The sequence below is a fragment of the Knoellia locipacati genome (assembly GCF_044791685.1).
Classification (GTDB): Bacteria; Actinomycetota; Actinomycetes; order Actinomycetales; family Dermatophilaceae; genus Knoellia; species Knoellia locipacati_A.
On record NZ_CP087730.1, the window covers coordinates 171,349 to 283,238 of the forward strand.

Genomic DNA, 111,890 nt, shown 5'->3' on the forward strand with positions numbered 1-111,890 from the left:
TTCCCGGACTTCGCGGTCGACGAGGAGTCGCTGCGTGCGGCGTTCTCGCCACGGACCCGGCTCGTGCTGCTCACCACGCCGCACAACCCGACCGGCAAGGTCTTCACGCGCGCCGAGCTCGACCTCATCTGCTCCCTAGCCCGCGAGTTCGACGCCTGGGTCGTCACCGACGAGGTCTACGAGCACCTCGTGTTCGACGGGCTGGAGCACGTCCCGGTCGCGACGCTGCCGGGCATGGCCGAGCGGACGTTGACGATCTCGTCGGCGGGCAAGACCTTCTCGACGACCGGCTGGAAGGTCGGCTGGGTGTCCGGGCCGGCCGAGGCGGTCGCCGCCGTGCGCACGGTCAAGCAGTTCCTCACCTACGTCGGCTCTGGGCCGTTCCAGCCGGCGGTCGCCGTGGGGCTGGGTCTGGGCGACGACGTGTATGCCGGTCTCTCGCGCACGCTCGAGGCCAAGCGCGACCTGCTGGTCGCCGCGCTGCGCGACATCGGGCTCGCGGTGTCCGTCCCGGGTGGGACCTACTTCGTCATCGCCGACGCGGCACCCCTCGGCGCCACCGATGCCCTCGAGTTCTGCCGCGAGCTGCCCGCCAGGGCCGGGGTCGCCGCGGTGCCGGTGTCGGTGTTCCACGACGACGTCGACGCGGGTCGGACGCTGGTGCGGTTCGCGTTCTGCAAGCGCGACGAGGTGCTGCGTGAAGCCGCCACGAGGCTCTCGGCACTGCGCACCTGACCCGCGTCACACGGCCGGGCTCGGCGCGCCGGCGGCGACAACAATCGACCAATTGGTCGAATGTTGCGCGCCACCCTGCCCAGAATCGACCAATTGGTCAGTTCCTGCGCGCCGACGGTGGCGACAATCGACCAATTGGTCAGGTATTGCGCAGGCGCCGGGCCGCGGCCTTCTGCTGCACCCGGCTCAGCCGCACCACGAGCGGAGCGGCCCGGGTGGCGAGGCTCGGCGACAGGTCGAAGAGCCGGGCCTCGACACCGCGCCACCGTGGCAGGGCGAGGACGGGGCGGGGCCGGTCGACCAAGCGCACCACGGCGTCGGCGACGTCGGCCGGCTGGAGCAGCTGACCGGAGAACGACATCGAGGCCTGCGGGTCGTCGAGCTTGTCGTGGAGCATCGGCGTCCACATGCCGTCGGGGCAGACGCAGCTGATGTGGACGCCCCGCTCCCCGGCGGCGCGCAGGTCGGCCAGGGTCGAGGTGCTGAGACCGACGACGGCGTGCTTCGTCGCGGCGTAGACGCCCTCTCCCGGGACGGATACCAGACCGGCCAGGGACGCGATGTTGACGACGTGCCCCCGACCCGCCGGACGCATCACCTCGAGGGCCGCGACGGTGCCGTGCATCGTGCCGAGGGCGTTGACCTCGAACATGAGCCGCCGTTGGGTGTCGTCCTGCTCCCACAGGGGACCGGTGATCAGGACCCCGGCGTTGTTGACCCAGAGCGCCAGCGAGCCGGCGTGCTCGACGGCTGTGCGTGCCGCCTCCCTCGCCGCCTCCTGGTCGCGCACGTCGAGCGAGAGGGCGGTGGCGGTACCTCCCGCCCCAGTGACCTCGGCCGCGACGGAGCGGGCGGAGGCCTCGTCGACATCCGTGACGAGGACGTGGAAGCCGGCGGCCCCCAGCCGCGTGGCGATCTCGCGCCCAAGACCGCTGCCTGCGCCGGTCACGACTGCGCCACCCCGGCGGCTCACGGACGCGACTGCACGACGTCGTCCGCTGCCCCCGAAGCGGAGCGCGCCGGCATACGGGAGGTGGCGGCGCGGGCGGCACCCCGCTTGCGCTCCCGTGTGAGGTCCCACAGGTAGTGGTCGAAGTCGACCTCCATGGTGTGCCGCGCAGACGCGTAGAACTGGCGGCGGTTGCGCTCGTGGTCGGCAGCCATCTGGCGGCGCACCTCCTCGAGGGCCGGTGGGACGTAGCGACCGGAGAGCGTCTCCGCCACCCAGACCCCCTGCGCCTCGGCGAGCGGCATGACCGCGCCGACGGGCTGGAGGAGGCCAATGAAGTACAGGCCCGGCAGGTCGGGGTGCACGGTGCGCTTCCAGAGGGGGAGATCGTTGTCGGGCGCGGCGAGCAGCGACGGGTCGAGGAAGGGGAAGGAGACCTTGTAGCCGGTCGCCCACACGATGAGGTCGGCCGGGACGCTGGACCCGTCGACGAAGGTGACCCGGTCGCCGTCGAGCCGTTCGATCCCCGGCTTCGGTGTCACGGCCCCGGAGCGCAGGGCGTCGCGGATGCCCTCGGACTGCACCGGGTGCGACTGGCCCGGCTTGTGGGCGGGTTGCGGCAGCCCGAGCCGCGCGACGTTGCCGGCGTAGAGGGCGCCGATGCGCAGCCGGAGGGCGGTGCCCCACCAGGGCAGCCAGCCGGGGAGCGCGACCTGGTCGGACGCCTTGCCGAGGATGAACTTGCGCAGCACCCACTGCCCGCGACGCTGGGACAGGACCGCGGACCGGGCGACCTCGCCGGCCTCGACCGCGATGTCGAGCGCGGAGTTGCCCGACCCCACGACGACGACGTCGCGGTCGCGCAGCTGCTCGGCCGAGCGGTAGTCGTGGGCGTGGATCTGCTCGCCGTCGAACGTGCCCGGGTAGGCCGGGTCGGGCCAGCGGGGGTCCCAGTGGTGGCCGTTGGCCACGAGGACCGCGTCGTAGGTCCGTGTCTCCGTGCCGCTCGGCCCCTCGATGCGGACCTCCCAGGTGCCGTCGGTGCCCCGTGACACGTCGAGCACCTTCGTGTCGAACGTGATCCGGTCGCGCAGGGCGAAGTGGTCGACGTAGGACTCGAAGTAGGCCGCGACCTGGTCATGGCGTGCGTATGCCGGGTAGTCGGCGGGCATGGGGAAGTCCGAGTAGGCCATCCGCGGGCAGGACGTGTTGATCTCGAGCGTCTCGTAGCAGGCGGACTGGCCGTTGGGGTTGTCGTAGACCCAGTTGCCTCCGACGACGCTGCCCTGCTCGAAGCAGTCGAACGGCACGCCGACAGCGGCGAGCGCCTTGGCGGCGGCGATCCCCGACGAGCCGGCGCCGATGACGCAGGCGCGTGGGAGCGAGGGGTCGACCGGGACGGGTGAGGTCACCGCGGGCGCCAGGTGACGCTGCTGTACGAGGTAGGCCATGGCGCAGATCATGGCATCGCGTGCCACGGATGCGTCGGGAGGGAGACGACCGTCGCGCTGGTGTCGGTGGCCGTCCACAGGCGGGCCGCGTCGCATCCGTTGTCCACAGCTCGGCGGCGGGCGCTGGCGCGACGACGCGCGGACGGCGGACGCTCGACCCATGTCGACGCGCAGCGCACTTCGCCGGATCCTCGTCACGCTCGGCGCCGTGGGGAGCCTGCTTCCGGGGATGGCCCCGCTCCCGGACTCTCCGGCATCGCCGGACTCGGCATCGCAACGGTTGGTGTCCGTGCCTGGCGACACGGTGGATACGGTCGACATCGCGGCACTGCGTGGCACGTGGGAGTGGCCGCTGGAGCCCAGGGCCCGAGTGACGGCTCCGTTCGTCCGACCACGCTCGACCTACGGCGCCGGGCACCGTGGCCTGGACCTCGCCGCCCGGCCCGGACAGCCCGTCCTCGCAGTCGACGAGGGTGTCGTGACGCACGTCGGGGTGGTCGCGGGGCGGGGCACCGTGAGCGTCCGCCATGCCAGTGGCCTGCGGAGCACCTACGAACCCGTGCGGGGCGAGGTCGCGGTGGGTGCGCACGTCGCCCGGGGCCACGTCATCGGGGTGGTGCAGGGCCGCACCCACTGCGGCGGGGGCTGCCTCCACCTCGGTGCCCTGCACGGCGCGGGTTACGTGGACCCACGGCCGTTCCTCGGTGGCGGCCCGGTCATCCTGCTGCCCCTCGGAGGAGGGCCTTGAGGCCGCTCAGCGCCGGCGACTCGGAGACCTGACCGTCATCAGTCGCGTCCCGCGCGTGGGGTCCGGTGCTGGGGCTCTCGGCCCGGGTGCCGCGCTGCCGATGCGGATCGGGATCCGGCCTCAGGGCCGGGTCGGCCAGGCGTTGGGGCGGCAGCCATCGAGACCCTTGCTCTGCTGGAGCATGAGCGGCGCCACGGCGTCCTCGCCCGGGCAGTCCACGTGCCCGTGGTAGAGCCCGTGCCCGATCTCGTGGTTGACCATGTACTGCCGGTACGCCGCGAGGTCCGTGCCGTAGCCGGACACGCCCGTGGTCCAGCGAAGCGTGTTGAGCACGACCTTGCGCAGGTTGAAGCACGACACCTGCCCGTTGGTCCTGAGCGGCTTGCACAGGCTGTCGGTCAGGGCCGGGCTCGCGAGCACGAGCGTGATGTCGACGTCACCGCTCGCCACGGCCTCGGGACCCACGGCGCGGAACCGCACCCGGTCCTTGGTCTGCCAGCCTCGGACATCGCCGAGGGTGCGAGCAACGATGGCCGCGGCCTCCGCGGAGTCCACCCCGGCGCCCTGCTCGACCTGGAGCCCGACCCTGATGGTGCGGTTCGGGTTGACCGTGGGTGGGGCGATAGTGGGCAGGGCGACCCCCACGAGCTTGCCGGAGCCCGAGCGCGGGACCGTCGCGCGGCCCGGCGTCGGTGCGATCGTCGGACTGGGCGGCATCTCCTCGGCGGCGGCGAGGGGGTCGGATGGGGCCCTCGCACCTGCCGCAGCCGTGAGGTCGGCCGTCTGTCGGCCGGGCGAGCTGGACTCCCCGCTCGGCCAGACGGTCCACAGCACCATCACGAGGACCGACGTGAGCGTCAGGGCAGCCAGCAGGCGGCGGCGAGCGAAGGCCGGTGAGGCCACGTGTCGGGCACGCGGGTCCTGTGCACGGCGCTGCGACCGCAGCGGAACGTCGGTGGACGCGGGTGGGACCATCTCGACCACTCGGTCCGCGCGAACCGCGTGCCTGCGACGCTGGGCCTCGTGCTCGAGTCGACGACGGTCGGCCCGGGTCAGCGGTGCCGGCTCGCGCGCGTCCGCGTGCGACGCGCGTCGCGGTGGCGGCTGCCCCACCGCGTGGGTGTCGCGCCGGATCGGCGCCTCGCTCGCGCGACGGGCGGCAGCCCGCCGCTGCTCCTCGGCGGCGCGACGCAGGTCGGCGCGGCGGACGTCCGCACGGCGTGTCGTCTGTGCGTCGTCCTGGCGGGTGGCCGAGCCCGGCTCGCTCACCCAGTCGGGGAGGTCGATGTCTTCAGGCACGTGGGTGGGCCTGGGCGTAGGAAGCAGTGAGTCGTTCGATGGATACATGCGTGTAGATCTGGGTCGTCGAGAGTGATGCGTGGCCCAGGAGCTCCTGGACCATCCGAAGGTCCGCGCCGCCTTCGAGCAGGTGCGTCGCCGCACTGTGGCGCAGACCGTGCGGCCCGAGGTCGGGCGCGTCCGGTACGTGGGTCAACATGTCGTGGACGAGGGTACGCACCTGTCGCGGGTCGATGCGACGACCCCGTCTCCCGAGGAAGAGACCTGCGCCACTCCCGGCCACGGCGAGCCTGGGGCGGCCCCGCTCGAGCCAGACCCGCACCGCATCGCCGGCCGGCCGGCCGAAGGGCACCCGCCGCTCCTTGTCGCCCTTGCCGATGACGCGCACGACGTCCACCTCGAAGTCGACGTCGTCGACGTCCAGCCCGGTGAGCTCGCCGACTCGGACGCCAGTGGCGTAGAGCAGCTCCAGGATCGCCCGGTTGCGCAGGTGGATCGGGTCGTCGTCGTCCGCCGCCACCGCGGCGACGTCGAGGAGCCCGACCGCGTCGTCCTTGGCGAGCACGGGCGGCAGGGTGCGGGGCCGCTTGGGTGCCACGAGCCGTAGTGAGGGGTCCGCGTCGACGTGCCCTTCACGCGCGGCCCACCCGAAGAACGTGCGGAGCGAGGCGGACCGGCGAGCAATGGTCGACCTCGCCGCTCCCCCGGCAGCGAGCACGCCCAGCCACTCGCGCAGGTCGGAGAGCCGAACATCAGCCAATGGTGTCTCCGGCGCCGGGTCCGTCGAGGCCGCCGGGACCGCCGGGTCCGTCCGGACTGGAGCGTCCGCGGCGTCCGCGGCGTCCGCGGCGTCCGCGGCGTCCGCTGGGCCCGCCGGCACGGTCAGGTGCGGGTCGTGCCTGCCGCCGGCCCGAACCTCCGCACCGTCGAGGTGGGCGAAGAAGTCCCGGAGGTCCCCGAGATAGGCGCGGACGGTGTGCGGCGAGCGCCCGCGCTCAGCACGAAGGTGACGCTCGAAGGCGTCCATCGTGGTCTGGCGGCTGAGACTCACACCCAGCACCGTCTCATCACGGCTCTGTGCGATCAACCACCGCCCCGGCGGGTCCGCCGTCGCCCGGAGCCGGCAACCCACTCGGCACCGGCCGTGACGTGGGACGACGAGCGACAGGGTCTGCGACCCTCACCCGGTGACGCGGCGGGCGCACGTCGGCACCTTGCGCCAGGTCTCGCCGTCGCGGACGACGAGCCCGAGCACGCACAGCCTGCCCAGAACGCTGAGCAGCGACCTCGTGTCGAGCGCGGTCAACGCCTGCATGCGGGCGAGGTCTGCGCCCCCGCGCACCGGCACCGCCGAGAACACCGCGCGTCCCACGTCGTCCAGCTCGGACTCGGCTGTCTCGGGGGCCCGGGCGGGCCCGACGGCGTCGAGGCTCAACCTCCCCATGAGGTCGAGCACCTCGCCGGTGTCGGTCACGAGGGTGGCACCCGTCTGGCGTACGAGCTCGTGGCAGCCTGCGGACTGCACCGACGTCACCGGCCCCGGGACCGCAGCCACGTGCCGGACGAGTCGACGAGCCACGTGCGCGGTGTTGAGCGACCCGGACCGGAGCCCGGCCTCGACGACGACCGTGCCCACGCTCATCGCGGCGATGAGCCGGTTGCGCGCGATGAACCGCTGACGGTACGGCGCCCAGCCGGGAGGCAGCTCGCTCACGACCACGCCGTGGCCGGCGATCTCGCGGAGCAGCCCCTCATGGGCCTGCGGGTAGGCGCGGTCGAGCCCTCGCGCGAGCACGGCAACGGTGGGTCCGCCGCCCGCGAGCGCCCCGCGGTGAGCTGCCGCGTCGATCCCGAAGGCGGCACCCGACACGACCGTGACACCGCGCGAGACGAGGCCTTCACCGAGGTCGGCCGCGACGCTCAGCCCGTAGGCGGTGGCCGCGCGGGAACCCACGACGGCCACGCTGCCCTCGGCGACCGACAGCTCGCACTCACCCTTGGCGTAGAGGCAGATCGGCGGCGTCCTGAGCTGGTCCAGCCCCAGCGGCCACTCGTCGTCGCCCGGGATGACCACCCGCACCCCCAGCCGGTCGAGAACGGCTCGAGCACGGTCGATGTCGAGGGTCTCGATGCGCTGCCCGTAGGGCCCGCCGACATCGGCCCGTGCATCGGCGAGGAGCCGACCCAGCGCGTCGACCGCTCCATGCTGTCGGATCGAGTCGCGGGTCGACACCGTCTCGGGCTCGACGATCCGGCTCCATGCGAGCCGGGCCCACCGCTCCTGCGACAGCACTGCTCCACCGGGAACGTGGCCCCTCACGCCCGACGTCATGCCGCTTCCCTTCCCTGGCTGCGCAGCGTGAGGGCGAGCCCGACGTCCTCGGCGGTCGGGGACGGCCGGCCGGCGAGGTCGGCTGCGGACCACGCCAGGCGCAGCGTCCGGTCGTAGCCACGCAAGGTCAGCTGTCCCAGATCGAGCGCCCGGTCGATGGCCGCGGTGACCCGGCCCGGCAGCCTCAGCGGGCTGCGACGCAGGGCGTGGCCGGGCACCCGTGCGTTCGTCGACCACCCGCGCGGGGACCACCGTTCACGCTGGGCCCCCCGGGCCGCCAGTACACGCTCGAGCACGACGGCACTGGACTCGCCCCGTTCGTCCGCGAAGGCGACCCGCGGCACCGGAGGCACGACGACCTGGATGTCGACACGGTCGACGAGCGGTCCCGAGAGCTTGTTGCGGTAGCTGCGCTGCTCGAGGGCGGTGCAGACGCAGTCGATGCCCTTGCCCCAGGCGCGCCCGCACGGACAGGGGTTGGTCGCCAGCACGAGCTGGAAGCGCGCGGGGTAGCGGACGAGCTGCTTGGCACGCGCGATCGTCACCTCGCCCGACTCGAGGGGTTGGCGCAGCTGCTGCAGCACCGAGCTCTTGAACTCGGCCGCCTCGTCGAGGAAGAGCACTCCGCAGTGGGCTCGCGAGATGGCCCCGGGTAGCACGACGCCCGAGCCGCCGCCGGTGATCGACGTCATGGACGCGCTGTGGTGGGGCGCCACGAACGGCGGCGTGAGGTCGAGCTCGCTGGCCAGGATCGCCTCTCCCGTGAGTGAACGGATGGCGTGCGTCTCGAGCGCCTGCTCCCGCGACAGTGGCGGCAGGATCGTCACGAGCCGCTCCGCGAGCATCGTCTTGCCGACGCCGGGTGGCCCGTTCATGAGCAGGTGGTGCTCCCCCACCGCAGCCAGCTCGAGCGCCAGCCGGGCCTCGGGCTGGCCCATGACGTCGCCGAGGTCGACCTCACGGTGTCGCGCCTGCTCGTCCGGCTCGACCGGGAGCGCGACCGGGAGGGGGTCGACACCGGAGCGGACGGCATACCAGCTCACGAGCGTCGCGAGGGTGGGCGCGGAGTGCACGGTGACCCCGTGGACGAGCTGCGCCTCCGCGACGTTCGAGGGCGGCACGACGACGTGCCTGACTCCCGCTCGCGCAGCCGCGAGGACGGCCGGGAGGATCCCCCGCACTTCCCTGACCGAGCCGTCGAGGCCCAGCTCGCCGAGGTGGACGACACCCCCGATGCGCCGGGGGTCGACCACGCCGGCTGCAGCGAGAACGGCCAGAGCGATGGCCACGTCGAAACCGGTGCCCTGCTTCGGGATCGACGCAGGCGAGAGGTTGACGGTGATGCGCTGCGGCGGCAGCGGCACACCGGTGGTCGCTGCCGCCGAGCGCACCCGGTCGGGAGCCTGACCACACGCCTTGTCGGGGAGGCCGGTCACGCTGAAGTGCGGCAGCTGCGCCGAGATGTGCGCCTCGACGTCGACGATCCGCCCCTCGAGACCGCTCAGCGCGACCCCGAGCGTGCGGCCGAGCTTGGCGCTCACGACCCCACCGCCACGACGTGACGCACGACCGGCGGATGGCCGCGCCGGGCCAGGATGCCCACGACGTCGATCCGTGTCTGCGCCACGGAGCCGGGCCGGGCCCGGAGGTAGGCGGCAGCGAGGCGCCGCAACCGGCTGGCCTTCTCCCAGGTCACCGCCTCGAGCGGGTCACCCGCGCCATTGCCGGCGCGGGTCTTGACCTCGCACACGACGAGGCAGTCACCGTCGAGCGCGACGATGTCGATCTCGCCATCCGCGCACCGCCAGTTGCGCTCGATGACCTCCATCCCGCAGTCACGCAGGTAGCGCGTCGCGAGCTCCTCGCCGTAGCGGCCCAGGGCCATGTGTCCGTCCATGCCGAGGAGCATCCGGGCGCAGCCGGACAACCCGCCACCGGCACGAGCCCGGCCTGTGGACGGCGACCGGCCGCGACGACGCCTGTGGACGGCGCGGCGTGCTCAGCGGGTCAGAAGTCGCCCTTGGGCAGCTGGAGCTCGGACTTCGCGAGCTCCTCGACGTTGACGTCCTTGAAGGTGACGACCCGCACCTGCTTGGCGAAGCGGGCCGGGCGGTAGATGTCCCAGACCCAGGCGTCCTGCATCGTCACGTCGAAGAACACCTCGCCGCCGTCGCTGCGGACCTTGACGTCGACCGAGTTGCACAGGTAGAAGCGGCGCTCGGTCTCGACGACGTGCGAGAAGAGCCCCACCACGTCGCGGTACTCGCGGTAGAGGGCGAGCTCCATCTCGCTCTCGTACTTCTCGAGGTCCTCAGCGCTCATGCGTGTCCAGCTCCGTCTTCGTGGGGTCGGTCGTTCGGTCCGGCGTTCGCCGACACCAGCTCGGGTGAGACCTCGGCATCGTCGAGCGCCGCGAACGCACCACCATCATCGGTCATCGTCCCGGGCAGCCGCCACGAGCGTCGGTGCAGGTCGCAGGGCCCGTGCTCACGGAGCGCGTCGAGGTGCTCGGGTGCCGAGTAGCCCTTGTTGAGCTCCCACGCGTATGCCGGGTGCTCCGGTGCGAGGTCGACCATGATCCGATCCCGCTCGACCTTGGCCAGCACGCTGGCCGAGGCCACGGAGGAGCACTTGAGGTCGGCCTTGATCATCGTCGTGACCGGCGGGCTGTGGACCTCGTCGGCAGCGAACGCGAGCAGTCCCACCTCGTCGGGCGAGGTGAGCCAGTCGTGGTTGCCGTCGAGGATGACGAGGTCGGGCACGACGTCGAGCGCGGCGAGGGCGCGACGGCCGGCGAGCCGCAGCGCGGCGATGATGCCGATCTCGTCGATCTCGGCTGGCGACGCGTGGCCCACCGCGTGGGCGAGCGACCAGCGGCGGATCCTGGGCACCATCGCCTCGCGGGCGTGCGGCTGGAGCAGCTTGGAGTCGCGCACGCCCTGCGGCGCCGAGCGACAGGTCTCGTCGATGACGACGACACCCACCGTGACCGGTCCCGCGAGGGCGCCGCGTCCCACCTCGTCCATCCCCGCGAGGAGCCGGTAGCCGTCACGCTGGAGGGCGCGCTCCACCCGCAGGTTCGGCTTGCGGGAACGGACCGGTGGGGGCATGGCGGGTGCTGCGGTCTCTCTGGTGCGGTGCGGTCAGTTGCTCGTGGACGGTGTGGGCGTCGCGGCGCCCGAAGACCTGGTGCCCGAAGGCGTGGTGCCCGAAGGCGTGGTGCCCGAGGACGTCGTGCCCGACGGTGCGGTGGACGCGGCGGCATCGGGCGCCGGCACCTCGGCGAACGTCGACTCGGGACGACTCAACCACCCGGCCCGGTCGAAGGGCCAGACCTTGGCCACGGCCCTGCCGGTGATGGAGTCGATGGGTACCGAGCCCTCGGCGCCCGTCCCAGCGGGGTCGTGGAACCGCGAGTCCTCGGAGTCGCTGCGGTGGTCGCCCATGACCCAGACCTTGCCCTCGGGCACGGTGATGTCGAACGTGATCGAGCTCGCGACGTCACCCTGCTTGATGTAGGCCTCGGTCAGGGGCACCCCGTTGACCGTGAGGCGGCCCTGGGCGTCGCAGCAGACGATGTGGTCGCCCGGCAGGCCGATGACCCGCTTGATGAGGTGGTTGTCCGAGGTGTCGGGCAGCAGCCCGACGAACGACAGGACGCGCTCGACGCCGTCGCGCAGCGGACCGTGGCTCACCTCGGGGACCGCCGACAGCCAGTCACCCGGGTCTTGGAAGACGATGACGTCGCCGCGCTGGACGTCGACGACGTCGGGCACGAGCTTGTTGACGACCACCCGGTCGTTGAGGATGAGGGTGTCCTCCATCGAGCCGGAGGGGATGTAGAACGCCTGGACCAGCCACGTCTTGACGACGAACGACAGCGCCAGGGCCATGGCGACGACGACCACGAACTCGCGCAGCGCCGCACCGGCGGCACCCGCCGCCGACCGCCCACGACCGGGTCCGTCGCCCGTGCCGGAGCCCGCCTCGGCCCCCGCACCCAGCCGGTCGTCGTCGACGGTCGCCCGGTGCGCGTCAGGGTCGTACTGGCCCGGTTCGAACCGGGCCTCGTGGCTCGTCATCACTGGTATCCGTGCTCTCAGGGCTGGGTCGTGGACGGGGTGTCTGGGGCGCCGAGCCGGTCGAGAGGCCAGATGCGCGTGACGACGGTACCGATGATCGCATCGGCAGCCACCGTCCCGTCCGTGGTCTCGGACCCGGCACCCACGTGGGTGCGCGAGTCCGTCGCCGTGGACGCGTTGTCGCTGAGCAGGAAGAGGCGGTCCGGTGGCACGGTCAGCCGGAACGGTGCCGCGGCGTCGTCGAGGCGCGGACCGACCGGCGTGCCGTCGACCCGGACCCGCCCGTCGGTGCAGCACTCGACCTCGTCGCCGCCCGTCGCGACGACGCGCCCGAGGACGGACTTCTCGCCGAGGTCGATCCCCACCGCACCCGACGCCGCTGCGAGCGCCCGGCCCACGAACCCGTCGTCGGTGTGCGTCGCCCGGTCGGGACCGGGCCACGCGGCAGTGACGTCGGCGACGACCAGGTCACCGGGCGCGGGGTCCGCGACCTTCTGCACGAGCACCCTCTCCCCCTCGGAGACCGTCGGGAACATCGAGTCGCTCGCCACGGCATACGGCTGCATGAGGAAGGCCCGCACGAGCATGACGGCGAGCACCCCGGCTGCCAGGAGCACGGGAACCGGATGGGCACGACGCGACCCGGCCACCGCCGTGGAGGCGGGGACCGGGTCGGAGTCGTGGGTGGCCGGGGCTGTCATCGAGACGATGCTAGCCGCCCGGCCGGTGTGCAGCGTGCCGCGGCTCAGCTGGCCGGGGTCTCGCGCTTCTCCTTGATCTTGGCAGCCTTGCCGCGCAGGTCGCGGAGGTAGTAGAGCTTCGCGCGACGGACGTCACCGCGGGTGACGACCTCGATGTGGTCGATGACCGGGGTGTGGAGCGGGAAGGTGCGCTCGACGCCGACGCCGAAGGAGACCTTGCGGACCGTGAAGGTCTCGCCGAGGCCGCCACCGTGGCGACGGATCACGATGCCCTTGAAGACCTGGACGCGCGAGCGCGTGCCTTCGATGACCTTGACGTGCACGTTGACGGTGTCACCGGCGCGGAACGCGGGGATGTCGTCGCGGAGGGACGCCTTGTCGATCTCGTCGAAACGCTGCATGGCTGGTTCGCTTTCTTGTGCGGTGCCACAGGTCACCCACGGGTGTGTGTTGCTTGGCTCTGATGGTGGTGCGTGCGTCGCGGCCTCATGCGCGGCGACCGAGCTGACTCGGGCGCTCTGCACTCCCCCTGTGGCGGGGGCGTTGTGCGACGGACGCAAGGAGCAAGTTTGCCAGAGCAGCGCCCTACGGCGAAATCCGCGTCAGGAGGCCCGGGTCTGCGGGGTCGACCGGCGCAGCGCGTGCGCGATCTTGACGATGACGGGGTCGACCTTGTCCTCCCCGCCGGCGAAGTCGATGAGGGCGCGGGCCGACTGGACCTGGTCGCGGGTCACCTTGACGACGTGCTTGTCCTTCACGGGGCGCCTCCCTCGCTGTCGGGGTCGTCCTCATTGTCCTCGACGTAGACGACCTCGTCCACCAGCATCCCGACGCGAAAGCGGGTGACGTCGTCGCCGTCCCCGTCGAACCGGGCGCCCGCATCGAGGACGGCGAGCACGAGTGTGTGGCACCGGGGTCCGACCGATCGTCGGCGGCGCCGCCTAGCGTGTGCCTCGTGACCATCGACCCCGGCTGGCCTGTCGCCCTGGCGTGCGTCGCGCTCCTCGCCCTCACCCTGACGATGTATGCCGTGGGTCGGCTCCCGCAGCCGGGCTCCACGCTGCTCGCGTCCGGTCGCGCCGTCGTGCAGCTGGGCGTCGCAGCGCTCGTCATCACGGCGGTCGCCCGCAACCTCGCCCTGTCGGTGCTCCTGCTGTGCGCGATGTTCGCGGTGGCGGTGTTCACGACCACGCGCCGCGTCGAGGCGGTGCCCGCATGGCCGTGGACGACGGTCGCGATGCTTGCCGGGCTGCTGCCCGTCGTCGCGATCATTCTGCTCACCCGCACCGTTCCCCTCGAGGGCATCGCGCTCATCCCGGTCGTCGGCATCGTCCTGGGCAACACGATGAACGGGCACACTCTCGTCGGGCGGCGGGCGTTCGCGGCGCTGCGCGAGGAGACGGGGCAGTACGACGCCGGCCTCTCGCTGGGGCTGACCCGCAGCCAGTCGATCGACGAGATCGTCCACCGCAGGCTGCCCGAGGCGCTCATCCCCGGCCTCGACCAGGTGCGCACGGCCGGGGTCGTGACCCTGCCGGGCGCCTTCATCGGCGTCCTGCTCGGCGGCGGGTCGCCGGCCCAGGCGGCTGCGGCGCAGGTCCTCGTGCTGCTCGGCATCATGGCGGCGCAGACGACGACAGCGGTGGTGGCGGGCCGGCTCATCGCGGCGGCGCGACTCCTGCCGGCGGACCTGCACGCCCGGCTCCGCCCCTAGGTCCCACACCTCGCGGCGTAGGCGCCTCGTTGCGTGGGACCTACCCGTCAGGCGACCGGCGACGCGCCCGGGATCGCCGTCAGGACGGCGTTGGCGTAGCGCCGGTTGCGTCCGTAGTCGAGCCACTGCAGCGGGTATGCCGGCCTCGACCACGCCGTGACCAGCCCGCGGCCGTCGTGGCCGCTCTGGATCCGCACCGTCACCGTCTCGCCCCAGCTCGCCATGGACAGCGAGCGCGTGGACACGACGGTCTGCGGGTCGGTCACGCGTGGTGGGCCGAACTTCTCGGCGGCCAGGGCGGCATACACGGCGTTCCAGACCTGGTCGGGAGGTGCGGACGTCACGACCTGACCGAAGGCTGAGGGTCCCTTGCCGGCGGGGCCCTCGTGCTTGCCCTCCTTGGCGGCCGAGATCGCCATGGGGACGGCTAGGAGCAGGAGGAAGCCGACGAGGACGAGCACCCCCAGCGCCAACCCGGACGCTCCGCCGGTCCCGGCCCAGACCACGAGTCCGAGCAGGAGCCCGAACACGCCGAGGACGCCCACGGCGGCGAGCCTGCCGATCCGGAACTGCCGCACCTGCTTCTCGTGGGCCTGTCGCAGGTCGGGCGGGTTGAGCGGGACAGGCGGCGGCACGGGGGTTGCGGTCACTCGGGCAGGGTAGCCGCGACTCGACGCTTGACGAGGTCGACGGTCCCGGGGAGCTCGCCCTCGCCGGGCCGCACGCGGTAGCCCGCCTTCTTGTACATCCGGAGGTTCTCCGTGCTCTTCGCACCGGTGTTGAGCCAGAAGGTGCGCACGTCCTCGGGAGCCAGCGACTCGGCATACGACAGCAGCGCGCGACCCAGACCTCGGCCCTGGAGGTAGGGCACGACCATGAGGCGGCCGATCTGCCAGGTCGCCTCCTGCGTGGGATGCGGTCGCACCCGCAGGGACGCGAGGAGCTGTCCGTCCCGGCGCCAGACCCGCGTGTCCCACTCCTGTATGCCGGCCCGCACCGTCTCGAGGTCCTCCTCGCCGGCGCTGAACATCCCGTAGCGGGCGAACTCCGGCGCCCAGCAGGCGCGGGTGAGGACCTGGAGGTCGGGGGCGTCGGCCGGTGTCGCCACGCGCTCCTCGAGGTCGGCGAGACCCGTCGCAGCCGCGGTCGGGGGCAGGAGGTCCGGTCGCCGCTCGGCGGTGCGTTGCACCCGCTGCTCGTGACGCCACCTCGCGATCGCCTGGTGGTTGCCGCCGAGCAGGACCTCCGGCACGGCACGACCGTCCCACTCAGCCGGCTTGGTGTAGACGGGGTACTCGAGCAGGCCGTCCTCGTGCGACTCCTCGACCAGCGACTCGGCGTTGCCGATGACACCGGGGAGCAGCCGCGCGACGGCCTCGACCATGGCGAGGACGGCGACCTCTCCACCGTTGAGGACGTAGTCGCCGAGGGAGAGGACGCGCACCGGCATCCGCTCACCGGCCCACTCGTAGACCCGCTCGTCGATGCCTTCGTAGCGACCGCAGGCGAACGCGAGCCAGGGCTCGTCGGCGAGCTCGCGGGCGATCTGCTGGCTGAACGGCTCGCCGCCCGGACCGGGGATGATGAGCGTCGGAACCGGTGCGTCCGTCGAGCCGTCGGTCGAACCGTCGGTCGCGTCGCTGCCCTCCGCCACGACGTGCTCCAGCGCCTCGGCCCACGGGCCCGGCTTCATGACCATGCCCGCGCCGCCGCCGTAGGGCGAGTCGTCCACCGTCCGGTGCCGGTCGTGGGCGAAGTCGCGCAGGTCGTGGACGTGCAGGTCGAGGAGGCCGTCGCGGCGTGCCTTGCCGATGAGCGACAGGTCGAGCGGCGCGAGGTACTCGGGGAAGATCGAGACGACGTCCAGACGCATGCCGGAGCTCCTCAGCTCTCGTCGAGGTCGAACAGGCCCGCCGGGGCGTCGACGACGACGTGCCCGGCCTCGATGTCGACCTCGGTGACGATGGCCTCGACGAAGGGCACGAGGGCCTCGCGCCCGTCGGTCAGCCGCACCTCGAGCAGGTCCTGGACCGAGCCGACGGTCAGACCGGTCACCTCGCCCAGGACGGCGCCCGACGGGTCGTGCACGGCAAGGCCGACGAGGTCGTGCTCGTACCAGCCGTCGTCGTCGTCCTCGGTGTCGTCGACCTCGTCGAGGTCGAGGAGGAGACGGGTGCCGCGCAGGGACTCGGCGCCGGTGCGGTCCGGGATCTCCTCGAACCCGAGCAGCCAGGTCTCGCGGTGCTTGCGGGCGGTGGCCAGCGTCAGCACCCGTGGGACACCCGTGCCAGGGGCGGCCTCGGTTGCGTAGACGGTGCCCGGGACGTAGCGCCGCTCCGGGTCGTCGGTGTGCGTCTGCACGGTCACCTCGCCGCGAAGCCCGTGGGGCCTGCCGATGCGGGCGACGAGCAGGGAGTCGGTGCTGCGGGCCATGGGTCAGATCCTCTCAGGCGGTCGGGCACACGAACGCGCCGCGTCCCACTCGGGGACGCGGCGCGGCGTCGGTGCTCGGTGCTGCGTCTTCTCAGCGCACCCGGTCGGTGTCGACGATGTCGATCCGGACCGGGCGACCGCCGGCGAGGGCGGTCATCACGGTGCGCAGGGCGCTGGCCGTGCGGCCGGAGCGGCCGATGACGCGACCAAGGTCGTCCGGGTGGACCCGGACCTCGATGATCTCGCCGCGACGGAGCTCCTTGCGCTTCACGGCGACGTCGTCCTTGTGGTCGACGATCCCCGTGACGAGGTGCTCCAGCGCCTCCTCGAGCATGGTCAGGCCCCTGCCTCGTCAGCCTTGGCAGCCGGGGTCGCCTCGGTGTCGGCACCCTCGGCGGGCTCCTGCGCGCTGTCGCTGGCGGCGGCGCTCGAGTCGGTGTCCGCGGCGGGGGCGACGTCGTCGGCCTTGGGGGCCTCCTCAGCCTTGGGGGCCTCCTCAGCCTTGGGGGCCTCCTCAGCCTTGGGGGCCTCCTCGGCCTTCTCCTCGGCCTTGGGTGCCTCGGCGGCCTCGTCCTTCTTGGCAGCAGCCTTCTTGCGGGCGGTGGTCGCACCCGAGGTGTCAGAACCCTCGGACTTGCCGGCAGCGGCGAGGGCGGCCTCGTAGAGGTCCTTCTTCTTCGCCTTGGGCTCGGCGACCTTGAGGGTGCCCTCGTCCATGATCTTCAGGAGGGCGGCGACGGCCTCGGTCGGCTGCGCGCCCTGCCCACGCCAGTAGTTGGCGCGGTCCATGTCGATCTCGATGAGCGACGGCTCCTGGTTGGGGTCGTACTTGCCGATCTCCTCGATCGCACGACCATCGCGCTTGGTGCGCGAGTCCATGACGACGACACGGTAGATGGCGGTGCGGATCTTGCCCATCCGCTTGAGACGAATCTTGACGGCCACGTGTGTGGTCTCGCTTCCTGTTGTGGGCACGGCCAGACCGCGGAGGGAGATCACGCGGGGTACCGAACGGCCCGGGGTAGGCATCCGGCCGACATCAGCGCCAGCCAGAAGGTGTACAGCGGTCCATTCTGCCAGACCTGCGGGAGTGGTCCCGACCACGGAAGGTGGGCGCGGATCCCACGCTCTGCGTGGGCCGGCATACCCACGTCCTTCCGGTATGCCGTCATCTCGCCTCCGTGGGCCCGTCGCGCCCCGGCTGCTGGCCCGCCGTCGCCGGGCTGGGCTTCGCGCTCGCGGTGGTGGCCTACGCCGTGGCGAGCACGCGGGTGAGGGCCGCCGGCGTGGGCACGTAGACCGCGAGCCCCTGCTCGATCTCGGCGAGGACGGACTCCCGGTGCTCCTGCGCCAGGCCCGGGTCGAGCGCGGCCCGGACCTGCGAGGCGAGGAAGTTCGTGTCGCTGCAGAGCACCATCGTGAAGTCGTCGAGGGTCTCGAGCCGACCCGGCCCGCCCGCCGCGCGGTAGGCGGCGACGGTCGCCGCGAGCCCCTCCTCATCCACCCGGTCGCCCTCGACGTGCCACTGGACGAGGACCTTCGCGAGCTCGCGATGGATGTCGGTCGGTCCCGCGTCCTCCCAGTCGATCGCCCGCAGCGAGCCGTCGGGTGCGACGAGCACGTTGTCCGGGTGGAGGTCGCGGTGCCCGATGACCACCGGTCCGCGGGAAGGGCCGGCCCTGGCGACGAGACGGGCGTGGTCCACGAGGTCGGGCAGGCGCGCCGCGAACGCCTCGGCCCACGGCTGCCCCGCACTGCGGGCCACGAGGTCGTGCCACACCTCGGCGGGCGGCATCGTGCGGTACCAGCTGCTCGTGGTCTCGGCGCTGGTCGGAGCCGCGCGGTGCAGCGAGGCGAGGAGGGTGCCGAGCGGCACCGACAGGTCGCCCGCTCCCGCGCCGACGGCCCGGCCCTCGAGCCACCGCGTGACCCGGACCTGTCCCCCGCCGAACGCCTGCGGGACGGCAACGGCATACCGGCCCGTGAGGTCGCTGACGTGCACCGGCACCTCCACCCCCGCCGCGGCGAAGTGGGCGAGGTGTGCAGCCTCGCGACGGAGGTCCTCCTCGTCGACCGTCCCGAAGGGCTGCTTGAGCGCGTAGCGGTCCACACCGACCTCGAGCAGCGAGATGCTGCCCTGGGCGCCCCTCGCGGCCGGGCTGAGCACCACCACCCCGTCGCCCAGCGCGAACGTGCCACGGACCCATTCAGCGAAGTCGTCCATGCGGCACGTCCCTCCTCACCAGGGGCTGGGTTCGAAGTCCTTGACGAAGCAGCCGTAGACGTCCTCGCCGGCCTCGCCACGCACGATCGGGTCGTAGACGCGTGCGGCACCGTCGACGAGGTCGAGCGGGGCGTGCCAGCCCTCGGCCGCGATCCGCAGCTTCTCGTGGTGCGGCCGCTCGTCGGTGATCCAGCCGGTGTCGACCGCGGTCATGAGGATGCGGTCGGTCTCGAACATCTCGCCCGAGCTCGTGCGGGTGAGCATGTTGAGGGCGGCCTTGGCCATGTTGGTGTGCGGGTGGCCGGGCCCCTTGTAGCGGCGGGAGAACTGGCCCTCCATCGCCGACACGTTGACGACGTAGGCCCGCCGCGCTCCCCCGGCGACCGCGGCCCTCAGGGACGGCCGCAGCCGTGAGATGAGGATGAAGGGCGCCGTCGAGTTGCAGAGCTGGACCTCGAGGAGCTCGAGCGGGTCGACCTCGTCGACCACCTGGGTCCAGCTGTTGTTGCGCTGGGTGTCGGGCAGGAGGCCGCCGGCATCGACCGCGGTCCCGGCGAGGTGCGCCTCGAGGCTCGCACCGCCCGCCGTGAGCGCCATCTCCGTCATCGACGCGGCGGTCCGCTGCGCCAGCGCACGGGCGGCCTCCTCCTCGGACTCCCCCTCGTGATGGGCGACCTTGGTGTCGCGCAGCGTGCCGAGGAGGTTCGCCGGGTGGGCCTCGCTGATCCGGTCGAACGTCACGAGCTCGGGGTAGCGGACGTGCTGCTCGAGCGGCACCCGCTCACCGTCGACGAGGTGCGAGTAGGAGCCGGGGCTGCGTCGCACCGTCTGGGCCGCGTTGTTGATGAGGATGTCGAGCGGGCCTGCGGCGGCGACCTCGTCGGCGAGAGCGACCACCTGGGTGGGGTCGCGCAGGTCGATGCCGACGACCTTGAGGCGGTCGATCCAGTCGGCCGAGTCCTCCTGCGCGGCGAAGCGGCGGGCGGCGTCGTGCGGGAAGCGGGTCGTGATCGTCAGGTGGGCGCCGTCGCGCAGCAGCATGAGCGCGATGTACATGCCGATCTTGGCCCGGCCACCGGTGAGCAGGGCGCGCTTGCCGGTGAGGTCGGCCCGCTGCTCGCGCTTGACGTGGCTCTTGGCCGCACACGTCGGGCAGAGCCAGTGGTAGAACGCGTCGACCGTCGTGTAGTCGGCCTTGCAGATGTAGCAGCCACGCGGCTTCATGAGCTCGCCGGCGGTCGTGCCGACCGGGGGAACCTCGAGCAGGATGCCCTTGGTCTCGTCGTCGATGCGCATGGGTGAGCCGGTCGCGGTCTGCGCGAGGATCGCCTCGTCGTGGTCGATCTGCGGCTGCTTGGCCTCGCGGCGGCGGGCCTTGCGCACCTGCTTGTACATGCGCCCGGTCGCCCGCTTGATGGTCTGGATGTCCGGGTGGTCGCCGTGGAGCTCGGGCAGCTGGGCGAGGACCCGCAGCGCGGTGGCCAGGTCGTCGGGGTCGACACCGGGACCGACGTCGTCGGGGGTCGCGTCGGCCGGTCCGGACGGGTGCTGCTCATCCACAGGCGCATTGTGTCCCACCGGGAGCCACGCGCCGAATCGACTCCGGGGGCGACCCGACGACCCCGCGTGCGTCAGATCGCGAGCGCGGGTTCGGTCTCCGCGGGGTTGGCCCGCTCGACGGTGTGGGCGAAGACGGTGTCGCCAGCCTCGAGGGCCAGGGCGTCGGCCTCGGCACGGGTCACCTGCGCGGCGAACCGCTCCCCCGAGTCGGCCCTGAGGTCGACCCGCACCTCGAAGCCGAGCCGGACGACCCGCTCGACCCGCGCCTCGAGGACGCCGGGCGACCCGCCGACGCGCTCGTCGAGCTGGAGCGCGCGCTCCCTGCTGCGGTGCAGCGCGATGTCGTGCGGGCGCACGAGCTGCCCTCCGAGCCGGGCCACCGAGCCAAGGAACGACATGACGAAGTCGTTGGCCGGCCGGTCGTAGAGCGAGACGGGGTCGCCCACCTGCTCGATCGCGCCCTTGTTGAGCACGGCGATGCGGTCGGCGACGTCGAGCGCCTCCTCCTGGTCGTGCGTGACGAGCACCGTCGTCACGTGCACCTCGTCGTGGAGGCGACGCAGCCACTGGCGCAGGTCGGCGCGGACCTTGGCGTCGAGGGCACCGAAGGGCTCGTCCAGGAGCAGCACCTCTGGGTCGACGGCCAGGGCACGGGCCAGCGCCATCCGCTGACGCTGCCCGCCGGACAGCTGGGCGGGGTAGCGGCGCTGGAAGCCGTCGAGCCCGACGATCTCGAGCAGGTCGTCGACCTTGCGGGCGATCTCTGCCTTGGGGCGCTTGCGGATCGTCAGGCCGAACGCGACGTTGTCGCGCACGGTCATGTGCTTGAAGGCGGCGTAGTGCTGGAAGACGAACCCGATCCCGCGCTTCTGCGGAGGTATGCCGGTCACGTCCGTCCCGCCGATGACGATCCGTCCGCCGTCGAGGCCTTCCAGGCCGGCGATGGCGCGCAGGAGCGTGGACTTGCCCGAGCCGCTGGGGCCGAGGAGGGCGGTGAGGCTCCCTGCAGGGATGTCGAGGGAGACCTCGTCGAGGGCGACGAAGTCGCCGTAGGTCTTGCGGGCTCCGGTGACGCTGATCATCGTGTGCTCCTCTTGCGGTCGAGCAGGGTCATCCCCAGCAACGTCGCGACGGCGAGGCCCATGAGGAGGGTCGCGGCGGCATACGCGCCGTAGGTGTTGTGGTCGTCGATGTAGCGCGAGTGGACGAGCAGGGTGAGCGTCTGGGAGACGCCCGGGAAGCCGGAGCTCACCATGATCACGGCGCCGAACTCCCCCAGGGCGCGAGCGATGGTGAGGACCACGCCGTACGTGAGGCCCCACCGGATCGCGGGCAGCGTGATCCGCCAGAAGGTCTGCCACGAGCTGGCGCCGAGCGTCGCCGCCGCCTGCTCCTGCTCGGTGCCGATCTCGTGCAGCACGGGCTCGACCTCCCGCACGACGAAGGGCAGCGTGACGAAGAGCGTCGCGAGCACCATGCCGGGCAGGCCGAAGATCACCTGGAAGCCGAGCCCCTCGACGCCACCGAACCAGCCACCGGCCCCCCACAGCAGGATGAGCGCGACTCCGACGACGATCGGCGAGACCGCGAACGGGAGGTCGACGACGGCCTGCAGCACTCCCCTGCCGCGGAAGCGCCCGCGCACGAGGGCCAGCGCCGTGGCCACGCCAAAGACGACGTTGAGCGGCACCACGATCGCGACGATGAGCAGCGACAGGTTGAGCGCCGAGATCGCTGCGGGAGTCCGGACCGACTCGACGAACGCCCCGACTCCGGGCTCGAACGTGCGCCAGAGGATGAGGACGATGGGCACGGCGACGAGCACGAAGAGGTAGGCCAGGGCGACGGTGCGCAGTCCCAGCCGCGCGGCGGTCGAGGTCCTCATGCCGCCTCCTCCTCGCGGCGGAGCGACCGCCCCGCGAACCAGCGGAGCAGGGCGAGCGTGACGAAGGCGATCGCAAGCAGCGCCACGGACACCGCGGCCGCGTTGACCGGCCGGTCGATCTCGATCTGCTGCTGGATGTACTGCGAGGCCACCTGCGTCTCACGCGGGATGTTGCCGCCGATGAGGACGACCGAGCCGTACTCGCCGATGGCGCGGGCGAAGGCCAGACCGGTGCCGCTGATGACGGCGGGCATGAGCGTCGGGAGGACCACCCGCCGGAAGGTCACCCAGCTCGAGGCACCCAGCGAGGCAGATGCCTCCTCGACCTCGCGGTCGGCCTCGATGAGCACCGGCTGCACCGAACGGACGACGAAGGGCAGCGTGACGAACGCCAGCGCGACGACGACCCCGGGCTGGGTCGCGTTGAGGTGCAGGTCGATCGGGCTGTTGGGGCCGTAGAGCGAGAGCAGCACGATGCTGGCCACGATCGTCGGCAGGGCGAACGGCAGGTCGATGAGGGCGTTGACGACCCGCTTGCCCGGGAAGTCGTCGCGCACGAGCACCCAGGCGATGAGCGTCCCCATGACGGCGTTGATCAGCGCGACGACGACCGCGGCGACGAGGGTCACGCGCAGCGAGGCCAGGGCCACGGGAGCGGTCACCGCCTCCCAGAACGCCCCGGGACCCTCCTCGAACGAGGTCACGGTGAGGGCCGCCAGCGGCAGCAGGACCATGACGCTGAGCCAGAGCCCGACGACCCCGACGCCGAGAGGACGACCGAGGCGCCCGGTGCGCGAGCGACCCACCGGCCCGGGGGCTCGGTCGGGGGTGCCCGCCCCGAGCCCCCCGCCGTCCTGCGCACCGGCGACGTCGGAGACCGCCGGGGCGGCCCAGTCACGTCGCTGGTGCGCAAGGAGCTCCGGCTCGTCGCCGGTGACCGCGGTCGTCATGTCAGGACGTGGCCTTGTCGTAGATGACCGCGATCGAGCCGGTGTCCTTCTTGAACAGGGTCCCGTCGACCGTCTTCCATCCACCGAGGTCGTCGATCGTCCAGAGCTTCGTCGGCTCCGGGAAGTCGGCCGCGAACTCCTTGGCGACGCCCTCGTCGACGGGTCGGAACCCGGCCTCCGCCCAGAGCTTCTGGGCCTCGGGGGTGAAGAGGTAGTCGCGGAAGGCCGTGGCCTTCTCGACGTTCTCGCCCTTGCTGAGCACGGCGACGGGGTTCTCGATCTTGAAGGTGGTCGGCGGGGTGACGTGCTCGACCGGGTCACCCTTGCGCTCGGCGAACAGGGCCTCGTTCTCGTAGCTGAGCAGCACGTCGCCGGTGCCCTGGAGGAAGGTCTCCGTCGCCTCACGGCCGGACTTGGGCTGGACCTTGACGTGCTCGCCCACGAGCTTCTCGATGAAGGCGAGCCCCGCGGCCGGGTCCTTGCCGCCCTCGCTCTTGGCGGCATACGGGGCCAGGAGGTTCCACTTCGCGGACCCGGAGCTGAACGGGTTGGGGGTGACCACCTCGACGCCGGGCTCGAGCAGGTCGTCCCAGTCGTTGATCTGCTTGGGGTTGCCCTTGCGCGTCACGATCGTCACGACCGAGCCGAACGGGACGCCCCGGTGCTCCCCGGCGTTCCAGTCGGACGCGACGAGTCCGGCCTCGACGAGCCGGGTGACGTCCGGCTCGACCGAGAAGTTCACGACGTCCGCCGCAGCGCCGGCGGCGACCTTGCGCGACTGGTCACCCGAGGCGCCGTAGGACTGCTGGAAGGTCACGCCCTTCCCCGCGTCGGTGGCGTTGAAGGCCGGGATGACCTTGTCGAAGCCGACCTTGGGCACGGCATACGCGAAGAGGTTGAGGGTGCTGGTCGACGCCTCGGCCCCACCCTCGGGCTCGGCCGCCCCTGCCGTGTCGCTCGCGCCACCACCCGCACAGGCCGACATCACCAGCGCGCCAGCGGTCGCGGCGGCGGCCAGGGCGAGGCGGGGATGACGGCTCATGGAGGACTCCTTCGATCGTCGTCCGACAGAGCTGGCCGTGCGGCCGCACTTCCTGTCGGACACCTCGAAGTTTGGATAAGCCCAAGTTATCCGTCAAACAACGTCACATTATGTCTCGCATCGTGGATGGGTCACCACGTCACGCCGCGCAGCACCACGGCGTCGGGCTCCCCCAGCACCGTGACGTCCTCACGCGGGTCACGCGGCAGGACGAGGAGGTCTGCGTCGGCGCCCTCCTCGAGTCCCGGCCGCCCGAGCCACTCGCGCGCACCCCACGTGGCGGCCGCGAGCACCTCGGTGTTGGTGAACCCGACCTTCGTCAGCTCGACGGCCTCCTGCGCGGCGAGGCCGTGGGCGATCGAGCCTCCCGCGTCGGTCCCGACATAGATGGGTATGCCGGCCTCTCGCGCCGCGCCGACCGTCTCGTAGCGACGTGCGTGCAGGTCGAGCATCCGCCGGTGGTAGTCGGGGAACTTCTCGCGTGCGGGCTCGGCGATGGCGGGGAAGGTCGCGATGTTGACGAGGGTCGGCACGATCGCGATCCCTTGGGCCGCGAAGGAGTCGATCGTGTCGGGCTCGAGGCCGGTGGCGTGCTCGATGCAGTCGGTGCCGGCGGCGGCGAAGTCTCGCAGCGAGTCGGGCCCGAAGCAGTGGGCCGTCGTGCGGGCGCCCTCCTCGTGTGCGGCGGCGATCGCCTCCGCGAGCACGTCGGCCGGCCAGCACGGCAGGAGGTCGCCCGTCTCGCGGTCGATCCAGTCGCCGACGAGCTTGACCCAGCCGTCACCGGCGCGCGCCTCGATCCGCACCCGCTCGACGAGCTGCTCGGGCTCGACCTCCCACGCGTAGTTGCGGATGTAGCGCCTGGTCCGCGCGATGTGGCGCCCGGCTCGGATGACCTTGGGCAGGTCGTCCCGCTCGTCGATCCACCGGGTGTCGGCCGGTGACCCCGCGTCGCGGATGAGGAGCGTGCCGTTGTCGCGGTCGGCCGTGGCCTGCGCCTCCGCCGTGGCGTCGTCGACGGCGCCGTGCCGGTCCAGGCCGACGTGGCAGTGGGCGTCGACCAACCCGGGGACGAACCAGCCGCGCAGGGTCCGGGCGTCGTGGCCGGCGCCGGTCGGGCGCTCGTAGGTCATCCGCCCTCCCACGACCCACGCCTCCGGACGCACGTCCTCGGGTCCGACGAGGACCTCCCCGACCAGGTGCAGCACCGATGCCGTCATGGCACCCGACCCTAACGACCCCCGCGCACTCGCAACGTCAGCGTCAACGGTCGCTAGAGCAGCCGTTCACGCTGACGTTGCGGTTGGGTGGCCGACGGTCAGGCCGGCGGGGCGGCGACGACGCGGCGCAACGCCTCGACCACGACGGCCGGTGCGTCGCTGTGCACCCAGTGCGAGGCGCCCTTGACGGTGAGCTGGCGCACGCGCGGGAAGAGCGCCCGCATCGTCGCCGCATCCTCGTCCTTGATGTAGCGCGACTCGGCGCCGGCGATCCACAGGACCGGCCCGGCATACGGCTCGACCGACCCGGCCTCGAAGGGGAAGTCCGCGATGAGCGACTCGTTCCCCTGTGCCGCGTCGGCAGCGAAGAGCTCGACGTTGGCCTGCCAGCGCCACGTCGTGCCCTCGCGGCGCAGGTTCTGGAGCAGGAACGCCTTGACGCCCGGGTCGGACTCCTCGAAGCGCCTCTCTGCGTCGGCCCGGTCCGACAGCTCGGCCAGCGGCAGCCGCCGCATCTCCTCGATGTAGCCGGTGAACCGGTCGAGGTTGCCGTAGTGCTTGGGAGCGATGTCGACGACGACGAGCCGGGCGACGAGCCCGGGATCGGTGAGCGCCAGCGTCATCGCGACCTTGCCGCCGAGCGAGTGCCCCACGACCACCCAGGGCCCCTCGTCGACGGCGCGCAGCGTGGCGGCGACGGACGCGGCATACGCCTCGTAGGAGAAGGCCTCGGTCCACGGGGAGCGACCGTGGTCCGGGAGGTCCACGAGGGTGCACCGCGCGCCCGAGCCGTCCGGTCCCGCGAGCGCCTTGGCGATCGTCGACCAGTTGCGGCCCTGCCCGAAGAGCCCGTGCAGGAACGCGATGCGCGGTCCGGCAGTCCCGACGGTCAGCGTGTGCAGCGTCTCGGCGCTCACGACCGTGAGGTCACTTGCCGAGGAACTTCTCGAAGCCCTTGGGGAGCTGCGACGGGTCCATCGCGGCCGGGTCGAACCCACCGGGTGCGCCCGCTGCACCGCCGCCGAAGGCGCCACCGGCGGGCTTGGCGGCCCCGCGCTGGGCGTCGGCCCGCGCGTCCGCGGCGCGCTTGGCGGGGTTGCCGGACTTCGACTTCTTGCGCTGGACCTGCTGCTGCTGGCGCGCCTTCTTGCCGCCGCCACCACCCATGCCGGGCATCCCGGGGATCCCGCCGCCGCGGGCGAGCTGCTTCATCATCTTCTGGGCCTCGCCGAAGCGCTCGAGCAGCTGGTTGACCTCGGAGACGGTGACGCCGGAGCCGCCGGCGATGCGGGCGCGACGCGAGCCGTTGATCTGCTTGGGGTGGTTGCGCTCGAACGGCGTCATCGAGCGGACCATCGCCTCGACGCGGTCGAACTCGCGCTCGTCGAGGTTGTCGAGCTGGGCCGACATCTGGCCCATGCCCGGCATCATCTTGAGCATCGACTTGAGCGAGCCCATCTTCTTGATCGCCGACATCTGCTGGAGGAAGTCGTCGAACGTGAAGTCCTCGGCGGCGAGGAACTTGCGCTCCATCTCGGCGGCCTGGGTGCGGTCGAACGCCTTCTCGGCCTGCTCGATGAGGGTGAGCACGTCACCCATGTCGAGGATGCGTGAGGCCATGCGGTCGGGGTGGAAGACCTCGAAGTCCTTCACGCCCTCGCCGGTGGACGCGAACATGATCGGCCGCCCGGTGATGCCGGCGACGGACAGCGCGGCACCACCGCGGGCGTCACCGTCGAGCTTGGACAGGACGACACCGGTGAAGTCGACACCCTCGAGGAACGCCTCGGCGGTCTCGACCGCTGCCTGGCCGATCATCGCGTCGATGACGAACAGGACCTCGTCGGGGTCGATGGCGGCGCGGATGTCGCCGGCCTGCTTCATGAGGTTCTCGTCGACCGCGAGACGTCCGGCGGTGTCGACGATGACGACGTCGTGCTGCTTGCCCACGGCCTCGCGTATGCCGTCCCGAGAGACCGCGACCGGGTCACCGAAGCTGCGCGTCCCCTCACCGGTGGGCCCGACGGCGTCGTGGCCGCCGACGTTGCCCTGCTCGGGGGCGTAGACCGGGACGCCGGCGCGCTCGCCGACGACCTGGAGCTGGGTCACCGCGTTGGGTCGCTGGAGGTCGGCCGCGACGAGCATCGGCGTGTGGCCCTGCTCCTTGAGCCAGTACGCGAGCTTGCCGGCGAGCGTCGTCTTGCCCGCGCCCTGGAGGCCGGCGAGCATGATGACCGTCGGGCCGGTCTTGGCGAAACGGATCGTGCGGGTCGCCCCGCCGAGGACGGCGACGAGCTCCTCGTTGACGATTTTGACGACCTGCTGGGCCGGGTTGAGCGCCTGCGAGACCTCGGCGCCGAGGGCACGCTCACGGACGGCGTGGGTGAACTCCTTGACGACGGGCAGGGCCACGTCGGCGTCGAGGAGCGCCATCCGGATGTCGCGGACGGTCCTGTTGACGTCGGACTCGGACAGTCGCCCCTTGGTGCGGAGGTTCTTGAAGGTCGACGTCAGGCGGTCGGAGAGGCTCGTGAACACGCCCTTAGGTTAATCGCTACGCGCGGTGCCCTCGTCGCGGCCGGGACCGACGGCCCCGGCCGCGACGTCGGTCAGGGCCGCCCGAGCCGGTCCGGCCGGGACAGGGCGCCCTCCGCGAGGCCCTGGGGTCCCTTCCCCGACACGGCGAGGTCCGTGTCCGCGAGGGCCCGGCTCAGGCGGTCCAGCCGGCCGAGGCGACCGAGCTTGGGGTCCTTCGGCGGGTCCTTGGGGGGCTCCTTGTCCTTCGGCGGGTCCTTGGGCGGGTCCTCACCCTTGGGCGGGCCGGCCTTGTCCGCCTCCTTCGGCGGTTCCCCGTCACCCTTGGCGGCCCATCCGCCGAGTCCCGCCTGGCCGATGACGGGCCCGGCCTTGCGCACGGCCCCCTCGAGGCCGTCGGCCCGCGCCACGCGCGGCACGGCCCGAGGCACTATCCGTGGCACGACCTGTGGCACCACCTGTGGCGCGACCTTGGCGACCTCCGGCGTGCCCGCCGGCCCCTGCTGCTCCTGATGTCCCATGACATCCCCTCTCTGTGTGTGGAGCCCACAGCACAGCAAGGAGTGGTCGCGATCCGGTGGCGGTCTGGTCGCGGCCACCCGTCACGGGTCACCGGGAGCGGGCAGCGGGCAGCGGAACCAGGGGTCAGCCGTCGCAGGTGTCGATGATCACCGCGACGACCTGCGCCACCTTGCCCGGGTCGAGGCGGCGACCCGAGAAGTCGGTGACGTAGAAGGTGTCCAGGGTCTGGCCGGCGTACGTCGCGATGTGCGCGGAGCGCACCGAGACGCCGGACTTCGCGAACGCCATGCCGAGCTCGTGCAGCAGCCCGGGCCGGTCCTCGGCCCTCACCTCGAGCACGGTCGCCTCGTCGCTGGCGCCCGGGACGACGAGCGCCCGGGGCTGTCCCGGCGAGCCGATCGTGGACTCCCTGCTCGGCCGGGCGGCGAACTGCCGACGACGGTCGAGGAGCCCGAGCGGGCCTCGGTCGCCGGTCGCGAGGCGGACGAGACCGCGGTGGAGCCTGGGCTGCTCGGGCTCGTTGCCGCTCGGCGACTCGACGTGCCACTCGTTGACGGCGACCCCGTCCACCGTGCGCAGGATCGCGGTTCGGACGACCAGGCCCTCCGCGGCGAGCAGGCCGGCAGTGTCGGCGAAGAGCCCGAGCCGGTCACGGTCGGCGATGTCGATCCGGTAGGACCCGCCGTGGGAGAGCACCTCGACGTGCGGCTCCCCCGCGGCGAGCGCTCGGACGAGCGGCTCGGGGACGACACCCTGCCCGACGTCGGCCAGGGGCGTCGCGACGGCGGGCGTGCTCGGGTCGAGCCGGGCCCGCACCTCGGTGGCCAGCTGGGCGAGCAGGGCTGCCCGCCAGTCGGTCCAGGCCTTGGGCCCGGCTGCGACCGCATCGGCCTCGGTGAGGGCGAGCAGCAGGTCGAAGCGGTCGCGGTCGCCACTGACTGCGGCGACGGCGGCGTCGATGGTGCGGGGGTCGGAGTGGTCACGCCGGGTGGCGAGCTCGATGAGGGTCAGGTGCTCGCGCACGAGCGAGGTCACGACCTCGACGTCCGCCTCGGTGTGCCCCAGGCGACGCATGACGGCCTCGGCGACCGGCGCCCCGGCTGCGGAGTGGTCCCGCGCCCCGGGCACCTTGCCGATGTCGTGGAGCAGGGCCGCGAGGAGCAGCAGGTCGGCGCGGCCGACGCCGCGCACCAGACCCGTGGCGTGCACGACGGTCTCGATGAGGTGCCGGTCGACCGTGTGACGGTGCACCGCGTTGCGCTGCGGCCGCGACCGCACCGCCGCCCACTCGGGCAGCCACCGCTCGATGATGCCCTGCTGGTCCAGCCCTTCCCACACAGTGACGAGGCCGGGTCCGGCGGCGAGCAGGTCGCTGAAGAGCCCACGCGCCAACGGTGTCCACGGGGTCGGCAGGTCGGCGCACTTCGTCGCCAAGTTCTCGAGGGTCGTCGGCGAGATCGGGAGGTTGGCTGCGGCGGCGACGACGGCGGCGCGCAGGGGCAGGTGCGGGTCGGTCTCGCCGACCCGGCCGGCGCCGAGCACGACCTCGCCGTCACTCTCGAACAGTCCGTACCCCAGCGGCGTCATCTGCGGACGGCGCGGGCCGACGCGCAGCACCCGGGCTCGCTGGGACTGACCGGCGCGCCGCACGGTCCCGTCGAGGGCGTAGGCGATGGCCCGCCCGGCGTCCGAGACGTCGGCGAGGAGGTCGTCGGGGTCGCCGTAGCCGAGCAGGGCGGCCACCGCGTCGTGGTCCTCCCGACCCAGCCGGTCACGTCCGCGACCCGTGACGACGTGGACGGCGTCGCGCACGTCGAGCAGGAGCCCGTATGCCGTGTCGACCTCGCCGCGCGGACGGTCCGCGAGCCAGGCCTCGGCGAGGGCGCTGAGCACGGTCATGTCGCGCAGGCCGCCGTGGGCCTCCTTGAGCTCGGGCTCGATCGACTGGGCGAGGTCGCCGTGACGGTGGTGGCGCACGGCCATCGCGTCGGTGAGCTGTGGGAGCCGCTTGCGGGCGTTGGCGCGCCAGTCGTGGCTCACGGTGGCGCGGGCGGCGGCCACGACCTCGGCGTCTCCCGCGACCGGAGCGATGTCGAGGAGCCCCACCGCGGCGGTGAGATCCTCGGCGGCGACGGTGCGGCACTGGTTGACGGTGCGGACGCTGTGGTCCAGGCGCACGCCCGCGTCCCAGATCGGGTACCAGATGCGGTCGGCCAGTCGGGTGACCTCGTCGGTGGAGAGGGTCCGGCCGTAGTGCAGGAGGACGAGGTCGTAGTCCGAGAGGGGCCCGGCGTCACCGCGCCCGACGCTGCCGACGGCGGCCAGGGCCACGCCCTCGACCCGCTGACCGCGGACCGCCTCGGCCCACAGCTCCCCCAGCCACTCGTGGTTGAACTCCGCCAGACGGCGGCGACGTTCGAGGCCCGAGCCGGCCTGCTCGAACGCCCGCGTCCCCGCGAGGTCGAGCCGGCGTGCTGCGACGTCGGTCATGCGATCACTCCCCTAGATCTGCAGGTCTGTCCAACCGGTGCCCCGGCTCCCCCCGGGACCCGCCGCGCCGTCAGCGTCGTGGTCTCACGTCGCTGACGGCGCGGGCAGGTCCGGCGGTGCGGGGCAGGGGCGCTCAGATGGCCTCGGCGCCGCGCTCTCCGGTGCGCACCCGGATGACGTCCTCGACCGGCTGGGTCCAGATCTTCCCGTCGCCGATGCGACCGGTCTGGGCCGACTTGAGGATGACGTCCGCGACGCTGGCGGCGTCCATGTCGTCGACGAGCACCTCGAGGCGGATCTTCGGGACGAAGTCCACGGTGTACTCGGCGCCGCGGTAGACCTCGCTGTGACCGCGCTGGCGGCCGTAGCCCGACGCCTCGCTGATGGTCATGCCCGAGATGCCGTAGGCCTCCAGGGCCTCCTTCACCGCGTCCAGCTGGTGGGGCTTGATGATGGCGGTGATGAGCTTCATGCCTTGACTCCTTCGGAGGTGAGCTCGTCGTGGTGACGGGCGTCAGTCTGGGGACCGGTGGAGCTGACGCCGATGCGTCCGCCGCGGGCCACCAGGTCGTAGCCGGACTCTGCGTGCTCGGCCTGGTCGATGCCGGCCGTCTCGTCGTCGTCGGTGACGCGCCATCCGACGGTCGCCTTGAGCGCCAGGCCGATGACGGCGGTGACGATCGCGGAGAAGACGAGCGACGCGAGGGCGATGACGATCTGGACCACGAGCTGCCGGACACCGTCACCGTAGAACAGTCCGCCCGAGGTGGCGAGCAGTCCGGCACCGACGGTGCCCCAGAGGCCGGCGACGAGGTGGACGCCGACGACGTCGAGCGAGTCGTCGTAGCCGAAGCGGAACTTCAGGCCGACCGCGAGGGCCGCGAGAGCACCGGCGACGAGGCCGAGGACGATCGAGCCGACGGGCGACAGGGCACCGCAGGCCGGGGTGATCGCGACGAGACCGGCGACGACACCGGAGGCGGCGCCGACCGAAGTGGCGTGACCGTCACGCACCTTCTCCACGACGAGCCAGCCGAGGATCGCCGCACAGGTCGCGACGGTGGTGTTGACCCAGACGAGGCTGGCCAGGCCGTCCGCCGCGAGCTCGGAGCCGGCGTTGAAGCCGAACCAGCCGAACCACAGCAGCCCGGCACCGAGCATGACGAGCGGGACGTTGTGCGGGCGCATGGCGGTCTTGCCGAAGCCGAGGCGCTTGCCGACGATGAGGGCCAGGACGAGGCCGGCGATACCGGCGTTGATGTGGACGACCGTGCCTCCGGCGAAGTCGATCGGCAGGACGTTGGCGACACCGTCGGTCGCACCGAAGATCATGGCCGAGATGCCGTCCTCGGAACCGCTGAGGAGGCCCCCGCCCCACACCATGTGGGCGATCGGGAAGTAGGCCAGGGTGACCCAGAGGCCGCTGAACAGCAACCAGGTCGAGAACTTCGCCCGGTCGGCGATGGCGCCGCTGATGAGCGCGACGGTGATGATGGCGAAGGTCAGCTGGAAGCCGACGAAGAGGACCTCGGGGATCCACACGTCGGCGCCGAACACGTCGATGATCGCCGTGCCGTCGGCGTCGACCGTGGCACCGGTCGCGTCACCGACGACACCCTTGAGTCCGAAGTTCTCGAACGGGTTGCCGATGATGCCGCCGATGTTGCTGCCACCGAAGGACATGGAGTAGCCCCACAGCACGTAGACGACACCGACGACGCCCATGGCGCCGAACGACATCATCATCATGTTGAGGACGGACTTGGCGCGGGTCATGCCGCCGTAGAAGAGGGCGAGGCCCGGCGTCATCAGCAGCACCAGGGAGGAGCAGATGAGGACGAAGGCCGTCGCCGATGCGTCGATTGCGGGCTCGGCCGCGAGTGGGAGGAGAGTTGGGCTCATGGGGAGGGAGTCTGCGAGCCCGCCGTTTCGCGTCGTCTCCCGTTGTGTTACGGCCACGTTGCACGTTCCGGCTGCGCGTAAGAAGTGTGTTTCGCACGCCCCCACGGTGTGAGGAGAGCGCTCCGGTGTGAGACTGGGGGGCGTGGCCCGACCTGTGCTCGTCTACGACGGTGACTGCGGCATCTGCACGAAGCTCTCACGCCTCGTGACCACCCGGCTGCGCGCCCGACCCACGGACTTCGCCGTGACGGCATACCAGGACGCCGACCTGGCGACGCTCGGGCTCACCGAGGAGCAGTGCGACGCCGCCCTGCAGTGGGTGGGAGCCGACGGACGGATCTCCTCCGCCGAGGACGCCGTGGCCCGTGCACTCCTCTCCTCCCGTATGCCGTTGCGCCCCCTCGGTGCGCTGCTGAGGGTTCCCGGGATGCACTCGCTTGCCGGCGTGGTCTATCGCTGGGTCGCCCGCAACCGTCACCGTCTGCCCGGTGGCACGCCCGCCTGCTCGATGCCCGCGGCACAGCGCCCGACCTGACGCCGATCGTTCGTGGTTCAGAAGGCGGAGATGCCGCCCGACGAGCGCTGGGGTCGGCTCAGGGCCCGGACGAGGGCGACCTGGCCGTGCCGGGCCAGCGACACGTGCACGAGGAGGTCGAGGACGGCGTCGACGACGAGCGGGTCATGCTCGGGCGTGGGCAGTCCGACGCTCGCGGCGAGGTCGTCGCCGTGCACGACCATCTCCATCATCCGGGTGGTGGCGAAGTCCGGGGTGGCGAGCGACCAGCCCTGCCACGGGATGTGGATGACGTCGGGGTCGCGCTGCAGGGCCAGAGCACCCGGCAGGTCGGCGAGCGCGTGCCGCGCGACGGCGAGCACCCGCTCGTGACCGACCCCGGCGGCCGAGTTGTCCTTGTCGTCCTGGTCGGGGTCGGTCTCGCCGCTGCGGGAGGCCTGCACCCACGGCGCCCGCGTGTAGTGGTCGAGCAGGCCGATGACCGGCGCGTCCGACGGCGCCGCCGTGCTCAGACCCCGCACGACGTGCCCGGTCTGCGCCAGCAGGTGGTGCGCCAGCCCGCCGACCGTCATGCCGGCGCAGGCGCTCTCGTCGCCCCAGGCGTCGCGGACGGGGTCGCTCTCGGCGAGCTGGATGCTCGTGCGCGTGGACGCCACGAGCGCCTCCGTGAGTGCCGCCCGGTCGTGCAGCGCCGGCAGCGCCATCAGTCGATGATCGCGTCGACGAAGCCCTCGGGGTCGAAGGGCGCGAGGTCGTCAGGCCCCTCGCCGAGACCGATGAGCTTGACCGGGACGCCGAGCTTGCGCTGCACCGCGACGACGATGCCGCCCTTGGCGGTGCCGTCGAGCTTGGTGAGGACGATGCCGGTGATGCCGACGACCTCGCTGAAGACCTCGGCCTGGCGCAGGCCGTTCTGACCGGTCGTGGCGTCGAGGACGAGCAGGACCTCGTCGATCGGGCTCTGCTTCTCGATGACCCGCTTGACCTTGCCGAGCTCGTCCATCAGCCCGACCTTGTTGTGGAGGCGGCCGGCGGTGTCGACGATGACGACGTCGGCCTCCATCTCGGCGGCACCCTTGACGGCGTCGAATGCCACCGCCGCCGGGTCCGCACCGTCACGGTCGGAGCGCACCGTCGGCACGCCCACCCGCTCACCCCACGTCTGGAGCTGGTCGGCGGCGGCGGCACGGAAGGTGTCGGCCGCACCGAGGACGACGTCCTTGTCCTGCGCCACGAGGACCCGCGCGAGCTTGCCGACGGTGGTCGTCTTGCCGGTGCCGTTGACCCCGACGACGACGATGACGGCGGGCCGGCCGTCGATCCGGGACGATGCCAAGGACCGGTCCATCGACGGGTCGACGAGGGCGATGAGCTCCTCACGCAGCCAGCCGCGGACCGTGGCCTCGTCGGCGTTGCCGTCGACCTTGACCCTCGTGCGCAGCGACTCGACGAGCTCGGTCGTCGCCTCGACGCCGAGGTCGGCGGTGAGGAGGGTGTCCTCGACGTCCTCCCACGCCTGCTCGTCGAGGTCTCCGCGGGACAGCAGCGCGAGCAGGCCCTTGCCGAGGGCGGTGTTGGAGCGGGCCAGCCGGGCGCGCAGCCGCTGGAGCCGGGTCTGCGGGGCCTCGGGGCGCTCGACCTCCGGGATGGTCGTCGGCGGGAGCGTCTCCTCGACCGTCTCGTCGGCGGGAGCGGGCAGCGTGTCGACCGCGCCACCACTGTCGCGGCGGTCACGGTCGGCCTCGTCGGACGTGCCCGGCGCCGGCGCAGCGGGGGTCGACGGGCGCTCGCGGGGCAGCTCCTTGGTCGCGCCGCCCCGTCCGCGCAGGAGGGTGGCCGCGAGGCCGCCGAGGACGACCAGCAGGCCGACCGCGACGGCGAAGAATTCCCAGAAGGTGTCGATGGCACTCACGTCGCCATCCTCGCACCCGACCTCAGAAGATGCGGACCCGCTCGTCCTCGGGCACCCACATGCCGTCGCCGGGCGCGACCTCGAAGGCCTCGTGGAACTCCGTGAGGTTGCGCACCGCGTTGGCACGCAGGTCCATCGGCGAGTGCGGGTCGATCGCGAGCAGCCGCACCGCCTCGGCCTCGCGGGCCATGCCGCACCACACCTGCGCCCAGCCGAAGAAGAACCGCTGGTCGCCCGTCAGCCCGTCGATGACCGGCGGCTCGGTCCCCTCGGTCGAGATCCGGTATGCCGCGTGCCCGATCGTGAGCCCGCCGAGGTCTCCGATGTTCTCACCGACCGTGAGCGCGCCGTTGACCTTGTGCCCCGGGGCGTCACGCGACTCCAGCTCGCTGAACTGGGCGATGAGCCGCTGGGCGCGGGCGTCGAAGTTGGTCCGGTCGCTGTCGGACCACCAGTTGCGGAGGTTGCCGTCCTTGTCGTACTGGGAGCCCTGGTCGTCGAAGCCGTGCCCGATCTCGTGACCGATGACCCCACCGATGCCGCCGTAGTTGACGGCGTCGTCCGCGTCGACGTCGAAGAACGGCGGCTGGAGGATGGCTGCGGGGAAGACGATCTCGTTGAGCCCAGGGTTGTAGTAGGCGTTGACGGTCTGCGGCGTCATGAACCACTCGTCGCGGTCGACGGGTCCGCCGAGCTTGGCGAGGTTGCGGTCCACCTCGAAGGCCGAGGCGCGGGCGACGTTGCCGACGAGGTCGGAGGCGTCGACCTGGAGCGAGGAGTAGTCGCGCCACCGGTCGGGGTAGCCGATCTTGGGTACGAACGTCTCGAGCTTGGCCAGCGCCTCGCGCCGGGTCTCCAGGCCCATCCACTCCAGACCGAGGAAGTCGCGACGGAACGCCTCGACGAGGTTCTCGACGAGCTCGACCATGCGCTCCTTGGCGCGCGGCGGGAAGTGCTGCTCGACGTAGAGCTGCCCGACGGCCTCACCGAGGGCGTCCTCGACGAGCCCGACGCCGCGCTTCCAGCGGTCGCGGATCTGCGGCACACCAGAGAGGGTGCGCCCGTAGAAGTCGAAGTTCTCGGCGACGACGGCGTCGGCGAGGTAGGCCGCCAGGGCGTGGACGACCCGCCAGCGCAGCCAGTCCTGCCACGTCGCGACGTCGACCTCGGCCAGTGCCGCAGCCATCGACCGCAGGTGGTCGGGCTGGCGGGCGATGACCTGGTCGAAGGCGCCCTCCGGGGCCCGGGCCCCGTCGAGGTAGGCCGCCCAGTCGACGCCCGGAGTGAGCTCTTCGAGGCCCTGCCGGTCGACGAGGGTGTAGGTCTTCACGGCGTCACGGTTGGCGACCTGGTCCCAGTGCGAGGCCGCGATCCGGGTCTCGAGGTCGACGATCCGGTCGGCGGCAGCGGAGGCCGAGTCCCCGGCATACACGCCGGTCAGGGTGAGCATGCGCGTGACGTGACCGGGGTAGGCCGCACGGATGGCCGCGTGCTGCGGGTCGCGGTAGTAGGCCTCGTCGGGCAGGCCGATGCCGGCCTGCTCGAGGTAGACGACGTAGCGGGTCGAGTCACGGTCGTCGGTGTTGACGATGGGATGGACGAGTCCGTCGACGCCGGCCCGCAGGAAGCGGCCGAGCGCCGCCAGGACGTCACCGGGGCCGGAGACCGCGTCGATCTCGGCGAGGAACGGGGCCAGCGGGGCCGCGCCGAGCTCCTCGATCCGGGCCTCGTCCATGAACGAGCTGTAGAGGTCGCCGACCTTGCGGGCGACCGTGCCGGGCTCGGGGTTGCCCTCGGCGACACCGGTGATGATGTCGCGGACCTGCTCCTCGGCGTTCTCGCGCAGCCTGTCGAAGGCGCCGTAGCGGCCGCGGTCGGCCGGCATCTCGGTCTGCTTGATCCAGCCGCCGTTGACGTGGCCGAAGAGGTCGTCCTGAGGGCGGACCGTGGGGTCACCCGCGGTCCGGTCGATCCCCGAACGCATCAGGAACGCGTGCCGGCGTCGGCGTGCGTGGGCTCCGTGGCCTCGACGAGCGTCGTGTCGCCGTCGGACGGGGCGGCCTCGTCCGTGTCCTCGTCGTCGTCACCGCGTGAGAGGCGCTGGCGGGCCGACTGCTGGCGCTCCTTGAGCGCGATCACGACCTCGTCACCCTTGGGCGTGAGGATGTCACGCCCGTCGCGCCGTGCCGGGATCGCCACCAGGGCGACGACCGCCAGGGCGAGTCCGACGCAGATGAGCATGCCGATGATGAGGGCGACCATGGCTCAAGGGTGTCCTAGTGGGGCCGCCCTGACAAAACGACACCCCGCCCGTGGACGCGCGGCGCGCGGAGGCCCCACCCACCGCGTAGGCTCGCACGGTGACCGTGACGACCCCGCCAGAGGCTCCCCAGCGCCGTCGTCGCAGGCTTCCCGCGGGCGTCGAGATCCTGCTCGCCATCGTCGTCGTGGCCCTCGTCCAGAGCTTCGTCGTCAAGCCGTTCGGCGTCCCGTCGCAGTCGATGGAGCAGACCCTGCGCATCGGTGACCGGATCATCGTCAACCGCATGGACCACTCGGTGGAGCGCGGCGACATCGTCGTCTTCTCGCACGGCGAGACGTGGCAGGACACCGAGCTCGAGCCGACGGGCAACGTGTTCAAGGACGCGGTGCGCAAGGTCGGCGACCTCACCGGCATCGGGCCGTCGAGCACGGCCTACACGGTCAAGCGGGTCATCGGGATGCCCGGTGACCGGGTGAGGTGCTGCGACTCGGAGGGCAAGGTCCTCGTCGACGGGGACGCCCTCGCCGAGGACTACGTCTTCGAGGACCACACGTTCCGCCCCCCCGAGCTCACCTGTGAGACGACGCCGCGATCCTCGCGCTGCTTCCCCGAGATCCGCGTCCCTTCCGACCGGATGCTCGTGCTCGGCGACCACCGCTCGCAGTCGGCCGACTCGGTCGTCAACTGCCGCGGCGGGACCGACTCCGACGGGTGCGCGCGCTTCGTGCCGGTGAGCCGCGTGGTCGGACCCGTCGTCTTCCGGATCTGGCCCTTCGACACGTTCGGCCTCGTCAACTCCGACTGACGGCCTTCGCCCGTCGCCCGTCGCCCGACGTCAGGCTGTGGCTGCGACGTCGCGGATGCGTTGCGAGACCACCGTGGTGATGCCGTCGCCGCGCATGCTCACGCCGTAGAGCGCGTCGGCGATCTCCATCGTCTTCTTCTGGTGGGTGATGACGATGAGCTGGCTGCTGTCGCGCAGTTCCTCGAAGAGGGTGATGAGCCGGCCCAGGTTGGTGTCGTCGAGGGCCGCCTCGACCTCGTCCATGATGTAGAACGGGCTCGGCCGCGCCTTGAAGATCGCGACGAGGAGCGCGACGGCGACGAGCGAGCGCTCACCACCGGAGAGCAGCGAGAGCCGCTTGACCTTCTTGCCCGGAGGACGGGCCTCGACCTCGATGCCGGTCGTGAGCATGTCGCCGGGGTCGGTGAGGACGAGCTGGCCGGAGCCGCCCGGGAAGAGCCGCTGGAACACGCGCTCGAACTGCTCGGCCGTGTCGTGGTAGGCCTGCGTGAACACCTGCTCGACGCGCTCGTCGACCTCCTTGACGATGTCGAGGAGGTCGCGCTTGGACTTCTTGAGGTCCTCGAGCTGCTCGGTGAGGAACTTGTGCCGCTCCTCGAGCGCCGCGAACTCCTCGAGCGCGAGCGGGTTGACCCGACCCAGGGCGGAGAGACCACGCTCGGCCTTGCGCAGCCGCTTCTCCTGGTCCTCGCGCACGAACGCCGACGGCATCGGCACGTCGCCCTCGTGGTCGGGTCCGGCGATGAACGGGATGGGCTGGTGCGGGCCGTAGTCCTCCATGAGGACGTCGGGGTCCATGCCGAGCTCCTCGACCGCCTTGGCCTGGAGCTGCTCGATCCGGGCGACCTGCCGCGCGCGGGCGACCTCGTCGCGGTGGGCTGAGTCGGTGAGCTCGCGCAGCTCGTCCTGGTGCGTGGCCATCTCGGTGCGCAGCTCGCGGACCGCCGTGTCGCGCCGGGTGCGCTCGCTCTCGGCCTCGTCGCGCAGCCGGGCGGCTCGGACCAGCGCGGTCGCCATCCGGTCGGTCGCGTATGCCGCGGCCTGGCTCACGGCGTCGGCGATGGTCGCCTCGCGGCGGCGGCGCTCCTGGCGCTGGCGGAGCTTCTCGCGGGCCTGGATCTCGTTGCGGGCGGCGCCCTCGAGCGAGTCCGCGCGACCCTTGAGGGAGCGGGCGCGCTCCTCCCTGGTGCGCAGCGTGAGCCGCAGCTCGGTCTCGGCGGTGCGGGCCCGGCTCGCGGCGAGCTCGAGGGCGTCGCGCTCGTCGGTGGAGGGCTCCTCGGACTCGGTCGGCTCGGCGCTGGCCTCGTCGAGCCGGGCCGACAGGGCCTCCAGCTCGACGCGGTCGGTCTCGAGGGCCGCCTCGGCATCGGCGATGGTGCGCTCGGTGCGCTCGACCTCGGCGCGGCTCGAGCGGATCGTGGACTGGAGGCCGCCGAGCTGCTCGGCCACGGCTGCCATGCGGGCGTCGCTGTCGTGCAGCGCCTCGAGGGCGGCCTCGACGCGCTCGGTGACTGCTGCGGCCTTCTCGCGCTCGGCGACGAGGGCGAAGCGAGCCTGCTCCCCGCGGGTGGTGGCGGCTGCAGCTGCGGACTGGGCGTCCTCGAGCGCGGACTGGATCTCGAGCAGGGACTGGCCGCTGCTCGACCCGCCGCGCACCCACCCGGGAGCGAAGACGTCACCGTCGGCGGTCACCGCGGTGATGCCCTCACCGCGGGCGACGAGGGCCAGCGCGTGCTCGGCGCTGGGGACGAGGGCGACGAGGTCGAGGAGCTGCTCGACGGCCGGACGGACGGAGGCGGGGGCGTCGACGACGTCGCGGGCCCACACGGCCGAACCGTCGAGCGCCGGCCAGCCGGAGCGGTCCGACGGCGCAGCGGTGTCACCAACGAGGAGCGTGGCCTGGCCGTGGTCGTCCTCCCGCAGGGCAGAGACAGCGCGGGCGGCGTCCTGCGCCGTGCCGACCGCGAGCGCCTCGGACGCCCAGCCGAGTGCTGCCGCGACGGCACCCTCGTGCCCGCCGCTGACCTGGAGCAGGGACGCGACCGTGCCGACGATGCCGTGGTCGCTCTCGCCCGCCTCGGAGGCAGCGAGCAGGGCGGCCGCGCCGTCCTTGCGTCGCAGGCTCATCCCGAGCGCCTCGACCCGGGCTGCGGCCGAGGATCGGTCGCGCTCGGCCTCACGCTCGACGCCCTCGAGCTCGGTGATCCGTGTCTCGACGGTGGCGAGCTCCTCGGCGGCGGTCTCGTAGGCGCTGTCGAGGCCCTCCTCGCCCTCCTCGTCATTCGCGACCGTGCCCTCGAGCCGGGAGAAGTCGCGCTCGGCCTCGGTGGCCCGCTCGAGCGAGGCCTCGATGATGCCGCGCAGGCGACCGATCTCGGCCTCACCGGCCTCGATCCGGCTGCGACGTGCGCCGACCTGCCCGGCGAGCTTCGCGAGCCCCTCGCGACGGTCGGCAGCGGCGCGAGCGAGACGCGAGAGCCGTTGCTGCTCCGCGGCATACGCGCTCTCGGCCTCCTCACGCGAGGTGACGGCTGCGGCGAGCTGCTCGGCGGCGGTGGCGACCTCGGCGAGGAGCTTGTGCTCGGCCTCGCGCGCCTGGGCGGCCTGGGCGCGCAGCTCCTCGGGGTCGCGCCCGGTCGTGGTCTCGTCGACGTCGTCCTGGCTCAGGAGACGCACGCGCTCACGGGCGACGGAGGCGGTGGACTCGAGCCGGTCGCGCAGGGACTGGAGCCTGACGAAGCGGTCCTGCGAGCGGCCGAGCTCAGGGGCGGCGTCGGCAGCCTGCCGTTCGATCTCGGTGACGCGCGAGCGCAGGGACTCGAGGGCGTTCTCGACGGTCGTGCGCCGCTCGATGAGGGCGGTCTCGTCGGCGACCTCCTGCTCGAGGGTCGACGTGAGCTGGACGAGGTCGTCGGCCACGAGACGCAGGCGGGCGTCGCGAGCGTCGGCCTGGATGACGGCGGCCTTGCGCGCCGCCTCGGCCTGCCGGCCGAGCGGGCCGAGCTGGCGGCGGATCTCACCGGTGAGGTCGTGGACGCGGGTGAGGTTGGCCTCCATCGCGTCGAGCTTGCGCAGGGCGCGCTCCTTGCGCTTGCGGTGCTTGAGGACGCCCGCGGCCTCCTCGATGAACCCGCGGCGCTCCTCGGGGGTGGCACGCAGCACGGCGTCGAGCTGGCCCTGCCCGACGATGACGTGCATCTCACGGCCGATCCCGCTGTCGGACAACAGCTCCTGGATGTCAAGTAATCGGCTGGGCGTGCCGTTGATGGCGTACTCGGAGCCACCGTTGCGGAACATCGTCCGGGTGATCGTCACCTCGGTGTAGTCGATCGGGAGGGCGCCGTCGGTGTTGTCGATCGTCAGGCTGACCTCGGCGCGACCGAGCGGGGGCCGACCGGCGGTGCCGGCGAAGATGACGTCCTCCATCTTGCCGCCGCGCAGGCTCTTGGCGCCCTGCTCCCCCATGACCCACGCGAGGGCGTCGACGACGTTGGACTTGCCGGAGCCGTTGGGGCCGACGATGCACGTGATGCCGGGCTCGAGGCGCATGGTCGTGGCCGAGGCGAAGGACTTGAACCCCTTGAGGGTCAGGCTCTTGACGTACACGCGGTGGCTCTCGGTTCTTCGGGGGGCATGCGGACGGGATCGACGCCGTCACTGTACCGGCGGGTCCGCACGCCGCCGTGGACCTGCGAAGCAGCCTGCGTTGCCTGTGACAGCAGTGACGGGTGGGACTTCGCGCCTGCGCGCACGGCCTCAGCCGTTGGCGATCGACTCGTGGTGGTGGATGACCTCGGCGATGACGAAGTTGATGAACTTCTCCGCGAACTCCGGGTCGAGGCCGCTCTCGTCGGCCAGGGCCCGGAGCCGGGTGATCTGCCGCTCCTCGCGGGCGGGGTCGGCGGGCGGCATGCCCTCGGTCGCCTTGAGCTCACCCACCTGCTGGGTGCACTTGAACCGCTCGGCGAGCAGGTGCACCAGGGCCGCGTCGATGTTGTCGATGCTCGAACGGAGGCGGGCCAGCTCCGGGGGGACGTCGCTCATCGACCCATCGTAGGAACGCGCACCCTCCGCGGTCCCCCGCGTCCCACGACCCGGTATGCCGGCCCATGCAGAGCATGGGACCCGCGCCCGCGGTGTGGTTGCGTCCGGCACCTTGGGGGTCAGGCCGTCATCGTGCCGGACGCAGCGGTATGCCGGCCCACGCAGACCGTGGGACCCGCGCTCACCTCTCCACGAAGCCGGTGACGTGGGGCCGGGGCTCGCTCTCGATGGGTGTCGACACCGAGACGACGTCACCCGGCCGACGGGTGGTCGACGGCTGCTCGGACAGGAGGTCGACGAGGCGTGCGACGGCGCCACGCGGGCCCTGCGCGACGACCTCCACACGCCCGTCGCCGGTGTTGCGGGCCGAACCCGACAGCCCCAGCTCGAGGGCACGGGCGCGGGTCCACCAGCGGAAGCCGACGCCCTGGACGCGACCCCGCACGCTCACGGTCACGCGGACGGGCTGCAACCCGTCGCCGCGGGGGTCGAGGCTGGTCTCCATGGCGCCGATCGTAGGTCGCCCGCGCCCCAGCGCGCCTCCACGCCCCTGTCGGTGCTGCTCCATAGCCTGAGGGGCATGAGCGTGGAGAGCCCTTCGCTCGGGCCCGGGGCCGCGACCTCCGCACCCCGACCCGGCAGGACTGCGTCGCGCCCGGCGCCCCGGCTGCCCGGCCTCGACGGGCTCCGCGCCGCCGCGATCGTCGCCGTCCTCGCCTTCCACCTCGACCCACGCTGGCTGCCCGGAGGGTTCCTCGGGGTCGACGTCTTCTTCGTCATCTCCGGCTTCCTCATCACGACGCTGCTCGTCCGTGAGCACGCCCGCGAGGGTCGGGTCGACCTGCGCGGGTTCTGGGTCCGCCGGGCACGCCGCCTGCTCCCCGCGCTGCTCGTGCTCGTGCCGAGCGTCATCCTCATGGCCCGCCTCGTCGAGGGCGACCTGCTCGTCGGCATCCGTCGCCAGGCCGTCGGCGCACTGACCTTCACGAGCAACTGGCTCGAGATCGGGGCCGGCTCGGACTACTTCCACAGCACCGCGCCGCAGCTGCTCATGAACCTCTGGTCCCTCGCGGTCGAGGAGCAGTTCTACCTCGTGTGGCCGGTCGTCGCCCTGCTGCTGCTCCGCGTCGCACCCTCCTCACGGGCGCGGGCCGGGGTGGCGGTCGCCCTGGCCCTCGGGTCGGCGATCCTCATGGCGACCCGCTACGACCCGGCGCTCGGTGCCACCCGCGTCTACTACGGCACCGACACCCACCTCATGGGACTCATGCTCGGGGCGGGGCTGGCGTTCGCGTGGGCCGCACCGCACCGCGCCTGGACGTCGAGCGCCCACTGGCAGCGGTGGCGCAGGCAGGTCGTCGGTGCTGCGGCCGTGGTGCTCGTGGCCCTCTTCGCGCTGCTCGACGAGTCGACTCCCTTCACCTTCCGCGGCGGCATCCTCGTCGCGTCACTCGCCACGACCGTGCTCGTGCTCGCCGTCGTCGAGCGGCCCTCCCCGCTGCGCTCCGTGCTCGACCTCCCCGTCCTGCGCTGGATCGGTCAGCGCTCCTATGGCCTCTACCTCTGGCACTGGCCCGTCATCCTCATCGTCGAGGCCGACCTCGCCTGGGCGCAGCGCTCCTCCGACGACTACCTGTGGTCGCGCGTGTGGTGCGTCCTCGTCACCGTCGCGGTCGCGGACCTGTCCTACCGCTTCGTCGAGTCGCCGGTGCGGCGGCGCGGCTTCCGCGGCACGGCACGCCATGCGCTCCGCACGATCCGGTATGCCGGCACGCGCACCGCCCGCATCGTGTGGGCGACCGTCGCCGTCCTCGCCGTCGCCCTCACCGCCGTTCTCTTCACGGCACCGACCCGCACGCAGGTCGAGCAGCTCCTCGACGCCAACGCCGCCGCCGCACGGGTCGCCCCGACGGCTGCGGCCTCGGCGAGCCCGTCCGGCGCATCGCCGCGGGGCACGGCGGCGCCGTCACCGGTGCCGTCGTCGACGTCAGCGGCCAAGGCTGCGGCCACCGTCAAGCAGACCTGGACGATGCCGACCGGCGCAGAGATCGACGGCTACGGCGACTCGATGATGGTCGGCAGCGTCCACGCCCTGCGCTACTACTTCCCCGGTATCCGCATGGACGCCCGCTCCAACCGACAGTGGTCCGAGGGCCTCCAGGTCGTCAGCAAGCGCGGCGCCGGCACCCGCCGTGCCGTCGTCCTCGCGCTCGGCACCAACGCCGGGACCGACGTCGACCGGGCGCGGGCCACCCTCGATGCCCTCGGCCCGGACCGCATGGTCGTCCTCGTGACGCTGCACGGCCGGATCAGCCGGATCGCATCGGACAACGCCGCCCTCAGGGACCTCGCCAAGGGCCGCGACAACGTCGCCGTCGCCGACTGGGACGCCGCGCTCGAGGACACGACCGGACAGCTCCAGTCCGACGGCATGCACCCCTCGCTCACCGGGGCCCACCTCTACGCCAGGACGATCCGGCAGGCGTTCGCGGACCTGAGCGAACGGCATACGGGCAAGGCCGTCCAGCTCAAGGAGCTCCCCGTCCCGTGACCCCACCGACAGCCCCCGACCACGGCGACCGCACGACCCGGCCCGGCACCGACGACGTCGACGCCCACCTCGCCGAGGTCACCCCGCCCCGCCGGCGGGAGGACGCGCAGGCCTTGGTGGTCCTCATGCGCGAGGTCACCGGCGCCGAGCCGGTGCTCTGGGGCAGCTCGATGATCGGGTTCGGGCGCCAGCCCTACACGACCGCCGACGGCAAGGAGCGCGAGTGGTTCGCCGTCGGGCTCGCGGCGCGCAAGGCGGCGCTGACCCTCTACGGCCTCACCTCCTACGGCTCGCACGCCGACCTGCTCGAACGCCTCGGGCCGCACACCACCGGCAAGGGCTGCCTCTACCTCAAGCGGCTCGACGAGGTCGACGACGGCGTCCTGCGCGAGCTCATCGCGCTGTCGTGGTCCGAGAACCACGTGGACGCGGCTGGCACCGAGGGCAGCTGAACGACGAGCGGTTCATGAACTGCTCGCGCCGGATCGGCGTCCCGCAGCGGTCGCACGGCTCCCCCTCCTGCCCGTAGGCGTGCAGCGAGCGGTCGAAGTAGCCCGAGGCGCCGTTGACGTTGACGTAGAGCGCGTCGAAGCTCGTCCCGCCCTCCAGCAGCGCGGCCGCCATGACATCGCGGGCGTGGTCGAGGACGCGCGAGATGGTCGGCTTGGTCAGGGTGCTCGACGGACGCTCGCCGTGGACCTGCGCGCGCCACAGGGCCTCGTCGGCATAGATGTTGCCGATCCCGGAGACGACGCCCTGGTGCAGCAGCATCCGCTTGATCGCGCTGTCGCTGGCCTTGATCCGTCGCACGACGGCGGCCTGGTCGTAGGTCGCCTCGAACGGGTCGGGGGCGATGTGCCGGATCTGGTGGGGCACGCCGTCCTCGGCGAGGTCATCGAGGGCGAACCCACCGAACGTCCGCTGGTCGACGAAGCGCAGCTCGGGTCCGCCGTCGGTGAAGGTGAAGCGGGCGTGGAGGTGCTTCTCATCGGGGGCGTCCGCTGCCTCGACGAGCAGCTGCCCGCTCATCCCGAGGTGGGCGATGAGGCCGATCCGGGACTCCGCCCCACGGTCGAGACCCTCGACGAGGACGAGCCAGAGGTACTTCCCCCGACGGCGCGCCTGCGCGACCTCGGCCCCGGCGACTCGCCCGGCGAGGTCGGCCGGTCCGGGCACGTGACGACGCGCGACCCGGGCGCCGGTGAAGGCGGCGGTGGCGATCGTGCGGCCGACGACGTGGTCGGCGAGGCCACGACGGACGACCTCGACCTCGGGCAGCTCGGGCACGGGAGGAGTCAGCCCAGGGTCAGGAGAGGTCGGGCAGCGGCGCGGTCGCGTGGCCGTCGCCGTGCCGGTCGCGCAGGGTCTGCCAGGCGGTGGCGGCGGCCTGCTGCTCGGCGTCCTTCTTGGTGCGGCCGCCGCCGGTGCCGAGCGCGACACCGTCGACGAGGACCTGTGCGGTGAAGGTCTTCGCGTGCTCGGGGCCCTCCTCCTGCACGGAGTACTCGACCGGACCGGCGGAGTGCAGGGCGCAGATCTCCTGCAGGCTGGTCTTCCAGTCGAGCCCGGCGCCGAGGGTGGCCGAGCGGGCCATGAGCGGGTCGAGCAGGTGGTGCACGAGCTCGCCTGCTGCCCGCATGCCCGCGCTCGAGTAGGTCGCGCCGATGACGGCCTCGACGGTGTCGGCGAGGATCGAGTCCTTGTCGCGCCCGCCGGTGGACTCCTCGCCGCGTCCGAGCAGGAGGTAGTCGCCAAGCCCGAGCGTGCGTCCGACCGCCGCGAGGGCACGCATGTTGACCACGGCCGCCCGAAGCTTGGCGAGCTGGCCCTCGGTGAGGTCGGGGTGGGTCGTGTAGAGCGTGTCGGTGACGACGAGGCCGAGCACCGAGTCCCCGAGGAACTCGAGGCGCTCGTTGTGCGGGATGCCACCCGCCTCGTAGGCGTACGACCGGTGCGTCAGGGCACGCCCGAGCAGCGCCTCGTCGATGTCTCCGCCGGTCACCTCAGTGAGGTGGCGGTGGAGCTCATCGACGGGGCGCAGCGGCGTCAGGGCCGCAGGGCGCTGCGAGCCCCTCCCCATGAGGAGTGGGCTCAGCCCTGGTGCTCGGTGCGCTCGGCCACGCCGTACTGGCGGCCGTTGTAGCTGCCACACGACGGGCACGCGATGTGCGGCTGCATCGGGGCCTTGCACTGGGGGCACGTGGTCAGGGTGACCGGCGTGGCCTTCCAGTTGGCACGGCGGTGGCGCGTGTTGGAGCGCGACGTCTTCCGCTTCGGAACAGCCACGTCAGGTCCTCTTCTCTGTCTGCGTCGCGGGCGACTCGGACGCGAGGTCCGTGAGAGCCGCCCACCTGGGGTCGATCACGTCATGTGCGTGGCCCGGGTCCTCCACGAGGCGCATCCCGCATTCGGAACACAACCCCGGGCAGTCCGGACGACACACGGGCTGGAACGGCAGTGCAGGCACCACCGCGTCCCGGAGCACCGGCTCGAGGTCGATGAGACCGTCCTCGATGAGGTACTCCTCGGCTGCGTCCTCGTCGCCCACCTCTTGGTGGTGGGCGTTGCGATCGGCGTAGGCGAACAGCTCCTGGAAGCGGCCAGTCACATCGAGACTGATCGGATCCAGGCACCGCACGCAGGCGCCGGTCGCCGTGCCTTGGACCGAACCGGTGACCAGGACGCCCTCGACGACGGACTCGAGCCGCACGTCCATGTCCAAGGGTTCCCCCTCGGTGACGCGCAGCACCTCCGTGCCGAACTCGGCTGGTGCCCCGACCTCGCGGGCCAGCTCCGCCATCGAGCCGGGTCGCCGGCCGACCTCCTTGGTGTCGAGCACCAGAGGAGACCGAGGATCGAGACGAGTCATTGCCTTATGCCTTGGTCGAGTGGTTCGGTCGGTCGTCACGGCTGACGCAGACCGAAGATCAAAGGTACCGGAGGGGGTGCCGCCTGCCCAAATGCGGTCGGTATGCCGTCCGCCCCGGGCCTCGCGCGAGGGTCCACTCACGCCGTGGTCGCCTTGGCGGTCAGGGCGGCGAGGACCTCGTCGGGGACGAGTCCCTTGACGTCTCCCCCGAACCTGGCGACCTCCTTGACCAGCGAGCTCGACACGTGCTCGAACTCGGGGGCGCCGGGGAGGAAGACGGTCTCCACCCCGGTGAGGTGGCGGTTCATGAGTGCCATCGGGAGCTCGTAGGCGAAGTCGGTCCCGCCCCGCAGGCCCTTGACGATGACATCGGCACCGACGTCACGGCAGACGTCGACGAGCAGGCGGCCGGCGAAGGCCTCGACCCGCACGCGCCGCGCAGCCGCCTCGGGGAGGGCGCGCTCGATGAAGCCGATCCGCTCCTCGATGCTGAAGGTCCCCGACTTGGCCGGGTTGTGCAGGACGGCGACGACGACCTCGTCGTAGAGCGCCGCCGCACGGACGAGGACGTCGACGTGCCCCACGGTGATCGGGTCGTAGGACCCCGGACAGACGGCCCGCCTGATGTCATCGCTCACGCGCGTCACCCTACTGACCGGGGCCTCGCCCTCGGCGGAGGCAGCAGCTCAGTCCTTGGCCTGCTCCTTGGAGGCCTCCTCGACCTCCTTGGCCTCCTCCTTGGCCTCGTCCTTGATCGCGTCGGCCTTCTCCCTGGCCTCGGGCGAGGCGATGACGCCCTCCTTCTCGGCGCGGTGCAGCAGCGCCTGGACCTGCTCGAGGCTGGCGCAGCCCTGCTCGAGAAGCTCGTTGCGCCGGGTTACCCACGCGACACCGAGGTCGGCCCGCACCTGCTCGGAGACCTCCTCGCGGGCCGGGTTCAGGATCGTCTGCTCCTCCTCGTTGGCGTGGTGGTTGAGCACCGTGGCCAGCTCCTCGAGCGCCGTGTCGTACTTGTCGGTGTCGGTCCCCTTGGCCTCGAGGAAGCCGACGAGCGCCTCGTTGATCTCGGCGTGCTCCTCCTCGCCGTGCTCCTGCTCGTGGGCGCTGATCGCCCGCTTCGTGCGCAGGGTCGGGTAGACCTTCTCCTCCTCGGCCTCGCCGTGCGCCACGATGAGCTCGGCGAGGGCGGTGCGGGCCGCGGCACGGTCGGAGTCGTTGCGTCGGCACTCACGGATGAGGTCCTCGAACTGGCGGTGGTCGGCGAGGATGAGGTCGAGGACGTCACCGTTGGTCGGGCGGGGGATCTCGTAGTCGGTCATCCCGGCATTCTGGCTGATCAGAGGTGCTTTCGGGGTGTTAGGAAGCGTGCCGGACGGCATACCAGAGGACGGTCTCGCCGTACTTCTTGACGCGCTCGGGCTCCAGCCCCTCGGGCCACGTCGGTTCGGCCGACCGCTTCGACCGCTCGACGACCACGAGAGCACCGTCGGCGAGCCACCCGGGCGAGGCCAGGGCGGCGAGGTCACCGGCGAGAGCCTCCTCGGGGAGGTCGTACGGCGGGTCGATGAAGACGAGGTCGAGGTCTCTGGGCGCGCCCGCGAGCGCCGAGGAGACCGTCACCGGCAGCACGGTCGCCCGCAGCCCGAGCCGGCCGGCGTTGTCGCGGATGACCGAGGCCGCCGTCCGGTCGGACTCGACGAGGGTCACCTCCGCTGCGCCACGGCTGGCCGACTCGAGACCGAGGGCGCCGGAGCCGGCATACAGGTCCATGACCCGGGCGCCGGCGAGCGCGTCGCGCGCCTCGAGTGCCGAGAAGAGCGCCTCGCGGACGCGGTCGCTCGTCGGACGCGTGCCGCGCCCCGGCGGGGTCCTCAGCTCACGCCCTCCTGCGGTCCCCGCGATGATGCGCGTCACGCGGTCCTCACCCTCTCTCCAGGTATGCCGCCTGCTCGGCGTCCACGCGCGCGTGGACGAGCGCGGCGAGCCGGGGGTGGGCGGTCAGGTCGGGGTCGTCGGCGACGACGCCCTGGGCATCCTCTCGTGCTGCCTCGATGAGGTCCTCGTCCTCGAGGACGTGGAGGAACTGCAGCTGGCTGCGCACGCCGTGCTGGGACGAGCCGAGGATGTCGCCCTCGCGCCGCTGGCGCAGGTCGATCCGGGAGAGCTCGAAGCCGTCGGTCGTCGCGGAGACGGCGTCGAGCCGCTCGTGTGGCGTGTCCCCGGCGCCGGCGTGGACGAGCAGGCAGAGGCCCGGGAGACCACCACGTCCGACGCGGCCGCGGAGCTGGTGCAGCTGGGAGACACCGAAGCGGTCGGCGTCCATGACGACCATGACGCTGGCGTTGGGGACGTCGACGCCGACCTCGATGACCGTCGTCGACACGAGCACGTCGATGTCGCCGGCGGCGAAGTCACGCATGACCGCGTCCTTCTCCTCGGGGGCGAGGCGGCCGTGCAGGATCTCGATGCGCAGGCCCTCGAGCGCGGGGTTGGCCACGAGGTCGGCGTGCACGCGGTGGACCGACGCGAGCGGCCGTGGCGGCGCCGCGTCGGCGCCCTCCTCGTCACTGCCGGCCCCGGTTTCGCCACCGTCGTCGCCCTCGTCCTCGCCGCCGAGGCCGCTCGTCGGGTCCGCGTCGAAGATCTCGGTGTCGTCGTCCGGCTCGTCGTCGTCGCCGATGCGGGGGCAGACGACATAGGCCTGCCGGCCCTGGGCGACCTCCTCGGCGACCCGCACCCACGTGCGCTGCAGCCAGCCGGGCTTCTCCTCGGGGACGACGTGGGTGCTGATCGGTGCCCGCCCCGCCGGCAGCTCGCTCAGGGTGGAGGTCTCCATGTCACCGAAGACGGTCATGGCGACAGTGCGCGGGATCGGCGTCGCGGTCATGACGAGGACGTGGGGCGGCTGGGCAGCCTTGCCGCGCAGGGCGTCGCGCTGCTCGACGCCGAACCGGTGCTGCTCGTCGACGACGACGAGCGCGAGGTCCTGGAAGCTCACGTGCTCCTGGATGAGCGCGTGGGTGCCGATGACGATCCCGGCGTCCCCGCTCGCGATGTCGAGCATGGCCTTGCGGCGAGAGACCGTCGGCATGCTGCCGGTGAGGAGGGTGACGCGTGTGCCGATCTCGCTCCCCCCGAGCATGCCGCCCTCGGCGAGGTCGCCGAGCATGGCGCTGATCGAGCGGTGGTGCTGGGCGGCGAGGACCTCGGTGGGCGCGAGCAGTGCCGCCTGCCCGCCGGAGTCGACGGCGGTGAGCATCGCCCGCAGCGCGACGACGGTCTTGCCCGAGCCGACCTCGCCCTGGAGGAGCCGGTGCATGGGGACGTCGCGGGCCATCTCGGCGGCGAGCGTCTCACCCACCTCCTGCTGGCCTGCGGTGAGCGTGAAGGGGAGCTTCGCGTCGAACGCGTCGAGGAGCCCGCCCGGACGCGGCACCCGGGCCAACGTCGACTCCTCCGCCTGGCGCGCCCGCCGCTGCGCGAGCGCGACCTGGAGGACGAACGCCTCCTCGTAGGACATGCGCCTGCGGGCCGCGTCGACCTCGGTCCTCGACGCGGGTGTGTGGATCCCGCGCAGTGCGGACGTCCGGTCCATGAGGTCGCGGCGGTCGAGGATCGGCTCGGGGATCGCCTCGGGCGTCTCGTCGAGCAGGTCGAGGACCATGCGGACGCACTCGGTGACGGTCCACGTGTGGAGGTTGCCGACGGCGCGGTAGATCGGGATGAGGTCGCGACGCTCACCCCGGTCGAAGTCGCTGAGAAGCGAGTAGCCCGGGTGGGCGAGCTGGAGCCGGTTGTTGAACGACGACACGGTGCCGGCGAAGAGCGCTCGGGTGCCGGGGACGAGCTTGCCCTCGTGGCCGTGGGCGGAGAAGAACGTCACCTCGAGGTCCTTGGTGCCGTCGGTGATGACGGCCTGGAGCATCCGCCCGCGCCGGGCCTTCATCGCGCGCGTGGTCGCCGACTTCACCTCGGCGACGGCCACGATGTAGGAGCCGACGGTCGCGGCGGCGAGGTTGCTCTCGGGCGACTGGTAGCGGCGCGGCCAGTAGCCCAGGAGGTCACCGACGGTGGTGATGCCGCGGGCGGTCCGGAACTTCGTGGCCTCACGCTTGCCGAGGACCTTGGTGAGCGGAGTCGTCTCCGAGTACACCGGGCTACTCCACCCCCAGGAGCAGCGGGTAGACCTGCTGTCCGCCGTCGAGCCGGACGACCTCGACCTCGGCGTGCTCCTTGGCGAGGTGGTCGGCCACGGCCGCGACGAGCGCCTCGTCGGCGTCGACGCCGGTGACGAGGGTGACGAGCTCCCCGCCGCCGGAGAGGAGCCGGTCGAGCACCTCGTTGGCCGTGTCGGCCAGGTCGTCGCCGATGAGGGCGACGTCGCCGCTGACGATGCCGAGGACGTCGCCGACCGAGACCGGCCCGGCCCAGGTGAGGACCTCGCGCGAGGCGATCGAGACCGCGCCGTGGCGGGTCGCGACGGCGGCGCCCGTCATCGCGATGGCGTTCTCGCGCAGCCCCCGGTCGAAGTCGACGACGGCAAGCGCGGCCAGGCCCTGCACAGCCGTGCGGGCGGGGACGATCGCGGTGACGATGCCGTCCTCGTCCGCCGCGCGGCAGGCGACCTCGGCCGCCATGAGGGTGTCCTTGTCGTTGGGCAGGACGACGACCGACGCCGCCCCGGTGGCGCGGATCGCCTCGAGCAGCTGACCGGCCGAGGCTCGGGCGCCGGGTGCACTCGAGACGACGAGCGCGCCCGCGTCCTCGAGGGTGCTGGCCATGCCGGGGCCGGCTGCACAGGCGACCACCGCGAACTTCTGGGGCTCCCGGGCCGCGACCTGCGTCGCAAAGTGCGTGACCTTGATGCGGTGCGGGCGACCGGCGGCCAGGCCGGCCTCGACCGCGGCGCCCACGTCGTCGACGTGGACATGGACGTTCCACAGGTCGGGGCCGCCGACGACGAGCAGCGAGTCGCCCAGTCCGTCGAGCGTGGCCGTGAGCCGGCCGACTCGGTCGGCGTCGCTGTCCTCGAGGAGGAACATGACCTCGAAGGCCGGCCCGTCGATCCCGGCCGGGAGGGCGCCGAGCGGATCGTCACCGTCGGCACGCCGTCTGGTGGGAGCGCCCCGCTCGCCGTCGTGCACGGGCTCTGAGTGCCAGGACGTGCGAGGCAGGAGCAGGTCCTCGGTGGCCTGCTGCAACGACCCGTCCTCGCTCCACGAGCCGGTGAGGGCACGGTGCAGCGCCTCGACCATGAGCAGGCAGCCGGCTCCCCCTGCGTCGACGACCCCGGCCTGGGCGAGGGTCGGCAGCTGCTCGGGTGTGCGCGCCAGTGCCTCCTCGGCCGCCGCCACCCCGGCCGCCGCGACGGCGACGGCGTCGCCGCCCGCCTCCGCGGCCTCTCGCGCCGCCTGCGCCAAGGCGTCGGCGACGCTGAGGATCGTGCCCTCCTGCGGGTGCGCCACGCTGGCGCGGGCCAGCTCGGCGCCGCGGGTGACCGCGCGGGCCAGAGCGGGACCGTCGACCTCGCTCAGCTGCTCCTCGACGATCACGGCGGAGATGCCGGCCACGATCTGGCTGACGATGACGCCGGAGTTGCCGCGCGCGGACATGAGCAGGGCGCGCGAGAGGGTGCGGGCCTCGTCCACGAGCGAGGCCGCGCCGAGGATCCCGCGCTCTGTGTGCTCGCGACGCACGTCGCCCAGGGCGGCGTCCATCGTGAGGTAGAGGTTGGTGCCGGTGTCCCCGTCAGGGACCGGGAAGACGTTGAGGTCGTCGATCTCGGTGCGCCTCGCCGCGAACGCGGCGCGGGTCAGGGCGCCCCAGAGACGGGCTGCGTCGGCATCGAGGACGGCTGGCACGGTGGCAGGCTATCGGGCGGCCCCGACTCGTTTTGGAGCCACACCCGAACTCGGCTACGCTTGGACGGTTCCGCGTGAGCCCCATCCGGGGCGGACACCGGAATCCACTGACCTGAAGCGGCTGGCGATCCAGCCGTTTCGCATGACACCTGACTTCAAGGAGATCCACCGTGGCTGCCAACTGCGATGTCTGCGGCAAGGGACCCGGCTTCGGCCACAGCATCTCGCACTCGCACCGCCGCACCAAGCGTCGCTGGAACCCGAACATCCAGCGCGTGAAGGCTCTCGTCGGCGACAAGGGCGTGACCCCCAAGCGTCTCAACGTCTGCACCTCCTGCCTCAAGGCGGGCAAGGTCAAGCGCTGACCCCCTAGCCGTACCCCGAAACGGGGCGTCGTCCGCTGCGGACGACGCCCCGTTTCGCATGCCCGAGCCTCCCCTTGCGTCCGACACCGTGACCGAATGGCCACCACACTGGCGGACGTTGTCGAGTCCTCCCCTTGCGTCCGGCACGGTGACCGAATGGCCACCACACTGGCGGACGCAACAAGCGCCGGTATGCCGGTCAGCCGGCGAAGTGGTCCCAGCCGGTCACGCTCGGGACCGCTCCCCCGACCGTGAGCCGCGGGCCGTCGGGCCCCGGCGCCACGACCTCGCCGATGACGGTCCACGGCGCGTGCGGGTCCTCGGGCACGCCGCCCGGCGGGAACGTCGCGAGCAGCGAGTGCTCCTCGCCCCCCGAGAGCACCTCGCGCCAGCCGGCCCGGGCGCCGACCGCGAGGTCGACGGGCCCGGCGAGGAACTGCGAGCGCAGGACCTCCTCGTCCAGGGCCAGCTCGACGCCACTCGCGGCGGCGATCCGCGCGCCGTCGCGCACGAGCCCGTCGGAGATGTCGATCATCGACGTGGCTCCGGCGTCGGCGGCAACAGGCCCGGACTCGAACGGCGGACGCGGCGACCGGTGGAACCACATGAGGAGCGAGGCGGCGGCATCGGCCGCGCCGAGGTGACGCCCCCGCGTCCGGTCGGAGATCGGGTCGCGGACGCCACCGGCATACAGGGACAGGCCGGCACCGGACCACCCGAGCGAGCCCGACACCGCGACGACGTCGCCGGGAGACGCGCCGGAGCGCAGCACCGGCGCGCGCCCCTGGAGGTCGCCGAACGCGGTGACCGCCACGATGACCACACCCGACGGTGCGGACGAGAGGTCGCCTCCGACGACGGGGCACCCGGCGTCCTCGGCCGCGTCGGCGATGCCCCGGGTGAGGTCGAGGACCCAGTCCAGCTCGGTCTCGGGGTCGGCGGCGACGGCAACGAGCAGACCCGTCGGCACCGCGCCCATGGCGGCCACGTCGCTGACGTTCTGGGCGACGACCTTGAGCCCGACGTCGTGCCCGCTCGACCAGTCGTCGCGCCAGTCCCGGCCCCTCACCATCGAGTCGGTCGTGACGACCACCGACCCGCTCGTCGCGAGCACCGCCGCGTCGTCACCGGGGGGCACGACGACGCCGGAGCCGGCGTACCGGCTCTCGCCGAACATGGGAATGATCCGCGCGAGGAGATCGGACTCGCTCACCGACCCGATCGTCATGTGCGCGACCACACTCCCACCTCCTGAGCCATCCGAGACGTGCGAACCATCGGCACGGTACCGTGCAGACACCGCCGCCCCGGCGACGGTCGACGAAGACCCCGAGCAAGACATCACACGGAGTGGCGCAGGCCGCTCCCTGACAGTGAGGTGACACCCAGTGGTCCAGGCCTACATCCTGATTCAGACCGAGGTCGGTCGCGCGGCCGCCGTGGCCGAGGCGATCGCTGCGATCCCGGGAGTGGCGCTCGCCGAGGACGTCACCGGCCCGTACGACTGCATCGCGCGCGTCGAGGCCGAGACGGTCGACGAGCTCGGCAAGCTCGTCATCGCCAAGATCCAGGAGGTCGAGGGGATCACCCGCACCCTCACCTGCACGGTGGTGCACGTCTGAGCGTGATCGCTCCAGCACGTACGTCGACGGCGGTGGCGCTCTGCGCCACCGCCGTCGTCGTCCTGTCCGGGTGCTCCTCCGCCGTCGAGATCGCCCCCGCACCCCTCGCGACGGGCGATGTATGCCGTGCCGTCGCCTCGGCCTGGCCCACGAAGGTCGGCGACCAGGAGCGCCGTGAGGTCAGCGACGCGAGTGCCGGTGCGGCATACGGGGATCCGGCGATCATCGCAAGGTGCGGTGTGGCTGCGCTCGGTCCGACCACGAACGACTGCATCGAGGTCGACGGGATGGGCTGGGTGGCGGAGGGCCTGAGTGACGGCACCCGGTTCACGACGTTCGGGCGCGAGCCGGCGATCGAGGTGCTCATCCCCAAGGACTACGCACCCGAGCCGCTGCTCCTGCCGGCCTTCACCGCGGTCGCCGAGAAGCTCCCGAAGAACTCCCTGGCCTGCCGCTGACCGACCCCTTCTCGCGACTTATTGCGACTTCCAGCGGCTCGTCGCTGCGCTCCTCACCGCTGGAAGTCGCAATCAGTCGTGGTTTCAGCGGAGGCCGACGCGGCGCTCCATCGCGAGGGAGATGAGCTCGTCGATGAGCTGCGGGTAGGTCAGACCGGCCGCGGCCCACATGCGGGGGTACATCGAGCTCGGCGTGAAGCCCGGCATCGTGTTGATCTCGTTGATGAGCAGCTCACCGGTCTCGGTGACGAAGAAGTCGCAGCGCGCCAGTCCCTCGCAGCCGGCCGCCTCGAAGGCGGTGAGCGCCATCTCGGCGACCTGCTCGGCGATGTCCGGGGCGACGTCGGCCGGCGACTCGAGCCGGATGTCGTCGTCGGCGAGGTACTTGGCCTCGAAGTCGTAGAACGCGTGGCCCTTGACGACGATGCACTCCCCGAGCGGGCTGGTGCGCGGCGCCTCGGTGCCGTGCCCGTCGAGGACGCCGCACTCGATCTCGCGACCGGCGATGCCCTGCTCGACCACGACCTTGGGGTCGTGCTCGCGCGCTGCCTCGACCGCGGCGCGCAGCCCGTCGACGGAGTCGACCTTGGTGATGCCCATGCTCGAGCCGGCCCGGGCCGGCTTGACGAACACGGGGTAGTCGAGGGCGCCGACCGCGTCGAGCGCGGCCTCCGGGTCGCGGCGCCACTGGCGGTCGGTGATGACGACGTAGGGGCCGACGGGCAGCCCGGCAGCCTGGAAGACGACCTTCATCATGTGCTTGTCCATCATCACGGCGGAGGCCGTGACGCCCGACCCGACGTAGCGGACGTCGGCGAGGTCGAGCAGCCCCTGGATCGTGCCGTCCTCGCCGAACGGGCCGTGCAGCAGCGGGAAGACGACGTCGACGTCGCTCAGCTCGCGGGGAGCGGCTCCGGGCTCCTGGACGATGAGGTGTCGGGCGGACATGCTCGTCGGCACGAGGACGGCCGGACCCTCGGGATCCACCTCGGGCACGTGACCGGGTGCGAGCCGGAGGGGCTCGGGGTCGTTGGGGGCGAGGACCCAGCTGCCGTCCTTGGCGATCCCGATCGGGATGACCTCGTAGCGGTCGGGGTCCATGGCCGACATGACGCTCGCGGCGGTCGCGCACGACACGGCGTGCTCGGACGAGCGCCCACCGAAGACCAGGGCGACCCGCAGGCGGCGGGGCTCGTGGGCAGGGTCCGGGGTCGTCAGCTCGGTGTCCATCGCCAGAGACCCTATCCCGCGAGCGAGGGCACCCGGCATACGCTCGCTCGCGTGGACCACGACGACCTCAGCCCCGCCACCCGCCTCGTCGCACTCGGCCGGGCAGCCCGCGAGCCCGGCGAGCAGGTGGGCGCCCCCCTGACGCTCACGTCGACCTACCACGCCGACGGTCCGGCCAGCTACGGCCGCGTCGCAAACCCGACGTGGTCGGCCTTCGAGGAGGCACTCGGCTCGCTCGAGGGCGGTGACGCGCTCGTGTTCGCCTCGGGCATGGCGGCCGTCGCCGCGGCCCTCTCGCTCGTGCCGCACGGTGGCCGTGTCGTCGTGCCCTCGGCGGCCTACAACGGCACCCTCGTGACCCTCGCGGACCGGTCCGAGGCCGGCGAGGTCGTCGTCACGCAGGTCGACATCACCGACACCGACGCCGTGGTCGCCGCCCTCGACGGGGCCGCGATGCTGTGGCTGGAGTCGCCGACCAACCCCTTGCTCGACGTCGCCGAGATCGAGGTGCTCGCCGCGGCGGCGCGCGAGCGCGGTGTCGTCGCCGTCGTCGACAACACCTTCGCCACTCCCCTGCTCCAGCAGCCGCTGGCCCTCGGCGCCGACCTCGTCGTGCACTCGGTCACCAAGTACCTGTCGGGCCACAGCGACCTCCTCCTCGGCGCCGTGGTGACCGGGACCGACGAGGCGGGTCGCGCCCTGCACGAGCGGGTCCGCCGCCACCGCCAGCTGCACGGCGCGGTCGCCGGGCCGATGGAGACCTGGCTCGCACTGCGCGGGCTGCGCACCCTCTCCGTCCGGCTCGAGCGGGCGAGCGGCAACGCAGCCGTCCTCGCCGAGCGGCTCGGCGGCCACGGCGCCGTGACGCGGGTGCGCTACCCCGGGTTCGGCGCGATGGTCTCGATCGAGGTCGCCGGCGACGCCGACACCGCCGAGCGGGTCTCGGCGGCGACCCGGGTCTGGGTGCACGCGACGAGCCTCGGCGGCGTCGAGAGCCAGGTGGAGCGGCGGCGGCGCCAGCCGGGCGAGCCGGAGGCCGTGCCGGACAACCTCCTGCGACTGTCGGTCGGCATCGAGGACGTCGAGGATCTCTGGCGAGACCTGTCCGCCGCCCTCGACAGCGCGACCGACCGCTGAGCGACCGCGCTCAGCCGCCGCGCTCTGCCGCCGGGCGTCAGCCCGTCTCGGCCTTGCGCGGCCGGGACAGCAGTGCCCCGACGACATCCTGGGCCGACTTGCCCTCGGTGATCATCGCGTTGACCTGCTCGATGATCGGCACGTCGACGCCGTGGTGACGGGCGAGGTCGAGGATCGACGTGCAGGACTTCACGCCCTCGGCGGTCTGCTTCGTCACCGCGACGACCTCGTCGACGGTCATGCCCTGACCGAGCCGCACGCCGAAGCTGTGGTTGCGCGACAGCGGTGACATGCACGTCGCGATGAGGTCGCCGACCCCCGCGAGCCCGGCGAACGTCACGGGTGAGCCGCCGAGCGCCATGCCGAGCCGGGTCGTCTCGGCCAGTCCGCGGGTGATGATCGAGGCCTTGGAGTTGTCGCCCATGCCCAGCCCCTCGGCCATGCCGACGGCGAGCGCGATGACGTTCTTGGTCGCCCCCGCGATCTCGGTCCCGACGACGTCGGTGCTCGTGTAGGGCCGGAAGTATGCCGCGGCGCACGCGTCGGCGACCCGCTGGGCTGCCGCCTCGTCGGACGAGGCGACGGTGCTCGCCGCCGGCTGCTTCACCGCGATCTCGCGGGCCAGGTTGGGACCGGACACGACGACGATGCGGCTCGGGTCGACGCTTCCTGCGTCGGCGATGACCTCGCTCATCCGCTTCGTGGTCCCGAGCTCGACGCCCTTCATGAGCGAGACGACCACGGCGTCCGAGGGCAGGACCGAGCCCCACGAGCCGAGGTTGTCGCGCAGGGTCTGCGAGGGGACGGCGAGGACGACGATGTCGGCGCCCGCAGCGGCCTCCTCGGGGTCGGACGTCGCCGAGATCCGCTCGGGCAGGGGCAGCTCGGGGAGGTACTCGTCGTTGCAGCCCGCGTTGATCGCCGCGACGACCTCGGGCCGACGGCCCCACATGCGCACGTCGGTGCCTGCATCGGCCATCACGGACGCGAAGGCGGTCCCCCAGCTGCCCGTACCGAATACCGCTGCAGTGCTCACGCGTGGTCCTCCACATCGTCGGGATGGTCGTCGGCCCATTGTGCGGGGTGGGCCCGGGACTTCGGGTCGGAACGCTCGCTCGGTGTCACCGCGCGGGGCCGCCCGGTCACCGTGATGCCGTGGTCGCGCGGGTCGTAGCGGCCCTCGGGGGCGGTCTCGCCCCGCAGGACCTCGAGCTGGCGGGTCAGGGCGGCCATGATGCGCTCGGTCGCCTCCGCGAGCACCTCCGCGGTCACCGGCTGCCCCTGGAGGTCGGCAAGGTCCACGGGTTCGCCGGCGCTCACCTGCATCGTGTGGCGCGGGAGCACGCTGGGCCGGTGGGAGTACGGGCCGAGGACCTCCTGCGCACCCCACTGGGCGACGGGGATGACCGGGCAGCCCGTCGCCAGGGCGATCCGGGCCGCACCGGTCCTGCCGCGCATCGGCCACAGGTTGGGCTCCCGGGTGACGGTGCCCTCCGGGTAGATCCCGACGCACTTGCCGTCCTCGACCGCGGCGACCGCCGCGCGGTAGGCGTCGGAGGCCTGGCCCGTCTCGCGGTAGACCGGGATCTGGTCGGCCCCGCGCAGGACGGCCCCGACGAACGGGATCCGGAACACCTCGACCTTGCCGAGGAAGTGCGGCACGATCCCCTCGTCGTTGAGGAAATGGGCAAGGACGAACGGGTCGAGGTGCGAGATGTGGTTGGAGACGGCCACGAACCCACGGTCCCGCGGCAGGCTCTCGGCCCCGGTCCAGCTGCGCCGGGTCAGCGACATGAGGAGGGGTCGAAGGACGGTCACCGCGAACCGGTATGCCGGCGGTGAGTGTCGTGGCCCGGTCCTCATGCAGCCCTTTCGTCCTGTGCACGGGGGGCTGCTCACCCCGGGGTGCGCGGCCTGCGCACATCTTGGTCGGCGTGAGGGGTGATGTCGAGCAGGCGGGCCCGGCGGGAGAGGATCGCTCCATGGAGCCGACCCCTGCGCCCGGATGGCACGTCGTCGTCCCGGTCAAGGGCGGTCCGGGTGCCAAGTCGCGGTTGCGCCACTCCCTCGACGATGCCGGCGTGGTCGCCGCCGTGGCCCATGACACCCTCGCCGCCGCCGCGCGGGTCGTGGGCCCGGGCCGCGTCGTCGTGGTGACCGCGGAACCGGGCGAGACGGCATACGCGCGCGCCGCAGGCCACGTCGTCGTGGACGACCCCGGGAGCGGCCTCGACGACGCCTGTCGCGCGGGGGTCGGGGCGGCCCACGACCTCGGGGCCACTCGGGTCGCGGTGCTGCTCGGGGACCACCCCGCGCTCGCCCCGGGCGAGCTCGAGACGACGCTGGTGGCCGGCGAGGGACATCCGACCTTCTTCGTCGCCGACGCCGAGGGCACCGGCACCGCACTCGTCGGCACCACGACGGGTGGGGAGCTCGCGCTCGCGTTCGGTCCGGGGAGCGCGGCACGGCACGAGGCCCTGGGCCACGTGCCACTCGAGGTCGAGGCACCGGGGCTGCGCCACGACGTCGACGACGAGGACTCGCTGCGCTGGGCGCTGGCCCACCTCACCCTGGGTCCGCGGACGCGCGGGGCCCTCGAGCGATAGCGTCGGGGCGTGCAAGCGAGCATCCACACCTTCGCCGAGGACGGCTCGGGCTCCGCGCTGCTCGACGACGGACGCCTCGTCTCGTGGCCTTCGGAGGTCTTCGCCGGCAGCGCGCTGCGCCACGTGCGCCCCGGCCAGCGGGTCAGCGTCGAGGTCGACGACAGCGAGGGTGGCGATGGCACCACCGTCACCCGGCTCTGGATCGTCGGCATCGGTGAGGGAGAGACGATCCGCTGAGCTGGTCGGCCCGCGACACGGCGCGGTCGCGTACGCGTACTCATGCCGCAGCTCCGCATCGGCTCCTACGGTGGCTCGCATGTCGACTCTGAGACGCGTCGTCCGCCTCGCCGCCATCGTCGTCGCAGGCCTGGTGGCATCGGTCCTGATGCTCTACCTGATCGTCAACGTCGGCGCCGTGGTCGCCGCCCGCGCCAAGCGGTCCAGCCTCGGCGACGAGGTGACCCGGCGGATCGCGGAGGAGCTCCCCGCCTCCCGGCAGCGCGCTGACTCGGTCGCGGGGAGCATCCCGTCCGAGCCCAACCACAGCTGGGTGGCCCAGCGCTGCGAGTTCGAGACCAACGACTCCGGCTGGATCGTGCGGGAGTACCGACAGGTCTGCGCGCTGGAGTCCGCGCACGCCTGGCAGGTCGACAGCCGGGCGGAGGCGGATCGGCTCCTCGGAGACCTGGCCTCGGCGAACGAGCCGCCGTCCACGTACGGGTCCTGCACGCGCTACGCCGTGTCACCCCGGTTCAGGGAGCAGAACCTGTTCGGCGAGAGCCGGCTGGAGCTCATCTGGTCCGAGCCGGAATCCACCGGCGCACGGTGGTGCCTCCCGTCCGCGGACGGCTACCAGGCGCGCCGCAGCGTCGTCGCCGAGGTGCCCGAGCTCGACCCGGCACACGGATGGCTCGTCGTCATGCAGACGGACGAGCTCGTCGACGAGGTCATCGGCTGCGCCCACTGGAGCGTCATCTTCTGCGACAACCCGTTCGGCGACGAGCTGGCCTGGGGCACACCACCGACCTGACGTGAACCCGACACGGCACTGGGGCACCTCGCGACTGCGAGGTGCCCCAGTGGCGTGGGTGCGAGGACCCGGGTCACTTCTTCCGGGCAGGTGCCTTCTTCGCCGGTGCCTTCTTGGCGGGAGCCTTCTTGGTGGCGGTCGCCTTGGTGGCGGTCGCCTTGGTCGCAACCTTCCTGGCGGGCGCCTTCTTCGCGACGGTCTTCGTCGCGGTCTTCTTGGCCGCTGCCGTGGTCGCGGAGGCCTTCTTGGCGGGTGCTGACTTGGTCGCCGCAGCCTTGGTGGCCGTGACCTTCTTGGCCGGTGCTGCCTTGGTCGCCGTCTTCTTGGCTGCTGCCGTGGTGGCGGTCGCCTTCTTGACGGCGGCCTTCTTGGCGGGGGCTGCCTTCGTCGCCGCTGCCCTGGTGGCGGTCGCCTTCTTGGCGGGGGCAGCCTTCTTGGCGGGTGCAGCCGTCTTGGCCACGGCCGAGGCGGTGCCGGCGCTCGCGCGCTGGGCGGCCGGGGACGCCTTGGGCAGCGTCGAGGGCTTCTTGACGTAGGCCTTGAAGGCGGCACCGGCACGGAACCGCGGCGCCTTGGCCTTCGGGATCCGCACGCTGGCACCCGAGTGGGGGTTGCGGCCGGTGCGCGCGGCGCGCTCGACCCGGTCGAAGGTGCCGAAGCCGGTGATGCCGACCTTGCCGCCCTTGGTGATCTCGCGGACGATCGTGTCGAGGACCGCATCGAGGGCCTCGGTCGCTGCCCTGCGGCTGCCGAGTCGCTTCTCGAGCTCCCGGACGAGTTCTCCCTTGTTCACTGTCTCTCCATCGTGTCTGCCGCCGGACGACCCGACGATGTGCGTGCGACCAGGCGATTCCTGACCTGTCAACGACGGTAGGCCCGGCAGCGGGGCGCGTCCATCACCCTTGTGCCGTGTTCCGTTGTCCCACAATGGCTTTGGCGAACCGCGCTGGCCAGACCACTTGAGGCGACGACCAAGGCCCGGCCAGGCCGATGCGTGGGTGGTTGTCGCGAGAACGGCTGTGTCACAACCGGTTTCGCGCCAGAGCACGAACCGGATGAAGCCGCGTGAGCGTGAGCCACGGCATCAGCGTGAGTCACATGCGTCACATCAGTCACACTCTGGGACACGCGGGATGGACGTGAACTGCCCACTCCCACACGGCGTGTCGCACGCCGGAAAGGGTCAGAGCGTGACGGGCTTCCAGCTCGGACGGGTCTTCTCGTATGCCGTGACGTCACCTTCGTGACGCAGCGTCAGCGAGATGTCATCGAGGCCCTCGAGCAGCCGCCAGCGGGCGTAGTCGTCCACCTGGAACGACGCCGTGAGGTCTCCGGCGGTGACGGTGCGCGACTCGAGGTCGACCGTGACGGACGTCCCCGGCTCGTTCTCGAGGAGCTTCCAGAGCAGCTCGACGTCGTCCTGGCTGCACTGCGCGGCGAGCAGTCCCGCCTTGCTGCTGTTGCCGCGGAAGATGTCGGCGAACCGCGAGGAGATGACGACCCGGAAGCCGTAGTTCGTCAGGGCCCAGACGGCGTGCTCGCGCGAGCTGCCGGTACCGAAGTCGGGGCCGGCGACGAGGACCGAGCCCGCGGCATACGCGGGGTCGTTGAGGACGAAGGTCTCGTCATTGCGCCAGGCCGCGAAGAGGCCGTCCTCGAAGCCGGACTTGGTCACCCGCTTGAGGTACTCGGCAGGGATGATCTGGTCGGTGTCGACGTTGCTGCGCCGCAGCGGGACGCCGATGCCGGTGTGGGCGGTGAAGGCCTCCATGTCATGCCTCCTGGGTGGCGTATCCGGCCGCTGCGGCCGAGAGCGGCTCGAGGTCGGAGGGGCTGGACAGTGTGCCTCGCACAGCGGTCGCCGCGGCCACGAGAGGGCTGACGAGGTGGGTGCGACCACCCTTGCCCTGGCGGCCCTCGAAGTTGCGGTTGGACGTCGACGCGCTGCGCTCCCCCGGCGCGAGCTTGTCGGGGTTCATGGCCAGACACATCGAACAGCCGGGCAGGCGCCACTCGGCCCCGGCCTCGGTGAAGACCGCGTCGAGGCCCTCCGCCTCGGCCTGGAGACGGACGCGGGCGGAGCCGGGGACGACGAGCATGCGCACGCCGTCGGCCACCCGGCGGCCCTTGACGACCTCGGCTGCGGCGCGCAGGTCCTCGATGCGACCGTTGGTGCAGGACCCCACGAAGACGGTGTCGACGGCGATGTTGCGCAGGGGGGTGCCTGCCGCGAGACCCATGTACTCGAGCGCGCGCTCTGCTGCATGGCGCTCCGAGTCCTCCATGAGGGACGGGTCGGGGACGGCGTCGCCCAGGGGTGCGCCCTGACCGGGGTTGGTGCCCCACGTGACGAAGGGCGTGAGGGTCGCCGCGTCGAGGACGACCTCGGCGTCGAACTCGGCGTCGTCGTCGGTGTGCAGGTCTCGCCAGCTCTCGACCGCGGCGTCCCAGTCCTCACCGCGAGGCGCGTGGTCGCGCCCCTCGAGGTAGGCGAACGTCGTCTCGTCCGGCGCGATCATGCCGGCCCGGGCTCCGGCCTCGATGGACATGTTGCACACGGTCATCCGGGCTTCCATGGAGAGCGCGCGGATGGCGCTGCCGCGGTACTCGAGGACGTAGCCCTGTCCGCCGCCCGTGCCGATCTTGGCGATGACGGCGAGGACGATGTCCTTGGAGGTCACTCCGGCGGGCAGCTCGCCGTCGACCGTCACGGCCATCGTGCGGAACGGCTTGAGGGGCAGGGTCTGCGTGGCGAGGACGTGCTCGACCTCGGACGTGCCGATGCCGAAGGCCAGCGCTCCGAACGCGCCGTGGGTGGACGTGTGGCTGTCGCCGCAGACGACCGTCATCCCCGGCTGGGTGAGCCCCAGCTGTGGGCCGACGACGTGGACGATGCCCTGCTCCGCGTCCCCCATCGGGTAGAGCTTGATGCCGAACTCGTCGCAGTTGCGCCGCAGTGTCTCGACCTGGGTGAGGCTGATGGGGTCCGAGATCGGCCCGGGCGTCGTCGGGACGTTGTGGTCCTCCGTGGCCAGGGTGAGGTCGGGTCGCCGGACGGGGCGCTCCGCGAGGCGCAGCCCGTCGAACGCCTGGGGGCTCGTGACCTCGTGGAGGAGGTGGAGGTCGATGTAGAGCAGGTCCGGCTCGCCCTCACCACGACGCACGACATGTGCGTCCCACACCTTCTCTGCCAGGGTCTTGCCCACGGCCAACACCTCCACGAAACGGTTCCGGGACGTCGCTCGTCCAGGTCCTGGGCGACGTCGCTCTGACCGAGGTTGGCACGCCGTCCGGAACGTGGAACTTGCGTCTCACGGCTTGGGACGGCAATATCAAGACATGGACAACACCAGTGGGGTCGGCGTTCTCGACAAGGCCGCCATCGTCTTGAGCGCCCTCGAAGCGGGCCCATCCACCCTCGCGCAGCTCGTCACGGCTACCGGCCTGGCCCGCCCGACGGCGCACCGGCTCGCGGTCGCCCTCGAGCACCACCGCCTCGTCGGGCGCGACATGCAGGGACGCTTCGTCCTCGGCCCGCGCCTCGGCGAGCTCGCCGCTGCCGCCGGCGAGGACCGCCTCCTCGCCGCCGCCGGACCGGTGCTCGGCGCCCTGCGCGACCACACCAACGAGAGCGCTCAGCTCTTCCGCCGGCAGGGCGACCACCGCATCTGCGTCTCGGCCGCCGAGCGCCCGGTCGGCCTGCGCGACTCCATCCCCATCGGTGCCAGCCTGACGATGCTCGCCGGCTCAGCCGCCCAGGTGCTCCTCGCCTGGGAGGAGCCCGACCGCCTCCACCGCGGCCTCCAGGGCGCCGCCTTCAACGCGACCACGCTCTCCGGCGTGCGGCGCCGCGGCTGGTCCCAGAGCGTCGGCGAGCGCGAGCCCGGAGTCGCGTCCGTCTCCGCACCGGTGCGCTCCCCCTCCGGTCGCGTCATCGCCGCCGTGTCGATCTCGGGGCCCATCGAGCGGCTGTCCCGCCAGCCGGGCCGCCTGCACGCGTCCACGGTCATCGCCGGGGCCAACAAGCTCACCGAGGTCCTGGCCCGCCACGCCAAGACGGCGGAGGAGCAGCACTCCGCCTGAGGACCTCGCCCCACGGATGCCGTCCCGCCCGCTTGCGTCCGCCGGTTTGACGCCAGGGCCACCACAGTGGCGGACGCACGGCGAGCCCACGGCATACGCCCGCTTGCGTCCGCCGGCTTGACGCCAGGGCCACCACAGTGGCGGACGCACGGCGAGCCCACGGCATACGCCCGCTTGCGTCCGCCGGCTTGACGCCAGGGCCACCACAGTGGCGGACGCAGGGCGAGCCCACGGCATACGAAGGCCATCCTCGGCACACACGAAGAAGTCCCCGTCACCTGGAGGTGACGGGGACTTCTGTGCGAGTAGCCCCGACGGGATTCGAACCCGCGCTACCGCCTTGAGAGGGCGGCGTGCTAGGCCGCTACACAACGGGGCCCTAGCTGGTGCTGACCGGCGAGCCGGACAGCGGGTGGAAGCCTACCGCAGAACGGTAAATCTTCCGAATCGGCCTGTGCCACAAGGACATTGACCAAGCTGGGGTACCAGGACTCGAACCTAGAATGACGGTACCAGAAACCGTAGTGTTGCCAATTACACCATACCCCAAGGGGGTATCACTGGCGCTTCGGTCCGAAGACCTCCGACACCGGTGAACCGAGGAGCGATACTACCGGTCCGCTCCCCCGCGCCCAAATCGCGGGTCGTGCCGTGGGCTCTGCCCTGGCCCGGAGCCTCAGAGCGTGTCGCGCAGGGCCCGCAGACGGGAGAGCGTCGACGTCTTGCCGAGGATCTCCATGGACTCGAAGAGCGGCGGGCTGATGCGGGCCCCGGACACCGCCGTGCGCAGCGGGCCGAAGGCGAATTTGGGCTTGATGCCCAGCCCGTCGACGACCGCCTCGCGCAGCGCAGCCTCGATGGCGGCGGCGTTCCAGCCGCTCTCGGTGCCGAGCACGCCGGTCCCGTGGTCGTCGAGGTCACCCAGTGCGGACAGCGCCGCGTCGAGGACGTCGCCGGCGTCCTCCTTGAGCTGCGCGCGGGCGTCCTCGGCGATCTCGAGCGCGTCGTCGGCGACGAAGAACGGGCGCACGAGAGCCGAGGCCTCGGTGAGGTGCGCGATGCGCGTCTGGATGAGCTCAGCGACGGCCTTGAGGCGACCGAGCTCGCCGAGCGACGGGTTGCCCGAGAGCACCTCGTCGCGCTCGAGGAACGGCAGCAGCCGGGACGTGAAGTTCCCGAGCTCGAGCTCGCGGATGTAGACGCCGTTGAGCCAGTCGAGCTTCTTGAGGTCGAAGATCGGACCGACCGGGTTGACCTTCTTCCAGTCGAAGCCGTCGCTGAACTCGCGGAAGGTGAAGACCTCGCGCTCGGTCCCGTCGTCCTCGGTCACCGGCGGGTACGCGAGCAGCGCGAGGAAGTTGACGAGCGCCTCCGGCAGGTAGCCCTCCTCGCGGAACCAGGTGAGTCGGGCCGCCGGGTTCTTGCGCTTCGAGATCTTGGACTTGTCGGCGTTGCGCAGCAGCGGCATGTGCGCGAACTTCGGCGGCTCGAGCCCCAGCCACTGGTAGAGCAGCACGTGCTTGGGCGTCGAGCTGATCCACTCCTCGCCGCGCACGACGTGGGTGATGCCCATCTCGTGGTCGTCGACGACGACGGCGAGGTGGTAGGTCGGGAAGCCGTCGGCCTTGAGGATCACCTGGTCGTCCGGGCGTGGTGCCGAGACCGTGCCCCGGATGAGGTCCTCGAAGGTCAGCGGCACGTCCTCGGGGATGAACATCCGCACCACCGGCGTCTCGCTGAAGCCGGGCAGCTCGGCACGCTCCTCGCGCGTCCTGCCGTGGCAGAGGCGGTCGTAGCCGGTCGGCTGCTTGGTCTTCTGCTGCATCTCGCGCATCTGCGCGAGGCGCTCACCGGTGCACCAGCAGTGGTAGGCCTTGCCCTCGGCCAGCAGCCGTTCGACGTAGGGCCTGTAGGTGTCGAGCCGCTCGCTCTGCCGGTAGGGAGCAAACGGGCCACCGAGGTCGGGGCCCTCGTCCCACGTGAGCCCCAGCCAGTGCAGCGTGTCGTAGACCTGCTGCTCGCTGTCCTCGCGGAACCGGGCGCGGTCGGTGTCCTCGATGCGGAGGATGAAGCGCCCACCCTGCTGCCGCGCGAACGCGAGGTTGAACAACGACATGTAGGCCGTGCCGACGTGCGGGTCCCCCGTGGGCGACGGGGCGACGCGGAGGCGAGGGCTGTGGGCTGTGGTGGTGGGCTGTTCGCTCATGGTGCCCCGATTCTAGGGACTCGGGGCCGGGGGCCGTCCCTGGCCGGACCGTGGACGGCTCTGTGCGCCCGGGTCTACGTTGACGAGAGACCGGGCGGCCGGCGTCCGGCACGACCCTCGGAGGCACCATGGCCAACCACGTCTACGCGATCTCGGAGCTCGTCGGCAGCTCGCCCGACGGAGTCGAGGCGGCCGTTGGCAACGCGCTCGCCTCGGCCAGCTCGACCGTGCGCAACCTCGACTGGTTCGAGGTGACCGAGATCCGCGGCCACCTCGGCGACGACGGCTCGGTGGCCGACTGGCAGGTCGGGATCAAGCTCGGCTTCCGGGTCGAGAAGTAGGCCCGCCCAAGGTCTCGCGTCGCGCGGCCAGCCACGTGCGCTCGGCGGGGTTGTCCGTCGTCGCGATCGCGGCGGCATACGCCCGGCCCGCGTCGTCGGTGCGCCCCAGCCGGCGCAACAGGTCCGCGCGGGTCGCGTGCCAGGGTCCGTATGCCGTGAGCCCGAGTCCGTCGACGGCCGCCAGCGCGACCTGCGCTCCGTCGAGCTCGGCAATGGCGACGGCCCGGTTGAGCGCCACCACCGGAGTGGGGGCGAGCGCCATGAGCTGGTCGTAGAGCGCGACGACCTGGCCCCAGTCGGTGAGGGTGGCGTCGAGGGCGTCGGTGTGCACGGCCTGGATCGCGGCCTGCAGCTGGTAGGGCCCGGGCCGGTTGCGCCGCAGGCACTCCCGCACGAGGGCGTGCCCCTCGTCGATGAGCCCGGCGTCCCAGAGCGTGCGGTCCTGGTCGTCCAGGGTGACGAGGGCACCGTCCGCCGCGATGCGCGCCGGCCGCCGGGCCAAACTCAGCAGCATGAGGGCGAGCAGGCCGTCGACCTCCGGCGGCGACCCGATGCCGTCGGCGACGCTGCGCAGGGCCCGGGTGAGGCGGATCGCCTCGAGCGCGAGGTCCTCGCGGTCGGCGACGTCGGCGCCCGAGCTGAGGTAGCCCTCGTTGTAGACGAGGTAGAGCACGGCGAGCACCGCGTCGAGACGCTCGGCGAGGTCCTCCTCGCGGGGGATGCGGTACGGGATGCCGGCCCGGGCGATCTTGGACTTGGCGCGGGTGATCCGCTGGGCCATCGTCGTCTCCGGGACGAGGAAGGCGTTCGCGATCTCGGCGACGGTGAGCCCGCCGAGCAGTCGCAGGGTGAGGGCGACGCGCGCCGGCTCGGCCAGCCCCGGGTGGCAGCAGGTGAAGATGAGTCGCAGTCGGTCGTCGGCGACCGGTCCGGTCGGCTCAGCGGGTGTGTCGTCGGTGAGCATGGCGGCCTCGGCGTACTTCTCGTCCCGCACCTTCTCGCGGCGCAGGTGGTCCAGCGCCTTGCGGCTGGCCGTCGTGGTGAGCCACCCGGCGGGGTTGGGTGGGACGCCGTCCCTCGGCCACCGTTCCAGCGCGATGACGACGGCCTCACCGAGGGCGTCCTCGGCGAGCCCGATGTCGCCGAAGCGACGGATGAGTCCCGCGACGACACGGCCGTACTCGATGCGGATGACGTCGGCGACGGCGTCCGCACCGCGAGCGGGGGCGGGGTCGGCTGGGGTCACTCGGACTGGAACGGACGGACCTCGACGGGGCCACCACAGGCGGCGGATCCCTCCTTGGCCCACTGGAGGGCCTCGTCGAGGTCGGCGGCCTCGATGACCCAGAAGCCACCGAGGAACTCCTTGGCCTCCGAGAACGGGCCGTCGGTGACGGTCGGCTTCTCGCCGGTGGCGTCGACGGTCGTCGCGCTCGAGATCGGCTCGAGGCCCCCGGCGAAGACCCACTTGCCGGCCTCCTTGACCTTCTCGTTGAAGGCGCCGACCGAGGCGTACATCTCCTGGATCACGGCGTCCGAGGGCATCTCGTCGTCGACGTTGGCGGGAACCGAGAGCAGGTACTGAGTCATGGTGGTGCGTCTCCTTCGGTGAGCGACCGGTCGCCTTCGGTGGCGCCCTTCGGTGTCGTTCATCCTCTCCACGAACGGGTCACGACCGATACGACACGTCCTGCGAACTTTTGTCGATCTTTTCCCACGGCTCCGTGGTGACACCCTGAGCCGTATGCCGGCCGCTCCCCCGACCCTGCTGCGCACGGACCGCCTCGTACTGCGGCGGTGGCGCGGGTCCGACCTCGAGCCGTTCGCCGCCCTGAACGCCGACCCTGAGGTCATGAGGTACTTCCCGCACCCGTTGAGCCGCACCGAGGGTGACGCGTTGGTCGAGCGGACCGAGGCCACGTTCGGCCGGCTCGGACACGGGCTGTGGGCCGTCGAGCGCCAGGACACCAGCGCCTTCATCGGCTTCGTCGGGCTGGCGCCGATGCACCCGGGCTCGCCCGGCGCCGGGGGCGTCGAGGTCGGCTGGCGGCTCGCATCGTCGGTCTGGGGCCAGGGATTCGCGACCGAGGCGGCCCGCGCGAGCATCTCGGACGGCATACGACGGCTGGGCCTGGACGAGATCTGGTCGTGGACGGCTGTCCTCAACACCCCGTCACAGGCGGTCATGCGGCGGCTGGGGATGCGCGAGCACTCGCGCAGCATGCACCCGGACCTGCCCGCGGGCCATCCCCTCACCGAGCACGTGACCTGCCGCGTGGCCGCAGCCGACGTCTCCTGACCTTCCCTCGTCGACGGGCAGGCGCGACCATGAGGGCATGGGAACGATCTCGCACGAGATCTGGGTCGACACGTCGCCGGAGGACCTTTGGCGGGTCTATGCCGACCCTCGACGGATTCTCGAGTGGCAGACCGGCTCTCCCGTCGTCGAGGTGGTCGTGGGTGACGGGATGAGCACCGGCTCGTCGTACACCTCCCGACGTGGTCGGCTGTCCTCGCACACGGTGGTCCGCGACGCCACGCCTCCGCACCGGCTGGTGACCTGGACCGTCGCCTCTCTCGGTCTCCGGTTCACGCTCCTCTCCGAGCTCACGCCGGAACATGGTGGGACGCGGCTCGCGCTCCGTGTGACGACCCGCTGGCCGCGTGGGCTCGGTGTCGTCGGGAGGGTCGTCGAACGCGCGCTGCTCAGCGGCGGCGAGGCGACCAAGGAGCTGGCCCGCCTCAAGGAGCTCGTGGAACGCGGGCGCTGACGCGGTTCAGTCGGCGCTGACGAAGGGGTTGCTCAGGGTGCCGATCTGGTCGATGTCGACCTCGACGCGCTGGCCGGCGACCACCTGGCCGACACCGGCGGGGGTGCCGGTGAGGATGACGTCACCGGGCAGGAGGGTGAACGCCTGCGAGGCGAAAGCGATGAGCTCAGCGACGCCGTGGACCATGTCGGAAGTCGGGCCGTCCTGCACGACCTCACCCTCGAGGGTCGTCCGGATCCGGCAGGCCGACGGGTCGAGGTCGGTCTCGATCCACGGACCGAGCGGGCAGAACGTGTCCATGCCCTTGGCCCGCGCCCACTGGCCGTCGCTGCGCTGGAGGTCGCGGGCGGTGACGTCGTTGGCGACGGTGTAGCCGAACACCGTCGACAGCGCCTGCTCGACCGGCACGTCCTTGGCGAGGCGGCCGATGACGACGGCGAGCTCACCCTCGTAGCTGACCTCCTGCGTGACGGACGGGATGACCACCGGGTCACCGGGTCCGAGGACGGCGGTGTTGGGAATGAGGAACATCAGCGGCGTCGCGGGTGCCTCACCGCCCATCTCCTTGGCGTGGTCGGCGTAGTTCTTGCCGATGCCGATGACCTTGCTGCGCGGGATCACCGGGGCGAGCAGGCGCACGTCCTCGACGAGGTGGGTCGCGCCCGTCAGCTCGATCCGTTGGTAGAGCGGGTCCCCCGTGATCTCGGCGATCTTCTCGCCTGCCCCGTTGACCAGCCCGTATGCCGGGTCCTCACCTGTCGTGAATCTCGCGATGCGCACGCGCTCACTCTAGAGCGCGTGAGAGGCGAGGTCTCACCCCAGGCGGGCGGCGACCGCCTCGGCGAACCACCCCCGTGCGTCACCTACGCTGGACAGGCCATGACAGTCGAGAACGACACCGACACCACGACGCTGGGCCCCTCCACGTGGATGGAGCGCGAGGTGTCGCACGCTGCACGCGTGGATGCGGCCACCGCGGGGCACCGGTCGAGACGAGCTCGGGGCGAGGCCCACCCGGTCGAGGACTTCCTCTTCTCCTACTACTCCACGACCCCCGCGCAGCTGCGTCGCTGGCACCCCGGGGTCGGCGTCCGCCTCGACGGCGCCGCAACGCTGGAGCGCGCCGGTTGGAAGCACTACCGCGTCGTCGGCGACGGCGTGGAGGTCGACGTGGACGCGTTCCTCGCTGCCCGGGGACGTGCGGTCGAGTTCGTCGGCCGGCTGCTCTCGGCGACGGCGGCCCGACCCGCGCGACTCGGCTGCTTCGGGCTGCACGAGTGGGCCATGGTCTACCGCGCCGGGAAGGGCGACGTGCGCCACCAGCAGGTGCCGCTGCGCCTGGGTCAGGCCGGCACCGATGCGGTCGTCGAGCGCCACCAGATCGCGTGCAGCCACTTCGACGCCTTCCGCTTCTTCACCCCGGACGCGGTGACGCGCAACGCGATCCAGCCCACCCGCGAGTCCCAGGTGACGTTCGAGCAGCCCGGCTGCCTGCACGCCGGGATGGATGTCTACAAGTGGGCCACCAAGCTGGCACCGCTGGTTCCCAGCGACCTGACGATGGACTGCTTCGACCTGGCGCTGGAGATCCGGGAGCTCGACATGCAGGCCTCCCCGTACGACCTCTCCGGCTACGGCCTCGAGCCGGTGAGGATCGAGACGGCAGAGGGGAGGACGGCATACATCGAGCGACAGCGAGCCTTCGCCGAGCGGTCCAACGCCCTGCGCCACCGCCTCCTGGCCGTCCTCGACCTCGTCGACGACGAGTCCCCCTAGAGCGGTCGGCGGTCGTGCGGGGCCTCAGCCACCTCGGCCCACACCTCGACGACCTCGGCGAGCACGCCTGAACGGGCAGTCGCGAAGGTCGCCACGAAGTGGACCTCGTCGCTCTCCCCGGTCGCGTCGGAGACCTTGGCACGGAGAACCGCTCGCTGCCCCGCATCGACGAGGTCCTGACGCTCGAACCGCCACCTGCCCGGATAGTCCCTGTTGACCGCGACGAAGCCGTCCCTGTCGAAGGCCTCGCCGGTCGCGACGTAACGGCAGTGGAAGTCCTCGGCGAGCAGTGCTGCCAGCCCGTCCCAGTCGGCGTGGTCGATGCAGTCGGCGAAGGAAGCCAGCAGGGCACCTGCTGTGGGCGTGTGGTCGTCGTGGCTCATGACCGAACGGTAGTGGGGTGCCGAGACACCCCGGTCACTCCGGCTGGACGCGACCCCGTCCGGACTTCACGTCACCTCGCCGCTTCTTGGCGTCGAGCCGCCGACGCTGAGAGCCTCTGGTGGGCCGGGTGGGACGCCGTGCGGGCGAGGCGGGAGCGAGTGCGTCGCGCAGGATCGCGCCCAGCCGCTCGCGGGCTGCGGACCGGTTGCGCAGCTGGGACCGGTACTCCGACGCGACGACGACGATCCGCCCCTGCACGAGGGTCGACCCCAGCACCTCGAGGACGCGAGCTGCCTGCGTGGCCGTGAGCGACGTCGACGCAGCCGGGTCGAAGACGAGCTCGACCCGGCTGTCCGTCGTGTTGACACCCTGACCGCCCGGGCCGGACGAGCGGCTGAACCGCTCGACCAGCTCCGAGGCGTCGAGGACCAGACCTCCGGGCAGGCCCGGACCGGGGCGCACCACGAGGTTGCCGCCCGGTTCGTTCATGCCTGCCATGGTCGCACCATGGCTCGGTGCCCCGTCCCGCCAGCGTCAGCGCGCCGGGACGCCGGCCCTCAGCAGGCCGTAGGTGACGCTCTCGACGAGGGCGTTCCAGCTCGCCTCGAGGATGTTGGCCGCGACGCCGATCGTCTCCCAGGTCGTCTCGCCGTCGCTCGTCTCGATGAGCACCCGCGTGACCGCGTCGGTGCCGTGGGCCGCATCGAGGATCCGGACCCGGTAGTCGATGAGCTCGAGGTGCTCGATCTCGGGGTATGCCGTGGCGAGCGCGAGCCGCAGCGCGTGGTCGAGCGCGTTGACCGGGCCGTTGCCCTCACCGGTGCGCAGCACCCGCTTGCCGCCCGCCGTGAGCTTGACCGTGGCCTCCGAGAGCGCCGCGCCCGAGGCCTGGCTGTCGGTGATGACGCGCCACGACTCGACCTCGAAGAAGTCCGGTAGCGCCCCCTCGATCTCGCGGCGCAGGAGCAGCTCGAAGCTCGCGTCAGCGGCGTCGAACGTGTAGCCGCGCAGCTCGAGGTCCTTGACCCGCGCGAGGACCTTGACCACGAGGGCGCTGTCCTCGGCGTTCTGCGGGTCGAGCTCGAGCCCGAGCTCGCGGGACTTGAGCTCGATCGAGGCCCGCCCCGCCATGTCGGAGATGAGCATGCGCATGTCGTTGCCGACGTGCTTGGGGTCGAGATGCTGGTAGAGGTCGGGGTCGACCTTGATCGCGCTGGCGTGCAGCCCGGCCTTGTGCGCGAAGGCGCTCGCACCTGTGTAGGGCTGGCGGCTGTAGGCCGGGACGTTGGTGATCTCGCTGATGGCGTGGCTGATCCGGGTCGACTCCTGGAGCCGGTGCGGCTCCATGACCTGCTGGCCGACCTTGAGCTGGAGGTTCGCGACGACGGTGACGAGGTTGGCGTTGCCGGTGCGCTCGCCGTAGCCATTGATGGTGCCCTGCACGTGGGTGGCGCCGGCGTCCACGGCGGCCATCGAGTTGGCGACCGCGCAGCCGGTGTCGTTGTGGCAGTGGATCCCCAGGCGCGCGTCGCCGCTCGAGCCTCCGTCGGGGCCGCCGTCGAGACCGAGGGTGCGGACGACGTCGGTGACGACGTCCCACACCTGACCGGGCAGCATGCCGCCGTTGGTGTCGCACAGGGCCGCCACCTCGCCACCGGACTCGAACACGGCCCGGAGCGCCTCGATCGCGTAGGCGCGGTCCACGGCATACCCGTCGAAGAAGTGCTCCGCGTCGACGAAGACGCGCCTGCCCTCCCCTCGGAGGAAGGTGACGGTGTCGCGGATCATCTCGAGGTTCTCGGCCTTGGTCGTCCGCAGCGCGCGCTCGACGTGGCCGACGTGGGACTTCGCGACGAGGGTGACGACGGGCGCCTGGCTGTCGAGCAGGGCCCGCACGAGGGGGTCGGTGCTCGCGCTGCCGCCGACGCGCCGGGTCGCGCCGAACGCGGCCAGCGTGGCGTTCTTGAGGGTGAGGTCGGTGGCGGCCCGGGCGAAGAACTCGGTGTCCTTCGGGTTCGCCCCGGGCCAGCCACCTTCGATGAACCCGACACCGAGCTCGTCGAGGTGTGACGCGATGGTGAGCTTGTCCTGCACGGAGAGGTTGAGCCCCTCCTGCTGGGCACCATCGCGCAGGGTGGTGTCGTAGACGTGCAGGTCGCTCATTCGTGTCTCGCCTCGATCGATCTCGTGCCATGGATTCCGCAGACGTGCCTCAAGTGTCTCGCTCGACTCAGCGTCGCTGCTCGGCGGCCGGGGGTGTGGCTGCCGGGCCCTCTGCCTGGCGACTCAGGCTCACCGTCGTCGACCAAACAAAAAGACCCCCCGGGTGTGGGAGGTCTGCGCGACGAACGGTGTGTTCGTCGCGCTAGTCGATAATGACAGTGGCGGTGGCCACGGACATGAGAGTCACGTGGAGAGAGTGGCACGGGCGCCCGGCATCCGGGAAGGCCTGTCCACATCGCGGTCGCGGGCGGCCAGGGCGGCCTCGGGGTTGAGGTTCGCGGGGACCCCGCTCCCGGCGATCCTCCACCCGAGGCACCTACCACGCGACGTATGCCCGTCCGCCCACCTGCCGTCGCTACGCTCGATCCATGGGTGAGACGTTGACGCTGACCGCCGTGCTCGAGCCTCGCGGTCCGGCGGGTGCGCTCCCCTTCACCGACGAGCAGGTGGCGGCTCTGGGTGACGGGGTCAGGACCTTCCCGGTGACTGTGACGATCGGCGGCACGACGCTCCAGCTGCGCCTGGCCCGGATGGGCGGGGAGTCGCTCGTCGGCTTCAGCAAGGCCGCGCGGACGGAGGCAGGCGTGGAGGTCGGCGACACGGTGACCTTCACCATCACCGCCGCGACCGGGCCTCGCACCGTCGAGGTGCCCGGCGACCTCGCCGCCGCGCTCGCAGCGGACTCCGCCGTGGCGCAGGCCTTCGACGCGATGGCCTACACGCACCGCAAGGAGTACGTCCGCTGGGTCACCGAGGCCAAGCGCGAGCAGACCCGCGTGGACCGGATCGCCAAGACCGTCGAGATGGTGCGCGGCGGCCTGACGCGCTGACCGGGTCGAGGGACGTCTCAGCCGGTGCGGCGACGGCCCACCCGGTCGCGCGGTGCCGTGCCGTCGAGGCGTGCGCGGTCGGCTGCGGCCCGCCCCACGTGCCATCCCTCGGCGTCGCGCACCAACTGTGTCCTCCGCCGCGTCAGCGAGGGGAACCACTCGCCGACGGTCTGCTCGACGCGCTCGGTGCGCGCAGCCATGAGCGGGACGAGCTCCTGCCCCCTCGAGCTCGCGGCCGGCGCCGCCGACTCCATCTCCTCCCGCGCGACCTGCCGGAGGCGCTCGCCGATCCGGTGTGCGTAGGCCGTGAGGAATGACGACCGGAACGCCCTGGTCCGGCTGCGTCCGTGATGGTCCTCGCGCGAGCCCTCGGCCAGCATCGCCGAGTTCGCCTGGACGAGCAGTGACGTGAAGAGCAGCTCGACGGACTCGAGGTCGGACTCGAAGCCGACCACCGTGCCGAAGCCGAGCTCGCGCGTCCACACCATGCGGCAGCTGTTGGCCGAGGCCACGGCGGTGAGCAGGGAGGCCTTCGGTCGGTCGTAGGGCGTGTCGATCCCGATGCGGCGCCCGTGTGGTCCACCTGCGAGCGACTGCTCGCCGGCTTCGGCGGCGAGCAGAGCGGCATCGATGCTGTGCCGCGCCATGAGCGCCTGCGCACCGGCGGTGAAGGTCTCGGCCTCGGCTGCGAAGGTCGTCGACTCCGCCTTGGCGAGCAGCATCCGCACCCGCTCGAGGATCCTCGAGTCCACGTCGGCCGGCCGGGACGTTCGCGACCCACCCATCGGCTCCTCGACCGCAGCGGGGCGGAAGTCCCCGGGGATGGCGGTGAGGCGCTCGATGGCCGGGACCCACTGGAAGAGGTGCATGACGGTCAGCGCCTGGGAGACCAGCGTCAACCAGTCGAGCCCGCGCACACGGTGCGCGTCGAGCCAGGTCTGCGAGCGCGGCCACCAGACCCGGCCGTCGAGGCCTGACAGCTGGGCGAACCACGACGGGTCCACGGTTGCCGCGGCATGGCGGTCGATCTCGTCGCTCATGGCGTCGACGACGAACGCCTGCTCTTCGGTCGAGAGCCGACGCACGGCCATCCGGTGGACGTCGGAGGGTTGCCACCCGCGCTGCCAGGCACCGGTTGCTGCCTGACGCAGGCCGGTGACGAGGGCGGTGAGGACCGACCGTGCGCCCTCGTCCGTGGCACACCGCTGGGCAAGCACGACGGCGACGTCGTCGAAGGCGCGGGTGCGGCTGAGGTTCAGCGACCGGATCGCGAGGTCGACCAGCTCGGCATCGGTCGTGCTGTCCATCTGCTGCCCCTCTCTCTTGGAAGTGAGTGCCCAGCATCGCACCGGCGACCGACCGACCGTGACGGCTGCGCCGCCACCTGTGGACGGCGTCCGACACGTCAGCCGGCTGTGGACAGGTCCGGGACCCCGAGGGTCAGGAAGGCGAACCCGAAGGCGTTGCGGTAGCCGTGCAGCCAGCGTGAACGGTGCTCGTCCGCCCGGGCGCGGACCTCGGCGTCGTCGTGGCGCATGAGCCACTCCTCGAGGTCGGCGAGGTAGCCCGACTCGAACGCGAACAGCTCGTCCTGGCTCGCGGTCTCGACCCACAGCGGCCGGTAGCCGGCGTCCACGGCCAGGTCGGCGAGCCCGGCGATCGACGGCAGGTTGACCACGTCGTCCCACACCCGGTCGACCTCGACCGGCCCCCGCACCTCCCACGTCCCCTCCCCCAGGACGAGGCACCCACCGGGCCGGACGAGAGGGCGCAGGGCGGTGAGCGCGTCGGCCGCCGACTCCCCGAAGGCCTGCGACGATCCGATGCAGATGACGACGTCGGCGGGCTCGGTGAGCTCGTCACCGGGGCGGTTGGCGAACGTCACGCGGGAGTCGACACCGAGCTCGCGCGCCCGGGCCCGGGCCCGCTCGAGGTGCCGCTCCTCGGTGTCGACACCCAAGCCCGTGGCCTCGGGCGCCCGCGCGCCGACCCGCAGGAGCAGCTCACCCCAGCCGCACCCGACGTCGAGCAGGGTGCCGGGCGAACGGGCGGCCAGGCGGTGGGCGAGCGCGTCCGCCCTCGCCTCCGACAGCGGTGCGATGAAGGTCAGGTGCTCGTAATAGCCGGGGGTCTCGTCCACCCCGCGAGTCAACCAGTGGTCCGCTGGCGGGGCGACCGGGTTTCAGGTGACGGAGCGCCACCAGTAGGTCGGCTCGAACGGGACGGCCGAGACGTCGATCCGCTCGCCGGGCCGTGGGACGACGACCGTCACACCCCGTCGCTCGGCCTCGACGAGCACGCGCTCGATCGGCTCGCTCCACGGGTGGAACGCGAGGTTGAAGGTCCCCCAGTGCACCGGCACCATGACCTCGGCGCCGACGTCGAGCGTCGCCTCGACGCCGTGCTCGGGAGTCATGTGGATCGTCGGCCACCCGTCGTCGTAGGCGCCGACCTGGACGAGCGCGACGTCGAAGGGCCCGTAGCGCTCACCGACCTGCGCGAACCCGATGAAGTAGCCGGTGTCCCCCGAGTAGAAGACCTTGGCCGACTCACCCTCGAGGACCCAGGAGGCCCAGAGCGTGCCGTCCCGCGCGAGCCCTCGGCCGGAGAAGTGCTGGGCGGGGGTCGCGACGAGCCGCACCCCGGCGACCTTGGTGTCCTCGTGCCAGTCGAGCTCGTCGATGCGGTCGGTCGGGATGCCCCACTTCTCGAGGTGCGCCCCGACACCGAGCGGCACGACGAAGCGCGTCTCCGGCCGCAGCTCGGCGAGCTCCTTGACGGAGTCCATGTCGAGGTGGTCGTAGTGGTCGTGCGAGATGACGACGGCGTCGACCGGCGGCAGGTCACGCAGCGCGACGGGCACGGGGTGGAGGCGGCGCGGCCCCACCTGCTGCGAGGGTGAGCAGCGGTCGCTCCACACGGGGTCGAGCAGCACCACGGCACCCTCGACCTGCACGAGCACCGTCGAGTGTCCGAGCCAGCTGACGTGCGTCCCCTCGGGGAGCTCACCGAGGGGCTCGCGCACGAGGGGCACGTCGCCGACCGGGTGTCGCTCCTGGCGGCCGGCGATGAGCTCCTTGACGCTGCCGGCGATGGAGCGCGACGAGGGCTCGAAGCGCAGTTGCTGGTTGTGGAACCTGCCGTTGGACCACTCCGGCGACTCGGCCATCCGGGCGGCACGAGCACCCGTGGCCCGCCCGCCGATCGCCTCGGGAATGGGTCGCCCCGCTCGCACGAGCCAGGCCGCCAGGCCGACACCGCCTGCTGCCACTGCCAGTCCAGGAACTCTCACCGGTCCAGTGTCACCCCATCGACCCGAAGTCTGCGCATGCCTCCACGAACGCGTCGAAGAGTCGACCGTCCTCCCCCGCCTCCGGGTGCCACTGGACTCCGAGCCGGAACGGGTGGTCGGGGTCCTCCATCGCCTCCAGCGTGCCGTCCTCGTGCCACGCACTCGGCACGTGTCCGGGGTGGGTCGCCACGGCCTGGTGGTGGTAGGTCGGGACGTCGATCGGGTCGGTGCCGAGGATCGAGGCGAGCCGGGTGCCCTCGACCACCGAGACGTGGTGCGAGGCGTAGACACCCGGCGACGGGCTGTGCGAGGTGTGGCCCACCCGGTCGGGGACGTGCTGCTCGAGCGTGCCACCGGCGGCGACGGCCATCACCTGCATCCCTCGGCAGATCCCGAGCAGCGGCAGGCGCGTGCGTGCCGTCACCCGGGCCACCGCGATCTCGAAGGTGTCCCGGTCGGGACGCGCCGCCTGCAGGCTCGCGTGCGGGAGGGCGGCATACCGGCTCGGCTCGACGTCGGCACCGCCGGCGATGACCACGCCGTCGAGGCGCGCGAGCACCCCTGAGACGAGCTCCTCGTCGGCGTCGAGGCGCGGCGGCAGCACGACAGCGATCGCACCGGCCCGCTCGAGGTGCTCGACGTAGCCGTGCGGCAGGACCGTGCTCGCCTGGTCGGTCCAGTCGCCGCGCACGACCGGCTCGACATAGGACGTGACGCCGATGACCGGGCGCCCGGACCGCGCTGCCACGGCGCTCAGAGGGGGGTGACGTAGGCGCCGGAGATGCCGCCGTCGACGAGGAAGGTGTTGGCGGTGATGAAGCTCGACTCGTCGGAGGCGAGGAAGAGCACGGCGTTGGCCATCTCCTCCGGCTCGCCGAAGCGGCCCATCGGCACGTGCACGAGCCGGCGCGCGGCGCGCTCCTCGTCCTTGGCGAACAGCTCCCGCAGCAGCGGCGTGTTGACCGGCCCCGGGCACAGCGCGTTGACCCGCACCCCCTGGCGCGCGAACTGCACGCCGAGCTCCCGCGACATCGACAGGACACCGCCCTTGGACGCGCTGTAGGAGATCTGCGACGTCGCCGCACCCATGACCGCGACGAACGACGCCGTGTTGATGATCGAGCCCTTGCCCTGCTCGAGCATGTAGGGGATCGCCGCCTTGCAGCACAGGTAGACCGAGGTGAGGTTGACCTCCTGCACCCTGCGCCACGCATCGAGGTCGGTGTCGAGGATCGAGTCGTCCTCGGGCGGGCTGATGCCGGCGTTGTTGAACGCGATGTCGACGCTGCCGAACCGCTCCTTGGCCGTGGCGAAGAGCGCGTCGACCTGGTCCTTGTCGGTGACGTCGCAGTGGACGAAGGCGCCCCCGACCTCGTCGGCGATGGATGTGCCGTTCGCGTCGTCGAGGTCGCCGATGACGACCGTGGCGCCCTCCTCCGCGAAGCGGCGCACGGTCGCAAGGCCGATCCCGGAGCACCCCCCGGTGACGACGGCGACCTTGCCCTCAAGACGAGTTCCCATGTGTTGCAAGCCTTTCCGTGGTGGTGGACGTCAGCCCTCGGTGCTGATGAAGATGTTCTTGACCTCGGTGAAGGAGTCGAGCGCGTCCGGACCGAGCTCGCGGCCGATGCCGCTCGCCTTGTAGCCACCGAAGGGGGTCGAGTAGCGCACGCTGCTGTGGCTGTTGACCGAGAGGTTGCCGGCCTCGACCGCCCGCGAGACGCGGATCGCCCTCCCGACGTCGCGCGTCCAGATCGATCCCGACAGCCCGTATGCCGTGTCGTTCGCGAGACGGATGGCGTCACCCTCGTCGTCGAAGGGCATGACCCCCACGACGGGTCCGAAGATCTCGTCCTGCCAGACCCGGTCGGAAGTGGCGCCCGGCAGGACGACGGTCGGTGGGTACCAGTAGCCCGCACCCTCGGGGGCGGTGCCGCGGAACGCCACGTCGACAGTCGTCTCGGACTCCTCGACGAAGCCACGGACCGTGTCGCGCTGGCCCGCGCTGACGAGCGGACCCATCTGGGTGCTCTCGTCCCGCGGGTCCCCGACCCGGACATCGCGCATCGCCGACTCGAAGCGCTCCATGAAGCTGTCGAAGACGCTGCGCTGCACGAGGATTCGGGTGCGGGCGCAGCAGTCCTGCCCGGCGTTGTCGAGGAACGACATCGGTGCCGCAGAAGCCGCCGCGTCGAGGTCGGCGTCCGCGAAGACGATGTTGGCGGACTTGCCGCCGAGCTCGAGCGTGACCCGCTTGAGCTGGTCGGCGGCCTTGCGCATGATCCCCTGCCCGACCGCCGTCGAGCCGGTGAAGCAGACCTTGCGGACGTCGGGGTGGGTGACGAACCGCTCCCCCACGACCGAGCCCTTGCCCGGCAGAACGGTGAAGACCCCCTCGGGGATCCCGGCCTCGAGGGCGAGCTCGCCGAGCCGCATCGCGGTGAGCGGGGTGAGCTCGGCCGGCTTGAGGACGATGGTGTTGCCGGCCGCCAGGGCAGGTGCGAAGCCCCAGCCCGCGATGGGCATGGGGAAGTTCCACGGCACGATCACCGAGACGACGCCGAGCGGCTCCTTGATGGTGACGTCGAGCCCCCCGGCGACGGGGATCTGCCGCCCGAACAGCCGCTCGGGTGCTGCCGAGTAGTAGGCGAGGACGTCGCGGACGTTGCCCGCCTCCCACCGTGCGTTGCCGATGGTGTGGCCGGCGTTCTCGACCTCGAGCAGGGCGAGCTCCTCGAGGTGGTCGTCGACGACCTCGCTGAAGCGCCGCAGGAGGCGGCCACGATCGGCGGGCGCGAGGGCTCGCCACGCCGGGCCGACCTCGACCGCCCGCGCCACCGCCTCGTCGGTCTCCTCGACGCCCACGAGCTCGATGCTCCGCACCGTCTCCTCGGTCGCCGGGTTGATGACGTCATGCGTGGTGCTCATGGTGTCGGCCTTCCTTTCGACTTCTTGCGACTTTCGGCGTGTTGCGACTTATTGCGACTTTCGGCGGCTTCCACGGTCAGTGGCTCGACTGCGGTCGGCGCCGAAAGTCGCAATAAGTCGCTGGGTCAGAGTCTTTCGAAGCCTCGGATGCGTTCCCAGTCGGTCACCGCCGCATCGAACGCCTTGAGCTCGACGTCGGCGGCGTTGACGTAGTGGTCGACGACGTCGTCACCGAAGACCTGGCGCGCGACGGCCGAGCCTGCCAGCAGGTCGCGCGCCTCGCGCAGGGTGCTCGGCACCGTGTCGACGTCGGCGAGGTAGGCGTTGCCCTCGAAGGCCGGCTCGAGCTCGAGTCCCTGCTCGATCCCGTACAGCCCTCCGGCCAGCATCGCGGCGACCGCGAGGTAGGGGTTGACGTCTCCGCCCGGCACGCGGTTCTCCATCCGGAGGCCGGCGCCGTGACCCACCACCCGGAGGGCGCACGTGCGGTTGTCCCGCCCCCAGGCGATGGCCGTCGGCGCGAACGAGCCCGGCGCGAACCGTTTGTAGGAGTTGATGTTCGGCGCATAGAAGTAGGTGAACTCGCGCATCGTCGCGAGCACGCCCGCAAGGAACTGGTCATGCAGCTCGCTCTGCCCACCCTCGCGCTCGTCGTCGGCGAAGACCACCTCGCCGTCGAGACCGCGCAGCGACAGGTGGATGTGGCACGAGTTGCCCTCACGCTCGTCGTACTTCGCCATGAAGGTCAGCGACATCCCGTGCTTGGCGGCGAGCTCCTTGGCCGCGGTCTTGTAGATGACGTGGTTGTCGCACGTACGCACCACCTCGTCGTAGAGGAAGCCGATCTCGTGCTGGCCGTAGTTGCACTCCCCCTTGGCCCCCTCGACGGTCACGCCCGCGGCATACAGCTCGTTGCGGATCTCGCGCAGCAACGGCTCGACGACGGTCCCGCCGGTGATCGAGTAGTCGACGTTGTAGCGGTTGGCCCCGGTGAGCCCGACGTAGCGCCGGTCCCAGGCCGACGCGTAGGTGTCCTCGAAGACGATGAACTCGAGCTCGGTGCCGGCGATCGCGGTCCAGCCGAGCTCGGCGGCCCGCTCGACCTGCGCCCGGAGGATCCCTCGTGGTGACTGCCGGACCGGGCCGGAGCCGTCGAGCCAGGCGAGGTCGCACTGGACCGTCACCGAGTGCGGCTGACCGGGCGTGCGGCGCAGCGTGTCGAGGTCGAGGACGAGCTCGAAGTCGCCGTAGCCCTTCTCCCAGGACGACATCGCGTAGCCGTCGACGGTGTTCATGTCGACGTCGACCGCGAGGAGGTAGTTGCAGCCCTCGACCCCGCCCTCGAGGACGTGGTCGAGGAAGTATGCCGCGTGCAGCCGCTTGCCGGTGAGCCTGCCCTGCATGTCGGTGAAGGCGACGACGACGGTGTCGAGCTCGCCGCTGGCCGCGCCCTCGCGCAGGTCGTCGAGGGTGAGCTGTCTCGGTCCCCCGGCGTGGATGGATCCGGTCATGTGTCGCTCTCCTTCGTCATCCGAGAAGTCCCCTGAGCAGGGCCGAGGTCGCGTCGCAGTGCTCCTCCATCCCAGCACGAGCCGCGTCGGCGTCGCCCTCCAGGATGGCCGCGACCACGGCGTCGTGCTGCTCGCACGAGTGCGTGATGTTGCGTGGCAGGACGGGGATGGCCCCGAGCATCTCACCGAGGGCCGCCTGGGCGCGGGTCACCGACTCGATGAGCATGGGCGATCCGGACAGGGTCGCCACTACCAGGTGGAAGCGGCTGTCGGCGATCCGGTGGGCACCGGTGTCGGCGGCCTCCCACACCTCAGCGGCCGACGCGACGAGCCAGGCCCGCTGGTCGCCGGCGAGCTGCTGCCGGGCTGCGAGCCAGGCGGCGCCGGGCTCGACGATCCGCCGGAAGTCCAGGGCATCGGCGAGTGCCGCACCGCGCCTCGCGGACACCGAGGACGTGGTCGAGGACGACCCCGGCTCGGGCGTGACGTAGGTGACGACCGTCCCGCCACCGCGTCCTCGCCGGGTCGTGACGAGACCGGTGTCGCGCAGGGCCGCGATGGCGTCCCGCAGGGTGTTGCGCGAGACGCCGAGACGCTCGGAGAGCTCGCGCTCGGGCGGCAGCTGCTCGCCGTGGACGAAGACCCCGAGGCGGATGGCCGTCGCGAGCTGCTCGACCGTCGTCTCGAAGACGTTCGCCGTCGCCGGACGGAGGACGGCTGCAGGCAGCCGCCCCACGTCCGGCAGGTGCGCGGTCACGGCATACCCAAGCCTTGTGTGCCTGAGCGCGAGCCAGAAGGCGCGCTCAGGCACACAAGGCGGGTCGCGGTGCTCACTGGAAGATCTCGGACGGCGGCTTGGTGTCGTGACCCTTGGGCACATCGACCATGAAGTGCTTCCGGCCGCCGATGAACCAGGAGATGGTCGAGAAGGTGAGCACGAACAGCACGGCCAGCGGCGCGTAGTTGAACGTCGCATCGCCCCAGGTGCCGGGCGCGTAGGCCGGCAGCATGAACAGGACGACGATGATGGCCACCCACACGATCGCGATCCAACCGATCGGCGCGCTCCACCGCCCGAGGTTCCACCGGCCGGCGCGGAACTCCGGGTTGGTGCGTCGCAGGAAGACCGGCACGACGTAGGCGATGTAGAGGCCGATGACGGCGATCGACGTCACGGCGGCGTAGGCGACGATGCTCCACAGCGCCGGCAGCGCCACGACGACCGAGCAGACGACGCAGAGCCAGATCGAGTTCGTCGGGGTGCCGGTGCGGGGGTTCACCTTCGACCAGAGCTGCGAGCCGGGCAGGGCGTTGTCGCGCGAGAAGGCGTAGGACATGCGCGAGTTGGCCGTCACCGACGCCATGCCGCAGAAGAACTGGGCGACGGCGCAGATGAAGAGCATTGTCTTGCCCAGGCCGGCACCAGCCGCGTCGATGAAGATCTGAGCGGGCGGCAGGCCCGTCTCGGTGGCGCGCTGCGCGTCGTAGTCCTGGATCGCCGCGGTCACCGACACGAGCAGGATCCACCCGGCGAGGATCGAGACCCACACCGAGCGCACGATGCCCTTGGGTGCCTCGACCGAGGCGTTCATCGTCTCCTCGGCGACGTGGGCCGAGGCGTCGTAGCCGGTGTAGGTGTACTGCGCCATGAGCAGGCCGACGAGGAACGCATAGGGCAGGAAGCCGAAGATCTCGCCCTCGAAACCGGTCGCGTTCCTGAACTCGGTGAAGGTCCACGACAGCGTCTGGTGCTGGTCGGGGACGAGCCAGAGGATGGCCACGATGATGCCCACGCCGGCGAGGTGCCACCAGGCGCTGACGTTGGAGAGCAGCTTGACGAGGTCGACGCCGAAGGTGTTGAGCAGCCCATGAAGCACGATGATGACGACGAAGGCGACGAACGTCGACGCGAGCGAGACCTCGACGCCGAAGACGAGGTTGAGCAGCGCCATCCACGTCACCGCCGCGCCGTAGTCGATGGCCGCCGTCACGGCCACCTCGCCGAGGAAGTTGAACCATCCGACGTACCACGCCCAGACCCGCTTGTTGCGGCGAGCGAGCTTGCCGGCCCAGTAGTAGAGGCCGCCTGCCGTCGGGTACACCGAGCAGATCTCGGCCATCGCCATGGCGACGCAGAGGACGAAGATGCCGACGAGCGGCCACCCGATCGAGATGGCGACCGGCCCACCGGCGTCCATCGCGAGGTAGTAGGTGGTGATGCAGCCGGCGAGGATCGAGATGATCGAGAACGAGACGGCGAAGTTGCTGAAGCCGCTCATCCCACGGTGGAGCTCCTGCTTGTAGCCGAGCTCGGCCAGCATGGCCTCGTCGTCGTGCTGGTCACTGCGGTGGTCACCCGTGGTCGCGCTGTCCGCCTGAGACGCCATGGCACTCTCCATCAAAGGTCTGTTCCCGGACCCTTTGGTCCGAGGACGTCAGTGACGGAAAGACAACACCCAGACGGCATACCGCGTCAATGGTCTGTTCGCGGACCTTTTGCGGCGACGACCGCGACGCCCCGCACCTTCGGCAGGACTCAGACCAGCCGGGTGAGCCAGCCGCGGGTGTCCTCGGCGCGGCCGTACTGGATGTCGAGCAGCCGCGAGCGGATGGTGCGCGTGACCTCGCCACCCTCGGGCCCGCCGACGGCAGGCGCCGTGCCGCCCTCCCAGCGCAGCTCGCCCACCGGGGTGATGACCGCGGCGGTCCCGCACGCGAAGATCTCGACGATGTCGCCGGACGCGACGCCGTCCTTCCACTCCTGGATCGGCACCTTGCGCTCGACCGGCGTGAGGTCGAGGTCCTTGGCGAACTCGAGGATCGAGCTGCGCGTGATGCCCTCGAGGATCGTGCCGGAGAGCTCGGGCGTGACGAGCTCCCCGTCACGGCGCAAGAAGAAGAGGTTCATCCCGCCGAGCTCCTCGATGAGCTCGTGCGTGGCCGAGTCGAGGAAGACGGCTTGGTCGCAGCCGTTCTCGATGCCCTCGAGCTGGCCGGCGAGCGAGGAGGCGTAGTTGCCACCGCACTTGGCGGCGCCCGTGCCACCCGCGCCGGCGCGGGCGTAGTCCTGCGAGATCCACAGGGTCACGGGCTTGAGGCCACCCGGGAAGTAGGGACCGGCGGGCGAGGCGATGACCGAGTAGGTCACCTCGTTGGCCGGGCGCACCCCGAGGAAGGACTCGGAGGCGTACATGAACGGACGCAGGTAGAGGCTTGCCTCACTGCCGTCGGCCGGCGGGACCCACGCCTCGTCGACGGCGAGCAGCGCCTTGAGCGACCCGATGAAGTCGGCCTCGGAGAGCTCGGGCAGGGCGAGCCGCCGGGCGCTGCGGGCCATCCGGGCGGCGTTGGCCTCGGGACGGAAGGTCCAGACGGAGCCGTCCGCGTGGCGGTAGGCCTTCATGCCCTCGAAGATCTCCTGCGCGTAGTGCAGCACGGCCGCGCTCGGCATGAGCTGGATCGGGCCGTAGGGCGTGACGCGACCGTCGTGCCACCCTTCGCCCTTGGTCCACGTCGCCGAGACCATGTGGTCGGTGAAGTGGACACCGAACCCGGGGTTCGCGTGGATCTCGGCCCGACGCGCGTCGCTGGCCGGGTCCTGACGTCGCTCGACGGTGAACGAGAGGTCGGTCATCAGAGGGGTCCTTCCACGCAATGGAGCTTTCGGCGGCCGTGCCTGAGCCTATGACAGGCGCTGGACGACGGCGTCACCGATGGCGCTCGTCGTCCGTGCGGCGCTGCCCCGCTCGAGGAGGTCCGCGGCCACCGCGGCCTCGACGCGAGCGGCCTCGTCCCCGCGTCCCAGGTGGTCGAGCAGCATCGCGACCGACAGGATCGTCGCCGTCGGGTCGGCCTTGCCCTGCCCGGCGATGTCCGGCGCGGAGCCGTGGATCGGCTCGAACATGCTCGGCGCCTCACCGGTCGGGTTGATGTTGCCGCTCGCGGCCAGGCCGATGCCACCCGCGATGGCGGCGGCGATGTCGGTGATGATGTCGCCGAAGAGGTTGTCGGTGACGATGACGTCGAAGCGGCCCGGGTCGTTCACGAGGAAGATCGTCGCCGCGTCGACGTGCTGGTAGGCGGTCTCGACGTCGGGGAACTCGGCGCCGAGCTCCTCGACCGTGCGCCGCCACAGGTGGCCGGCGTGGGTGAGGACGTTGTGCTTGTGCACGAGCGTGAGATGCCGGCGCGGGCGCGCCTGGGCACGGGCGAACGCCTCGCGCACCACGCGCTCGACTCCGAAGCGGGTGTTGACGCTCACCTCGGTCGCGATCTCGTGCGGGGTGCCGGTGCGCAGCGAGCCGCCGTTGCCGACGTAGGGCCCCTCCGTGCCCTCGCGGACGACGACGAAGTCGATGCCGTCGGGGGCCACGCGCTCGACGGCGAGGGGGCTCTCGACGCCGGGGAAGAGCTTGGCCGGACGCAGGTTGACGAAGTGGTCGAGGGCGAAGCGCAGCGGCAGGAGGATGCCGCGCTCGAGCACGCCGCTCGGGACGCTGGGGTCGCCGATGGCGCCGAGCAGGATGGCGTCGTGGCCGCGGATCTCGTCGAGGGCGCTCTCGGGCAGCGTCTCACCGGTGGCGTTCCAGCGCTTCGCGCCGAGGTCGTATGCCGTCGAGCTCACCTTGGTGCCACTGCCGGCGGTCACCGCCTCGAGGACCTTGAGGCCCTCGGCCACGACCTCGGGGCCGATCCCGTCACCGGCGATGACCGCGAGGTCGATGTCGCCCTGTCGGCTGTCGGCTGCGCTGCTCTGGATCATGTCATCACCCTAGGAACTCACCTCGGGATACGGGACCGCGTGCCCACCATGTGAACCCCTCCACACATGACTTTCCCGCCGGATGTGGCTTCTTCTCAGTTCGCGTGGCGTCGGCGGCCACGCGAGGTGAGAGAAACCCACTCCCGGCGGGAAAGGTGGGGCAGGCGGGGCGTCAGGCGTCCGTGTGGTCCTGGTCGCGCAGGTCCAGCGACTCCTGCAGTGCCTGACGTGCCTGCTTGGCTTCTTCGCTCATGGGTTCTTCAGTCCTTCGACATCTCGGGTGTGGGCGGATCGGTCGGCTCGAGCCCGTGGTGTGGGCGAACCGGTCAGCGGCGTCGCGGGGTCTCCGCGGCGAGGGTGCTGACTACCGGACCCCGCCGCGGCTGACGATGAGACGTACCTGCCGCTGCATGGTCTCGAGGTTATGAGGACGTCCAACTATCCGGTAGGGGCTGCCCACGCACTGAGACGGCGTCTCAGGCCCGGCCCCGGACGCACGGATGCCGTGCCCCACCGGGGTGGGCGCACGGCATCCGTCGAGGTGCGAGACCTCAGTTCTTGGCGAGCTTGCGCTTGAGCTCTGCAGCCGGCTTGAACGCGGCAGCGGTGCTCGCGGCGATCTCGAGCGCCTCACCGGTCTGCGGGTTGCGCCCGGTGCGGGCAGCGCGCTCACGCGTCTCGAAGATGCCGAAGCCGGGCAGCGACACCTTGTCGCCCGCGACGAGCGCCTCGGTGATGGCGTCGAGGACGGCGCCGATGGCGCGGTCCGCGTCGGCACCGCTGAGCTCGGTGCTCTCGGCGACCTTGTTCTTGAGATCCGTACGGTTCACAAACCCTCCTGAGTCTGGTGCTGTTGACCGCCAACCCTAAGCACAGGCATCGGACATCCGCACAACCGACCCGCAAGCACGTATGCCGTGACCTCACCTGGGGAGGTGAGGGCACGGCATACGGGATGTGCGTCAAAGACGCTGTGCCACAGCGGAACTCAGTCGACCAGGTCCACCGTCTGCACGTCTGCGTCGACCTCGGAGGCGATCGCCCTGACGACGTCGGCCGGGATCTTGTTGTCGACGGTCAGGACGACGAGCGCAGTGCCCGCGGCGTCGTCGCGGTCGACCTGCATGCCGCCGATGTTGACGTCGGCCTCGCCGAGGAGGCGACCGATGACGCCGACGACACCGGGGCGGTCCTTGTAGGAGAAGAACGCCATGTGGTCGCTGATCGGGACCTCGAGGTCGAAGCCGTTGATGCCGATGAGCTTCTGGACGAGCTTGGGTCCGGTGAGCGTGCCGGCCACCGAGACCGTCCTGCCGTCGGCGAGGGTGCCGCGCAGCGTCGTGACGTTGCGGAACGCGTCCGAGACCGGGTCGGTGAGCAGGCGAACCTCGCAGCCGCGCTCCTTGGCCAGCAGCGGCGCGTTCACGTAGGTCACCGGGTCCTCGGTGACGTCGGTGAAGACGCCCTTGAGGGCCGCGAGCTCCCAGACCGACACGTCGTGCTCGGTGATCTCACCGCGGACGTCGACGTCGAGCTGGACCGGGACCGAGCCGGCGACACCGGTGAAGATGCGACCGAGCTTCTCGACGAGGTCGATGCCCGGGCGGACCTCCTCGGCGACGGCGCCGCCGGAGACGTTGACGGCGTCGGGGACGAGGTCACCGCTGAGGGCGAGGCGCACCGACTTGGCGACGGCGACGCCGGCCTTCTCCTGGGCCTCCTCCGTGGAGGCACCGAGGTGCGGGGTGACGACGACCGACTCGTGCTCAAAGAGCGGGCTCGCGGTCGTGGGCTCCGTCGCGAAGACGTCGATGCCGGCACCGGCGACGCGCCCCTCGCGCAGCGCCTCGGCGAGGGCGTCCTCGTCGACGATGCCGCCGCGGGCGGCGTTGATGATGCGGACCGTCGGCTTGACCTTGGTGAAGGCGTCCTTGCCGAGGAGCCCCAGGGTCTCGGGCGACTTCGGGAGGTGGACGGTGATGAAGTCGGACTCGGCGAGCAGCTCGTCGAGGGTCACGAGGCGGGCACTGAGCTGGCCGGCACGCTGCGCCGAGACGTAGGGGTCGTAGGCGAGGATCTCCATGCCGAAGCCCTTGAGCCGCTCGGCGACGAGCTGGCCGATGCGGCCGAAGCCGACGACGCCGACCTTCTTGTCGAGCAGCTCGACACCGCCGTACTTGCTGCGCTTCCACGCGCCGCCCTTGAGCGCCTGGTTGGCCGGCGCAATGTTGCGGGCGGTCGAGAGGAGCAGGCCGACGGCGAGCTCGGCAGCGCTCGTGATGTTGGAGGTGGGTGCGTTGACGACCATGACGCCAGCCTGGGTGGCGGCAGGGACGTCGACGTTGTCGAGGCCGACGCCAGCGCGGGCGATGACCTTGAGGTTCTTGGCGGCCGCGATCGCCTCGGAGTCCATCTTCGTGGCGGACCGGATGAGGACGGCATCGACGTCGGCGAGGGCCGGGAGGAGCTGGGAGCGGTCGGATCCGTCGATCTGGCGGATCTCGAAGTCGGGCCCGAGGGCGTCGATGGTTGCCGGGCTGAGCTCCTCGGCGATCAGGACGATCGGCTTGCTCACGTGCGTATCCTTTGGGGTTGCCGGATGGTGGGGTCGGCACGTCGCTGTGCGCAGGGCCGAGTCTAGGGGCGCGTTCAGCATGTGGATGGTGGCGCCCGGTATGTGACACGCCACAGGCTTCCGCTGAGCGCGGCGACATCGGGCACCTGCCCGGCTCTGCCGACTCGGGCTCGCCCGTCATTCAGCCGGTTGGCTGCGCGCCATTCAGCGTCGGAGCTGGTCGGCCGAGCATCCTGCGTGGTACGTCGCCGTGGTGCCGAAGAGCACGTCCCACTCCTCCGGCGTGAGGTTGCGTCCAGCTGTGCGGCAGGCGTGCCCGACCCAGCTCGACACCGAGGTGTCCCACCGCTGGACCGAGCCGTCGCCCGCCGCGAGGAAGAGCGTCCGGCCGTCCTGCTCGAAGATGGCCGACGACGGCACGTCGACCCGCCCCACCCGGATGCTCTCCCGCTTCGCCCCCGTGCGCCCGTCCCACAGGCGCACCCGGCCGTCCTGCCCGCTGCTCACGAGCAGGGCACCGTCGGAGGAGAAGTCCACCCGAAGGATGAATCCCTGGTGCTCGCCCGCCACCGGCTCCTTGACCCAGGCGCCCGTCGCCAGGTCGAGGATGCCCACCTCGCCGCGGAAGCCGCCCAGCGCGAGGAGACGGCCGTCGGGCGAGACCTCGGCATGGCCCACGTCCACACTGAGGAGCCGCGTGCCGGACGTTCGGCCGGTCCTCAGGTCCACGAGGGTGGAGGCGATGCCGTCACGGGTGCCGAGGATGGCCAGCGCCCGGTCGGCACCCGCCGAGATGACCTCGTGCAGGTCGCCGACGAGCCGGGCGCGAGGACCGGTGGGGGCCAACGTGTCGGCGTCCACCTCGTAGACGTACCCGGCGCGCTCGCCGACGATGAGCCGACGCCCGTCCGGCGTGTACGCCAGCGCCTCGATGGCAGCTTGACCCACTTCCTCGTCCAGGACGGTGGAGCGGCTGCTCCAGTCCCACACCCGGATGGAGCGGTCACCCGGCACCGCCAGCTGGTCGTCGGAGGGCGGTCGCCACACCCCCCAGTTCTGGTACTCACCCTCGACGGGCTCGAGCAGCCGGCCAGCCGCGACGTCGAGGAAGGCGATGGTGTCATGGCGGTCACTCGCTCCGGGAGTCGGCGACATGAACGCCACGACGTCTCCGGTCGGCGCGGGCACCACGAGCTCGCCCCCGACCAGACCGGGCCCCAGCCCCGAGTGCACGCGCTGCAGAGCGCTCCGGTCGCCCGTGAGGTCCCACGAGCTCAGCCGGTGGTCGTTGGTGAGCGTGTAGAGCGTGCCGGCGTCGGAGGAGAAGGCGACCTTGTTGACCGCCTCCGACAGGGCCTCCAGTCGCTCGATCCGCTGGGTCCTGATGTCCCACACGGCGACCGAGCTCTCGTCCGAGCCGCCGGCCAGGAGCCGGCCGTCGTGCGAGAAGGCCAGGGAGCGGGTCTCGCCGTCCGAGCCCTCCAGACGACGCTGGACCGTGAGGTCGCTGGTGTCGATCAGGGTCACCTCCGCGCCTCCGAGCGCCAGCAGGCGCCCGTCCGGGCTGATCACCATGGGCTCGACCACGCCAGACTGCGCCGGCAGGACGCGGTCCAACCCTCGCAGCGGCGCAGAGGCGATACGGCGACCGGTGGCCACGTCATGGACGGCGATGGTCGCCACCGGCTCGGGGAGGTGGAGGTAGAGCCTGTTGCCGTCCCGGCTCAGCGCCAGGTCGGTGATCTCCTGCGGCGCGATCGTGGCGAGCAGGGTGGTCCCGCGCCAGGCGAAGACGGCACTGCCGTTCCCGTCGTCCACTCCGGTCACCGCCGCAACGACGACCTCCCCGTCTGCGCTGGCCCGGGGGCCCCACGACTGCCCTCTCGAGGGTGGGCGCAGCTGCTGACGGTCGCCGCTCTCCAGGTCGATGAGCTCCACCTCTCCACCGTCGCTGGCGGTGACCGCCGTCCGCCCGTCTGTGACGAGGTCGACTCTGGAGGCGCTGCCGAACTGCGAGGCCTCGTCGGCAAGTGAGTCCGGGTCGATCGCCGTCAGGGCCGAGTCCCGCCCGAGGACGACGCGTCCGCTGGCCGCCACGTCGATGTCCTTGGCGTCGTCGACGACTCGCGTGGCGAGCAGTGACGGCCAGCGGGTCAGCGCGGCGAGCAGTGCACCACGTGTCTCGGGTGCGTCACGCAGCCGAACGGCCTCCACTCCTGCCAACATCGCCACGGTCGGATCGGCCGACTCGCGAGCGGCGGCGGCCGCCGCCGAGGCCCGTTGGCCGACTGCCGCCTCTGCCGCCCTGCCTCGCTGGAGCACAGCGACCCCGGCGGTCGTCACCGCCACGACGACAAGCGCGACGAGACCGGCCACGAGCGCCCGCGTGGTCCGTCCGTGCCGGCGCCGACTCATCTCGGCCAGTGCCTCCTGCTCCCGCGCCGCCCGGTCCACCTCCTCCGAGGCGCTGAGGAACGCACTCTCGGTCGGCGTGAGGGCGTCCGTCGACCGGGCCTGCCACCCGAGGGCGCGGGTCAGGCGAATCCCGCGGTAGAGCTCGCTCTGGGGGCGGTCGAGTCCGTCCCAGCTGTCCGCAGCGGCGCTGAGGTGGCGCAGGATGTGCTGGCCCTCCACGTCCTCCTCGAGCCACGCGCGCAGCCGCGGCCAGGCCCGTGCGAGGGACTCGTGGGCCACGGCCACGACACCCTCGTCGACCGCGAGGAGACGGGCACGGACGAGCAGGTCCACGAGGCCGCGGCTCCCGTCCTCCGGGAGCCGGCGCACCGGTACCCAGACCCGCACCGGGTCACCGTCCGGTGTCACCGACACGAGTCGGCGCAGGAGGTCGCGCAGCACGTCGCGGTCGTCGACGTCGAGGCTGTCGAACACGCCCTCGGCGGACTGGGCCACCGCACCCTCGATCCCGCCCGAGGCCCGGTAACCCGCGAGCGTGAGCGTGCGCCCCTCCCGCCGCTGCCAGGTCTGTTCGAGGACGTGGGCCATGAGCGGCAGAGCCCCCGGCGCGTCGAGCACCTCGTTGAGCAGCACGTCGACGACGCCGGGTTCCAGGACGAGGGCGGCCTCGGCGGCCGGCCCTTCGATCGCCGCTCGCAAACTCTCCTCCGTGAGTGGGCCGAGGAGGTACAGACCGCGTTCGACGATCCGTGAGAGCTCGGGGTGCCGCGACACGTCCTCGAGGTGGTCGGCTCGAAGGGTCATGATGAGCGGCCCGGCGGCGGCGTGCCGAACGAGATCGGCGACGAGTTCGTTGCGCGCCTCGGGACCACCGGCCGCGAGGACCTCCTCGAGCTGGTCGACGACGACGGCACCCCTCCAACCCGACTCGACCAGCTGACGCATCCCGATGAGCCCGTCGGGTCCGGGCCCGAGGATCTCGACCGGGCGGTGACTGCGTCGCAGTGAGGCGACGACACCGGCGCGGACCAGCGAGGACTTCCCGCTGCCTGACGGACCCGCCACGACGAGGACTCCCTGCTCCATAAGGCGGCTCAGGCACTGTTCGAGCTCGGTCGTCCGGCCGAAGAACACCTCGCCGTCCTCCACCTCGAAGGCCCGAAGGCCTGGGTAGGGACACTCCGGGGCCGGCTCCGGCAGCGCCACGGCCGCCACGAGGGAGGCGTCCTGACGCAGGATGGCATCCTCCAGACGCGCGAGCTCGGCGCTCGGGTCGAGACCGAGCTCGTCGGCGAGCCGTCGCCGGGCCTCTCGCAAGGTGGTGAGCGCGTCCCCCTGGTCTCCTGAGAGGTACTGCGCGAGGGCGAGAAGTGCCCACCGACGCTCGCGCAGCGGCTCCTGCGCGACCCGGGTGCGGGCCTCGGCCACCGACTCGGCGTGGAGGCCGGCCCGGAGGCTGGCGTCGAGCACGGCCTCCTCGGCCTCGCGTCGCACCTCGTCGAGCCGCTCGGCCTCGAACCGACCCGGCTCCCAGTCGGCGATCTCCGCCAGGGCGCGCCCTCGCCACAGACCCAGCGCCTCCCGCAGGACGTGACGTGCACGGTCCGCGTCCCCGGAGGTCAGCAGCTGGTGCCCCCGCTCGACGAGGTGGACGAACCGCACCGAGTCGACGCTGTCCCCGTTCAGGCTCAGTCGGTATCCGTGCGACGTCGTCTCGATCGCGCCGTGCCCGAGTCGCTGGCGGAGCCGCAGGATGCTGCTCGGCACGAGCTTCTTCCACGAGGGCGGCGGCTCCTCCCCCCAGAGCGCCTCGGCCAGGCTCTCGGCGCTCAGGGCCGTCCCCCCTGCCGCGACCAGTGCCTCGAGGACGACCTGGTCACGCGGCGAGAACGCGGCGTGGTCGTCGACGAGAAGCGGTCCGAGCACGCCGATGCCCATGGGCTCAATGTCCGCCCCCCTCACCGCCGTGTCAACGCTCCCGATACCCAGCCGATATCGGCGAGACGGCCCTGATCGACACCCGACGTCGGACCGATATCGACGTCCGCTCCGATGGTCCACAAGCCAGTCCGGCCGGGCCGGCTCAGGACCGATCACCGGTCACCCCACGAAAGGAGCGCGTCATGCGCACCAGCACCAGCTCCAGCACCGGTCGAGTCGCAGCAGCCCTCGCCACCATCGCCCTCGCGGGCCTCGTCACCATCACGCCCGCCCACGCCGAGTCGGGGCTGAACGACGACGGGGTCACCACCCCCGCCGAGCTCCGGGTCTGGGAGAACGAGAACTCGGGTCCCTCCACCCCCGACACCAGTACGCGGCCCGGACCGTCCGTCATCACGATCGACGACAACGCGGTCGAGTACCTCCAGGTCGCACTCGGTGCCGTCGGCGGCATGGCGGTCCTCGGCGCCCTCGTGGCCGGCAGCGCCCGTCGGCACGGCCACGCCCACCCGGCGTGACCGTCGAATCACGGAACTGCGCCCGGACCGCCGGGCCGACCAGCGCCCAGGACGAGACGCTCCCCATCGACAGGTATGGGGAGCGTCTCGTCGTGTGTCCACGACAGGGTCGGGCGAGGCCGTGACGCAGGCAGAGGCTGAGACTGAGGCCGAGGCGGAACAAGCTCGGCCGTCAGGCGCCGGCCGCCCGGCCGAGCCACCTCGTCGCCCCCAGGACGACGCCGACGACTGCCGGCACCACGAGCAGCCACCACCAGGATCCTCCGGTGAGCGCGTCCCACAGCGCCACCCCCACCGACGTGTAGAGCGTGGCCCAGAGCAGCGCGCCGACCGCGGTGGCGGGCACGTAGTGCCTCAACGGCATACGAAGGGCGCCTGCGGCGGCGTTGACGAGGGTCTGGACCCCCACGGTGAGGAAGCTGAGCGCGACCCCGGGTGCGCCCCAGCGGTCGACGAGCTCCTCGGTCCGGACCACGGCCGGACGGTCGAGGTGCCGCCCCACCCTCGTCAGCCCTCCCCCGGCCCTCAGGCCGCGGCCGGCCCAGTAGGTCGCGTTCGACCGCAGCATCGCGATGACCCAGAACCCCGCGAACACGGCCCACAGCGGCCAGCCACGCACGAGGTCGTCCACGGCTCCCATCGTAGGAAGCGCGAGCGGCGGGTCCACATCCGCCCGGCCACCGCGTCGCGAGCACGGCAGCGGGGGCGGCGATACCGACCTGATACCCGCCCCCCGCCTCCGCCGAAATGTCGGCGACGGACTGATACCGGCCCGGCCTTCACTCACTCCAAGCCCTCCGCAGGGGACGGGCCGACCGCACTGCCCCAGAGCCGTACCACGGGGCGCGGTCACCGGACAGGAAGGAGGCCGTCATGGCCCCCAGCAGCACCACCCACAGCAGCACCCCAGGCCACAGGCGCGGGAGCACCACCAGTCGGCGGGCAGCGGGCGTCCTCGCGACGGCCACCCTCGCGAGCCTGGTCACGGTCACGCCGGCGTTCGCCAGGCTCGACCCCGGCGATCGGGTCTCAGCCGGGACCTCGACGTCCAGGCCGGACGGTTCGACCCTCCAGAACCCGATCCCGTCCCCGGGGGCCCAGATGTCCCCGAAGGCACCGGCGCCGGGACCCGCGGCGATCACCATCGACGACGGGGCCGTCGGGTACCTCCAGATCGGGCTCGGCGCCCTCGCGGGCATGGCCGCCGTCGGCGGCCTCGTCGTCGCCAGCACCCGACGTCGTCACGCGCACACTGCCGCCTGACGATCGGAGGGCGCCAACCCACCGGGGGGCAGTCGCGACCGAACCGCGACCACCCACGACCAGAGCGCGACCCAGCCGCGACCGCACCCGGGTGGACTGGTCGACATGCCGCAGCACCCGCTCCAGCACCTCGACCGGTCCATCCCGGTCACACCACGAAAGGACAGCGTCATGCACCTCAACACCACCTCCCGGCGAACCGCAGGAGCCTTGGCCACCACGGCCCTCGCCGCGATCATCACCGTCACGCCGGCCCACGCCCGTCAGGACCCGGGCCCGATGCTCAGGGACGGGGGAACCGGCCTCACGACGAGCGACGGCTCCGTCACCGTCCCCGGACCCGCGGCGCTGACCGTCGACGACGGCGCCGTCGAGTACCTCCAGATCGCCCTCGGCGTGATCGGCGGCATGGTCGTCGTCGGTGCCGTCGCCACCGGAGCCAGCCGTCGTCGTCACGGACACGCTCACCTCGCCTGACCACCACCTCACCGACATCCCCCGACCGGCCCGCCGGTCACCCCCCGAAAGGACAGCGTCATGAACCTTCACACCACCTCCCGCCGCGCGGCCGCGGCAGCGGCCACGACAGCCGTGGCCGGCATCCTCACCATCGTCCCCGCCCACGCCAGGCAGGACCCCGGCCCGAGCGTCGGCGCCAAGGACGCTCGGCCGGACGGCTCGTCCCTGCAGTACTCGGCGCCCGCTCCGGCGAGCCCGTCACTCCCCGCCCCAGCCATGCTCGTCATCGACGACGGTGCGGTCGAGTACCTCCAGATCGGGCTCGGCGCCGTGGCGGGCATGGCCGTCGTCGGTGCCGTCGTGGCCTCGACCCGTCGCCACGCGCACGCCCAGCCGGCGTGAGAGACCGGGTGGGCGGACGGCATACCGCACCGCTCGCACTCCACCGCACGCACGAACGCTCCCCACGGACCGAGACCGCGGGGAGCGTTCGTCTGTGCTGACAGGTCAGCGGAGGGGGATCAGCGGGCGGCCGAACCCTCGACGTAGTCGCTGTCGGTGTCGCTCTTGACCCACGACATGAGCTTGCGCAGCTCGCGCCCCGTGGCCTCGATGGGGTGCTGGGCACCCTTCTCGCGCAGGGCCTTGAACTCCGGTCCGCCGGCGTCCTGGTCGTCGATGAAGCGCTTGGCGAACGCGCCGTTCTTGATGTCGGCGAGGACGGCCTGCATGTTGTCCTTGACCGAGGGGTCGATGACACGCGGACCCGAGACGTAGTCGCCGTACTCGGCCGTGTCGGAGACCGACCAGCGCTGCTTGGCGATGCCGCCCTCGACCATGAGGTCGACGATGAGCTTGAGCTCGTGCAGGCACTCGAAGTAGGCGACCTCGGGCTGGTAGCCCGCTTCCACGAGGGTCTCGAAGCCGTACATGACGAGCTGCGAGGCGCCACCACAGAGGACGGCCTGCTCACCGAAGAGGTCGGTCTCGCACTCCTCGGTGAAGGTCGTCCGGATCCCGCCGGCACGCAGGCCACCGATGGCCTTCGCGTAGGACTTCGCGAGGTCCCAGGCGGTGCCGGACGCGTCCTGCTCGACGGCGACGAGCACCGGCACGCCACGACCGTCGACGTACTCACGGCGCACGAGGTGGCCGGGGCCCTTGGGCGCGACCATGATGACGTCGGAGCCCGGCTCCGGGGTGATGTAGCCGAAGCGGATGTTGAAGCCGTGCCCGAAGAGCAGCGCCGCGCCCTCCTTGAGGTGGGGCTTGATCTCCTCGGCGTAGACGGTGCGCTGCACCTGGTCGGGCGTGAGGATGACGACGAGGTCGGCCTCGGCGGTGGCGTCGGCGACCGACTTCACCGGCAGGCCCTCGGCCTCGGCCTTGGCCTTGCTCTTGGAGCCCTCGGCGAGACCGACGCGGACGTCGACCCCGCTGTCGCGCAGGCTCAGCGCGTGGGCATGCCCCTGGCTGCCGTATCCGATGACGGCGACCTTGCGCCCCTGGATGATCGACAGGTCGGCGTCGTCGTCGTAGAACATCTCGGCCATGGTTTCGAACGTCTCCTCAGGTTGTCGTGCGATGTGGTCTGTGGTGTTGCGGTCTTGCGCTTGCGTCCGGCAAAGCGGTGGGTATGCCGTCGAGCTGCCGGACGTTGCGGCTCCTGTCAGGCTCCGCGCAGCGCGCGGTCGGTGATGGATCGGGGGCCTCGTCCGATGGCGACGATGCCGGACTGGACGAGCTCGCGCACCCCGTAGGGCTCGAGGACCCCGAGCAGCGCGGTGAGCTTCTCGCCGTGCCCGGTCGCCTCGATCGTCACCGACTCGGTGGCGACGTCGACGACCTTGGCGCGGAAGAGCTGGACGAGCTCGAGGACCTGGCTGCGCGTCGCCGCGTCGGCCCGGACCTTGATGAGCATGACCTGTCGCTGGACGGCGGACGAGGCGTCGAGCTCGACGACCTTGAGCACCTCGACGAGCTTGTTGAGCTGCTTGGTCACCTGCTCGAGCGGGAGCTCGTCGACGTCGACGACGACGGTGATGCGCGAGATCTCGACGTGCTCGGTCTCGCCCACGGCGAGGCTGTGGATGTTGAAGCCGCGGCGGGCGAAGAGGCCGGCGATGCGGGCCAGGACTCCCGGCTTGTTCTCGACGAGCACCGACAGGGTGTGCTGCGACATCACTTCTCCTCACCTTCGTCGGTGCGCTTCGTCGGGGTGGCGTCGCCGCCGCTGTGGTCGGCGTCCTCGGCCTGCGGGATGGCCTCGGACTCCTCGCGGTCCCACTGGGGTGCGGTGTCCTTGGCCACCTGAATGGCGTCGTTGCTCACGCCGGCGGGGACCATCGGCCACACCATCGCGTCGCGGTGGACGACGAAGTCGACGACGACCGGGCGGTCGTTGATCTCCATCGCCTTGCGGATCGTCTCGTCGACGTCCTCGGGGCGCTCGCACCGCAGGCCGACACAGCCGTAGGCGTCGGCGAGCTTGACGAAGTCGGGGATGCGGGTGCCGTCGGCGGACGTGTGCAGGTCGGTGTTGGAGTAGCGCTCGTTGTAGAAGAGCGACTGCCACTGGCGCACCATGCCCAGGCTGCTGTTGTTGATGACGGCGACCTTGATCGGGATGTTGTTGATGACGCAGGTGGCGAGCTCCTGGTTGGTCATCTGGAAGCACCCGTCGCCGTCGATCGCCCACACGGTGCGGTCGGGCTCCCCGACCTGGGCACCCATGGCGGCGGGGACGGCATACCCCATCGTCCCGAGGCCACCGGAGTTGAGCCAGGCACGCGGGCGCTCGTACTGCACGAACTGCGCGGCCCACATCTGGTGCTGGCCGACGCCGGCGACGTAGACGGCCTCCGGTCCGGCGATCGCGCTGAGCCGCTCGATGACGTACTGGGGGGCGAGGGTGCCGCCCTCGGGCACGGTGTAGCCGACCGGGAAGTCGCGCTTCCAGCCCTGGGTGCGCTCGCGCCACTCCGTGTAGTCGCCGCCGTGGCCCGCGTCGATCTCGATGTCGACCGACTCGATGAGGTCGACGAGCACGTCCTTGCAGGAGCCGACGATCGGCACGTCGGCCTTGCGGTTCTTGGAGATCTCGGCCGGGTCGATGTCGGCGTGGATGACCTTGGCCTCGGGCGCGAACGTCGACAGCTGGCCGGTGACCCGGTCGTCGAAGCGGGCGCCGAGGGTGATGAGCAGGTCGGCCTTCTGCAGCGCCGTCACGGCGGCGACGGAGCCGTGCATGCCGGGCATGCCGAGGTGCAGCTCGTGGCTGTCGGGCAGGGCGCCCCGGGCCATGAGGGTCGTGACGACGGGGATGCGGGTGAGCTCGACGAACTGGCGCAGCTCCTCGCAGGCGTCGGCACGGATGACGCCGCCGCCGACGTAGAGCACCGGCCGCTGGGCGCCGCCGATGAGCTTGGTCGCCTCTCGGATCTGCTTGGCGTGGGGGCGGGTCACCGGGTGGTAGCCGGGCAGGTCGATCCGCGGCGGCCACGAGAACGTCGTCCTGGCCTGGAGCGCGTCCTTGCTGATGTCGACCAGCACCGGTCCGGGCCGGCCGGTCGATGCGATGTGGAAGGCCTCGGCGATGACGCGCGGGATCTGCGAGGCGTCGGTGACGAGGTAGTTGTGCTTGGTGATCGGCATCGTGATGCCGCGGATGTCGGCCTCCTGGAAGGCATCCGTGCCGATGGCCGCGCTCGCGACCTGACCGGTGATGGCCACGATCGGCACCGAGTCCATGTGCGCGTCGGCGAGTGCGGTGACGAGGTTGGTCGCACCCGGGCCCGACGTCGCCATGCAGACGCCGACCTTGCCGGTGGCCGAGGCGTAGCCCTCGGCGGCGTGGCCTGCACCCTGCTCGTGGCGGACGAGGATGTGGCGCACCTTGACCGAGTCGAGCAGCGGGTCGTACGCGGGGAGGATCGCGCCACCGGGGATGCCGAAGACCGTGTCGACCTCCATGGACTCCAGTGACAGGACGAGGCTCTGCGCTCCCGTCACCTGCAGGGGAGCCTTGGCTCGGGCCTGTTCGGCGAGCCGCGCCGGGGTGGGCGCTGCCTGGGTCTCGCTCACGTCGTCACCATCTTCGGTCGGAGTTGCGTTGAGTTGCGTCATGTCGTGCTGCTTCGTGCTGAGCTGCGGTGTGCTGCAGGGAGATCTCGCGTGCTGGATGCTGCGTGTGGCCACAAAAAAACCCTCCCGTCCCACACGGTGGGGACGATGGAGGGAGGCGCCTGGCCGGACCTGTCAGGAGGGGCCGGGCGCCGGGGGAAGTACGAGGAGGCGGGACACACGACGACTCTCCCGCCCGGCAGCGGTCGTGTCAACGTGTGAGACGACACATCCCACCATCCGGTCATTGCCCGGCCCGTAATGCCGGCGCACGAGGGTCCCGCACCGCGACAGAATGGAGGATCGCAGGGGCCCAGTCCCCGCGATCCTCCATCCTTCATGCGTCCAAGGGCCCGCGTTCTCGTGTCGGACGCGATGGCGCCGCGGTCAGTCGCAGACGGCGCCCCGGCTCGCCGAGCCGACGAGCTTGCGGTACTTGGCGAGGACACCACGCGTGTACTTGGGCTCGGGATGCGTCACGCCCTCGGCGCGGCGCCGGTCGAGCTCCGCGTCGTCGACGAGGAGGTCGAGGGTCCCGCCCGCGACGTCGAGGCGTATGCCGTCCCCGTCCCGGACGAACGCGATCGGCCCCTCGTCGACGGCCTCCGGTGCGACGTGCCCGACGCAGAGCCCCGTCGTGCCGCCGGAGAAGCGACCGTCGGTGAGGAGGAGGACGTCCTTGCCGAGGCCGGCGCCCTTGATCGCGCCGGTGACGGCGAGCATCTCGCGCATGCCTGGCCCGCCCTTGGGGCCCTCGTAGCGGATGACGACGACGTCCTGGGGCTTGAGCTGGCCCTGCTCGACGGCGTCCATTGCGGCGCGCTCGCCGTTGAAGACGCGTGCTGTCCCCTCGAAGACGTCGGTGTCGAACCCGGCCGACTTGACGACCGCGCCCTCGGGGGCGAGCGATCCGCTGAGGATCGTCAGTCCACCGGTGCGGTGGATCGGCTCGCTCATCGCGCGCACGACGTGGCCATCCGGGTCCGGCGGGCGGATGTCGGCGAGGTTCTCGGCGACGGTGCGACCCGTGACCGTGAGGCAGTCGCCGTGGAGCAGACCGGCGTCGAGGAGCGCCTTCATGACGACGGGCACTCCCCCGACACGGTCGATGTCGGTCATGACGAACTGGCCGAACGGCTTGACGTCGGCGAGGTGCGGGACCTTGGCGCCGACCCGCTGGAAGTCGCCGATGGTGAGGTCGACCTCGGCCTCGTGGGCGATGGCGAGCAGGTGCAGGACGGCGTTGGTCGAGCCGCCGAAGGCCATGACGACGGCGATGGCGTTCTCGAACGCCTCCTTGGTCATGATCTGGCGGGCGGTGATGCCACGACGGAGCAGCTCGACGACGGCCTCACCGGACTTGCGGGCGAACCCGTCGCGCCGACGGTCGGTGGCCGGCGGCGCGGCAGAGCCGGGGAGCGACATGCCCATCGCCTCGGCGACCGAGGCCATGGTGTTGGCGGTGTACATGCCACCGCAGGCGCCTTCGCCCGGACAGATGGCGCGCTCGATGGCGTCGACGTCCGCGCGTGACATCTTCCCGGCGGCGCAGGCACCGACGGCCTCGAACGCGTCGATGATCGTCACGGTCTTCTCGGAGCCGTCCGAGAGCTTCGCGATCCCGGGAAGGATGGAGCCGGCATACAGGAAGACCGAGGCGAGGTCGAGGCGGGCGGCGGCCATGAGCATCCCGGGCAGGGACTTGTCGCAGCCGGCCAGGAGGACCGAGCCGTCGAGCCGCTCGGCGTTCATCACCGTCTCGACCGAGTCGGCGATGATCTCGCGCGACACGAGCGAGAAGTGCATGCCCTCGTGGCCCATGGAGATGCCGTCGGACACCGAGATCGTGCCGAACTCCAGGGGGTAGCCGCCACCGGAGTGCACGCCGTCCTTGACCGCCTTGGCCAGCCGGTCGAGCGAGAGGTTGCACGGGGTGATCTCGTTCCACGAGCTCGCGACGCCGATCTGGGGCTTGACCCAGTCGTCGTCCCCCATGCCGACCGCGCGCAGCATCCCTCGTGCTGCGGTCTTCTCGAGGCCGTCGGTGACGTCGCGGCTGCGGGGCTTGATGTCGATCTCGGGCGCGTCGGTCATGGGGCCACTGTAGAACCCGTGTCCACCGACTGGGACGCCGATCTCACCCAGCGACGGAGACGAGATCGGGCTCGGCGTCGCCCGCCCCGCGGGACTCAACCTGCGGTTGGTGGGCGCCACCGACGCGACGGGGCCACCAGAACCGGTCCCCGAGCACGAGCGCGATCGCCGGGACGAGGACCGTGCGGACCACGAGGGTGTCGAGGAGGACGCCGACGCAGATGACGACACCGAGCTGGGCGAGGACGACGAGCGGCAGCACACCGAGCACGGCGAAGACCGCGGCGAGCAGGATGCCCGCACTCGTGATGACGCCACCGGTCGCCGCGAGCGCGCGCAGCATGCCCTCTCGCGGCCCGTGCCCGCGGGCCTCCTCGGCCGTGCGTGTCACGAGGAAGATGTTGTAGTCGACCCCGAGGGCGACGAGGAAGACGAACGCGAGCAGGGGGACGCCGTTGTCGAGGCGGTCGAAGCCGAGCACCTGGGTGAAGAGCACCGACGAGATCCCGAGGCTCGCGAGGTACGTCGCGACGACCGTGGCCACGAGGACGACCGGCGCCACGACCGAGCGCAGCAGTGCCCCGAGGGCGAGGACAACGAGACCGAGGATGATCGGGAAGATGAGCATGCGGTCGCGCGCCGAGGCCTCGGACTCGTCGAGCGCCTCGGCCTCGGTGCCGCCGACGTGCGTCTCCGCGGTCCCGGACACCGCGTCACGGATGGCGCGCACGGTCTGCTCCGCCGCGTCGGAGCCGGGGTCGGCCTCGACGACGGCCTGGATCTCGCTCACGCCACCGGTGCTGGCGATCTCTCGCGTCGACGACACCCCGTCGACGGCGCCGACGGTCGCGGCGAGCTCGGAGACCTCCGCACCACGCGACACGATGACCACGGGGTCGGCCGAGCCTGCCGGGAACGACTCGGCGAGGCGCTCCCCCGCCGCGATGGCCTCGGGCTTCTCGAGGAACTGGTCGGACCCGTCGAGGCCCGTGCGGATCTGCGTCATGCCGCCCGCGGCGATGGCGAGGAGCACGAGTGTCACCGTGGCGAAGCGCTTCGGGTGGCGGGCGACGGCGTCGCCGATGCGGCGCCAGAACGACCGGGAGTCCGCCAGGCTCGCCTGACCGGTGCGCGGCACCTTGGGCCAGAAGATCCAGCGACCGAAGACGACCAGTGCAGCCGGCAGGACGACGAGGACGAAGACCGCCGCCACGACGACGCCCACCGCGCAGGCCAGTCCGAGACCACGCGTCGTGGGGAAGGCGGAGAGCAGCAGGGTCAGCAGGCCGAGGACGACCGTGGTCGCACTCGACAGGACCGCCTCCGCGGTGCGCGTCAGGGCGTGGGCCATGGCCTCCCGGCGGTCCTCGGTGACGCGAAGCTCGTCGCGGTAACGCGAGATGAGCAGGAGGGCGTAGTCGGTGCCCGCTCCGAAGACGAGGACGGAGAGGATGCCGATGGTCGACTCGTCCCACTGGACGTCGAAGGCCGCGAGGGTCCGGGTCGCGAGGGTGGCGGCGAGCTGGTCGGCGACGCCGACGACGGTGAGCGGCACGAGCCAGAGCACGGGGCTGCGGTAGGTGATGATGAGCAGGAGCGCGACGACCGACGCGGTCGCCCCGAGGAGGCGGAAGTTCGCGCCGTCGAAGACCGCGGCCAGGTCGGCCTGGATCGCCGCCGGACCCGTCACCTGGGCCGTGAGGCCGTCGGGCAGGCCGGACCGCACGACGTCGCGCAGCTCGGTGACCACCTCGGAGGTCTCGGTCGCGTCGTTCGCGCTCACCGGGACGACGACGATCGCGGCGGTGCCGTCCTCGGAGACGGTGGGCGGTGCGCCGCTGGCTCCCGGGAGCTCGCGCGCCTTGCCCTGGAGCAGGGCGAGCTGCTCGGCGGTGAGGGCGGAGTCGCTGCTGAACAGCACGACGGCGGCCGACCCCTCGGCCTCGGGCAGCTCCGCCCGCAGCTCCGCCGCCGCCCGGCTGTCCGACCCGGTCGGCAGGGAGGCCGTCGCGGTCGGGCCACGCTCCGCCTGACCGACCACACCGATGACGGCACCTGCCGACAGGAGCGCGAACAGGGCGACCAGACCGGCCACCCACTTCCGGGTGAGGAGTGTGGCGAGCGCGCCCATCGGTCGTCCTTCGCTAGAGTGGGTAGATCAGTGACTCATCAAGTGAGTAAGTAGGTGAGCGATATTACCGACATCCCCGACCCGAGGACAAGCCGGTCCACCCGACCCACCGACGAGCCGGCGTCCGCGGTGCAGTCCGCGGCGGCGGTGCAGTCGGTTGCGCCGGCATACCGGCCCTCTCCCTCTCTCGAGGCGCTCGAGGAGCTCGTGGGCGTCGCCGCCCAGTCCCCCCAGGCCGTCGCGCGTCGCGGCGGGCTCTCCGTCTCCGAGCTGCACTCCCTGCGACACCTCTCCGCAACCCCGATGGGGCCGGTCGAGCTGGCCAAGGTCCTCGGCGTGACCTCCGCCGCATCCTCGGGCGTGGTCGACCGACTCGTGGCTCGCGGTCACGCCGAGCGCCGCGCCCACACCGACGACCGGCGCCGCACGGAGGTCGTCGTCACCGACTCCGGGCGACGCGAGATCTTCGCGCTGCTCGCGCCGATGTTCACCGCCCTGGCCGAGATCGACAACTCGCTCACCGACGACGAACGGGTCGTCGTCGAGCGCTACCTCAGAGGTGCGACCGCGGCCCTGCGCTCGGTGATGTGAGCACTCGGCGCGGACCCGGGTTCAGACCTCGGCGGACTCCCGCTCGGCCCGCGCGACGTGGAAGCGGTCGAGTTGCGCCACACCGGCGGTGAGGTCGCTCCAGTGCCCGGAGAAGCGCAGCACGGCGACGCCCGCCGTCGGGTAGCCCTCGCTCATGAGCTCGTGGGCCTGGTCGCTGCCGGCCCCCTCGGCCAGGATCGAGGCGAGCGCCGGGATGCCCGGGGCGTGGCCGACGACCATGACGACGTTGGCGTCGGCGTCGGCCTCACGCACGACCTCGAGCAGCCGGTCGGCCGACGCGTCGTAGATCCGGTGGTCCTCGCGGATGTCCGCCTCCGAGCAGCCCGCGCTCCAGATGCCCTCGCACGTCTGCATCGCCCGCGTCGCGGTCGAGCACAGCACCTCGTCGACGCCGATGCCGTGCTCGGCGAGCCACCGGCCGGCGGCCTGGGCGTCGCGGTGCCCTCTCTTGGTGAGCTCGCGCTCGTGGTCGGCGTCGTAGCCGCCCTGCTCGGCCTTGGCGTGGCGCACGAGCACGAGCGTCCGGTCCTCGGCAGCGATGGTCATGCTTCGATCTTGCCCCTGCCCGACCCCGATGTCAGGTCTTGACAATCGGGCGGACGAGGTGGTGGGGATCCTCACCCGCAGCGACCCGCGAGAGCTGGTCGCGCAGCAGTGCCGACATCCGCGGCAGCAGCGCCGTGGTGTTGCCGCCGGCGTGCGGGGTGATGAGGACGTTCGGTGCACTCCAGAGGGGGTGTCCGTCCGGCAGCGGCTCCGGGTCGGTGACGTCGAGCGCCAGCGCGAGACGGCCGGCGTGGGCGACGAGGGCGTCGGTGTCGGCGACCGGCCCGCGGGCGACGTTGACGAGCAGTGCGCCGTCGGGCATGGCCGACAGGAACGCGTCGTCGACGAGGTGGTGCGTCGCGTCGGTGAGCGGGACGATGACGATGACGACGTCGTGGTCGGGCAGCAGCCGGGGGAGCTCGTCGATGCCGTGCACCGTGTCGACGAGGTCGTCGCCCGCCCTCGCCCGCGACGCGACCGCCGTGAGCGTCACCTCGAACGTGCTGAGCCGCCGCGCGATCGCCGTGCCGACCGACCCGTAGCCCACGACGAGCACCCGCCGGTCGGCCAGTGAGGTCCGCGTCCCCAGGCCGACCCAACGCGCCTCGTCCCCGGTCCGCACCGCGTCGGGGATGCCGCGCAGCGACGCGATGGCCATGCCGACCGCGAGCTCGGCGGTGGCGGCGTCGTAGACCCCCGCCGCGTTCGCCACGCCGACCGTCTCCGGGACGACCTCGAGCACGCCGTCGTAGCCGGCCGACTGGAGCTGGACGAGCCTCACGTCCCGCAGCTGTGCCACCGCGCCGAGCGCCGAGGCGGCCCCGAGGTAGGGCGCGATGACCACCTCGATCCGCTCGTCGGGGGACTCCTCCCCCGCCGGGTCCCAGACGACCGCCTCCACACCCGGAACGTCACCGACAGCAGCGAGCAGGACAGGGTCCGGGAAGGAGACGACGACCATGTCCTCGACCCTAGGCGAACGCCGTCTGCGGACTTGCTGGGAGTCGTGCTCCCGCCCTCGCCCTGGTTGCCCCGACCGGGAGAGGATCGGGTATGCCGTCCCGTCACCGCACGTTGCCAGCGCTTCTCTGCGTGCTCGCCCTCGGCCTCGCGGGCTGTGGTGGCGGGGATGACCCTCCTGAGCCGGCACCCGCCACGACGTCGGCCGACTCGCCGTCCGCGTCGGCGAGCGCGACGCCCAGCGCGTCATCGGGCAGCCAGACCCCCACCGGGTCCGCCACGGCCGCGTCCATCCCCTCGGGCAGCCCGAGCGACATCGCGACCGGGCTGGACGTGCCGTGGTCGATCGCGTTCCTTCCCGGCGGCGACGCGCTCGTCACCCTGCGCGACGAGGCCGAGGTCGTACGGGTCTCCCCCACCGGCCGTCGCACGACTGTCGGATCCGTTGACGGCGTTGACGTCGGCGGCGAGGGCGGGTTGCTCGGTGTCGCAGTGTCGCCCACCTTCGCCACGGACCGGGTCGTGCACCTCTACCTCACCTCCGACGACGACAACAGGATCCTGCGCACGACCCTCGGGACAGACGGGTTCGGGCCGATGACACCGGTGCTCACCGGCATACCCAAGGCCGGCAACCACAACGGCGGGCGGATCGCGTGGGGACCCGACGGCTTCCTCTACGTCGGCACCGGGGACGCGGCTCGGCCCGACCGGGCGCAGGACCGGCGCAACCTCGGCGGCAAGATCCTGCGGGTCACCGCCGACGGGAAGCCGGCTCCGGGCAACCCCATCGCCGGGAGCCCGGTGTGGAGCCTGGGGCACCGCAACGTCCAGGGTCTCGCGTGGGGCGCCGACGGGACGATGTACGCCAGCGAGTTCGGCCAGAACACCTGGGACGAGCTCAACGTCATCATCCCGGGCGCCAACTACGGGTGGCCCGAAGTGGAGGGCATCGAGGGCGACGCCGGTGACTTCGTGGCACCCATCGCGCAGTGGTCCACCGACGACGCCTCCCCGAGCGGGATCGCCGTCGGGCCCGACGGTGCGGTCTACCTGGCGGCGCTGCGCGGCGCGTCGCTGTGGAAGGTCGCGGTCGACGGGGCGAGGCGGCGCGGTGAGCCGGTACGCCTGCTCGAGGACAGATACGGCCGGATCCGGGACGTCGTCACGGCGCCGGACGGCACCCTCTGGATCCTGAGCAACAACACGTTCCGCGGCGACCCCCGCCCCGGCGACGACCGCGTCGTGCGCGTCCCCGTCGGCTGACAAGCCCCCGGTGGACTCCTTCGCTGAGTACGTTGAACGCAGAGGTGGGCACCGTCGCCCACCGGACCCGAGAGGTGGCACGACCGATGGCTGCAGCTGACGACATCCTCCAGAACCTCCCCCTCGACCAGCTCGCCCAGGAGCTCGGCGCCGACCCGCAGGAGGTGCAGCAGGCGGCCCAGACCGCCTTGCCGGCCCTGCTCGGCGGGCTCCAGGCCAACGCGCAGGACCCGGCCGGCGCCAGCTCGATCGTCGAGGCGCTCGCCCAGCACGACGACGACCTCGTCCGCGGTGGCGTCGACCTCGGCCAGGTCGACCGGGCCGACGGCGAGAAGATCGCCTCGCACATCTTCGGGTCCAACGAGGAGCAGGTCTACTCCGCGCTCGGTGCGTCCGGCGCCGGCGGCGGACTCGTCAAGCGCCTCATCCCGATCCTCGCCCCGATCGTGTTGTCCTACCTCGCCAACCGCGTCCTCAAGGGCGGCGGTGGCGGTCTCGGCGGAGGCGCGACGCAGGCCCCTGCGGACAACACGGCGCAGGGTGGCCCGGGCTCGCTCGACTCGATGCTGCAGGACGTGCTCGGTGGCGCCCTCGGCGGTGGCACGGCCACCCAGCAGGCGCCGGCCCCGACGCAGCAGACCCAGCCGTCGGCCGGCGGCTCGATCCTCGACGTCCTCGGTGGACTCCTCGGCGGCGGTCGCCGCTGACCCGCCCCGACTTATTGCCCTTTTCGTCCCGAGGAGCGCAGCGACGACGGGACGAAAAGGGCAATGAGTCGGAAGGAGGGGTCAGTCAGCTCGTGAGCTTGGAGAGGATGATCTCGCGGGCCTTGCCGGCGTCGGCCTGACCCTTCATCGCCTTCATGACCTGACCGATGAGGGCACCCGCGGCCTGGACCTTCCCGTCCCGGACCTTCTGTGCCACATCGGGATTGGCCGCGATGACCTCGTCCACGGCGGCCTCGAGGGCGCCGTCGTCCTGGACGAGCTCGAGCCCGCGGGCATCGGCGACCGCGGTCGGGGTCCCCTCTCCGTCGAGCACGCCCTCCCACACCTGGCGCGCCATCGAGTCGTTGAGCCGCCCGGAGGTCACGAGACCCTCGAGCTCGACGACGTGCGCGGGTGTGATCGACCGCTGCGCGGCATACGAGGCGACGTCGGTCGAGCCCTCGGCGTTGGCGCGACGGGCGATGTCGCCCGACCACCACTTGCGGGCCCCGGCCGGCGAGGCACCCGCCTCGACGGTCTCGCCGATGAGGTCGACGAGACCGGCGTTGAGGACGTCGCGCATCTCGAGGTCGCTGAAGCCCCAGTCGGACTGGAGCCGCTTGCGGCGCAGCGCCGGCTGCTCGGGCAGGGTGGCGCGCAGCTGCTCGACCGTCTCGCGGGTGGGCGCGACGGGGACGAGGTCGGGCTCCGGGAAGTAGCGGTAGTCGTCGGCGTCGGACTTCACGCGGCCCGACGTGGTCATGCCGGTGTCCTCGTGCCAGTGGCGGGTCTCCTGGAGGATCGAGCCACCGCCCTGGAGCACGGCACCGTGGCGGCACATCTCGTAGCGGACGGCCCGCTCGACCGAGCGCAGCGAGTTGACGTTCTTGGTCTCGGTGCGGGTGCCCAGGGTCGTGGAGCCCTTGGGCATGAGTGAGAGGTTGACGTCGCAGCGCATCGAGCCCTGCTCCATCTTGACGTCGGAGACGTCGAGCGCCTTGAGCAGGTCGCGGAGCGTGGCGACGTAGGCGCGGGCGACCTCGGGCGCGCGCTCCCCCGCACCACGCAGCGGCTTGGTGACGATCTCGATGAGCGGGATGCCTGCGCGGTTGTAGTCGACGAGCGAGTGCGTC

At 71.7% G+C, this 111,890-nt stretch carries 112 protein-coding genes and 2 tRNA genes (2 of these 114 only partly in view); 27 read left to right on the top strand and 87 right to left on the bottom strand.

What is annotated here, in order from left to right; genetic code table 11:
* A protein-coding gene (locus LL946_RS00775; protein ID WP_404383792.1) for a pyridoxal phosphate-dependent aminotransferase crosses the window boundary here: on the top strand, window positions 1-735 show its 3' portion. 426 nt of this gene lie to the left of the window's left edge; only the last 735 of its 1,161 coding nucleotides appear in the window; the start codon falls outside the window, past its left edge; its stop codon occupies window positions 733-735.
* Between the two features lie 139 nt (window positions 736-874).
* Here the strand turns inward: LL946_RS00775 and LL946_RS00780 are convergent, their stop codons facing one another.
* Together LL946_RS00780 and LL946_RS00785 are read right to left on the bottom strand one after the other, a co-directional pair.
* The gene (locus LL946_RS00780; protein WP_404383794.1) at window positions 875-1,708 is read right to left on the bottom strand and encodes an SDR family NAD(P)-dependent oxidoreductase; all 834 of its coding nucleotides are present in this window, start codon (window positions 1,706-1,708) and stop codon (window positions 875-877) included.
* Complete coding sequence (locus LL946_RS00785; RefSeq protein WP_404383796.1) at window positions 1,705-3,162, bottom strand: flavin-containing monooxygenase; 1,458 nt, start codon at window positions 3,160-3,162, stop codon at window positions 1,705-1,707. The genes LL946_RS00780 and LL946_RS00785 overlap by 4 nt, the downstream gene beginning before the upstream one ends.
* 133 nt (window positions 3,163-3,295) lie before the next feature.
* Here LL946_RS00785 and LL946_RS00790 point away from each other — a divergent pair, with 133 nt between their 5' ends.
* The gene (locus tag LL946_RS00790) at window positions 3,296-3,883 is read left to right on the top strand and encodes a murein hydrolase activator EnvC family protein (protein WP_404383798.1); all 588 of its coding nucleotides are present in this window, start codon (window positions 3,296-3,298) and stop codon (window positions 3,881-3,883) included.
* Window positions 3,884-4,003: 120 nt separating this feature from the next.
* Here the strand turns inward: LL946_RS00790 and LL946_RS00795 are convergent, their stop codons facing one another.
* The 12 genes from LL946_RS00795 to LL946_RS00850 form a co-directional block, all read right to left on the bottom strand.
* Window positions 4,004-5,182, bottom strand: a complete 1,179-nt coding sequence (locus tag LL946_RS00795) for a DUF3152 domain-containing protein (RefSeq protein ID WP_404383800.1) — start codon at window positions 5,180-5,182, stop codon at window positions 4,004-4,006.
* A complete protein-coding gene (locus LL946_RS00800) occupies window positions 5,175-6,209 on the bottom strand; it encodes a tyrosine recombinase XerC (RefSeq protein ID WP_404386759.1) in 1,035 nt (344 codons plus the stop codon). The genes LL946_RS00795 and LL946_RS00800 overlap by 8 nt, the downstream gene beginning before the upstream one ends.
* A gap of 153 nt (window positions 6,210-6,362) precedes the next feature.
* Entirely contained in the window at window positions 6,363-7,514 is a 1,152-nt protein-coding gene (gene dprA / locus LL946_RS00805) for a DNA-processing protein DprA (RefSeq protein WP_404383802.1), read from the bottom strand.
* Window positions 7,511-9,055: a YifB family Mg chelatase-like AAA ATPase gene (locus tag LL946_RS00810; RefSeq protein ID WP_404383804.1), complete on the bottom strand. Its 1,545-nt coding sequence runs from the start codon at window positions 9,053-9,055 to the stop codon at window positions 7,511-7,513. Before LL946_RS00810 ends, dprA begins: the two co-directional genes overlap by 4 nt.
* A complete protein-coding gene (locus tag LL946_RS00815) occupies window positions 9,052-9,411 on the bottom strand; it encodes a YraN family protein (RefSeq protein ID WP_404383806.1) in 360 nt (119 codons plus the stop codon). The genes LL946_RS00810 and LL946_RS00815 overlap by 4 nt, the downstream gene beginning before the upstream one ends.
* A 110-nt stretch (window positions 9,412-9,521) precedes the next feature.
* Window positions 9,522-9,836, bottom strand: coding sequence for a DUF2469 domain-containing protein (locus tag LL946_RS00820; RefSeq protein WP_035906130.1), 315 nt, complete (start codon window positions 9,834-9,836; stop codon window positions 9,522-9,524).
* Complete coding sequence (locus LL946_RS00825) at window positions 9,833-10,624, bottom strand: ribonuclease HII (protein ID WP_404383809.1); 792 nt, start codon at window positions 10,622-10,624, stop codon at window positions 9,833-9,835. The genes LL946_RS00820 and LL946_RS00825 overlap by 4 nt, the downstream gene beginning before the upstream one ends.
* Window positions 10,625-10,657: 33 nt before the next feature.
* Window positions 10,658-11,596: a signal peptidase I gene (gene lepB / locus LL946_RS00830; RefSeq protein WP_404383811.1), complete on the bottom strand. Its 939-nt coding sequence runs from the start codon at window positions 11,594-11,596 to the stop codon at window positions 10,658-10,660.
* Window positions 11,597-11,613: 17 nt separating this feature from the next.
* Window positions 11,614-12,297 (bottom strand): signal peptidase I, encoded by a 684-nt coding sequence (lepB, locus tag LL946_RS00835; RefSeq protein ID WP_404383813.1) that lies wholly within the window; start codon window positions 12,295-12,297, stop codon window positions 11,614-11,616.
* 44 nt (window positions 12,298-12,341) lie between these two features.
* Window positions 12,342-12,698 (bottom strand): 50S ribosomal protein L19, encoded by a 357-nt coding sequence (gene rplS, locus LL946_RS00840; RefSeq protein WP_147061624.1) that lies wholly within the window; start codon window positions 12,696-12,698, stop codon window positions 12,342-12,344.
* A gap of 201 nt (window positions 12,699-12,899) precedes the next feature.
* Window positions 12,900-13,055, bottom strand: a complete 156-nt coding sequence (locus tag LL946_RS00845; protein WP_404383815.1) for a hypothetical protein — start codon at window positions 13,053-13,055, stop codon at window positions 12,900-12,902.
* A complete protein-coding gene (locus LL946_RS00850; protein ID WP_404383817.1) occupies window positions 13,052-13,195 on the bottom strand; it encodes a hypothetical protein in 144 nt (47 codons plus the stop codon). The genes LL946_RS00845 and LL946_RS00850 overlap by 4 nt, the downstream gene beginning before the upstream one ends.
* A gap of 57 nt (window positions 13,196-13,252) precedes the next feature.
* Between LL946_RS00850 and LL946_RS00855 the strand changes: the two genes are divergently transcribed.
* Window positions 13,253-14,011 carry an ABC transporter permease gene (locus LL946_RS00855; RefSeq protein WP_404383819.1) on the top strand — a complete coding sequence of 253 codons (759 nt, stop codon included), beginning with the start codon at window positions 13,253-13,255 and terminating at the stop codon, window positions 14,009-14,011.
* Between the two features lie 47 nt (window positions 14,012-14,058).
* Here the strand turns inward: LL946_RS00855 and LL946_RS00860 are convergent, their stop codons facing one another.
* The 18 genes from LL946_RS00860 to LL946_RS00945 form a co-directional block, all read right to left on the bottom strand.
* Complete coding sequence (locus LL946_RS00860) at window positions 14,059-14,661, bottom strand: hypothetical protein (RefSeq protein WP_404383821.1); 603 nt, start codon at window positions 14,659-14,661, stop codon at window positions 14,059-14,061.
* Complete coding sequence (trmD, locus tag LL946_RS00865; protein ID WP_404383823.1) at window positions 14,658-15,884, bottom strand: tRNA (guanosine(37)-N1)-methyltransferase TrmD; 1,227 nt, start codon at window positions 15,882-15,884, stop codon at window positions 14,658-14,660. The genes LL946_RS00860 and trmD overlap by 4 nt, the downstream gene beginning before the upstream one ends.
* Window positions 15,885-15,895: 11 nt before the next feature.
* Window positions 15,896-16,444 (bottom strand): ribosome maturation factor RimM, encoded by a 549-nt coding sequence (gene rimM, locus LL946_RS00870; RefSeq protein ID WP_404383825.1) that lies wholly within the window; start codon window positions 16,442-16,444, stop codon window positions 15,896-15,898.
* A 91-nt stretch (window positions 16,445-16,535) separates the two neighbouring features.
* The gene (locus LL946_RS00875) at window positions 16,536-16,778 is read right to left on the bottom strand and encodes an RNA-binding protein (RefSeq protein ID WP_147061631.1); all 243 of its coding nucleotides are present in this window, start codon (window positions 16,776-16,778) and stop codon (window positions 16,536-16,538) included.
* Window positions 16,779-16,780: 2 nt separating this feature from the next.
* Complete coding sequence (gene rpsP / locus LL946_RS00880) at window positions 16,781-17,389, bottom strand: 30S ribosomal protein S16 (RefSeq protein WP_404383827.1); 609 nt, start codon at window positions 17,387-17,389, stop codon at window positions 16,781-16,783.
* 304 nt (window positions 17,390-17,693) lie between these two features.
* Window positions 17,694-18,668: an aminoglycoside phosphotransferase family protein gene (locus LL946_RS00885; RefSeq protein WP_404383829.1), complete on the bottom strand. Its 975-nt coding sequence runs from the start codon at window positions 18,666-18,668 to the stop codon at window positions 17,694-17,696.
* Between the two features lie 15 nt (window positions 18,669-18,683).
* Window positions 18,684-20,228 carry an SDR family NAD(P)-dependent oxidoreductase gene (locus LL946_RS00890; RefSeq protein ID WP_404383831.1) on the bottom strand — a complete coding sequence of 515 codons (1,545 nt, stop codon included), beginning with the start codon at window positions 20,226-20,228 and terminating at the stop codon, window positions 18,684-18,686.
* A 71-nt stretch (window positions 20,229-20,299) separates the two neighbouring features.
* Complete coding sequence (locus LL946_RS00895) at window positions 20,300-21,310, bottom strand: sulfate/molybdate ABC transporter ATP-binding protein (protein WP_404383833.1); 1,011 nt, start codon at window positions 21,308-21,310, stop codon at window positions 20,300-20,302.
* The gene (cysW, locus tag LL946_RS00900; protein ID WP_404383835.1) at window positions 21,307-22,113 is read right to left on the bottom strand and encodes a sulfate ABC transporter permease subunit CysW; all 807 of its coding nucleotides are present in this window, start codon (window positions 22,111-22,113) and stop codon (window positions 21,307-21,309) included. The genes LL946_RS00895 and cysW overlap by 4 nt, the downstream gene beginning before the upstream one ends.
* The gene (cysT, locus tag LL946_RS00905) at window positions 22,110-23,063 is read right to left on the bottom strand and encodes a sulfate ABC transporter permease subunit CysT (RefSeq protein ID WP_404383837.1); all 954 of its coding nucleotides are present in this window, start codon (window positions 23,061-23,063) and stop codon (window positions 22,110-22,112) included. Before cysT ends, cysW begins: the two co-directional genes overlap by 4 nt.
* A gap of 1 nt (window position 23,064) precedes the next feature.
* On the bottom strand, window positions 23,065-24,105 hold the full coding sequence (locus LL946_RS00910) for a sulfate ABC transporter substrate-binding protein (protein ID WP_404383839.1): 1,041 nt from the start codon (window positions 24,103-24,105) through the stop codon (window positions 23,065-23,067).
* Between the two features lie 131 nt (window positions 24,106-24,236).
* Window positions 24,237-25,325, bottom strand: coding sequence for an amidohydrolase family protein (locus tag LL946_RS00915; protein ID WP_404383841.1), 1,089 nt, complete (start codon window positions 25,323-25,325; stop codon window positions 24,237-24,239).
* Window positions 25,326-25,423: 98 nt separating this feature from the next.
* Window positions 25,424-26,242, bottom strand: a complete 819-nt coding sequence (locus LL946_RS00920) for an alpha/beta fold hydrolase (protein ID WP_404383843.1) — start codon at window positions 26,240-26,242, stop codon at window positions 25,424-25,426.
* Window positions 26,243-26,252: 10 nt separating this feature from the next.
* Window positions 26,253-27,863 (bottom strand): signal recognition particle protein, encoded by a 1,611-nt coding sequence (ffh, locus tag LL946_RS00925; protein ID WP_404383845.1) that lies wholly within the window; start codon window positions 27,861-27,863, stop codon window positions 26,253-26,255.
* Window positions 27,864-27,934: 71 nt separating this feature from the next.
* Complete coding sequence (locus tag LL946_RS00930; RefSeq protein ID WP_404383847.1) at window positions 27,935-28,381, bottom strand: hypothetical protein; 447 nt, start codon at window positions 28,379-28,381, stop codon at window positions 27,935-27,937.
* A gap of 124 nt (window positions 28,382-28,505) precedes the next feature.
* Window positions 28,506-30,872, bottom strand: a complete 2,367-nt coding sequence (locus LL946_RS00935) for a [protein-PII] uridylyltransferase (RefSeq protein WP_404383849.1) — start codon at window positions 30,870-30,872, stop codon at window positions 28,506-28,508.
* A gap of 133 nt (window positions 30,873-31,005) precedes the next feature.
* A complete protein-coding gene (locus LL946_RS00940; RefSeq protein ID WP_404383851.1) occupies window positions 31,006-31,344 on the bottom strand; it encodes a P-II family nitrogen regulator in 339 nt (112 codons plus the stop codon).
* Window positions 31,341-32,774 (bottom strand): ammonium transporter, encoded by a 1,434-nt coding sequence (locus tag LL946_RS00945; protein ID WP_404383853.1) that lies wholly within the window; start codon window positions 32,772-32,774, stop codon window positions 31,341-31,343. The genes LL946_RS00940 and LL946_RS00945 overlap by 4 nt, the downstream gene beginning before the upstream one ends.
* Before the next feature lie 142 nt (window positions 32,775-32,916).
* Here LL946_RS00945 and LL946_RS00950 point away from each other — a divergent pair, with 142 nt between their 5' ends.
* Window positions 32,917-33,309 (top strand): thiol-disulfide oxidoreductase DCC family protein, encoded by a 393-nt coding sequence (locus LL946_RS00950; protein WP_404383855.1) that lies wholly within the window; start codon window positions 32,917-32,919, stop codon window positions 33,307-33,309.
* A gap of 17 nt (window positions 33,310-33,326) precedes the next feature.
* Here the strand turns inward: LL946_RS00950 and LL946_RS00955 are convergent, their stop codons facing one another.
* From LL946_RS00955 to LL946_RS00970, 4 genes are read right to left on the bottom strand one after another with little or no spacing between them, the layout of a single operon-like run.
* A complete protein-coding gene (locus tag LL946_RS00955; RefSeq protein ID WP_404383857.1) occupies window positions 33,327-33,992 on the bottom strand; it encodes a maleylpyruvate isomerase N-terminal domain-containing protein in 666 nt (221 codons plus the stop codon).
* A complete protein-coding gene (gene ftsY, locus LL946_RS00960; RefSeq protein ID WP_404383859.1) occupies window positions 33,992-35,200 on the bottom strand; it encodes a signal recognition particle-docking protein FtsY in 1,209 nt (402 codons plus the stop codon). Before ftsY ends, LL946_RS00955 begins: the two co-directional genes overlap by 1 nt.
* A gap of 22 nt (window positions 35,201-35,222) precedes the next feature.
* On the bottom strand, window positions 35,223-37,184 hold the full coding sequence (locus LL946_RS00965) for a M13 family metallopeptidase (RefSeq protein ID WP_404383861.1): 1,962 nt from the start codon (window positions 37,182-37,184) through the stop codon (window positions 35,223-35,225).
* Entirely contained in the window at window positions 37,184-37,462 is a 279-nt protein-coding gene (locus LL946_RS00970) for a hypothetical protein (RefSeq protein WP_404383863.1), read from the bottom strand. The genes LL946_RS00965 and LL946_RS00970 overlap by 1 nt, the downstream gene beginning before the upstream one ends.
* Window positions 37,463-37,560: 98 nt before the next feature.
* Between LL946_RS00970 and lepB (LL946_RS00975) the strand changes: the two genes are divergently transcribed.
* Complete coding sequence (gene lepB, locus LL946_RS00975; RefSeq protein WP_404383865.1) at window positions 37,561-38,268, top strand: signal peptidase I; 708 nt, start codon at window positions 37,561-37,563, stop codon at window positions 38,266-38,268.
* A 30-nt stretch (window positions 38,269-38,298) separates the two neighbouring features.
* Here lepB (LL946_RS00975) and smc read toward each other — a convergent pair whose 3' ends face one another.
* The 3 genes from smc to LL946_RS00990 all read right to left on the bottom strand — a co-directional run bounded on the left by smc (window position 38,299) and on the right by LL946_RS00990 (window position 42,817).
* On the bottom strand, window positions 38,299-41,874 hold the full coding sequence (smc, locus tag LL946_RS00980) for a chromosome segregation protein SMC (RefSeq protein ID WP_404383867.1): 3,576 nt from the start codon (window positions 41,872-41,874) through the stop codon (window positions 38,299-38,301).
* A gap of 150 nt (window positions 41,875-42,024) precedes the next feature.
* The gene (locus tag LL946_RS00985) at window positions 42,025-42,312 is read right to left on the bottom strand and encodes a chorismate mutase (protein ID WP_404383869.1); all 288 of its coding nucleotides are present in this window, start codon (window positions 42,310-42,312) and stop codon (window positions 42,025-42,027) included.
* A 181-nt stretch (window positions 42,313-42,493) separates the two neighbouring features.
* Window positions 42,494-42,817 (bottom strand): acylphosphatase, encoded by a 324-nt coding sequence (locus LL946_RS00990; RefSeq protein ID WP_404383871.1) that lies wholly within the window; start codon window positions 42,815-42,817, stop codon window positions 42,494-42,496.
* 75 nt (window positions 42,818-42,892) lie between these two features.
* Here LL946_RS00990 and LL946_RS00995 point away from each other — a divergent pair, with 75 nt between their 5' ends.
* Both LL946_RS00995 and LL946_RS01000 read left to right on the top strand, forming a co-directional pair.
* The gene (locus LL946_RS00995) at window positions 42,893-44,863 is read left to right on the top strand and encodes an acyltransferase family protein (protein WP_404383873.1); all 1,971 of its coding nucleotides are present in this window, start codon (window positions 42,893-42,895) and stop codon (window positions 44,861-44,863) included.
* The gene (locus tag LL946_RS01000; RefSeq protein WP_404383875.1) at window positions 44,860-45,315 is read left to right on the top strand and encodes a DUF1801 domain-containing protein; all 456 of its coding nucleotides are present in this window, start codon (window positions 44,860-44,862) and stop codon (window positions 45,313-45,315) included. The genes LL946_RS00995 and LL946_RS01000 overlap by 4 nt, the downstream gene beginning before the upstream one ends.
* On the opposite strand, the gene mutM is transcribed toward LL946_RS01000, so the two are convergent.
* The 9 genes from mutM to LL946_RS01045 all read right to left on the bottom strand — a co-directional run bounded on the left by mutM (window position 45,257) and on the right by LL946_RS01045 (window position 53,593).
* Window positions 45,257-46,150, bottom strand: a complete 894-nt coding sequence (mutM, locus tag LL946_RS01005; RefSeq protein ID WP_404383877.1) for a bifunctional DNA-formamidopyrimidine glycosylase/DNA-(apurinic or apyrimidinic site) lyase — start codon at window positions 46,148-46,150, stop codon at window positions 45,257-45,259. The two genes, LL946_RS01000 and mutM, sit on opposite strands and share 59 nt — an antisense overlap.
* Window positions 46,151-46,169: 19 nt before the next feature.
* Entirely contained in the window at window positions 46,170-46,943 is a 774-nt protein-coding gene (gene rnc, locus LL946_RS01010) for a ribonuclease III (protein WP_404383879.1), read from the bottom strand.
* Between the two features lie 11 nt (window positions 46,944-46,954).
* Window positions 46,955-47,149, bottom strand: a complete 195-nt coding sequence (gene rpmF / locus LL946_RS01015) for a 50S ribosomal protein L32 (protein WP_147061657.1) — start codon at window positions 47,147-47,149, stop codon at window positions 46,955-46,957.
* Window position 47,150: 1 nt separating this feature from the next.
* Window positions 47,151-47,732 (bottom strand): YceD family protein, encoded by a 582-nt coding sequence (locus LL946_RS01020; protein ID WP_404383881.1) that lies wholly within the window; start codon window positions 47,730-47,732, stop codon window positions 47,151-47,153.
* Between the two features lie 137 nt (window positions 47,733-47,869).
* A complete protein-coding gene (gene coaD, locus LL946_RS01025) occupies window positions 47,870-48,370 on the bottom strand; it encodes a pantetheine-phosphate adenylyltransferase (RefSeq protein WP_404383883.1) in 501 nt (166 codons plus the stop codon).
* A 48-nt stretch (window positions 48,371-48,418) separates the two neighbouring features.
* Window positions 48,419-49,051 (bottom strand): hemerythrin domain-containing protein, encoded by a 633-nt coding sequence (locus LL946_RS01030; RefSeq protein ID WP_404383885.1) that lies wholly within the window; start codon window positions 49,049-49,051, stop codon window positions 48,419-48,421.
* Window positions 49,052-49,088: 37 nt separating this feature from the next.
* Window positions 49,089-49,646, bottom strand: coding sequence for a 16S rRNA (guanine(966)-N(2))-methyltransferase RsmD (gene rsmD, locus LL946_RS01035; protein ID WP_404383887.1), 558 nt, complete (start codon window positions 49,644-49,646; stop codon window positions 49,089-49,091).
* Window positions 49,647-49,653: 7 nt separating this feature from the next.
* A complete protein-coding gene (locus LL946_RS01040; protein ID WP_404383889.1) occupies window positions 49,654-51,885 on the bottom strand; it encodes an ATP-dependent DNA helicase RecG in 2,232 nt (743 codons plus the stop codon).
* Window positions 51,886-51,889: 4 nt separating this feature from the next.
* Window positions 51,890-53,593, bottom strand: coding sequence for a DAK2 domain-containing protein (locus LL946_RS01045; RefSeq protein WP_404383891.1), 1,704 nt, complete (start codon window positions 53,591-53,593; stop codon window positions 51,890-51,892).
* Window positions 53,594-53,763: 170 nt separating this feature from the next.
* Between LL946_RS01045 and rpmB the strand changes: the two genes are divergently transcribed.
* Window positions 53,764-53,958 carry a 50S ribosomal protein L28 gene (gene rpmB / locus LL946_RS01050; protein ID WP_009778186.1) on the top strand — a complete coding sequence of 65 codons (195 nt, stop codon included), beginning with the start codon at window positions 53,764-53,766 and terminating at the stop codon, window positions 53,956-53,958.
* 199 nt (window positions 53,959-54,157) lie between these two features.
* Here the strand turns inward: rpmB and thiL are convergent, their stop codons facing one another.
* Window positions 54,158-55,171, bottom strand: a complete 1,014-nt coding sequence (gene thiL / locus LL946_RS01055) for a thiamine-phosphate kinase (protein WP_404383894.1) — start codon at window positions 55,169-55,171, stop codon at window positions 54,158-54,160.
* Window positions 55,172-55,346: 175 nt separating this feature from the next.
* On the opposite strand from thiL, the gene LL946_RS01060 reads away from it, so the two are divergent.
* Together LL946_RS01060 and LL946_RS01065 are read left to right on the top strand one after the other, a co-directional pair.
* Window positions 55,347-55,580, top strand: a complete 234-nt coding sequence (locus LL946_RS01060; protein ID WP_035951055.1) for an Lrp/AsnC ligand binding domain-containing protein — start codon at window positions 55,347-55,349, stop codon at window positions 55,578-55,580.
* A gap of 2 nt (window positions 55,581-55,582) precedes the next feature.
* On the top strand, window positions 55,583-56,038 hold the full coding sequence (locus tag LL946_RS01065; RefSeq protein ID WP_404383896.1) for a DUF3515 family protein: 456 nt from the start codon (window positions 55,583-55,585) through the stop codon (window positions 56,036-56,038).
* An 84-nt stretch (window positions 56,039-56,122) separates the two neighbouring features.
* Here LL946_RS01065 and LL946_RS01070 read toward each other — a convergent pair whose 3' ends face one another.
* A complete protein-coding gene (locus LL946_RS01070) occupies window positions 56,123-57,268 on the bottom strand; it encodes a D-alanine--D-alanine ligase family protein (RefSeq protein ID WP_404383898.1) in 1,146 nt (381 codons plus the stop codon).
* Window positions 57,269-57,319: 51 nt separating this feature from the next.
* Between LL946_RS01070 and LL946_RS01075 the strand changes: the two genes are divergently transcribed.
* Window positions 57,320-58,405: a trans-sulfuration enzyme family protein gene (locus LL946_RS01075; protein WP_404383900.1), complete on the top strand. Its 1,086-nt coding sequence runs from the start codon at window positions 57,320-57,322 to the stop codon at window positions 58,403-58,405.
* Window positions 58,406-58,442: 37 nt separating this feature from the next.
* On the opposite strand, the gene LL946_RS01080 is transcribed toward LL946_RS01075, so the two are convergent.
* Entirely contained in the window at window positions 58,443-59,441 is a 999-nt protein-coding gene (locus tag LL946_RS01080; protein ID WP_404383902.1) for an NAD(P)H-dependent glycerol-3-phosphate dehydrogenase, read from the bottom strand.
* Entirely contained in the window at window positions 59,438-60,268 is an 831-nt protein-coding gene (locus tag LL946_RS01085) for a lysophospholipid acyltransferase family protein (protein WP_404383904.1), read from the bottom strand. Before LL946_RS01085 ends, LL946_RS01080 begins: the two co-directional genes overlap by 4 nt.
* Before the next feature lie 119 nt (window positions 60,269-60,387).
* On the opposite strand from LL946_RS01085, the gene cofC reads away from it, so the two are divergent.
* The 3 genes from cofC to LL946_RS01100 all read left to right on the top strand — a co-directional run bounded on the left by cofC (window position 60,388) and on the right by LL946_RS01100 (window position 62,041).
* Complete coding sequence (cofC, locus tag LL946_RS01090) at window positions 60,388-61,011, top strand: 2-phospho-L-lactate guanylyltransferase (protein ID WP_404383906.1); 624 nt, start codon at window positions 60,388-60,390, stop codon at window positions 61,009-61,011.
* A gap of 9 nt (window positions 61,012-61,020) precedes the next feature.
* Window positions 61,021-61,248 (top strand): hypothetical protein, encoded by a 228-nt coding sequence (locus LL946_RS01095; protein ID WP_404383908.1) that lies wholly within the window; start codon window positions 61,021-61,023, stop codon window positions 61,246-61,248.
* A gap of 79 nt (window positions 61,249-61,327) precedes the next feature.
* A complete protein-coding gene (locus tag LL946_RS01100) occupies window positions 61,328-62,041 on the top strand; it encodes a hypothetical protein (protein ID WP_404383910.1) in 714 nt (237 codons plus the stop codon).
* 73 nt (window positions 62,042-62,114) lie between these two features.
* Here the strand turns inward: LL946_RS01100 and LL946_RS01105 are convergent, their stop codons facing one another.
* The 3 genes from LL946_RS01105 to leuC all read right to left on the bottom strand — a co-directional run bounded on the left by LL946_RS01105 (window position 62,115) and on the right by leuC (window position 65,247).
* Complete coding sequence (locus LL946_RS01105; RefSeq protein ID WP_404383912.1) at window positions 62,115-62,834, bottom strand: HU family DNA-binding protein; 720 nt, start codon at window positions 62,832-62,834, stop codon at window positions 62,115-62,117.
* Window positions 62,835-63,224: 390 nt separating this feature from the next.
* A complete protein-coding gene (gene leuD / locus LL946_RS01110; protein ID WP_404383914.1) occupies window positions 63,225-63,812 on the bottom strand; it encodes a 3-isopropylmalate dehydratase small subunit in 588 nt (195 codons plus the stop codon).
* A gap of 1 nt (window position 63,813) precedes the next feature.
* A complete protein-coding gene (leuC, locus tag LL946_RS01115; RefSeq protein ID WP_404383916.1) occupies window positions 63,814-65,247 on the bottom strand; it encodes a 3-isopropylmalate dehydratase large subunit in 1,434 nt (477 codons plus the stop codon).
* Window positions 65,248-65,380: 133 nt separating this feature from the next.
* Between leuC and LL946_RS01120 the strand changes: the two genes are divergently transcribed.
* Complete coding sequence (locus LL946_RS01120) at window positions 65,381-66,124, top strand: IclR family transcriptional regulator (RefSeq protein ID WP_404383918.1); 744 nt, start codon at window positions 65,381-65,383, stop codon at window positions 66,122-66,124.
* A gap of 306 nt (window positions 66,125-66,430) precedes the next feature.
* Here the strand turns inward: LL946_RS01120 and LL946_RS01125 are convergent.
* The 3 genes from LL946_RS01125 to gltX all read right to left on the bottom strand — a co-directional run bounded on the left by LL946_RS01125 (window position 66,431) and on the right by gltX (window position 68,330).
* Window positions 66,431-66,503: transfer RNA gene (locus LL946_RS01125), tRNA-Glu, on the bottom strand.
* Window positions 66,504-66,601: 98 nt separating this feature from the next.
* Window positions 66,602-66,673, bottom strand: a tRNA-Gln gene (locus LL946_RS01130).
* Between the two features lie 127 nt (window positions 66,674-66,800).
* A complete protein-coding gene (gene gltX / locus LL946_RS01135; protein ID WP_404383920.1) occupies window positions 66,801-68,330 on the bottom strand; it encodes a glutamate--tRNA ligase in 1,530 nt (509 codons plus the stop codon).
* A 128-nt stretch (window positions 68,331-68,458) separates the two neighbouring features.
* On the opposite strand from gltX, the gene LL946_RS01140 reads away from it, so the two are divergent.
* Window positions 68,459-68,671 carry a dodecin gene (locus LL946_RS01140; RefSeq protein WP_404383922.1) on the top strand — a complete coding sequence of 71 codons (213 nt, stop codon included), beginning with the start codon at window positions 68,459-68,461 and terminating at the stop codon, window positions 68,669-68,671.
* Here the strand turns inward: LL946_RS01140 and LL946_RS01145 are convergent.
* Window positions 68,643-69,917, bottom strand: a complete 1,275-nt coding sequence (locus LL946_RS01145; protein ID WP_404383924.1) for an RNA polymerase sigma factor — start codon at window positions 69,915-69,917, stop codon at window positions 68,643-68,645. The two genes, LL946_RS01140 and LL946_RS01145, sit on opposite strands and share 29 nt — an antisense overlap.
* Entirely contained in the window at window positions 69,914-70,261 is a 348-nt protein-coding gene (locus LL946_RS01150) for a YciI family protein (protein ID WP_404383926.1), read from the bottom strand. The genes LL946_RS01145 and LL946_RS01150 overlap by 4 nt, the downstream gene beginning before the upstream one ends.
* Before the next feature lie 154 nt (window positions 70,262-70,415).
* Between LL946_RS01150 and LL946_RS01155 the strand changes: the two genes are divergently transcribed.
* A complete protein-coding gene (locus LL946_RS01155; RefSeq protein WP_404383928.1) occupies window positions 70,416-70,970 on the top strand; it encodes a GNAT family N-acetyltransferase in 555 nt (184 codons plus the stop codon).
* Between the two features lie 37 nt (window positions 70,971-71,007).
* Entirely contained in the window at window positions 71,008-71,442 is a 435-nt protein-coding gene (locus LL946_RS01160; protein ID WP_404383930.1) for an SRPBCC domain-containing protein, read from the top strand.
* 6 nt (window positions 71,443-71,448) lie between these two features.
* Here LL946_RS01160 and LL946_RS01165 read toward each other — a convergent pair whose 3' ends face one another.
* Window positions 71,449-72,222, bottom strand: coding sequence for a fumarylacetoacetate hydrolase family protein (locus LL946_RS01165; protein ID WP_404383932.1), 774 nt, complete (start codon window positions 72,220-72,222; stop codon window positions 71,449-71,451).
* A 99-nt stretch (window positions 72,223-72,321) separates the two neighbouring features.
* Between LL946_RS01165 and LL946_RS01170 the strand changes: the two genes are divergently transcribed.
* On the top strand, window positions 72,322-73,218 hold the full coding sequence (locus tag LL946_RS01170; protein WP_404383934.1) for a 3-methyladenine DNA glycosylase: 897 nt from the start codon (window positions 72,322-72,324) through the stop codon (window positions 73,216-73,218).
* Here LL946_RS01170 and LL946_RS01175 read toward each other — a convergent pair.
* The 3 genes from LL946_RS01175 to cimA are packed head-to-tail and all read right to left on the bottom strand — an operon-like array spanning window position 73,215 to window position 75,765.
* Window positions 73,215-73,601: a nuclear transport factor 2 family protein gene (locus LL946_RS01175; protein ID WP_404383936.1), complete on the bottom strand. Its 387-nt coding sequence runs from the start codon at window positions 73,599-73,601 to the stop codon at window positions 73,215-73,217. The two genes, LL946_RS01170 and LL946_RS01175, sit on opposite strands and share 4 nt — an antisense overlap.
* Before the next feature lie 34 nt (window positions 73,602-73,635).
* The gene (arfB, locus tag LL946_RS01180; RefSeq protein WP_404383938.1) at window positions 73,636-74,091 is read right to left on the bottom strand and encodes an alternative ribosome rescue aminoacyl-tRNA hydrolase ArfB; all 456 of its coding nucleotides are present in this window, start codon (window positions 74,089-74,091) and stop codon (window positions 73,636-73,638) included.
* A gap of 45 nt (window positions 74,092-74,136) precedes the next feature.
* A complete protein-coding gene (cimA, locus tag LL946_RS01185) occupies window positions 74,137-75,765 on the bottom strand; it encodes a citramalate synthase (RefSeq protein WP_404383940.1) in 1,629 nt (542 codons plus the stop codon).
* Window positions 75,766-76,193: 428 nt separating this feature from the next.
* On the opposite strand from cimA, the gene LL946_RS01190 reads away from it, so the two are divergent.
* Entirely contained in the window at window positions 76,194-76,655 is a 462-nt protein-coding gene (locus LL946_RS01190) for a YdeI/OmpD-associated family protein (RefSeq protein WP_404383942.1), read from the top strand.
* A 17-nt stretch (window positions 76,656-76,672) separates the two neighbouring features.
* Here the strand turns inward: LL946_RS01190 and LL946_RS01195 are convergent, their stop codons facing one another.
* The 14 genes from LL946_RS01195 to LL946_RS01260 all read right to left on the bottom strand — a co-directional run bounded on the left by LL946_RS01195 (window position 76,673) and on the right by LL946_RS01260 (window position 96,076).
* On the bottom strand, window positions 76,673-77,962 hold the full coding sequence (locus LL946_RS01195; protein WP_404383944.1) for a DUF2786 domain-containing protein: 1,290 nt from the start codon (window positions 77,960-77,962) through the stop codon (window positions 76,673-76,675).
* Window positions 77,963-78,060: 98 nt separating this feature from the next.
* Entirely contained in the window at window positions 78,061-78,795 is a 735-nt protein-coding gene (locus LL946_RS01200; RefSeq protein WP_404383946.1) for an SAM-dependent methyltransferase, read from the bottom strand.
* Between the two features lie 42 nt (window positions 78,796-78,837).
* Window positions 78,838-79,947, bottom strand: coding sequence for an MBL fold metallo-hydrolase (locus LL946_RS01205; RefSeq protein ID WP_404383948.1), 1,110 nt, complete (start codon window positions 79,945-79,947; stop codon window positions 78,838-78,840).
* 10 nt (window positions 79,948-79,957) lie between these two features.
* On the bottom strand, window positions 79,958-80,695 hold the full coding sequence (locus LL946_RS01210; protein WP_404383950.1) for a gamma-glutamyl-gamma-aminobutyrate hydrolase family protein: 738 nt from the start codon (window positions 80,693-80,695) through the stop codon (window positions 79,958-79,960).
* Between the two features lie 5 nt (window positions 80,696-80,700).
* Window positions 80,701-81,468: a 3-oxoacyl-ACP reductase gene (locus LL946_RS01215; protein ID WP_404383952.1), complete on the bottom strand. Its 768-nt coding sequence runs from the start codon at window positions 81,466-81,468 to the stop codon at window positions 80,701-80,703.
* A gap of 30 nt (window positions 81,469-81,498) precedes the next feature.
* A complete protein-coding gene (locus LL946_RS01220; RefSeq protein ID WP_404383954.1) occupies window positions 81,499-82,875 on the bottom strand; it encodes an aldehyde dehydrogenase family protein in 1,377 nt (458 codons plus the stop codon).
* Between the two features lie 125 nt (window positions 82,876-83,000).
* Window positions 83,001-84,386, bottom strand: a complete 1,386-nt coding sequence (locus tag LL946_RS01225) for a glutamine synthetase family protein (RefSeq protein WP_404383956.1) — start codon at window positions 84,384-84,386, stop codon at window positions 83,001-83,003.
* Between the two features lie 16 nt (window positions 84,387-84,402).
* The gene (locus LL946_RS01230) at window positions 84,403-85,143 is read right to left on the bottom strand and encodes a FadR/GntR family transcriptional regulator (RefSeq protein WP_404383958.1); all 741 of its coding nucleotides are present in this window, start codon (window positions 85,141-85,143) and stop codon (window positions 84,403-84,405) included.
* A gap of 73 nt (window positions 85,144-85,216) precedes the next feature.
* Complete coding sequence (locus tag LL946_RS01235) at window positions 85,217-86,773, bottom strand: amino acid permease (RefSeq protein WP_404383960.1); 1,557 nt, start codon at window positions 86,771-86,773, stop codon at window positions 85,217-85,219.
* A 149-nt stretch (window positions 86,774-86,922) separates the two neighbouring features.
* Complete coding sequence (locus tag LL946_RS01240; RefSeq protein ID WP_404383962.1) at window positions 86,923-88,020, bottom strand: branched-chain amino acid aminotransferase; 1,098 nt, start codon at window positions 88,018-88,020, stop codon at window positions 86,923-86,925.
* A gap of 48 nt (window positions 88,021-88,068) precedes the next feature.
* Window positions 88,069-89,148: a 3-isopropylmalate dehydrogenase gene (locus LL946_RS01245; RefSeq protein WP_404383964.1), complete on the bottom strand. Its 1,080-nt coding sequence runs from the start codon at window positions 89,146-89,148 to the stop codon at window positions 88,069-88,071.
* Window positions 89,149-89,699: 551 nt separating this feature from the next.
* On the bottom strand, window positions 89,700-89,978 hold the full coding sequence (locus LL946_RS01250) for an HU family DNA-binding protein (protein WP_404383966.1): 279 nt from the start codon (window positions 89,976-89,978) through the stop codon (window positions 89,700-89,702).
* Between the two features lie 158 nt (window positions 89,979-90,136).
* Complete coding sequence (gene serA / locus LL946_RS01255) at window positions 90,137-91,723, bottom strand: phosphoglycerate dehydrogenase (RefSeq protein ID WP_404383968.1); 1,587 nt, start codon at window positions 91,721-91,723, stop codon at window positions 90,137-90,139.
* A 204-nt stretch (window positions 91,724-91,927) separates the two neighbouring features.
* A complete protein-coding gene (locus LL946_RS01260) occupies window positions 91,928-96,076 on the bottom strand; it encodes a BTAD domain-containing putative transcriptional regulator (RefSeq protein WP_404383970.1) in 4,149 nt (1,382 codons plus the stop codon).
* A gap of 185 nt (window positions 96,077-96,261) precedes the next feature.
* Here LL946_RS01260 and LL946_RS01265 point away from each other — a divergent pair, with 185 nt between their 5' ends.
* Window positions 96,262-96,597 (top strand): hypothetical protein, encoded by a 336-nt coding sequence (locus tag LL946_RS01265; protein WP_404383972.1) that lies wholly within the window; start codon window positions 96,262-96,264, stop codon window positions 96,595-96,597.
* A 172-nt stretch (window positions 96,598-96,769) separates the two neighbouring features.
* Here the strand turns inward: LL946_RS01265 and LL946_RS01270 are convergent, their stop codons facing one another.
* Entirely contained in the window at window positions 96,770-97,228 is a 459-nt protein-coding gene (locus tag LL946_RS01270; protein ID WP_404383974.1) for a DedA family protein, read from the bottom strand.
* Between the two features lie 242 nt (window positions 97,229-97,470).
* On the opposite strand from LL946_RS01270, the gene LL946_RS01275 reads away from it, so the two are divergent.
* From LL946_RS01275 to LL946_RS01285, 3 genes are all read left to right on the top strand, one after another.
* Window positions 97,471-97,860, top strand: coding sequence for a hypothetical protein (locus tag LL946_RS01275; protein ID WP_404383976.1), 390 nt, complete (start codon window positions 97,471-97,473; stop codon window positions 97,858-97,860).
* Window positions 97,861-97,965: 105 nt separating this feature from the next.
* Window positions 97,966-98,337 carry a hypothetical protein gene (locus tag LL946_RS01280; RefSeq protein ID WP_404383978.1) on the top strand — a complete coding sequence of 124 codons (372 nt, stop codon included), beginning with the start codon at window positions 97,966-97,968 and terminating at the stop codon, window positions 98,335-98,337.
* 60 nt (window positions 98,338-98,397) lie between these two features.
* Window positions 98,398-98,721, top strand: coding sequence for a hypothetical protein (locus tag LL946_RS01285; protein WP_404383980.1), 324 nt, complete (start codon window positions 98,398-98,400; stop codon window positions 98,719-98,721).
* A gap of 119 nt (window positions 98,722-98,840) precedes the next feature.
* On the opposite strand, the gene ilvC is transcribed toward LL946_RS01285, so the two are convergent.
* The 5 genes from ilvC to LL946_RS01310 all read right to left on the bottom strand — a co-directional run bounded on the left by ilvC (window position 98,841) and on the right by LL946_RS01310 (window position 106,666).
* The gene (gene ilvC / locus LL946_RS01290; RefSeq protein WP_404383982.1) at window positions 98,841-99,872 is read right to left on the bottom strand and encodes a ketol-acid reductoisomerase; all 1,032 of its coding nucleotides are present in this window, start codon (window positions 99,870-99,872) and stop codon (window positions 98,841-98,843) included.
* Window positions 99,873-99,988: 116 nt separating this feature from the next.
* Window positions 99,989-100,501, bottom strand: a complete 513-nt coding sequence (ilvN, locus tag LL946_RS01295; RefSeq protein WP_404383984.1) for an acetolactate synthase small subunit — start codon at window positions 100,499-100,501, stop codon at window positions 99,989-99,991.
* Complete coding sequence (locus LL946_RS01300) at window positions 100,501-102,402, bottom strand: acetolactate synthase large subunit (protein WP_404383986.1); 1,902 nt, start codon at window positions 102,400-102,402, stop codon at window positions 100,501-100,503. The genes ilvN and LL946_RS01300 overlap by 1 nt, the downstream gene beginning before the upstream one ends.
* Window positions 102,403-102,828: 426 nt before the next feature.
* Complete coding sequence (gene ilvD, locus LL946_RS01305) at window positions 102,829-104,535, bottom strand: dihydroxy-acid dehydratase (RefSeq protein ID WP_404383988.1); 1,707 nt, start codon at window positions 104,533-104,535, stop codon at window positions 102,829-102,831.
* Window positions 104,536-104,578: 43 nt separating this feature from the next.
* On the bottom strand, window positions 104,579-106,666 hold the full coding sequence (locus LL946_RS01310; protein ID WP_404383990.1) for an MMPL family transporter: 2,088 nt from the start codon (window positions 106,664-106,666) through the stop codon (window positions 104,579-104,581).
* A gap of 54 nt (window positions 106,667-106,720) precedes the next feature.
* Here LL946_RS01310 and LL946_RS01315 point away from each other — a divergent pair, with 54 nt between their 5' ends.
* A complete protein-coding gene (locus LL946_RS01315) occupies window positions 106,721-107,257 on the top strand; it encodes a MarR family transcriptional regulator (RefSeq protein WP_404383992.1) in 537 nt (178 codons plus the stop codon).
* A 21-nt stretch (window positions 107,258-107,278) separates the two neighbouring features.
* Here LL946_RS01315 and LL946_RS01320 read toward each other — a convergent pair whose 3' ends face one another.
* Window positions 107,279-107,824 (bottom strand): SixA phosphatase family protein, encoded by a 546-nt coding sequence (locus tag LL946_RS01320; RefSeq protein WP_404383994.1) that lies wholly within the window; start codon window positions 107,822-107,824, stop codon window positions 107,279-107,281.
* A 31-nt stretch (window positions 107,825-107,855) separates the two neighbouring features.
* Complete coding sequence (locus tag LL946_RS01325) at window positions 107,856-108,785, bottom strand: 2-hydroxyacid dehydrogenase (protein ID WP_404383996.1); 930 nt, start codon at window positions 108,783-108,785, stop codon at window positions 107,856-107,858.
* A gap of 92 nt (window positions 108,786-108,877) precedes the next feature.
* On the opposite strand from LL946_RS01325, the gene LL946_RS01330 reads away from it, so the two are divergent.
* Together LL946_RS01330 and LL946_RS01335 are read left to right on the top strand one after the other, a co-directional pair.
* Window positions 108,878-110,050 carry a PQQ-dependent sugar dehydrogenase gene (locus LL946_RS01330; RefSeq protein WP_404383998.1) on the top strand — a complete coding sequence of 391 codons (1,173 nt, stop codon included), beginning with the start codon at window positions 108,878-108,880 and terminating at the stop codon, window positions 110,048-110,050.
* An 86-nt stretch (window positions 110,051-110,136) separates the two neighbouring features.
* The gene (locus LL946_RS01335) at window positions 110,137-110,757 is read left to right on the top strand and encodes a DUF937 domain-containing protein (RefSeq protein WP_404384000.1); all 621 of its coding nucleotides are present in this window, start codon (window positions 110,137-110,139) and stop codon (window positions 110,755-110,757) included.
* A gap of 85 nt (window positions 110,758-110,842) precedes the next feature.
* Here LL946_RS01335 and gatB read toward each other — a convergent pair whose 3' ends face one another.
* Window positions 110,843-111,890, bottom strand: the 3' portion of a protein-coding gene (gene gatB / locus LL946_RS01340; RefSeq protein ID WP_404384002.1) for an Asp-tRNA(Asn)/Glu-tRNA(Gln) amidotransferase subunit GatB. It continues 479 nt past the right edge of the window; only the last 1,048 of its 1,527 coding nucleotides appear in the window; the start codon falls outside the window, past its right edge; its stop codon occupies window positions 110,843-110,845.

Bases quoted from the DNA above. Each gene is read 5' to 3' on its own strand.
- LL946_RS00790 (WP_404383798.1), top strand. From the start codon at position 3,296: ATGTCGACGCGCAGCGCACTTCGCCGGATCCTCGTCACGCTCGGCGCC.
- LL946_RS00800 (WP_404386759.1), bottom strand. From the start codon at position 6,209: ATGGACGCCTTCGAGCGTCACCTTCGTGCTGAGCGCGGGCGCTCGCCG.
- dprA (WP_404383802.1), bottom strand. From the start codon at position 7,514: ATGACGTCGGGCGTGAGGGGCCACGTTCCCGGTGGAGCAGTGCTGTCG.
- LL946_RS00815 (WP_404383806.1), bottom strand. From the start codon at position 9,411: ATGGACGGACACATGGCCCTGGGCCGCTACGGCGAGGAGCTCGCGACG.
- LL946_RS00820 (WP_035906130.1), bottom strand. From the start codon at position 9,836: ATGAGCGCTGAGGACCTCGAGAAGTACGAGAGCGAGATGGAGCTCGCC.
- LL946_RS00825 (WP_404383809.1), bottom strand. From the start codon at position 10,624: ATGCCCCCACCGGTCCGTTCCCGCAAGCCGAACCTGCGGGTGGAGCGC.
- lepB (WP_404383811.1), bottom strand. From the start codon at position 11,596: ATGACGAGCCACGAGGCCCGGTTCGAACCGGGCCAGTACGACCCTGAC.
- lepB (WP_404383813.1), bottom strand. From the start codon at position 12,297: ATGACAGCCCCGGCCACCCACGACTCCGACCCGGTCCCCGCCTCCACG.
- rplS (WP_147061624.1), bottom strand. From the start codon at position 12,698: ATGCAGCGTTTCGACGAGATCGACAAGGCGTCCCTCCGCGACGACATC.
- trmD (WP_404383823.1), bottom strand. From the start codon at position 15,884: ATGCGTCTGGACGTCGTCTCGATCTTCCCCGAGTACCTCGCGCCGCTC.
- rimM (WP_404383825.1), bottom strand. From the start codon at position 16,444: ATGGCCCGCAGCACCGACTCCCTGCTCGTCGCCCGCATCGGCAGGCCC.
- LL946_RS00875 (WP_147061631.1), bottom strand. From the start codon at position 16,778: ATGCTCGAGGAGGCGCTGGAGCACCTCGTCACGGGGATCGTCGACCAC.
- LL946_RS00885 (WP_404383829.1), bottom strand. From the start codon at position 18,668: ATGGACGACTTCGCTGAATGGGTCCGTGGCACGTTCGCGCTGGGCGAC.
- LL946_RS00895 (WP_404383833.1), bottom strand. From the start codon at position 21,310: ATGATCAGCGTCACCGGAGCCCGCAAGACCTACGGCGACTTCGTCGCC.
- cysW (WP_404383835.1), bottom strand. From the start codon at position 22,113: ATGAGGACCTCGACCGCCGCGCGGCTGGGACTGCGCACCGTCGCCCTG.
- cysT (WP_404383837.1), bottom strand. From the start codon at position 23,063: ATGACGACCGCGGTCACCGGCGACGAGCCGGAGCTCCTTGCGCACCAG.
- LL946_RS00910 (WP_404383839.1), bottom strand. From the start codon at position 24,105: ATGAGCCGTCATCCCCGCCTCGCCCTGGCCGCCGCCGCGACCGCTGGC.
- LL946_RS00915 (WP_404383841.1), bottom strand. From the start codon at position 25,325: ATGACGGCATCGGTGCTGCACCTGGTCGGGGAGGTCCTCGTCGGACCC.
- LL946_RS00930 (WP_404383847.1), bottom strand. From the start codon at position 28,381: ATGGGACATCAGGAGCAGCAGGGGCCGGCGGGCACGCCGGAGGTCGCC.
- LL946_RS00935 (WP_404383849.1), bottom strand. From the start codon at position 30,872: ATGACCGACGTCGCAGCACGCCGGCTCGACCTCGCGGGGACGCGGGCG.
- LL946_RS00940 (WP_404383851.1), bottom strand. From the start codon at position 31,344: ATGAAGCTCATCACCGCCATCATCAAGCCCCACCAGCTGGACGCGGTG.
- LL946_RS00945 (WP_404383853.1), bottom strand. From the start codon at position 32,774: ATGAGCCCAACTCTCCTCCCACTCGCGGCCGAGCCCGCAATCGACGCA.
- LL946_RS00955 (WP_404383857.1), bottom strand. From the start codon at position 33,992: ATGGCGCTGCCGGCGCTGCACGACCGGGCGGCACTCACGGAGGCGCTC.
- LL946_RS00965 (WP_404383861.1), bottom strand. From the start codon at position 37,184: ATGCGTTCGGGGATCGACCGGACCGCGGGTGACCCCACGGTCCGCCCT.
- LL946_RS00970 (WP_404383863.1), bottom strand. From the start codon at position 37,462: ATGGTCGCCCTCATCATCGGCATGCTCATCTGCGTCGGACTCGCCCTG.
- LL946_RS00985 (WP_404383869.1), bottom strand. From the start codon at position 42,312: ATGAGCGACGTCCCCCCGGAGCTGGCCCGCCTCCGTTCGAGCATCGAC.
- LL946_RS00990 (WP_404383871.1), bottom strand. From the start codon at position 42,817: ATGGAGACCAGCCTCGACCCCCGCGGCGACGGGTTGCAGCCCGTCCGC.
- LL946_RS00995 (WP_404383873.1), top strand. From the start codon at position 42,893: ATGAGCGTGGAGAGCCCTTCGCTCGGGCCCGGGGCCGCGACCTCCGCA.
- rnc (WP_404383879.1), bottom strand. From the start codon at position 46,943: ATGGGGAGGGGCTCGCAGCGCCCTGCGGCCCTGACGCCGCTGCGCCCC.
- LL946_RS01020 (WP_404383881.1), bottom strand. From the start codon at position 47,732: ATGACTCGTCTCGATCCTCGGTCTCCTCTGGTGCTCGACACCAAGGAG.
- LL946_RS01030 (WP_404383885.1), bottom strand. From the start codon at position 49,051: ATGACCGACTACGAGATCCCCCGCCCGACCAACGGTGACGTCCTCGAC.
- LL946_RS01070 (WP_404383898.1), bottom strand. From the start codon at position 57,268: ATGGACACCGAGCTGACGACCCCGGACCCTGCCCACGAGCCCCGCCGC.
- LL946_RS01085 (WP_404383904.1), bottom strand. From the start codon at position 60,268: ATGAGGACCGGGCCACGACACTCACCGCCGGCATACCGGTTCGCGGTG.
- cofC (WP_404383906.1), top strand. From the start codon at position 60,388: ATGGAGCCGACCCCTGCGCCCGGATGGCACGTCGTCGTCCCGGTCAAG.
- LL946_RS01100 (WP_404383910.1), top strand. From the start codon at position 61,328: ATGTCGACTCTGAGACGCGTCGTCCGCCTCGCCGCCATCGTCGTCGCA.
- leuD (WP_404383914.1), bottom strand. From the start codon at position 63,812: ATGGAGGCCTTCACCGCCCACACCGGCATCGGCGTCCCGCTGCGGCGC.
- LL946_RS01120 (WP_404383918.1), top strand. From the start codon at position 65,381: ATGGACAACACCAGTGGGGTCGGCGTTCTCGACAAGGCCGCCATCGTC.
- gltX (WP_404383920.1), bottom strand. From the start codon at position 68,330: ATGAGCGAACAGCCCACCACCACAGCCCACAGCCCTCGCCTCCGCGTC.
- LL946_RS01140 (WP_404383922.1), top strand. From the start codon at position 68,459: ATGGCCAACCACGTCTACGCGATCTCGGAGCTCGTCGGCAGCTCGCCC.
- LL946_RS01150 (WP_404383926.1), bottom strand. From the start codon at position 70,261: ATGACTCAGTACCTGCTCTCGGTTCCCGCCAACGTCGACGACGAGATG.
- LL946_RS01155 (WP_404383928.1), top strand. From the start codon at position 70,416: ATGCCGGCCGCTCCCCCGACCCTGCTGCGCACGGACCGCCTCGTACTG.
- LL946_RS01160 (WP_404383930.1), top strand. From the start codon at position 71,008: ATGGGAACGATCTCGCACGAGATCTGGGTCGACACGTCGCCGGAGGAC.
- LL946_RS01170 (WP_404383934.1), top strand. From the start codon at position 72,322: ATGACAGTCGAGAACGACACCGACACCACGACGCTGGGCCCCTCCACG.
- LL946_RS01175 (WP_404383936.1), bottom strand. From the start codon at position 73,601: ATGAGCCACGACGACCACACGCCCACAGCAGGTGCCCTGCTGGCTTCC.
- arfB (WP_404383938.1), bottom strand. From the start codon at position 74,091: ATGAACGAACCGGGCGGCAACCTCGTGGTGCGCCCCGGTCCGGGCCTG.
- cimA (WP_404383940.1), bottom strand. From the start codon at position 75,765: ATGAGCGACCTGCACGTCTACGACACCACCCTGCGCGATGGTGCCCAG.
- LL946_RS01190 (WP_404383942.1), top strand. From the start codon at position 76,194: ATGGGTGAGACGTTGACGCTGACCGCCGTGCTCGAGCCTCGCGGTCCG.
- LL946_RS01195 (WP_404383944.1), bottom strand. From the start codon at position 77,962: ATGGACAGCACGACCGATGCCGAGCTGGTCGACCTCGCGATCCGGTCG.
- LL946_RS01215 (WP_404383952.1), bottom strand. From the start codon at position 81,468: ATGGGAACTCGTCTTGAGGGCAAGGTCGCCGTCGTCACCGGGGGGTGC.
- LL946_RS01220 (WP_404383954.1), bottom strand. From the start codon at position 82,875: ATGAGCACCACGCATGACGTCATCAACCCGGCGACCGAGGAGACGGTG.
- LL946_RS01225 (WP_404383956.1), bottom strand. From the start codon at position 84,386: ATGACCGGATCCATCCACGCCGGGGGACCGAGACAGCTCACCCTCGAC.
- LL946_RS01235 (WP_404383960.1), bottom strand. From the start codon at position 86,773: ATGGCGTCTCAGGCGGACAGCGCGACCACGGGTGACCACCGCAGTGAC.
- LL946_RS01240 (WP_404383962.1), bottom strand. From the start codon at position 88,020: ATGACCGACCTCTCGTTCACCGTCGAGCGACGTCAGGACCCGGCCAGC.
- LL946_RS01245 (WP_404383964.1), bottom strand. From the start codon at position 89,148: ATGATCCAGAGCAGCGCAGCCGACAGCCGACAGGGCGACATCGACCTC.
- LL946_RS01260 (WP_404383970.1), bottom strand. From the start codon at position 96,076: ATGGGCATCGGCGTGCTCGGACCGCTTCTCGTCGACGACCACGCCGCG.
- LL946_RS01265 (WP_404383972.1), top strand. From the start codon at position 96,262: ATGCGCACCAGCACCAGCTCCAGCACCGGTCGAGTCGCAGCAGCCCTC.
- LL946_RS01275 (WP_404383976.1), top strand. From the start codon at position 97,471: ATGGCCCCCAGCAGCACCACCCACAGCAGCACCCCAGGCCACAGGCGC.
- LL946_RS01280 (WP_404383978.1), top strand. From the start codon at position 97,966: ATGCCGCAGCACCCGCTCCAGCACCTCGACCGGTCCATCCCGGTCACA.
- LL946_RS01285 (WP_404383980.1), top strand. From the start codon at position 98,398: ATGAACCTTCACACCACCTCCCGCCGCGCGGCCGCGGCAGCGGCCACG.
- ilvC (WP_404383982.1), bottom strand. From the start codon at position 99,872: ATGGCCGAGATGTTCTACGACGACGACGCCGACCTGTCGATCATCCAG.
- ilvN (WP_404383984.1), bottom strand. From the start codon at position 100,501: ATGTCGCAGCACACCCTGTCGGTGCTCGTCGAGAACAAGCCGGGAGTC.
- ilvD (WP_404383988.1), bottom strand. From the start codon at position 104,535: ATGACCGACGCGCCCGAGATCGACATCAAGCCCCGCAGCCGCGACGTC.
- LL946_RS01310 (WP_404383990.1), bottom strand. From the start codon at position 106,666: ATGGGCGCGCTCGCCACACTCCTCACCCGGAAGTGGGTGGCCGGTCTG.
- LL946_RS01320 (WP_404383994.1), bottom strand. From the start codon at position 107,824: ATGACCATCGCTGCCGAGGACCGGACGCTCGTGCTCGTGCGCCACGCC.
- LL946_RS01325 (WP_404383996.1), bottom strand. From the start codon at position 108,785: ATGGTCGTCGTCTCCTTCCCGGACCCTGTCCTGCTCGCTGCTGTCGGT.
- LL946_RS01330 (WP_404383998.1), top strand. From the start codon at position 108,878: ATGCCGTCCCGTCACCGCACGTTGCCAGCGCTTCTCTGCGTGCTCGCC.
- LL946_RS01335 (WP_404384000.1), top strand. From the start codon at position 110,137: ATGGCTGCAGCTGACGACATCCTCCAGAACCTCCCCCTCGACCAGCTC.